General features: G+C 37.8%; 83 protein-coding genes and 1 CRISPR repeat array. Of the genes, 28 read left to right on the forward strand and 55 right to left on the reverse strand.

The features are described from left to right. Positions 1-290: 290 nt before the first annotated feature. Entirely contained in the window at positions 291-1,244 is a 954-nt protein-coding gene (locus tag QPL79_RS07380; RefSeq protein ID WP_285274169.1) for a M28 family metallopeptidase, read from the reverse strand. 11 nt (positions 1,245-1,255) lie between these two features. After that, positions 1,256-1,429: a hypothetical protein gene (locus QPL79_RS07385; protein ID WP_285274170.1), complete on the reverse strand. Its 174-nt coding sequence runs from the start codon at positions 1,427-1,429 to the stop codon at positions 1,256-1,258. A 299-nt stretch (positions 1,430-1,728) separates the two neighbouring features. On the opposite strand from QPL79_RS07385, the gene QPL79_RS07390 reads away from it, so the two are divergent. Continuing rightward, positions 1,729-2,607 carry a hypothetical protein gene (locus QPL79_RS07390; protein WP_285274171.1) on the forward strand — a complete coding sequence of 293 codons (879 nt, stop codon included), beginning with the start codon at positions 1,729-1,731 and terminating at the stop codon, positions 2,605-2,607. Between the two features lie 218 nt (positions 2,608-2,825). On the opposite strand, the gene QPL79_RS07395 is transcribed toward QPL79_RS07390, so the two are convergent. The 3 genes from QPL79_RS07395 to QPL79_RS07405 all read right to left on the reverse strand — a co-directional run bounded on the left by QPL79_RS07395 (position 2,826) and on the right by QPL79_RS07405 (position 6,644). Further along, positions 2,826-3,980, reverse strand: coding sequence for a substrate-binding domain-containing protein (locus QPL79_RS07395; RefSeq protein WP_285274172.1), 1,155 nt, complete (start codon positions 3,978-3,980; stop codon positions 2,826-2,828). A 145-nt stretch (positions 3,981-4,125) separates the two neighbouring features. Beyond that, positions 4,126-5,094, reverse strand: coding sequence for an ABC transporter permease (locus QPL79_RS07400; RefSeq protein WP_285274173.1), 969 nt, complete (start codon positions 5,092-5,094; stop codon positions 4,126-4,128). A 20-nt stretch (positions 5,095-5,114) separates the two neighbouring features. Then, the gene (locus QPL79_RS07405; RefSeq protein WP_285274174.1) at positions 5,115-6,644 is read right to left on the reverse strand and encodes a sugar ABC transporter ATP-binding protein; all 1,530 of its coding nucleotides are present in this window, start codon (positions 6,642-6,644) and stop codon (positions 5,115-5,117) included. Positions 6,645-7,107: 463 nt separating this feature from the next. On the opposite strand from QPL79_RS07405, the gene QPL79_RS07410 reads away from it, so the two are divergent. Next, complete coding sequence (locus QPL79_RS07410) at positions 7,108-8,475, forward strand: glycosyltransferase family protein (protein ID WP_285274175.1); 1,368 nt, start codon at positions 7,108-7,110, stop codon at positions 8,473-8,475. Positions 8,476-8,508: 33 nt separating this feature from the next. Here QPL79_RS07410 and QPL79_RS07415 read toward each other — a convergent pair whose 3' ends face one another. After that, on the reverse strand, positions 8,509-10,110 hold the full coding sequence (locus QPL79_RS07415; RefSeq protein WP_285274248.1) for an FAD-dependent oxidoreductase: 1,602 nt from the start codon (positions 10,108-10,110) through the stop codon (positions 8,509-8,511). Positions 10,111-10,193: 83 nt separating this feature from the next. Between QPL79_RS07415 and QPL79_RS07420 the strand changes: the two genes are divergently transcribed. After that, positions 10,194-10,454 carry a MoaD/ThiS family protein gene (locus QPL79_RS07420; protein WP_285274176.1) on the forward strand — a complete coding sequence of 87 codons (261 nt, stop codon included), beginning with the start codon at positions 10,194-10,196 and terminating at the stop codon, positions 10,452-10,454. A gap of 103 nt (positions 10,455-10,557) precedes the next feature. Continuing rightward, a complete protein-coding gene (locus QPL79_RS07425; RefSeq protein ID WP_350309101.1) occupies positions 10,558-12,453 on the forward strand; it encodes an aldehyde ferredoxin oxidoreductase family protein in 1,896 nt (631 codons plus the stop codon). 73 nt (positions 12,454-12,526) lie between these two features. Here QPL79_RS07425 and cas6 read toward each other — a convergent pair whose 3' ends face one another. From cas6 to QPL79_RS07465, 8 genes are all read right to left on the reverse strand, one after another. After that, a complete protein-coding gene (cas6, locus tag QPL79_RS07430; protein ID WP_285274177.1) occupies positions 12,527-13,438 on the reverse strand; it encodes a CRISPR system precrRNA processing endoribonuclease RAMP protein Cas6 in 912 nt (303 codons plus the stop codon). 55 nt (positions 13,439-13,493) lie between these two features. Next, positions 13,494-14,462: direct repeats of the CRISPR family, unit length 24 nt; unit sequence GAATCCAAAAAATGGAATTGAAAG. A 57-nt stretch (positions 14,463-14,519) separates the two neighbouring features. Beyond that, positions 14,520-15,056 (reverse strand): phospholipase D-like domain-containing protein, encoded by a 537-nt coding sequence (locus QPL79_RS07435; RefSeq protein ID WP_285274178.1) that lies wholly within the window; start codon positions 15,054-15,056, stop codon positions 14,520-14,522. A gap of 350 nt (positions 15,057-15,406) precedes the next feature. Then, entirely contained in the window at positions 15,407-15,748 is a 342-nt protein-coding gene (locus QPL79_RS07440; RefSeq protein WP_285274179.1) for a hypothetical protein, read from the reverse strand. A gap of 21 nt (positions 15,749-15,769) precedes the next feature. Further along, entirely contained in the window at positions 15,770-17,338 is a 1,569-nt protein-coding gene (locus QPL79_RS07445; RefSeq protein ID WP_285274180.1) for a hypothetical protein, read from the reverse strand. Positions 17,339-17,922: 584 nt separating this feature from the next. Continuing rightward, complete coding sequence (locus tag QPL79_RS07450) at positions 17,923-18,177, reverse strand: hypothetical protein (RefSeq protein ID WP_285274181.1); 255 nt, start codon at positions 18,175-18,177, stop codon at positions 17,923-17,925. Positions 18,178-18,200: 23 nt separating this feature from the next. After that, positions 18,201-19,331: a hypothetical protein gene (locus QPL79_RS07455; RefSeq protein WP_285274182.1), complete on the reverse strand. Its 1,131-nt coding sequence runs from the start codon at positions 19,329-19,331 to the stop codon at positions 18,201-18,203. Positions 19,332-20,210: 879 nt separating this feature from the next. Then, a complete protein-coding gene (locus tag QPL79_RS07460) occupies positions 20,211-21,791 on the reverse strand; it encodes a dihydropteroate synthase-like protein (protein WP_285274183.1) in 1,581 nt (526 codons plus the stop codon). A gap of 97 nt (positions 21,792-21,888) precedes the next feature. Continuing rightward, complete coding sequence (locus QPL79_RS07465; protein WP_285274184.1) at positions 21,889-22,293, reverse strand: dihydroneopterin aldolase family protein; 405 nt, start codon at positions 22,291-22,293, stop codon at positions 21,889-21,891. A 62-nt stretch (positions 22,294-22,355) separates the two neighbouring features. Between QPL79_RS07465 and QPL79_RS07470 the strand changes: the two genes are divergently transcribed. After that, positions 22,356-23,303 (forward strand): GTP cyclohydrolase, FolE2/MptA family, encoded by a 948-nt coding sequence (locus QPL79_RS07470; protein ID WP_285274185.1) that lies wholly within the window; start codon positions 22,356-22,358, stop codon positions 23,301-23,303. 185 nt (positions 23,304-23,488) lie between these two features. Here QPL79_RS07470 and QPL79_RS07475 read toward each other — a convergent pair whose 3' ends face one another. Continuing rightward, positions 23,489-24,478, reverse strand: a complete 990-nt coding sequence (locus tag QPL79_RS07475) for a beta-ribofuranosylaminobenzene 5'-phosphate synthase family protein (RefSeq protein ID WP_285274186.1) — start codon at positions 24,476-24,478, stop codon at positions 23,489-23,491. Positions 24,479-24,564: 86 nt separating this feature from the next. Here QPL79_RS07475 and QPL79_RS07480 point away from each other — a divergent pair, with 86 nt between their 5' ends. Continuing rightward, positions 24,565-25,302: a flavoprotein gene (locus tag QPL79_RS07480; protein ID WP_285274187.1), complete on the forward strand. Its 738-nt coding sequence runs from the start codon at positions 24,565-24,567 to the stop codon at positions 25,300-25,302. On the opposite strand, the gene QPL79_RS07485 is transcribed toward QPL79_RS07480, so the two are convergent. Together QPL79_RS07485 and QPL79_RS07490 are read right to left on the reverse strand one after the other, a co-directional pair. Continuing rightward, on the reverse strand, positions 25,303-26,487 hold the full coding sequence (locus QPL79_RS07485; protein ID WP_285274188.1) for a DUF1464 family protein: 1,185 nt from the start codon (positions 26,485-26,487) through the stop codon (positions 25,303-25,305). A 41-nt stretch (positions 26,488-26,528) separates the two neighbouring features. Then, positions 26,529-27,158, reverse strand: a complete 630-nt coding sequence (locus QPL79_RS07490) for a DUF447 domain-containing protein (RefSeq protein ID WP_285274189.1) — start codon at positions 27,156-27,158, stop codon at positions 26,529-26,531. Positions 27,159-27,240: 82 nt separating this feature from the next. Here QPL79_RS07490 and QPL79_RS07495 point away from each other — a divergent pair, with 82 nt between their 5' ends. Beyond that, positions 27,241-28,023: a 6-hydroxymethylpterin diphosphokinase MptE-like protein gene (locus QPL79_RS07495; RefSeq protein WP_285274190.1), complete on the forward strand. Its 783-nt coding sequence runs from the start codon at positions 27,241-27,243 to the stop codon at positions 28,021-28,023. A 13-nt stretch (positions 28,024-28,036) separates the two neighbouring features. Here the strand turns inward: QPL79_RS07495 and QPL79_RS07500 are convergent, their stop codons facing one another. Continuing rightward, a complete protein-coding gene (locus QPL79_RS07500) occupies positions 28,037-28,996 on the reverse strand; it encodes a triphosphoribosyl-dephospho-CoA synthase (protein ID WP_285274191.1) in 960 nt (319 codons plus the stop codon). A 241-nt stretch (positions 28,997-29,237) separates the two neighbouring features. Here QPL79_RS07500 and QPL79_RS07505 point away from each other — a divergent pair, with 241 nt between their 5' ends. Further along, positions 29,238-29,732, forward strand: a complete 495-nt coding sequence (locus QPL79_RS07505; protein ID WP_285274192.1) for a YkgJ family cysteine cluster protein — start codon at positions 29,238-29,240, stop codon at positions 29,730-29,732. On the opposite strand, the gene QPL79_RS07510 is transcribed toward QPL79_RS07505, so the two are convergent. From QPL79_RS07510 to QPL79_RS07520, 3 genes are all read right to left on the reverse strand, one after another. Continuing rightward, entirely contained in the window at positions 29,725-30,108 is a 384-nt protein-coding gene (locus QPL79_RS07510) for a hypothetical protein (protein WP_285274193.1), read from the reverse strand. The two genes, QPL79_RS07505 and QPL79_RS07510, sit on opposite strands and share 8 nt — an antisense overlap. Before the next feature lie 133 nt (positions 30,109-30,241). Continuing rightward, positions 30,242-30,625, reverse strand: a complete 384-nt coding sequence (locus QPL79_RS07515; RefSeq protein WP_285274194.1) for a hypothetical protein — start codon at positions 30,623-30,625, stop codon at positions 30,242-30,244. A gap of 233 nt (positions 30,626-30,858) precedes the next feature. Then, complete coding sequence (locus tag QPL79_RS07520; protein WP_285274195.1) at positions 30,859-32,790, reverse strand: molybdopterin-dependent oxidoreductase; 1,932 nt, start codon at positions 32,788-32,790, stop codon at positions 30,859-30,861. A gap of 189 nt (positions 32,791-32,979) precedes the next feature. Between QPL79_RS07520 and thiI the strand changes: the two genes are divergently transcribed. Beyond that, positions 32,980-34,437, forward strand: coding sequence for a tRNA uracil 4-sulfurtransferase ThiI (gene thiI, locus QPL79_RS07525; RefSeq protein WP_285274196.1), 1,458 nt, complete (start codon positions 32,980-32,982; stop codon positions 34,435-34,437). On the opposite strand, the gene QPL79_RS07530 is transcribed toward thiI, so the two are convergent. Next, positions 34,427-35,464, reverse strand: a complete 1,038-nt coding sequence (locus tag QPL79_RS07530) for a beta-ribofuranosylaminobenzene 5'-phosphate synthase family protein (RefSeq protein ID WP_285274197.1) — start codon at positions 35,462-35,464, stop codon at positions 34,427-34,429. The two genes, thiI and QPL79_RS07530, sit on opposite strands and share 11 nt — an antisense overlap. Positions 35,465-35,558: 94 nt before the next feature. Here QPL79_RS07530 and QPL79_RS07535 point away from each other — a divergent pair, with 94 nt between their 5' ends. From QPL79_RS07535 to QPL79_RS07545, 3 genes are all read left to right on the forward strand, one after another. Further along, positions 35,559-36,083: a QueT transporter family protein gene (locus QPL79_RS07535; RefSeq protein WP_285274198.1), complete on the forward strand. Its 525-nt coding sequence runs from the start codon at positions 35,559-35,561 to the stop codon at positions 36,081-36,083. Positions 36,084-36,175: 92 nt separating this feature from the next. Then, positions 36,176-36,913, forward strand: a complete 738-nt coding sequence (locus QPL79_RS07540; protein WP_285274199.1) for an ABC transporter ATP-binding protein — start codon at positions 36,176-36,178, stop codon at positions 36,911-36,913. Then, positions 36,870-37,442, forward strand: a complete 573-nt coding sequence (locus QPL79_RS07545; RefSeq protein ID WP_285274200.1) for an energy-coupling factor transporter transmembrane component T family protein — start codon at positions 36,870-36,872, stop codon at positions 37,440-37,442. Before QPL79_RS07540 ends, QPL79_RS07545 begins: the two co-directional genes overlap by 44 nt. 34 nt (positions 37,443-37,476) lie before the next feature. Here QPL79_RS07545 and QPL79_RS07550 read toward each other — a convergent pair whose 3' ends face one another. Both QPL79_RS07550 and QPL79_RS07555 read right to left on the reverse strand, forming a co-directional pair. Beyond that, on the reverse strand, positions 37,477-38,208 hold the full coding sequence (locus QPL79_RS07550; protein WP_285274201.1) for an ABC transporter ATP-binding protein: 732 nt from the start codon (positions 38,206-38,208) through the stop codon (positions 37,477-37,479). Positions 38,209-38,210: 2 nt separating this feature from the next. After that, positions 38,211-39,677, reverse strand: a complete 1,467-nt coding sequence (locus QPL79_RS07555; protein ID WP_285274250.1) for an ABC transporter permease subunit — start codon at positions 39,675-39,677, stop codon at positions 38,211-38,213. Between the two features lie 105 nt (positions 39,678-39,782). Between QPL79_RS07555 and QPL79_RS07560 the strand changes: the two genes are divergently transcribed. Next, a complete protein-coding gene (locus QPL79_RS07560; protein ID WP_285274202.1) occupies positions 39,783-40,280 on the forward strand; it encodes an AAA-associated domain-containing protein in 498 nt (165 codons plus the stop codon). A gap of 41 nt (positions 40,281-40,321) precedes the next feature. On the opposite strand, the gene QPL79_RS07565 is transcribed toward QPL79_RS07560, so the two are convergent. The 3 genes from QPL79_RS07565 to QPL79_RS07575 form a co-directional block, all read right to left on the reverse strand. Further along, a complete protein-coding gene (locus QPL79_RS07565) occupies positions 40,322-41,659 on the reverse strand; it encodes a TldD/PmbA family protein (protein WP_285274203.1) in 1,338 nt (445 codons plus the stop codon). Continuing rightward, positions 41,659-43,089: a TldD/PmbA family protein gene (locus tag QPL79_RS07570; RefSeq protein WP_285274204.1), complete on the reverse strand. Its 1,431-nt coding sequence runs from the start codon at positions 43,087-43,089 to the stop codon at positions 41,659-41,661. The genes QPL79_RS07565 and QPL79_RS07570 overlap by 1 nt, the downstream gene beginning before the upstream one ends. 72 nt (positions 43,090-43,161) lie before the next feature. Continuing rightward, positions 43,162-44,001 carry a mechanosensitive ion channel family protein gene (locus tag QPL79_RS07575; RefSeq protein ID WP_285274205.1) on the reverse strand — a complete coding sequence of 280 codons (840 nt, stop codon included), beginning with the start codon at positions 43,999-44,001 and terminating at the stop codon, positions 43,162-43,164. Between the two features lie 205 nt (positions 44,002-44,206). Here QPL79_RS07575 and QPL79_RS07580 point away from each other — a divergent pair, with 205 nt between their 5' ends. Next, positions 44,207-44,773, forward strand: coding sequence for a M50 family metallopeptidase (locus tag QPL79_RS07580; RefSeq protein WP_285274206.1), 567 nt, complete (start codon positions 44,207-44,209; stop codon positions 44,771-44,773). Positions 44,774-44,775: 2 nt separating this feature from the next. On the opposite strand, the gene QPL79_RS07585 is transcribed toward QPL79_RS07580, so the two are convergent. From QPL79_RS07585 to QPL79_RS07615, 7 genes are all read right to left on the reverse strand, one after another. Next, a complete protein-coding gene (locus tag QPL79_RS07585; RefSeq protein WP_285274207.1) occupies positions 44,776-45,603 on the reverse strand; it encodes a class II glutamine amidotransferase in 828 nt (275 codons plus the stop codon). A 130-nt stretch (positions 45,604-45,733) separates the two neighbouring features. Next, complete coding sequence (locus QPL79_RS07590; RefSeq protein ID WP_285274208.1) at positions 45,734-47,098, reverse strand: aspartate aminotransferase family protein; 1,365 nt, start codon at positions 47,096-47,098, stop codon at positions 45,734-45,736. Beyond that, complete coding sequence (locus QPL79_RS07595; protein ID WP_285274209.1) at positions 47,061-48,611, reverse strand: APC family permease; 1,551 nt, start codon at positions 48,609-48,611, stop codon at positions 47,061-47,063. The genes QPL79_RS07590 and QPL79_RS07595 overlap by 38 nt, the downstream gene beginning before the upstream one ends. Positions 48,612-48,615: 4 nt before the next feature. Then, a complete protein-coding gene (locus QPL79_RS07600) occupies positions 48,616-50,070 on the reverse strand; it encodes a trimethylamine methyltransferase family protein (RefSeq protein WP_285274210.1) in 1,455 nt (484 codons plus the stop codon). Then, positions 50,063-50,749 carry a cobalamin B12-binding domain-containing protein gene (locus QPL79_RS07605; RefSeq protein WP_285274211.1) on the reverse strand — a complete coding sequence of 229 codons (687 nt, stop codon included), beginning with the start codon at positions 50,747-50,749 and terminating at the stop codon, positions 50,063-50,065. The genes QPL79_RS07600 and QPL79_RS07605 overlap by 8 nt, the downstream gene beginning before the upstream one ends. A 229-nt stretch (positions 50,750-50,978) precedes the next feature. Beyond that, positions 50,979-52,316 carry a cyclic 2,3-diphosphoglycerate synthase gene (locus QPL79_RS07610; RefSeq protein ID WP_350309100.1) on the reverse strand — a complete coding sequence of 446 codons (1,338 nt, stop codon included), beginning with the start codon at positions 52,314-52,316 and terminating at the stop codon, positions 50,979-50,981. A 118-nt stretch (positions 52,317-52,434) separates the two neighbouring features. Next, the gene (locus tag QPL79_RS07615) at positions 52,435-53,154 is read right to left on the reverse strand and encodes an RAD55 family ATPase (protein ID WP_285274213.1); all 720 of its coding nucleotides are present in this window, start codon (positions 53,152-53,154) and stop codon (positions 52,435-52,437) included. A 130-nt stretch (positions 53,155-53,284) separates the two neighbouring features. Between QPL79_RS07615 and QPL79_RS07620 the strand changes: the two genes are divergently transcribed. Genes QPL79_RS07620 through QPL79_RS07630 form a run of 3 tightly spaced genes read left to right on the forward strand, consistent with a single transcriptional unit; the run spans position 53,285 to position 55,858 of the window. Further along, positions 53,285-54,271, forward strand: a complete 987-nt coding sequence (locus QPL79_RS07620; protein ID WP_285274214.1) for an ABC transporter ATP-binding protein — start codon at positions 53,285-53,287, stop codon at positions 54,269-54,271. After that, complete coding sequence (locus QPL79_RS07625; RefSeq protein WP_285274215.1) at positions 54,261-55,082, forward strand: hypothetical protein; 822 nt, start codon at positions 54,261-54,263, stop codon at positions 55,080-55,082. The genes QPL79_RS07620 and QPL79_RS07625 overlap by 11 nt, the downstream gene beginning before the upstream one ends. Beyond that, entirely contained in the window at positions 55,079-55,858 is a 780-nt protein-coding gene (locus QPL79_RS07630; RefSeq protein WP_285274216.1) for a hypothetical protein, read from the forward strand. Before QPL79_RS07625 ends, QPL79_RS07630 begins: the two co-directional genes overlap by 4 nt. 5 nt (positions 55,859-55,863) lie before the next feature. On the opposite strand, the gene QPL79_RS07635 is transcribed toward QPL79_RS07630, so the two are convergent. After that, positions 55,864-56,808: an iron-sulfur cluster loop gene (locus QPL79_RS07635; RefSeq protein WP_285274217.1), complete on the reverse strand. Its 945-nt coding sequence runs from the start codon at positions 56,806-56,808 to the stop codon at positions 55,864-55,866. Positions 56,809-57,234: 426 nt separating this feature from the next. Here QPL79_RS07635 and QPL79_RS07640 point away from each other — a divergent pair, with 426 nt between their 5' ends. After that, positions 57,235-57,609 (forward strand): hypothetical protein, encoded by a 375-nt coding sequence (locus QPL79_RS07640; protein ID WP_285274218.1) that lies wholly within the window; start codon positions 57,235-57,237, stop codon positions 57,607-57,609. A 129-nt stretch (positions 57,610-57,738) separates the two neighbouring features. On the opposite strand, the gene QPL79_RS07645 is transcribed toward QPL79_RS07640, so the two are convergent. The 5 genes from QPL79_RS07645 to QPL79_RS07665 all read right to left on the reverse strand — a co-directional run bounded on the left by QPL79_RS07645 (position 57,739) and on the right by QPL79_RS07665 (position 64,671). Beyond that, the gene (locus QPL79_RS07645) at positions 57,739-58,611 is read right to left on the reverse strand and encodes an ABC transporter permease subunit (protein ID WP_285274219.1); all 873 of its coding nucleotides are present in this window, start codon (positions 58,609-58,611) and stop codon (positions 57,739-57,741) included. A 4-nt stretch (positions 58,612-58,615) separates the two neighbouring features. After that, on the reverse strand, positions 58,616-59,671 hold the full coding sequence (locus QPL79_RS07650; RefSeq protein ID WP_285274220.1) for an ABC transporter permease: 1,056 nt from the start codon (positions 59,669-59,671) through the stop codon (positions 58,616-58,618). Continuing rightward, positions 59,664-61,133 carry an ATP-binding cassette domain-containing protein gene (locus QPL79_RS07655; protein ID WP_285274221.1) on the reverse strand — a complete coding sequence of 490 codons (1,470 nt, stop codon included), beginning with the start codon at positions 61,131-61,133 and terminating at the stop codon, positions 59,664-59,666. The genes QPL79_RS07650 and QPL79_RS07655 overlap by 8 nt, the downstream gene beginning before the upstream one ends. A gap of 66 nt (positions 61,134-61,199) precedes the next feature. Beyond that, positions 61,200-62,678, reverse strand: coding sequence for a BMP family ABC transporter substrate-binding protein (locus QPL79_RS07660; protein WP_285274222.1), 1,479 nt, complete (start codon positions 62,676-62,678; stop codon positions 61,200-61,202). A gap of 133 nt (positions 62,679-62,811) precedes the next feature. Continuing rightward, a complete protein-coding gene (locus tag QPL79_RS07665) occupies positions 62,812-64,671 on the reverse strand; it encodes an ASKHA domain-containing protein (protein WP_285274223.1) in 1,860 nt (619 codons plus the stop codon). A gap of 198 nt (positions 64,672-64,869) precedes the next feature. Between QPL79_RS07665 and QPL79_RS07670 the strand changes: the two genes are divergently transcribed. Continuing rightward, complete coding sequence (locus tag QPL79_RS07670) at positions 64,870-65,604, forward strand: thymidylate synthase (RefSeq protein ID WP_285274224.1); 735 nt, start codon at positions 64,870-64,872, stop codon at positions 65,602-65,604. A gap of 15 nt (positions 65,605-65,619) precedes the next feature. Here the strand turns inward: QPL79_RS07670 and QPL79_RS07675 are convergent, their stop codons facing one another. Together QPL79_RS07675 and QPL79_RS07680 are read right to left on the reverse strand one after the other, a co-directional pair. Further along, positions 65,620-67,038 (reverse strand): sodium:solute symporter family protein, encoded by a 1,419-nt coding sequence (locus QPL79_RS07675; protein ID WP_285274225.1) that lies wholly within the window; start codon positions 67,036-67,038, stop codon positions 65,620-65,622. Beyond that, on the reverse strand, positions 67,035-67,229 hold the full coding sequence (locus QPL79_RS07680; protein WP_285274226.1) for a hypothetical protein: 195 nt from the start codon (positions 67,227-67,229) through the stop codon (positions 67,035-67,037). Before QPL79_RS07680 ends, QPL79_RS07675 begins: the two co-directional genes overlap by 4 nt. 321 nt (positions 67,230-67,550) lie before the next feature. Here QPL79_RS07680 and QPL79_RS07685 point away from each other — a divergent pair, with 321 nt between their 5' ends. Next, a complete protein-coding gene (locus tag QPL79_RS07685; RefSeq protein ID WP_285274227.1) occupies positions 67,551-68,717 on the forward strand; it encodes a cystathionine gamma-synthase family protein in 1,167 nt (388 codons plus the stop codon). A gap of 33 nt (positions 68,718-68,750) precedes the next feature. Here QPL79_RS07685 and QPL79_RS07690 read toward each other — a convergent pair whose 3' ends face one another. Further along, a complete protein-coding gene (locus QPL79_RS07690; RefSeq protein WP_285274228.1) occupies positions 68,751-70,016 on the reverse strand; it encodes an eCIS core domain-containing protein in 1,266 nt (421 codons plus the stop codon). 203 nt (positions 70,017-70,219) lie between these two features. Between QPL79_RS07690 and QPL79_RS07695 the strand changes: the two genes are divergently transcribed. Beyond that, entirely contained in the window at positions 70,220-71,050 is an 831-nt protein-coding gene (locus tag QPL79_RS07695) for an aldo/keto reductase (RefSeq protein WP_285274229.1), read from the forward strand. 17 nt (positions 71,051-71,067) lie between these two features. Here QPL79_RS07695 and QPL79_RS07700 read toward each other — a convergent pair whose 3' ends face one another. Continuing rightward, a complete protein-coding gene (locus QPL79_RS07700; protein ID WP_285274230.1) occupies positions 71,068-73,026 on the reverse strand; it encodes a glycoside hydrolase 5 family protein in 1,959 nt (652 codons plus the stop codon). 213 nt (positions 73,027-73,239) lie between these two features. Between QPL79_RS07700 and QPL79_RS07705 the strand changes: the two genes are divergently transcribed. From QPL79_RS07705 to QPL79_RS07715, 3 genes are all read left to right on the forward strand, one after another. After that, entirely contained in the window at positions 73,240-74,316 is a 1,077-nt protein-coding gene (locus QPL79_RS07705) for a hydantoinase/oxoprolinase family protein (protein ID WP_285274251.1), read from the forward strand. After that, positions 74,313-74,975, forward strand: a complete 663-nt coding sequence (locus QPL79_RS07710) for an amino acid kinase family protein (protein ID WP_285274231.1) — start codon at positions 74,313-74,315, stop codon at positions 74,973-74,975. The genes QPL79_RS07705 and QPL79_RS07710 overlap by 4 nt, the downstream gene beginning before the upstream one ends. A gap of 237 nt (positions 74,976-75,212) precedes the next feature. Continuing rightward, a complete protein-coding gene (locus QPL79_RS07715; RefSeq protein WP_285274232.1) occupies positions 75,213-75,392 on the forward strand; it encodes a hypothetical protein in 180 nt (59 codons plus the stop codon). Between the two features lie 31 nt (positions 75,393-75,423). On the opposite strand, the gene mch is transcribed toward QPL79_RS07715, so the two are convergent. From mch to QPL79_RS07750, 7 genes are all read right to left on the reverse strand, one after another. Beyond that, entirely contained in the window at positions 75,424-76,395 is a 972-nt protein-coding gene (mch, locus tag QPL79_RS07720; RefSeq protein ID WP_285274233.1) for a methenyltetrahydromethanopterin cyclohydrolase, read from the reverse strand. After that, complete coding sequence (locus QPL79_RS07725; RefSeq protein ID WP_285274234.1) at positions 76,392-77,240, reverse strand: formylmethanofuran dehydrogenase subunit C; 849 nt, start codon at positions 77,238-77,240, stop codon at positions 76,392-76,394. The genes mch and QPL79_RS07725 overlap by 4 nt, the downstream gene beginning before the upstream one ends. A gap of 5 nt (positions 77,241-77,245) precedes the next feature. Beyond that, entirely contained in the window at positions 77,246-78,964 is a 1,719-nt protein-coding gene (locus QPL79_RS07730; protein ID WP_285274235.1) for a formylmethanofuran dehydrogenase subunit A, read from the reverse strand. After that, a complete protein-coding gene (locus QPL79_RS07735; protein WP_285274236.1) occupies positions 78,964-80,691 on the reverse strand; it encodes a formylmethanofuran dehydrogenase subunit B in 1,728 nt (575 codons plus the stop codon). Before QPL79_RS07735 ends, QPL79_RS07730 begins: the two co-directional genes overlap by 1 nt. Positions 80,692-80,698: 7 nt before the next feature. Next, complete coding sequence (gene fhcD / locus QPL79_RS07740; protein ID WP_285274237.1) at positions 80,699-81,628, reverse strand: formylmethanofuran--tetrahydromethanopterin N-formyltransferase; 930 nt, start codon at positions 81,626-81,628, stop codon at positions 80,699-80,701. 28 nt (positions 81,629-81,656) lie between these two features. Next, a complete protein-coding gene (locus QPL79_RS07745) occupies positions 81,657-82,565 on the reverse strand; it encodes a methylene-tetrahydromethanopterin dehydrogenase N-terminal domain-containing protein (protein ID WP_285274238.1) in 909 nt (302 codons plus the stop codon). Positions 82,566-82,744: 179 nt separating this feature from the next. After that, the gene (locus QPL79_RS07750) at positions 82,745-83,530 is read right to left on the reverse strand and encodes a P-loop NTPase (RefSeq protein ID WP_285274239.1); all 786 of its coding nucleotides are present in this window, start codon (positions 83,528-83,530) and stop codon (positions 82,745-82,747) included. Between the two features lie 132 nt (positions 83,531-83,662). Between QPL79_RS07750 and QPL79_RS07755 the strand changes: the two genes are divergently transcribed. Continuing rightward, the gene (locus QPL79_RS07755) at positions 83,663-84,199 is read left to right on the forward strand and encodes a thioredoxin domain-containing protein (RefSeq protein WP_285274240.1); all 537 of its coding nucleotides are present in this window, start codon (positions 83,663-83,665) and stop codon (positions 84,197-84,199) included. 44 nt (positions 84,200-84,243) lie between these two features. On the opposite strand, the gene QPL79_RS07760 is transcribed toward QPL79_RS07755, so the two are convergent. Continuing rightward, positions 84,244-85,647, reverse strand: a complete 1,404-nt coding sequence (locus QPL79_RS07760) for an MATE family efflux transporter (protein WP_285274241.1) — start codon at positions 85,645-85,647, stop codon at positions 84,244-84,246. A gap of 226 nt (positions 85,648-85,873) precedes the next feature. On the opposite strand from QPL79_RS07760, the gene QPL79_RS07765 reads away from it, so the two are divergent. Continuing rightward, positions 85,874-86,908 carry an aldo/keto reductase gene (locus QPL79_RS07765; protein WP_285274242.1) on the forward strand — a complete coding sequence of 345 codons (1,035 nt, stop codon included), beginning with the start codon at positions 85,874-85,876 and terminating at the stop codon, positions 86,906-86,908. A gap of 135 nt (positions 86,909-87,043) precedes the next feature. Further along, entirely contained in the window at positions 87,044-87,268 is a 225-nt protein-coding gene (locus QPL79_RS07770; protein ID WP_285274243.1) for a hypothetical protein, read from the forward strand. Positions 87,269-87,297: 29 nt separating this feature from the next. Here QPL79_RS07770 and QPL79_RS07775 read toward each other — a convergent pair whose 3' ends face one another. From QPL79_RS07775 to QPL79_RS07785, 3 genes are all read right to left on the reverse strand, one after another. After that, positions 87,298-88,011, reverse strand: a complete 714-nt coding sequence (locus QPL79_RS07775; RefSeq protein ID WP_285274244.1) for a DUF72 domain-containing protein — start codon at positions 88,009-88,011, stop codon at positions 87,298-87,300. 262 nt (positions 88,012-88,273) lie between these two features. Next, a complete protein-coding gene (locus tag QPL79_RS07780) occupies positions 88,274-90,688 on the reverse strand; it encodes a plasma-membrane proton-efflux P-type ATPase (protein ID WP_285274245.1) in 2,415 nt (804 codons plus the stop codon). A 132-nt stretch (positions 90,689-90,820) separates the two neighbouring features. Next, on the reverse strand, positions 90,821-92,155 hold the full coding sequence (locus tag QPL79_RS07785; protein ID WP_285274246.1) for a glycosyltransferase family 2 protein: 1,335 nt from the start codon (positions 92,153-92,155) through the stop codon (positions 90,821-90,823). 98 nt (positions 92,156-92,253) lie between these two features. On the opposite strand from QPL79_RS07785, the gene QPL79_RS07790 reads away from it, so the two are divergent. After that, positions 92,254-95,268 (forward strand): glycosyl hydrolase, encoded by a 3,015-nt coding sequence (locus QPL79_RS07790; RefSeq protein WP_285274247.1) that lies wholly within the window; start codon positions 92,254-92,256, stop codon positions 95,266-95,268. The last annotated feature ends 270 nt before the right edge of the window (positions 95,269-95,538 follow it).

The following is a 95,538-nucleotide window of genomic DNA, read 5'->3' on the forward strand; positions in this document are numbered from 1 at the left end:
GAATCCAAAAAATGGAATTGAAAGTAGAAATGTTTGGATTAGAAGAAAATTCTCGTTTGAGGAAACAGAAGCTGACTATAAAGAATCCAAAAAATGGAATTGAAAGTTACTTGATTTAGGTGTGGACATTTTTAGCCCCGCTAGAAAAGAATCCAAAAAATGGAATTGAAAGAACATTAATAACTGGAATAGCTATTGGCACTTGCTCCAATGGTATTGAATCCAAAAAATGGAATTGAAAGATTTTAGCAACAAGTATATAAGGCATCTAAAATAATGTTCTTCAAATGCTAATAAATTGCTAAACTTTTTATAAGTTCCAATAGTATATCCCTAGCTTTAGCCAAGTTTCTAGAGTCTATACCATCTGCTGTGTCGCTATACCAGTGATAGTTTTTGATCATACCATTAGCAAAGGCCATTAAACTTGTTGCTTTATATCCTGATCTCATTAAAGGTGTTGCATCTGTTGGTAAGAGTTTGTATACCATTGTATTTATCCCCTTGCTCTTAGCGAATTTGTGTATGAATGTTCTAAACTCTTTATTAGAGCACCATGTCAATACAACGCCTTCGCATTCTGTTAGATATAATTTTCCAAAACCTGGATTATCAACATTGATTATTATTGCATTCGATAGTAAATGTGGATTGTACTTGCGAAAGTAGTATGATCCTAGCATTCCCACTTCCTCAGCTCCAGTAAACACTATATACAAAGAGATCTTGCTACCGAGGCTCTGCTCTTCCCTCTTAAGAGATTCTGCCAATCCTAGAACTACTGCAACTCCCGATGCATTGTCGTTAGCCCCGGGGACATAGTTGTGGAAAAGCTCTCTATGAATTAGTATTGCTACTGTTAGCCATAGAGGTGTTGACAGAATTAAAGCTGTGAAAAGAGCATAGCGAAATAAAAACACACCTACTATGGTCATAACAACAACTAAAATCGATGAAAAGAAGTTAACATAGATAGTGCGTCTAAGCATGTGAACTCTACGAGGATTGAAGCTATAAGCAGCTTTAGCACTATCGTAATGTGCCATAACAACTATTCTCTTCTCCCCAGATCCAAAACTAGTCACAACATTTGCTGATCTCCTTCTCAACAAATGGCCTAGCATCAGCGTTAATATTGGTATGTACAGCTCTTCTTCAAGCGATAGTAATGTTAAACCTGTTAATGAGATTGCTACAGCCATTAACTCAGCTTTAGCTAGGGCTAGTAGAGGAGCTAGCGACATAATTAAATATATTATAATATATATGAAAATGTTGGAGGTGTTGGAAAATATTCTATTCTGGGATCATAACCTAGACTCCTAAGTACTTCAACTATATACTTCCTCGCCTCTTCTTCCTCTCTAGTACCAGCACCCCTATGACTACTTGTCAACTTAACAACATAACTAAATAGCTTATCCTCCAACTATTAACCCCCAACTCTCTTTTTCTTAATATTACCTCAAACAAATAGTAACAATTATTTTAACCTTTTCCTGATTTCTCTAATAATTAGAGTTACTGAAATTTTTGACCTAATCCCTTTATCCATGTCTATGCAAATGTTTTAAATAGTGAACTTTTTGATTCTCACAAAGGCTAAGCTAGTTAATGTGTTTGGTTGTCTTATAGAGGATTAGAAGCAATAATTTTGTAGATGGTTTTATTTTCGTGTGTATTTATATAACTAAGTTTTGTAGGTGTTGTTGTGAGGTGATGTGCAAAATGTTAAGAATTTTGGCTAAGTTTGTGTTGTTACTTGGAGTGGTGATGGTGCTGTTTACAAGTGTTTATGGTTTTGCTGGTTTGTTTGGTGAGCAGCTTTATGGTGTTGGCGATTATCTCAAGTATTTTATTGTTGTCTATGACTCTTCATTTAGATGTTCATATGAAATCAATGTTGATATAAAGAATGTAGATGTTGGTAGTGGTAATGTCACATTTACTGTGGGTTTATCGCCTGTTGAGTCAAAGGGAAGTTTTTGCGAGTCTCTTACATCTTTGCTTTCACTTGTGTTTGCATTTCCTCGTTCTGTAATTGTTTACAAGTTGAATGCATCATCTGTAGAGGTTTTCATAGATCCTAGATATAGTGGGAATTTCACTGTTGATACTGATGTTCTTAGGGGGTGGGCTGTTTACCAAAAAGGTGTTTTGGTTGAGGCTTTTGTGGAAACAAAAGTGGCTCTAAGGTATAAGCAGTACACTGTATTAATCGACACTTCAATACCTTGGCTAAAACAATTCGCAAAACAAGTACTGGTACCAGCAACAACGACAACAACTTTGCAGCAAGCAACGATAACAATAATCCAAACAGCTACATCGACTTTAGCAACCACATCAACTACAACAGTAGAGAAAACAAAAACAGTTACATACACAACAACAAAAACAGCAACAGCCACAGTTACAGAAACAGCTACAACAACACAAACACAAACAACAACAGCAACACAAACAATAACAAAAATCGTCACAACAACAGCAACTACTGAAGTAACAAAAATTGACTGGGCATTCACAACAGGAATAACAATAGGTGTTGGAGTAGTACTTCTAGCACTTGGACTAGCACTAGGCAAACAAACCAAGAAATCCTAAAGCAATGGTGCAACAACCATATAACATAGCTTTTCCTAAATTTAATCTATGGGGTTTTTATAACTATTATCTTCCTCTTCCATTACGTACTTAATCAAATCTAGAGGTACTTCCAACTTTTATTATCACTAAATATTAATGTATATGAAAATGTTGTTAGCAATAATACTGTAAAGAACTTAAGAATGTTAAAAAAATGTTTTTTATTTTGATTGGTTTTAGTATGCTGTGTAAGGCTCAATTGGTATAACTGGTAGTGATATAGGTGTTGAGATGACGTATCCAAACCAGTCAATGTTTTCCTTCATGACTGGTACTACAGGTGTTTTGATCCAGTCTGTGGGTGGGTTCCAGCCGTAGAGAACATGGTATACTGCTGCTAGTACTCCCCAGTATCCCTGTAGAAATGCTGCTTGTCCTATTGTTCCACAAAGTGTTCCTTCTTTTGTAGCTTCTACCGCTGCTGAAATTGCGTCAAAACCAAATGTAACTACTTGTTCACATGGCTTTAAGCCTGCATCTCGTAATGCCTTAATTGCTCCAAGTATCATTTCATCATTTGCTGCAATTACGCCGTGAATATCACGTGTTCTAGCTAGAAGTGACTGCATTTTTGAATATGCTGTATCGCTTCTAAAGTCTGCATAATCCTCATAAACTATTTGAACCTCTCCTTTCTGTACTAATGGATCAAGAACATTGTGAAATCCTTTCTTTCTCTCCTCAGCTGAGGATGCTCCAGGCAATCCATTTAGTATAACTATTTTCCATGGTTTTGAATACCCCCTAGACTCTAGTGTTTTTAAGAAGTATCGAGCCTCTACCTCAGCTGCAGCCACATTATCTGTACCAACAAATGCTATTCTAAGAGTTTTATCAGCCACATCTCTATCAAGTGTGAACACAGGTATTTTAGCATCTTTAGCTTTTCTCAATGCGGGTTCTGCAGCCTCATAAGTTATTGGATTAACAAGCAAAACAGTATATCCCTTACCAATTGCTGTTTCTATTTGAGAAACTTGTGTTGCAGGATCGTTTTTAGCATCAAACACATCCATAGTAACTGGCAAACCTATTTTCTGGAAATACTCAACAGCTCTTTGAGCACCAGCAGCCATACCCTTGAAGTATGGATGGCCAAAATCAACAACAAATAGTGCTAGCTTTATCTCCTTTACAGCTTGAGGCCCAGTTGTTACCGTAACGGTTGTGCCAATGGTTTGTGTAACTGTTTTCTCCACGGTTCGTATAATTGTTGTTGGAGGAGCTGAGGGAGCCATGCTATAACCAGCGAAATACCCTATTAACACGCCAATGATAATTCCTACAACGAGAAATACAACCAATCTGCTTATAGCCCTTGGTGCGCTCATAACTTCACACCAGCTTAGAAGTAAATACTTTTAGAAAAAATTATAAATTTATATTTTTATGCCTTATACCACCTTACTGTATCGTGTAAAACCTTAGTTGTTTCTAGTAACTTGCTTAAGTTTAAAAATATGAATTGTTTAAGCTTTACTTAACGTATCTCAGACCTCTGGTTAGTATTGCAGCTGCTCCTATCAGTATTATTCCCTTGACAACCCATTGGAAATATGGGTCTAAACCTATCAAAACAAATATGTTAGTAATCATTGTTAGTACATATGCTCCTAGCACTGGGCCTACAGGATTGCCTACACCACCAGTTAAGTAATATCCTCCTAGCACACATGAAGCTATAGCATCTAGTTCATAGCCCCATCCAGTCCATGGATAAGCTATTTCAAGTCTAGCATTCATTATTTGTCCAGAAAGCCCATAGAGAGTACCTGCCAGTGAGAATGCTAGCACCTTGAAGAAGTCTACTCTAACACCAGATACTCTCACAGCTTCCTCGTTTCCCCCAAGCCCATAAAGCACCAAACCCACAGATGTTCTTCTAACAACAATATATAGCACTATTAGCAACAATATGAATACCCAAACCATTACCGGTAGCCCAAGAATTGTTACATATGTAAATACTCTAAACTCTACTAAACCAGTTATTGACCTACCCTGAGTAAGTATTAACACAAATCCTCTTCCAATAACTAAAATAGCTAGGCTAGACACAAAGGAGAATATCTTTGCCTTTGTAACCATTAAACCATTGAGAAAACCTATCAGAGTACCACACAATATTCCAGCAGCAATACCCAAGCCAGGGTCAAAACCAAGTTGCTTAATTAGTATAGCAGAGATTGTGCCTGTAAGAGCCATTACCGATCCAGGAGATAAGTCTATGCTACCCATCATAATGATTAGAGATTCTCCAAGAGCCAGTAAAGCTAGTGGTACTGTTTGAAGTATTAGTACATACTGGTTGTATGTGGTTAGAAACTGGGGAGATATTGAAGCGGAGATGATGTATAGCATCAGCAGTGACATTGCTGGAGGAAACATTTCATGAGAAGTTATTTTTCTTAGCATATTTAACTTGTTTAGAACATTGGATTTCAACAACATCACCTACAAATCGCTTAAACCTTAGCACCCAACAATTTAATAAGTTTATCCCTATCTAGTTCCTCACGTTGATACAAACCTATCTGCACTCCATCCTTTAGCACCAACACCTTATCTGAAAGCGCCAAAACCTCGTCAATATCTGAAGACAACAATATTATTCCATAACCTCCACTAGCAAGTTCTGCAATAATTCTTCTTATCTCCATCTTAGCACTAATATCTATTCCAAAAGTGGGTTCATCAAGTATTAGTATTTTGGGGCGAGTTTCAAGAGTTTTTGCTATTACAACCTTCTGCTTATTACCACCACTCAAATTATCAACTCTAACCTCTGGTGATGGAGCTACTATTCTCAATCTTTTTATATACCAATCCGCAATTCTCTGTTCAAGTTTTAAATCTCTAAGGAGATGCAACTTGCATATACTTGTAATTGATGGTAACACAATGTTGTCTCTTACCGATAATAGTAAAACCAGTCCTTCTCTATTTCTGTCCTCAGGTAGGTAAAAAATACCATATTTTCTCGCATCAACAGGATTTCCTATTCTAACTCTTTTACCCTCAATATATATCTCTCCCCTTGTTATTTTCTCCATACCTATAAGAGCTTTGCCCAATTCCGTTTTTCCAGCACCCAACAAGCCTGTTACACCAAGAATCTCACCTTTGTAAAGTGTGAATGAGAGACCTTTCAATGGAACCTCTATGGGAAGTGATGGTGTTGTATAAAGATTTCTCACTTCTAGAAGAGGTGTTGCTTGGATCTCCACCTTCTTCTTAGCTGCCATACCCACCTCATAGAATTCCACTAGAGGCTTACCTATCATTAACTCCACAAGCTTTTCATGAGTTACTTCACTAACATTGAATGTTCCAATTTTTTCTCCATCTCTAAGCACAGTAACCCTATCCCCTATCTCAAACACCTCATCTATTTTATGCGTTACAAGAATTACAGAAACATCTTTCTTCTTCAGCTCCCTAATAACATTGAAGAGATGAAGCACTTCTGATTTTGTAAGAGCACTTGTTGGCTCATCCATACATATCACTTTACCACCTTCAGCCAAAGCCCTTGCAACTTGAACAAGCTGCTTCTCAGCTGCTCTAAGATCCTTGATTTTAGTCATTGGATTTACGCTAAGACCAACAAACTCCAAATACTTTTTGCCCAGCTCAGCTAATTCGCTATTCCTTAGCAAAGCAAACGATTTTCTCGAAATTTTTGCAGTTAAAAACATGTATTCAGCAATAGTTAAATTAGGAGTTAACGTAGCTTCTTGATGAGTAAGAGTTATGCCAAGTTTCTTAGCCTTCATAGGACTATCTATAAAAACCTTTGCCCCATTCACATAAATCTCGCCATCATCTGGTGTAAGTATACCATTGATAATCTTGAGAAACGTAGATTTTCCAGCACCATTCTGACCAACTAGCACATGAACCTCGCCTACACCCAAATCAAAATCAACACCCTTCAAAGCAATAGTTCCAGGAAACTTTTTAACAATACCCCTTGTTTGCAATAGTAAAGGCATTCAACCTCAGCTCAAAAACATCATTTAATTACATAATTAGCGATAAAAAGTATATAAATATTTTCATCAATTCCATTTAATGAATTCTAATCCAAGTTTTGCTCATCGAGACTTCCCATTACGAAACCTGCACTACAAACCTTATTGAAAGAAGAACAAATCCTGAATTCACTAATACCATGATTATTGCAATATCATTAAACCTTTATCATACAGCAACCCATTGCTGCAACAATGCAATTGTAAAGCAAGACTTTATTAGTAATGGTTTGTGTAAAAACCTCAGACTTTCGGCCCGGCTTCATCATTTTTCAGCAGAGGCTAGGAGCTCGTCATTGCCATGTATTAGTTTTTTGTTTCATGTCTTTTAATTTTTAATGGACGTGTTGAAAGCTTATATTGTTTTTGGTTTTTTAGATGTTGTGTTGAGTAACTTGATTTTGGTTTGTTTGGGTGTGGTGGTGTGGCTGGTTTTAGAATCTACTATGTTTTTATAGCTATTGTTGTTGCTTCTTCGCTTGCTTTCTCCATCTATATTCATTTTCCATATCCTTTGAATAGGGATGTTTTTGGCAATACTGGTTTTCTCTATAGCGATATTGTCTATGGTGTTTTTGTTCCAAGGTTTCTTGATGTTGTTTCCCCTTTTGGTTCTCTTGATGACTCTAAGATTTCTGGGTATTGGTATAGCAGAGAGGTTGTTTTAAAACTTGTTAGTGGCAATATAGATGTTTTTTCTTGTCCAGCTCCATACAGGGACTACAAGTTTGAGTATCCTCCTTTAACAGCTTTGATTTGGTATTTCTCTACATGCACATCGTTTCTATATGTATACAAATTTGTTGGTGTTCCCAAAAATCCTCTTGACTACAGATCTCTTGTTTCAAACTATGTTATTCCAATTCACTTCGCCATTCAATCAGCTGTTTTAGCTGTTTCAGCAATTCTAATGGCTATTTACATGATTAGAATAGCTAAGGCTGTTGGATCTAGTTGGAGCAGGGTTCTAATATTCTTTGTTCTTCCATCGACAGTGATATACATGATATACAACTGGGATGTTTTAACAGCATCTCTTGTTGTAATAGCTGTTTATGAGCTAATCAATGAAAGGTATGGTGTTGGAGGAGCTCTGCTTGGTTTAGCAACATCAGCTAAGCTAATACCACTTTTTGCAGTTATTGCTATTGGCTATGACATGCTTCAGAAAAGTCTTCGCAAAGAAATTGGCTATGAGAAGATAACAAGCTTTGCAACCGGTTTTACATTATTTGGAGCAGCTCCATACATGGTTGTAGCAGCTTTTTTCAGCAAAGGCTTCTCTGATTTTGTGAATCATCACATGACATGGTATTGCGAAAACTGTTTGTATCTACCGATAGTTCATGATATATACAATCCAATTCATAGAATATTATTCTACACACTAGCAACAATATTTATGCTACTTGTAATGACTGTTGAGATAAGCAATTGGAGAAAACTTGTGGAGGTATCTCTACAGGCAATAGCAACAGGCATAGTATTCAACTACATCTTCTCACCACAAATGATTCTTCTAATAACACCACTAGCACTGCTAGCAATTCCAAAAACATTGATAGCACCATACATCTTCGCTGATGCTGCAAGTGCATCAATAATCCTAATGTTTTTCAAAGACCAGGAAATAAGACAGGCAATAGCAAAATATGTTGAAATACCTGTAAAGTTTTCCCCATGGACAATAGACTCTCCAGTTCAGTGGGTAGCAACAATAAGAAACGCAATACTGCTTGCAGCATACATTATTCAACTTTATTTGCTTATCAAACAACAGAGTAGTGAATAGATAACTCAAGATTCTTTTGTAAAAACGTTTTCTCTATGTCTTAGCAGGTGATGCAGCAAGAATTATTGCGCCAGATGGGCACATAGATATGCATGCTGGTTCCAACCCACCTCTTCTAAGCTGTAAACAAAGATCGCAATTCACTATATCTCCTCTACTTATTCTAATCGCTCTAATTGGACAAGCATATATGCAGTCCATGCACTTGTTGCATTTCTTCATATCGATGATTATCTCCCCCATGCCACCTCTGATAATAGCATCTCTTTTGCATGCAGATTGGCATTTAGCATTTGTGCAGTGCAGACATGCTGTGGGGAAGACAAGTCCATAGTCTGTTTTCCTTATTCTCACATAGGATTTTCCATCGTGAATAAAACTGCATATAGCATTGCATGTTTCGCAGCCCATGCACTTTCCATAGTCGAATATTTTTAGAAATGGTTTTGCAGATAAGCAAAACTCTGCTTCTACACCACCATGCCTATTTAAAAACTCGCACATGGTTTTCGCCAACCCCTCATCCCATGTCACAGCTCTTGGCAAAAACCTTTCAACTGGCCTTAGTCTTTTCACCATATCCTCAACACTTATCTTCTCACCAGAAAGCATAGCATCTACAACTCTAACAGCTTTTAGCGCATGGTCAATGGCAAGACCTATTTTCGATGGGCCTGTAGCAACATCGCCAACAGCAAAAATGTTTGTATTTGGAATTCTATAGTCGCTTCCAACAACTATTCTCCCAGATGAGTCTATGTATTTCAGTAGTTCTCCAGAGTATATTGGTGGTGTTGGTGTTTCACCAACTGCAGCAACAATGAGATCTGCTTCTATGAAAAACTCTGTTCCAGGTACTGGTATGGGTTTTGGTCTACCACTTTCATCTGGTGGACCAAGCTGAACCTTGAGAAACTCAACCCCTTTGGCATAGCCACTTTCAACAACAATTCTCTTTGGTTGTGCAAGCTCAATCCACTTAACACCTTTGTCAATAAGCTTCTTAATTTTGTATTCACCAGCAGGAGCTTCTCTAATGGTTCTTCTATACACCATATAAACCTCGCTTATGCCCATAGACAAACACTCTTCAGCAGCATCAACAGCACTTAGACCAGCTCCAATAACAATGGCTTTTCTAAAAGAATCAAAACCGTTTTTGGCTAATCCAAGTTCAGAAACCCTTCTTCTATACAAAAAGCTTAGTGCTGTAACAACATTTTTCGCATTCTCTCCCTCAACACCAAGAAGCCTAGATCTCCACGCACCAGTAGCAATAACTACTGCATCATAGTTTCTAGAGAGTTGAGTTAGATCAACTCTTTTCTCAACAAACTCATCACCTTCATCAACACCATTACCCAAAGCCACTTTGGTTTTTAGGTAGAATCTAACACCAAAGTTTTGCTCAAGATCCTTCCAACCCTCGAAAACCTCCTCCAGTGGTATTCTTGAACGTGGTATAGCAAATGTCATCATGCCCCCGGGGTATGGAAGCTTATCATAAACATCAACTTCATAGCCTCTGCAAACAAGATAACCAGTTGCTGCAAGACCTGCTGGACCTGCTCCAACAACAGCAACTCTTTTTCCAATATCTCCAAAGGGTTCTCTACACAGAAAAGCAAATTTCAGTTTGGTTCACCAAAAGCCAAGGTTGTTTAACAGTGTAATAGGTTTAAGAGTCTTACAAGCACTGACTTTTTGTGGTGTGGTAATTGAGAATAGCTGTACGTGTCTACATGGACTTGACTAAGAAGCTTGGTTGGAGCGAAAAGGTTTTTGTTTTAGATAGGGAGAAGGTAAATTTGAAAGAGCTTTTGTCTCTTCTTGAAGATCTGAAAAGTGTTGTGCTTAGCAATTTGGATGACTACATGGTTTTGGTAAATGGTGTTAACATAAAGCTTCTTAAAGGCATTGAAACAGAGATTTGCAGTGATTCAACTATAGATATATTTCCTCCAGCTGCTGGGGGGTAGTAAAAGCAACAAGTTTTTGCACATGCTACACACTTTAGCATAAGCTTTATATAAGCACTTTGCATGTTTCTGTACTTAGGAGTTGCATGATTTGGATGAGACTATGCCTGTTGGTGGATACATGGGCAGAGTTTTGAGAGTTAATCTGTCTGAGGGCAGGGTAAGGATTGAGGATTTGCCTTCTGAGGATGTTCTCAGAAAGTGGGTTGGTGGCAGGGGGCTTGGAGTATACTACATGCTTAAAGAGGTTAATCCACGAGTAGATCCTCTAAGCCCAGAGAACAAAGCAATTGTTGCTACAGGTCCTTTAACAGGTGTTACAGGAATACCCTCTTCCGGTAGATGGTGTTCTGTAACAAAATCTCCATTAACAAACACCATACATGATTCTCACAGTGGTGGAAAGTTTGGTCCTGAGCTAAAGTTTGCTGGATTTGACATGGTTATTGTTGAGGGTGCTTCGGAGAAACCTGTTTATCTTTGGATTTATGATGGCAAAGCTGAGCTTAGAGATGCTAAGCATTTGTGGGGTAAGGACACTCATTCAACAACTGATATGATTAGAGAAGAGCTTGCACCTGTTGTTGGATCTGATGAAGCTAGAGAGATAAAGGTTGCTTGCATAGGACCTGCTGGTGAGAATCTCGTTAGAATTGCGTGTATTATAAACGATAAGAACAGGGCTGCTGGTAGAGGTGGTCATGGAGCTGTTTGGGGATCTAAAAAGCTTAAAGCTATAGCTGTTAGAGGTCATATGAAGCCTCGTGTGGCTAATGAGGAGAGGCTTGAGGAGGTTGCTCTCAAGTCTATGGATATTATAAAGAAGTCTCCTGTAACATCACAAACTCTTCCAAAGTATGGAACAGCTGCACTAGTTAATGTTATAAATGCTCATGGGATTTTCCCAACAAGAAACTTTAGAACAGGTGTGTTTCCAGAGGCGAGTATGATTAGTGGTGAAAGAATTGCTGATGAGATTATGGATTGGAAAATGGCTGAGGAGGAAGTGTGCTGGGGTTGTGAAATAAAGTGTGCAAGATACACAAGACTTGTTAAACCACCGTTCACAGGTGAGGGTGGGGGACCAGAATACGAAACTGTTTGGGCCTTGGGCGCGGATACAGGTACAAGCGACTTGTATGCTGTTACAAAAGCTAATTATTTATGCAATGAGCTTGGCCTAGACACAATATCAATGGGAGCAACAATAGCTACTCTAATGGAGCTTGTATCACTTGGGAAAGTGCCAAAGGAGAAGCTGAGAGGCTTGAAGGTTGAGTGGGGCAATGGAGAAGCACTTGTTGAGCTAACATGGAGAACAGCATACAGATCTGGTATAGGCGATGACCTTGCCGAGGGAGCTGCTAGACTAGCTAAAAAGTATGGAGCACCAGAAATTGCCATGGTTGTTAGAAACCAGGAGCTTCCAGCATACGACCCAAGAGGTGCTCAAGGCCATGGACTAGCATATGCAACTAGCAACAGAGGTGGTTGCCACTTAAGAGCATACATGATAGCTCCCGAGGTTATTGGAATACCACAACTTCTCAACAGATTTGAGACCAAGGGCAAAGCTGCATGGGTTAAGGAGTTTCAAGATGTTTTCGCAGCTCTAGACAGTTTAGTTGTTTGCAAATTTGTTTCATTTGCTTACTGGGCAGATGTATTAGCTGAGCAACTATCAGCTGTAACTGGATGGAATGTAACAGCTGATGAGTTTAGGAAAATAGGTGAGAGGATATACAATGCTGAAAGAGTATTCAACATACTTGCCTTTGGAGATGGCGAAGAGTATGATACTTTGCCAAAAAGGTTACTAGAAGAGCCAATGCCAGAAGGGCCGGCTAAAGGCCATGTTGTAAAGCTAAGTGAGATGCTACCTGAGTATTACAGTGTTAGAGGATGGGTAAGGGGAAGACCAACAAGAGCAAAACTAGAAGAACTAGATCTGAAGTGGTTAGCGGATAGATTAGAGAAAGAGGGTTTGCTACCAGCATAACAAAACAAATTATTTTTTTCACCACACATTTTCTAATGCATAGCTTCAGCAACTTTCTCCATAGAGAAAAGGGTTATTGTTGAAGCTCGTTAATTGGAATTGCTGATGCTGTTGTTACTCCAAATCCTATTGACCTCGACTTTCCTATTCCAAAAATGTTTGCAAGAGCCATTAGCTTATCTATTTTCTCCACAATTTTTCTTTTGCTTATTGTTAGCTTTAGAATTGCATATCCTATGAAACCTCTTATAGACCTTTTCTCATCGTATTTAACTGTTCTTGGCTTTACATCAAGATCTATTGGTGTTAAAACAACTTCGCATAGCCTTCCAAGAAAGTAGTCTGACCACTCATCCGATGGTCCTCCAAACAGTGTTTCTCCTGTTGCTGATCTCCACAACTTTGATAGGTAGTTGCATATGTGGCTTGTTGATGGATATAATATGTATAGATTCTCTGCTTTCTCCAACCTCTTTCTAAAGCTTTCTAGTGGCGGAGCCATAAGCTTTGATGATAGGAGAACAGGCGTGTGGAAAACCATTTTAATAAGCTGCTTACCAGAATCTGCAAAACCAATGCTCAAGCTTTTCAAAGGTGTGAACTCAAGTGTTTTGAGAGAAACCCTAACCCTCCTACCCCAGATAGAAACCAAACACTCACCACCAGAAGCAATAGAGTCAAGCTTCGAAGAATCACTCAAAACAAACGACATGTCGAACCAGGCTCTAGAACCAGAAGAAAGCATTGCACCACCATCAAGAATATACCTACGCCTAGAACCAGAAACAACATAGAGAGGAGAAACAGAAAAAGGCTTAACAGAAGCTCTAACCTCATAGAAAGACCTTGCCCACTCAAACTCTCTACAGAGATAAATCAAAGCCTTAACAAATCTACCACTATACAAAGAAACAACAACATCATCAACAGCCTCAACATCAAAAGTAGCTCTGCAAACAAGCAAAACTCTCACCCTCTCAAACACAACAAACTCCAAAAGCTAATAAATCTGAGCAGCACATGGAAAACCAAATAAGCAAGAATCCAAAAAATGGAATTGAAAGTGTAGTTGTTTGAGCCAATAACGCTACTGGAGATGCTAGCAAAGCTGAATCCAAAAAATGGAATTGAAAGCAATTTAGGAAATCGCCAAGCTGTTGTTAGAGTGGATGAAGCTGGGAATCCAAAAAATGGAATTGAAAGTGCCCCTGGTTTGGTGTACTGCTCATATTTCAATTGTTATTTAGGAATCCAAAAAATGGAATTGAAAGTAAAGTTTATGCCCAATCAACAAACACAACATATGTGATTTACTCTGAATCCAAAAAATGGAATTGAAAGAGCCGTCCATGCATACACAGATAGCTGTGACTCAATTATTTCAGAATCCAAAAAATGGAATTGAAAGAATGCATTTCCTGTACTTGAATGAGCAAAGAAAATATGTTGCTGAATCCAAAAAATGGAATTGAAAGTTGTTTCTAGTTCCATGGTATTTGCATGACAAGCTTTGTGAAGACCCCGAATCCAAAAAATGGAATTGAAAGGTGCTATACAAAAGCACAAGAGCTTCTCCAAAGCCAATTCTGAATCCAAAAAATGGAATTGAAAGATATATGCAATGTCATCGCTACAGAGGCTATTCCAATCAGGAATCCAAAAAATGGAATTGAAAGTTGAATCGATTTTTCCTTGCTTTGCTAAGGTGTTTGCAACTTCGAATCCAAAAAATGGAATTGAAAGAGCTTTAAAGCCCGCAAACAGCTCTTTGCATTTCTTTGTATCTGGAATCCAAAAAATGGAATTGAAAGTGATGCAATGTTTATGTCCATGGCTATCACAGTCTAAATGTTTGAATCCAAAAAATGGAATTGAAAGTAATTATAATACTAGTATTAGTACTGGTGATTAGAAGATGAGTGAATCCAAAAAATGGAATTGAAAGAATGAAAATCACAGCTGTGTCAGAACTCAACAAAAGAATTGAATCCAAAAAATGGAATTGAAAGTAGCATGTTTGTTTGGAGTTTCTAAGGCTTGCTTGGCTATGTTGATGGCTTTTTCATTTATTTAAGCCACTCTTCATATTCTGGTATGAATCTTTCTATGATTTCTGATACTAGTGCTTCGCTTACAAATCTTAGCATATAGTCTGCTGGTACGTATCGTACTGTGACTATTTGTAGTGGGTTTATTGAACCTAGATATATTATGCTATCATCTATTATAACAGCTTTGAAGTGGAATTTGGGCTTTTTAACAACTTTTACATGGCATTTCTCTAAAATCTCGATGCACATCCCATGTTCCTCAACATCACTAACCTGATCTTTTTCAGGAGGTCTTGTAATCACTACCACCCTACACCCCCTCTCTAGAGCACGTCTAACCTCCTCAAGGCTGCAGAACTTCTCTACTGCAGCTCTGTTGAGAAAAGGTGATATCACTATCGCATGGCTAGCCATGTTCTTTAAATCCTTGCGCAACTCCACGAGAAACTGATCAGGATCTAGGATTTGAGTAGCTGCCTTAAAGAACTCCTCCCTAAGTCTTTTTAGAATAGGTCCTTTCTCCAAACGCTTTCTAATAACATCACGAAACATTTTAAACACACTATAACAAGCTAACTTTCACTACGTTTTCCACCTTTATAAACATTTGCAAATTTGTAGCATAGAGAAAAAACTGAAAAGGTTCAAGAACAGACCATAAATAAAACCATATGTATATGCCTCCGCTTCGAAGGCAACTAGATAAAGCCTCACCATAAATGTTCACATTTTAGAAGTTGCCTCTACAGCAAAAACCTTTAGCTTTAGTATTACTTCCACATTACTTCTAATAGGCAAACTTTAAAGCATTTGAATTCTCAAGAATTAAATCGAAAAGGTGTGATAAAGCATGCATAAAGCTTCTACTTACTAAGTATAGAATATAAATAGTTTGCAAGCTTCTACGTTATCTCCTCTATCTCCTTGGCTAGCTGCTTTAGTTTCTCAGCCACATCCCTAAGCTTTTGTGGTGCTATACCTGTGAACAACTTTTTGAGTTTTCCAGATACAAGCTCGTATATCTCCTTGGCGTTTTCAGCTGAAGTCTTTTCACCAAGCTCTATAACGAAAAAGCCGTCGTCTAGAGCAGCTCTTCTTGCATCATCTGTAAGCTCTCTAGCAACAAGTATTCTTAGGTGGGGGATTTTCATTAGCTGCAAAACCCTTCCAAATTCCTGATCAACAACACTTCTCCCAACAACATCTCTCCAGTTCTTACACGAAACATAAACTCTGAACTCCATGCCCTCAACATTTCTAACACCCTACACATCAACCTCGATATTACCACCCTTAGCAGGCAATAAAACATCCACATCAACCTTAAAACCAAAGTCCTCCAAAACTTTGGCAACAATACTCTCCAAAACATCTCTAGAGGGTTTGGAAAGCAGAAGCCTATTCTCAAAATCCCTTGCCTCAGCCACGGCTCTTGCTACCGGAGCTTCGAAAGCTTTTGCAGTTCGCAACTGTTGAAGAAGTTGAACAGCCTCTTGAGGAGGCTGCTCAATGAACTTAACCTCATAGTCTTGTGCCAAAATTTTCAGAACCTCTGAGTGAATAGCATGGTTATAGGTGTTAGCAGCTACAAACAGCTTAGAGTTTTGCAGAAATAGCCATAGAGCATATTTGCTTGAGTCATACTGAGGAAGACTATTTATCCACTCCAAAACAGTTTCTGAGGGGGCACCCTTAGTAACCAATAGAGCAATGCTTCCCCGAGGAATGTCGTGCAACCAAATAGATGGGGGCTTAGGCCATGGAAGCAATATTGTTACTATAGGCTTTGAACCCTCTTTTGTAAAGACACATTTATTACCTGTGCAAACACTTTTATAGCCTTGCTTAACAAAAAGCTTTGACACTTCCTGACCGAGGCTCTTAACAGCGTTTTCCTCCAAGATCTTGAGCTCCTTCACAACATCCTCATATACAAATGGGTTTGGCATGCAATTCCACAGAACGCCCTCTATGCTAGACTCCCTACACAGAATATCTCTAGGTAATCCAAAGAACGCTAAAAGATAGTTAATTTTATCATAGCAGTACTCAGAGCCATATCCACATTCTGTTACCAAATTGACCACAGATGTTTTCACATATTCCTCCTTGTCGTACATCTCCCTAAGAATACTACTCACCTGTAGCCTATTGGGGGTTTTAACATAGTCGCTAGCCTTTGCAGCTAAGGACTCAACCTCTTGAATAACATTTGGATAAATACATAAATCATAATAATTGTGTCTTCGAGATGCTGAATTATGTGAATAGCCCAGCAAATACTTAAAGAAGAATCTTCTAACATCACTTAAATCTTCTTTGAGAGCAGCTGATACAGCCTTTGTGAAATTATCGATATCTGATGACGATACACATTTGCTATTACTATAATCACTGTAAACACTAACTCCATATCCTATTCTTTTTCCCCTCCACAAAAACATTATAATACTTGAAGCTACAGCAAGAGACCTCATCTCATTGGATGGAGCGCTAGAAAGTCTCTTTCTAGCCTCCGCCAATATCACAGGAGATATGTATTTGCGATAGGTATAATCCGAAATGAAATTTCCTACCTCAACCTCCTTACCCTCTACAACGACTCTAGTATATCTATATATGCCACTAAATCTGCTTCTCACCTCTATTGCATCAGCTCTTGCAATCTCCTCACCAAAACCCTCTTTGAGCGTTAAAAAAGTGTTGGAGAAAGCCTCATCCTCAAGAGATCTGAAGAACACAAAAACGCCTATTGCATAGGGAAGACCCTTTCTAGCAACCTCATCAACAAGCTTAACTATATCATCTATAGACATTGTTGGACTACTACTCATGATGCCACCAAAAATCTCCAAAATACTCAAATTTTGTGATGAAGCTAAAAGTTTTTGACATAATATAACTATGTTAATTGTTAAAACAAGATGCAAACAGCTTTGTGGTGCTTTGCTGATTTAAGTATCAATAATAGCAATACAATATACCTTTGAGCAACATACCTCATATTCAATTCCAATGTGTAACACCTCTAAGAATATTTTGCATTTATCCCCCACCATCCACATGTGTGTCACATTACAACATATTCAGTAATTTTCATAGATAAACTCATTTGCTATGGGATAGAATTACCTGTGTTAATATCTCCACACTAATTATACTGCATTATATGTGTAGCCTGTTACCTCCTTAGCTATTATTCTTCATCTTCACTACTCTTAATATTTATGAATATGGCCTCCTCCAATTTCCCACACTTAAAGACTTTTAAATGTTATGAAGCCTATTGAAGTTTCTATGAAATTCAAAATCCTTTGGATTTATATCAATGTAAAAGCTTCGATGTAATTGTTGCGACATGTTGATGGTGATAACATATTGCTGCTATTGCTATGTAACGAAACATCTAACTTTGTCTTCATTTATCTAATGCCAGGATCTCTTCTTCAATTTCTTGAAGATGCCAAATCAAAATATCCATAAACTTGTGCCTATCTAAAATCACTAGATAGGGTTCTTTATCCATAAGCTTACTTGAAATTCTTTTCAGATATAGATCTTCAACCAACGGCTTTAGATCATTCATCTCCAAACCTAGTAAATCCAAGGTTTTTTCAAATTCAATTCTCAACTTCTCGGGCTTATCTCGATACTTGTTCTGAATCCCTATCAATTCGCTTAACGCAATTAATACACTTAATTTTTAGGAATACCACTCTCCTCAAGCTTTGCAACGCTATCTTTATACAGTGAATTGCATATAAACTTGAGAAGTTCTGTAGACGCATAAATACAGCTATCTTCACATGCCCTACCCTTAAAGTCGTAAGGTGATATTAGAACCAGTCCTGTTCTCTCCAAATCTTTCAAAGTTTTAACTCCTTCATTGTGAATCTTTGGAAGATTAAAAGCAGAAATACAGAAGTATATCAATTCGCTTGGATAAGGCAGTTCAGAAACCCTATCAATGTCTCGTATTGCTAATAAGAATCCAACATGGGCTAAAGCATCTACATAATTACGTTTTGGTGGGTATACCAGAGAGGCTCCTCTTAAACAGGCCAACGCTGTTATAAATGAAATTAATGGTTTGCTTTTTACAACATTCACAATCTCGTATCTATGTTCATTCACAAGATGTTTTTCATATGCTTTTGCAAGTGAAACTCCCTTATCAGTTAATGTAATTCCAAATACTTTACCTTCTTGATAATTTCCATGAATGCCATATTCATCATGTGCTAGACCCAATGTTACTAAAAGATTTATAACTCTTGGATCCTCAAGCATCCTTTCCACTATAGGCTTCTCCAAAGGATATGGCCAGTAAACAAATCTTGTTGGAACTTGACCCCCCATTAAATGGGCTTTGAGAAGCAGCTTTAGAGCAGGTTCCACAAATTCTTTAATCCCCAACCCCTCTAAAACATTTTCAAATTCGTCTAATGAAGATAGTGGTGGTAGAGGTGGTAGAGAAGCAAGGGCGGGAGGATAATCTAGTGGAACTTTCAAAAGCTTTCTTAACCTTGGTTCAAACCCTTCCAAATCAACTATGTAAATACCGTTGATAGTGGGAATTTCATAGGGTTTCACAACAACTATAAACTTTAGGTCTGCATTAAACTTTGAGAGTTTATCAATATCCTTAGCAAGATCCGAAGTTATGCTAACCTCAACAGCAATAGTTAAAGAATCTTTTTGACCAACTAAATCAATTCTTTCACCAGTTGGCAATCTATATTCTCTTTGAACAGAAAAGCCATAGTGTCTTAGTATTGCTTCAATTATTTCAACAACCCTACCATGAAACTCGCTCCGATGAGACAATCCTAAATCACTAGACTAAAAACTATTCGAAACAAAAATTTATCTTTTATCTCTTGAACATCAAACTATCTTCGAACATATTCTACACGTTCAATACCTTTCAAAATATCTCTCATCTCTCATTATAAAATTTTAACACAAATAGTGTTTAACTATGGACTACGATTATGATGCGTGTTACTATCTATGATTTATTTTAAGAAAGTTTTAAAGCATACCATCGTTTTACACTTCTTCACCTCCTCGGGATTTAAACATCTTCTTTGCAGTCATTAAGATACATAAACATTAATAGATTTCTGTCCAGCAATCTCCTTAATTCTTCACGAAATATGCGGCTTTCAATTCCATCTTTTGGATTCCTTTAACGATGCTGATGGGAAGATGCATATGATTAAGATTTCGCACTTTCAATTCCATTTTTTGGATTCGAAATTGTTCTTGTGTTGATTCAATACTGCATTGAAAATTTAAACTTTCAATTCCATTTAATGGATTCCGATCCTGGTTCTCTTGTTTGAGAGTCTCCATTTGTGGATTCGAAACTGTTCACTATAAAATGTGTTGAATGGGGTATAAAAGCTTTTAAGCTAATTAAGCCAAGGTGATTGCGATGATCATCAATCATCAATGATCTGATGAAACCATCAGTGCAGTGAAGCTATTGCAATGTGGATCATAGAGAGTTTTGTAAAAGAGTTGAGTAAATTGCACACATAGAGAAAATTTTTATGGTTTCATAAAAACTTTTAAAGGGTTTATATATCTTGGCAATGCCTGCATTGCATGTATGGAATGAGAGTAGAGTTGAATGGCTTAAAAATCTATTGCTTTATGTTTTGTGGATTCAGAATTCAAAAAATGGAGTTGAAAGTATATTTATGATTGAGGGTGTTTTGGTGATGTGATTGGTTTTGGTATTTGGAATAGTGGTAGCTCTTGAACATAGTTTTTTCCTAGTTTCAATGCTTCTTCTGCTTTTGCTAATTCTATTCCTAGGTATATTGCATGTGATAGTGATGATATTAATCCTCTTGACAGTATCTCATTTCTGATTGCCTTTGCTGTCTTCCCTTTTATCAGTATCTTGCCTTTTCTTCCTATGTACAAAGCTTTTATATAGCCTTCCTCATGGTCAACAGCTATTTTGAATATTCCCATTGGGTCTAGAGGGTACTGCTTCTCCTCTTCTGATGCAATAACTGTTTCTACTCCTGTTTCCTCAAGCGGTGTTTCAATGCGTTTTTTATCTTTTAGTATTAGAAGTGATATTCCAAGGTTTTTCGGGGGTGTGCCAAGGATTTTTGATAGTGTCGCCATTTGAGATGCTATCTTCGCTTCTCTTGTTGACCCCCTTGTCTTTGTGCTTGCCTCAGTTGTTAAAACAGTGCTAACACCAATTTCCTGGGCTAGTAGAACAAGCAAGGCGTTTGCACCAATGCTATCAGCATCGATAAGCTCAACAACGTTTCCAATACCCATAAACATTGGTATTTCTGGATGCAGCTCTTTGAATTTGTGGAAGGCTAGCATTGAGTTGAATGTTGAGCTTGGTGGATCTAGAATAGCATCTGCTAAAACATTTTCAATTCCTCTGCTTTTCAAATACTCAACTGTTTTTGATAGAAGCTCAACTCTTTCACTAACCTTCTCCGGTATTGAGTTTGTCGATGGATTTCTGGGTATAGCAACAACAGCTATGTCTTTAACACTTCTCTCAACCTTGTCTATGTTACCTAGATGAATATTTATAACCATGTCGCATTCAGCTTCAACACCTTTAACAATCTCACTCGGAATCTCAGTATCTATCGCTATAGGCACATCAAATTCTCTCTTCAAAAACCTCACAACTCTATAGACATCATCTGGTCTTGGATTCAAAGCCTCAAAACCAAGGCTAATACCATCAGCACCACTTTCAACCAGATAGGAAACCCTTTTGTACAAGTCATTGTTTTGAAGCTCGTGAGCAAATGGAATCTCAGAAAAAACTCTTATTGGCGGTGGGCTTATCGGTATACACAACTTTCCAACGTAAATACATTGCCCAATGCTTTTCTCAAGATCATTCAAAAGCTTCGCATTTCTCTCAACAAGCATATTCTGAATAACATCATCTGCAGGAATCTCACTAGACAACATGCTTAAATCATCTAGCTTCAGAAGCTCAGACAAATCAACAGCGTTTACACATCCCTTAACAGCTTTCACACCAATGGCATTCTCAATAACTTTTGCAGAGCCCTTTGCAAGTCCGGGTATCAAAATATAGTCATACATGTCTTTTCCTATGCTTCTAGCCCTAAGCAAATTAGCTATGTACTCAGTTGTCATAAAAGCAGCAACATCTATTGGTGCAACAAAAACTTCAACAAAATGCTTTGTTTTACTAGCTTCAACAGCTTTTCTAACAATTGGCTCAGCCAATCTCCCAGTAACAACAAGTATTCTAGCCACGATGCTCACACAAACTTTTTTCTTCTACAGTTTTTGGGAAAGAGAAACATATATTCTTATTGAATTCAATTCCTTTTGGCAAAGCATCAACATATAGCTATTTAGCTTCCTTCTCATCAACTTCGCCAATATCCTCTATATAGGCTAGGCTATAGTCAAGCTCTGGAACATACCTTAAACGAGCCTTCACATAGGCTTTGCCATATCTAACAACAACACTTATGTCCATGTTTCTAGATCTAAGAGTTGAATATTTATAGGGGTTGTAGTCTTTTGGAATATCAATGCTTATTCTAACCCTTGCCTCACTTTTAAATGGCTGAGACAAAATAGCATACTCAATAACTTTTTCTAGAAGCCTTGCCTCTTCCTCAAACCTTATTGGAATTCCCGAAAACTGGTGAATAGCCATGCCAATTGCTATTCCAGCTTCAAAAGCAGCTCTCTCCCTATCGCTAACCCTAGGCGAAAAATACTTTGCAGCAACATCACTTTTCTCCACGAAAATCCCCAGCCACAAAATCGCTTTGCCTCTATTTAAACCTGCTTATAGCTTTCTTTCATATGCAAATGATTTATAAGCCGATTTACGCTTTGCATAAAAAGGTGAGGATACTGACTCTTGGTATGCGCCAAATTCCTGATGTTCAGCAAGAGCAGCCGAGAATGCCAATACCAATAGATAGAGTATGTGTGAAGAATCTCTACAGAAGAATTTGCTTGAAGAGCTCCCAAAGTGGAAGAGTTTGCCTAGACTCAAAAATTACTGCATGCATTGATTTACCAGCTAATCAGCGTGGAATACATGTTTCAAGATCTGCAGAATCTGTTGTAGAGTCCTTTGCCGATATAGAGTACAGGGATTTTGCAAAGGTTGAAAATGCTTTGGAGAATCTTGTTAATGTTTTGCTCAATAGACATGGATATGCTCTAAGAGCAATGGCAAAACTGGAAACTGTTTATCTTCTTGATTATCGCGATGAGTATGTTGGGATAGAGGATTTGATACCCATAAAAATATTGATAACAGTTAAGAAGAGTAGAGGTGGTGAAGCAGAGTTCAAAATTGGTGTTGGGTTAGAGGGTATGACCGTTTGTCCTTGTGCACAACAGGTTTTTTCACACATGGAGAATATTCAAAGTGTTTATGTTCCATCCCATAGCCAAAGAGCAAAAATGCTTATTGTTGTTACATCAAATAGAAACACAGTTGATATAAGAGACGTTGCAGTTGCTGGATTAAAAGCATTTTCAGCACCACTCTTCACAATTTTGAAGCGTGTTAATGAGTATAGACTTGTTAAAAAAGCTTTTGAATCACCAAAATTTGTTGAGGATGTTGTTCGCCAAGCCATATACAACATCTACTCTATAATTAAAGACAAAGTCGATGACAATACAAGAATAACTGTAAAAGTTGAAAGCTTTGAAAGCATACATCCATATGATCTATGTGCAGAAGCTAGCTACACAGTAAATGAGTTGAAAAAGCTTTTAGAACCAAACTCGTAGCAACAACTATATGCAAAATCTTGAGGAAGCTACCAAGCTGTTTCCACATGATCAATACAGTTGCTGATCTGCTTATAAATTTTTAAAAGTGTAAACCTAGAAACATTTTTTGATGTAAATCAAAAGCTGTTGGGTCCTGCCCCCCTCTGACTTGTGATGAAGCCCCTACCCATGTTCTCAACTTGCTACTCGAATACTAGCGAAGCTCCTCTGTTTCTAGCTGCAACAACATTATATGTGATTGTGTATCCCCTTGCTGTAGCATCGCTAGCAACTTTGGATGCTATTTCAACAGCTTTTGAATAATCTTCAACAATGCCATATACTGTTGGTCCCCAGCTGCTTTGCCCCACACCCTTAGCTCCGTATTTGAGCATTGCGTTGACTATGTGCTCTGATTCTTCACAGCAGAAAACGCCTCCTTGGTACTTGGAGAAGTACTCGCCAACAACAATCTGTAGCTTTGTTAATGCTTTTCCAAATGTGTTGATATCGTTGCTCATTATAGAGGGTATTATGTGAAGCAAAACAAGTTTGTATAATTCAAACTGAATATCTTTTGGAAGAGGCTGTGGATAGTCCATAGCTTTTCTCTCGCTTTTCTCATCAAACCCCCTTCTACCTTTTGGAATAAACACAATTATGCTCCAATTTCTTGGAAAGTCGCATCTGAATATGGGCTTTGGCAAATCTAGTACAGAAGCTGGTTTTTCCACAGGTCCTTCCCCAACTCTTCTACCAGAGTCAACAATAAATCCACCCAATTTGAATGTTGCCATACCTATTCCAGAGTCTCTTCCTCTACCAAGAAGAACAGCTAGCTCCTCAACACCGTAGCCAAATCCAAACAGCTTCGAAACAGCATAGCCAATGCTAAGCATTGTTTGTGTTGTTGAGCCAAGTCCAACATGTCTAGGTATAGCCTCTAAAATTTCAACAAAAACATTTTTTATACCAAGTCTAGACAGCACATGGCTTATGGCATCAGAAACATCAACACTTGTTCTATTCACAACCCTAGGCTCATCAGATTTACACACCCTTGCAACAATTTTTGGTTTTTCAATAGCTAGGCCAAGACCGCCATAGGCTACACCATCTGTGAAAAAGTTGTAGAATCCTAGGTGAAGCCTAGCTGAAGACTCAACAAAAACACAGTTGATTTGATTATTCATAACTTCTCAAAACAGGTTCTTGAGATAAAACTTAATATGTTTTATAGTGCTTAGCTGATTTTGCAGAAATTCAAAGGGTTTTTGCCTTGGCCGTTGCATGGTGTTTAACTGGTGGTGGAGCCTATTTGAGGGAGGTTGTTGACTACATGGTTAAAATAAAGAGGGAAACAAATGCCAAGGTAACTGTGTTCTTTACTAAGTGGGGTTATGAGGTTGCTAGAATTTTTGGTGTTTTGCAAAAGATTAGACTTGTTGCTGGTGGTGGATACTATGAGGAGATTCTTGTTGGTGATGAGGGCATGTACTACATTGGAAGATTGAATAGAAGAAGATATAGTGTTGTTGTTATAGCTCCTGCAACAAGCAACACAATTGCTAAGATTGTTCATGGTATTGCGGATTCTGTTGCTTCTGCAATTTTTAGTCAAGCAGTTAAGAGTGGAGTGCCTGTTGTGGTTCTTCCCACGGATATGCCAAATGAGAAGGGGGTTGTTGTAACTGAAACACCATGCTACATCGACAGAAATATTTGTTTGTATACTAAATGTGGTAGGTGTAGTGCTCAGGAGGCTTGCTCTGTAAAAGCTATAAAGATTGTTGATGGCTTACCAAGAATAGATCTAGGTGTTTGTATTGGCTGTGGGGTTTGTGTTCATAGCTGTATTTATGGAGCTGTTAAGTGTTGGGAGAAGGTGGAGCTGAGACCAAGGGAAACTGATTTGAGGAATATAGAGCTTTTGAAGAAAATTGAAAAAACATATGTTGTTTCATCACCTGAGCAACTATACAAAACTGTTAAGAGAATTGTTTTTGGTGGTGACTAGCTATTTGCATAGCCTTGGGTTTTTAACAAGCTCCTTATACCTCTTAACCAAATTGTTTTTGAATTCCTCAGCTCTTGGATGAGCAACATAATCTGCAACAGTTCCACAAGCCTTGTCTATGCCCATGTGCTTAACAAGTTTTGAGAAATAGCCACCAGCAAGACCTTCACCAATAGCTGCATAGCCTTGCCCAGCCTCTTTGCTTATAGAAGCTCCTTCTAGCATTCCACAAGGCCTTATCTCCATATCTGGTAGATACTCCCTCAAAAGCTTCACAACCAAAGGCACTTTACTGTGTCTACCAGTTAAAACAATTGTTTCAACTTTCTTTGGATTCTTGAAAACTGTTTTCACTTTTGCAATGTCTTTGGCAATGCCCTCAACAAATGATGTGAATAGTGATGCTAAAGGCTCTTCAGAATTCTCATAGGCTTTAACAAAAATGTTTAGGTCATAGGCTTTGGCAAAGTGGAATATACCTCCATAGAACACATCCCATCTTTCCCACTTACCAGCATGAGCAACAATCTCGAGATCGAGAGAACCAGCTGTTAGTGTTCCTATAGATGCTGTTGTTCCACCAACAGCATCAACTATTTCACCATTTTCAACAGCTATAGCAGCGTTGTATCCATAGCCAAGCTCAGCAACAATTATATTCACATCGCTATAGTCAATGCCTTTGTCCTTAGCAAATGTGTGTATAGCTATGAATGTTGCTGCAAGCTTGTCTGCAGTACCCATATCAATTTTATTCAATTTTCTGTAAAATGGAATTGTTGGTAGCAAAACAATTGATGGTATGAAGAAAACTCTTGAACCGTAGCTACCAACAATATGCTTGGCCAGTTTAGCCATAGCAACATATACCTGAGCACCTATCTCGCCAAGCTCAAAACCCCTCCTTATATCCTCTTCACTGCTAAGCAAAAGAATTTCTATAGTGAATTTCTCAGCATCGAAAACCTCATCCCCTCTTGTAACAGGTACTCCATAGCCAGATGGTGCAACAACATAATCTGCACCAACCTCGTTAACAGCATCAATAAGAAGCTCTGGTTTCTTAACAAGCTCCACAGTATCAATACTCTTCTCATAAACAACCCTCGAACCCTCAACACAAACAACATCAAAGCTCTTGGTGCCAGGATCTATACCAACAACTCTCTTAGCCTCAAACACCATTCTCAACACCAATCACATATCTAAACACAGAAGATAAAAATTTAGCTAACATAGCTTTGAGCATGCACAACAACATCATCTATAATCTCTCTATAGACCTTGTTCAAACTACTTCTATACACAACATCTCTTAGCATCAGTATCCTATTCAAATACTCTCTTCTCCTACTCTCATCAGCAAAAACCATTTTAGTATACCACACAAGAGCCTCTATAATAGCTGCAGAAGCTCTTGTGAAAACCCTTGGAATCCTCCTATAAATACCTATTTTAATAGGCTTTAGAAAAACCTCAACAAATTCATCACTAACAATAGAATTAGCGACAACAGTTTCGATGGAGGCGTCGCAAAAGCTTTTAAAACACTCTAAATTCTCGAAGCACTTAAGCACCTCACTTTTATTGAGTACTGCATTGTAGAATAGCACAGGGTTTGAGGATATGCAGACAATGCATTGAATATTCTCAGCTTTTTCACTACTCCTCAAAACCTCATACATTTTAGATCCTTTGAATACTCTGCTATACAAAAAACCGTTTCTAAACCTCAGACCCAGCGCCATGACATGTTTATTACTGTTCCACAGAAAAAGTGCTACAGTCTCAGCATATGTGTTTTCCGAGAAACCAAGCTCGAGAAGAGCTGAGTTAATGTTGCTTTCCAAAGCCATTTTTCAACACCAATCTCATTTAGTTAAGCAAATGAATCTAAACTAATAATCTTAGCTACATTATCTAGTTTTTTGAAAGCGTATGGAGGGCTTCATATCTGTTTTTAGAAGCTTTGCTGATTGGTGGAGTGTTTACCTGGAGATAGTTGATTTGCTTGGTATAGACCGTGGAGCTGATTCTATGGCTACTCGCATAGCCCATAGCTATGTTTATTCAGCTAAGCCTCCAACCGATTTTCTAAGGTCTTTGATTATTGGGAAAAGCGTTGTTGTTTTTGGTGCTGGGCCTAGTCTTGAGAGTCACATTGATTTTGTTGAGAAGAGTTTTGAGTGGAGAAACTCTATATTCATAGCTGCTGATGGTGCTACAAAAGCTCTTGTTGAGGTTGGTCTATATCCACATGTGATAGCAACTGATCTTGATGGTGATTTGAACTACATAAAACTTGCTGTTGAAAAAGGCTCTTTAGCTATTATTCATGCTCATGGCGATAACATACCTGTTTTCACAGATTTTATTAAGTGGATTTCTAGAAGCGGTAGAGCTTTCCTGGTTACAACACAGGTTGAGCCAATCTACCCAGTTCTAAATTTTGGTGGGTTCACCGATGGGGATAGGGCACTTGCAATAGCACTTGCATTCAAACCGCAAAAGGTTTTGTTAGCTGGTATGGACTTTGGAAATGTTGTTGGAAAATATTCAAAGCCTTGGCTAAAAAACCATTTGCAAGCCTCTGAAAGGAAGAGAGCTAAGCTGGAAATAGCATATAGAATAACATCTATGCTTTCATGCCTAGTCACAACACCAATCTACACACTATCAAGTGTTGTGCCACAGTGTGCTCTAACTTTCAACACTATTTAGCATTTGAAATTATTTAGATTCTTGTTATTGAACCTCCTTTGCTTATTGCATAGAGAGCTATTGTCGATGCCACTATATCTGCTGTGGAACCTGGGTTTACACCCATTTCACCAAGCTTTTTATCAAATTCAATTAAAATGCTTTCGCATTGCTTCTCATCCTTTTGGCAAGTCTCTAAAACCTTTGAAGCTGTTTCTGAAACCATTTTAGCTATTTCAAGTCCCTGTTTCCTTATAACGAGAGTGTCTAGCTCGTTTGACAATTGATAGAGGTATGTTTCAATAACTGCTCTATTCCAGTTTCCATGGAGCTTGATTCTCTCCTTGAGAAACACCATGTTTCTTCTAGATCTTGGATAACCCTCAACAACTTCTCTAGCCACAACATCTTTTTCAGCACTGTGAACAAGAATTTTCCACAGCGTGTACCCTCCTCTTCTAAGCTTCTTAGAGTATTCAACATCCCAAACATTTGGAAACTCATCAGTGTAATCCTCTTTTCTAATGTAGCTTGGAGTAACAAGCCTAATCGCGTTGTAGAAATGTATAGAGTCTTGAACAGTTGAATACTTTTGCAAAAATGCTTTGGCGTTTAAGCATATAGAATCTATGTTTGTTGAGCTTTCAAAACAAAGCACATAGCCACTTGCAACAGCTATTGGAAGTAACAAAAGTGATGAGCCAAGACATGTGTTGCCACCACCAGAAACAATCTTATAGTCTCTCACCATACCCTCTATAAGATCCCCAACAAAAACAGAGACTTTGCTTGGTTTCTTCAAAGCCATTCTACACCCTCTTCTAACAGCTCTAAAAACATAGTACTCACCAACAACACTTGTTACTAGAAAATCCTCGAATTTTGTATCGCTAAAATCCCTTAGCCTATGAACATTTCCAGGCTTGGGATAAGCAGCAACCTCAAGTGGAATAGCAGAAGCTATTAGATATGACAATAGTCTGAGTTTCTCCATATCCTTAGCAACACCTCAAAAGCAAATACTTTCAAAAATAGTTTGCTTGTTACACGCAATTTATTTTGCTATGAAAAACCCTATTTCAAGAAACAGGTTTTTGATAAATATGTATTTGCTATAAACTCTTAGCCACACCACAATCTTATAGCTTTGTTGAACAATTCTAGTAATTGTGATTTCGATGAATTATCAACAACTCTATGTTACAATAGCTTAAATAGCAGGAGATGAGACAATAATGTGTTTTGATATTCATATGAGTAGTGATTTAGCTAAAAAACTTTCGTTTGTGAATTTTGGAAATATTTGCAAGGATTGTAAAGTGAATTGCTGTAGAAGATTCTATGCAGTGTTGCTGCCAGAGGAAGAAGAGAGTTTCAAGGGTGTTGCATTTGAGGTTAGTACACCACTTGGCAGTGTAAAAGCTATTGGCTCTAGAAATGGAGCTCCATGTCCATTTCTAGATGAGAAAGGATTTTGCAAAGTCTATAGCCAAAGAGCATTTGATTGCAGGTTATGGCCTTTGCTACTCTACTACGATTTCAACACAGGTGAAAAGGTTTTGTATCTCGATTTGGAGTGTCCAGCAGCTGAAAAGGGTTTGATAAGCAAAGAGTTTATCGATAAGGTTTTGCAGATTTTGAAGAGTAGTAGAATAGATGTGGAGTGGCTTAAAAAATACACCTTGGCTCCATGGCCAAACAGGTTAAAGGAGATTGCAAGATTTAAGTAATCTGCATGTTTATGCAGTGAACTCTTCCATGCATTGAATAGCTCCTAACAAACTTTTGTATAAAATTAGTAACAACAGGATCTTTGCATAGAGATGCGATAGTGTATAGATGATAGGCTATATCCTCACAAGATATGTTACTCTTCAAAATCTTTTCAACATTATCATATCTAACAGTAGCCCAGTGCCAAAAGCCATTACTTTGAAACATGTTCAATGGACTTGGAAAACCATCTCCAAAACCATAAATTTCAACAGTATTTGATGATAGAAACCTTATTTGCACACCATGACTTCTCTTACTATCGAGAAACTCTACAAAGTTAATAACAAAACCTTTTTCATGTTTCTTAATAGAGATAAGATGTTGAGGCATGTCCGGATCAAATAAATATTTGCTTAAAAGGTGTATTACTTTTGCGTATATATAAGAACTTTATAAATTTTATGAAAACAAACTATGTTTTGTTAAACAAGTTCACAAGTTCTCTAATCACCTTATCAGCAAATCACTTAACTATAAAATCAAAAAGCTTCTTCACCTGTCTCAGCTTGGGATATATAACACCAACTCTAATCAGCATTGCCAAGAATCTTAGTTTGTAGGAATACTCAACAAGATCCTTTCTATTGCTCTCATAACCCTCCTTCTCAATTAAATCAGCAATTTTCTTCATCTCCTCAACATCTGCCATGGTATAGTCATTCAAGTCTTTATCAAGAAGCTGAACAAGTTTTTCACAAACCTCTTTAGTATAGTACTTTGAGCTAGTTGAAGGCAGAAAAGCTTTAACAGCATTTCTAATACTGAGAATCTCAGTTGATGTTAAAACATTTTTAGCTTCAAGCAGAGATAGAAGCAGCTCTGTAAATACTTTAAAGGCGTTCTCCAATCTATTCAATCTATCAATTATTTGCTTAAATCTTGAATCTATCTCTGAAAACTTTTTGCTAAGCCAATAAGCTAAGGCGGCAACAGATACAAGTATAGATGCTATGATATTAAAACATCTATACTCATCTAATAGACCCTACAAATTTTAGAGGCTATTCTCAACAAATTTTTGCTGTATCTACATTTACAAATGTTGCTAATGTAACTGGTTTATTTGTTAAAGCAATGCTTTTAGGATGTGCCAATTCTTCTTACTTTAACTTTTGTAGAGTTTAGAACTGATCCACCAAAACTATCAACACCATCATCAAGAAGAACATTAACTCTTTTGCCATCAACTGTTTTTGCCTGTCTTGGTGTCCATAAAACACCTTTGCTTAAGCCATGGTCTATTACAGCTTTTAGCACAGCAGAGTTTTTCTCGTTATATACCTCAACCAAATCACCTGTTTTTATCCCCAGCTTCTCCGCATCTTCTAAGCTAATGTGAAGCTCTCCTGGAATTGGGCCATAAACCTCTTCGAATTGGGTATGTGTGTAAAGTATATGTGCTGAGGATATGAGTATGAACTCTTCATCCTCAGCAAAATCTCCTTTTGGTGGTGTTGGCAAAGGTGGTAAACCCATTTTCTCCGCTGTTGTACTATAAAATTCTATTCTTTTTGTTGGTGTTTGATACTCATCTCTAGGCTTTGGCTTTAGCTCTACAAAACCATTTTCCATAAGCTTTCTAAGAATCTCCTCACCAAAAGCCATTTCAAATACTTTGTATGGATCTAGGCAAATCTCTTGGTAGAAGCTTGGAGCTATTCTCTTAGCTATTTCACACATTAGCTGGTATTCCCCTAAAGACTCTCCCAAAGGCTCTATAACAGGCTTATTCAAATAGACAATGTTGTGGCTATAGCTGAAGACAACATCTAGTTTTTCAAAAAATGTTGGTGCAGGCAAAACAAGATCCGCAACCTTTGCAGTATCACTCCAGTGCGTATCGTGAACAACAACAAAAACATCATCTCTCTTAAAACCTTCGACAATCTTGCTTGCATTAGGCAAAGTAGCTGCGGGGTTGTGGACATTGATGTAAACAAATTTGTAGTTTCCATTGAATATCTCCTTACCTACCCTCTCCATACTCACAACCTTTCTAGGTCTCCACATGCTGCTTCCATCAACAAGCGACAAGTTTATTGGAAGACCATCGGTGTTGGAATAGTAAAATCCTCTGTGAATTCCTAACAAAGCTGGTATAACTGCTATGGATCTAACTATTTCACCACCACCATACCTTCTCTGAACACCATAACCAATGAATATGGCAAAAGGCTTGCAACTAACAAGAATTTCTGCAAACCTAGCTATTTCCTCTCTCGACACACCAGTAACTTTTTCAATAATATCCATACTGTAGTTCTCTAAATGCTTCACAAATTCTTCAAAGCCATAGACATACCTGTTGATAAAGTCTCTATCCACGTAATTGTGCTCAACAAGATATTTAGCAACGCCCAAAGCCAAATAGCCATCAGAACCAGGTCTAACCCTAATGAAGTGAGTACTTTGCTTAGCTGTTTCAGATAATCTAATATCAACTGTTATTATCTTCCCCCCTCTGCTCCTAACATTCAAAATTTTTCTCCACAAATGAATAGCGCTAACAGCTGGGTTAGATCCCCACACAACAACAGCATTCAAATTATCAATTTCATTGGGAAAGATGCCGTAGGCAGATCCATAGATAAGCTCAAGTGCTTGCTGCCCGCTAGAAGCACATATGCTTCTATCTGTTTGGGTAACGCCGAGAAAGTACCAAAGCCTTCTACTAGCATATCTAGATAGCAAACCTCTGTTACCAGCATACTCAAGAAAAATAGCTTTTTCCACACCATGAGAATCAATAACATCTTTAAGCTTTGAAACAAGAATATCCAAAGCCTCATCCCAGTTAATTCTCTTGAAAAATCCATTCCCTGTGTTAAGCATTGGATAGAGAACTCTATTAGAAGAATAAACCCTTTTTGCATCACCAGCAGCTCTGGGACATAAAATGCTCTGGGTATAGATATCATCATTAGGCAAAACCTTTACAATTCTACCACCATCAACATAAACCCTTAGACCACAGGTATCGTAACAGTCCCTGGGACAGCCGATTAGGAACATGGTAAAGCACCTAGCAATACATGTAGCTATGCCAAGTTTAACTAGAAAAGCTTTGCTTTTTAACAATTTAGTAGTTGAATCACTACTGTGAAAAACGTTTTTAGTTTTTGTAAAGTGTTGGAAATTGTGAATAGGTGTTGGGCTGCGATTTGGCATAGCAGCTCTTGTTTTTATGTGGTGAGAAACGCTTTGAGGGAATATCTTGTTACTGTGTCTGGCGAGGTTGTGTTGAAGTCTAGTAGGACAAGACCAAGATTTTTCAATGCCTTGGCTAGAAGTATTCGCGATGCTGTTTCGAGATCTGGTGGCAAGGTAGTTGATTTGAGTGTTGTTGAGGCTAAGATTTATCTTGTTACAGATGTTGATGTCTCTAACACCGTTTCAAAGGTTTTTGGTGTTCATAGAGTTGGCGAGGTTTTGAGCTATACATTCAATGATTTAAGTGATTTGGTTAAGTGGATTGCTGAAAACGCCAAGAGCTTTGTTGTTGGTAAAAGATTTGCTGTTAGAGTTAAGAGAAGCGGTAGTCACAACTTCACATCACTTGATGTTGCTAGAGAAGCTGGTGCTCTTTTAAAGCCTTTCTCATCTGGTGTTGATCTCAATAATCCAGAGGTTGTTGTTGAGGTTGAGGTTAGGGGTCAGAAAGCATTTCTATACAAAAACTCTGTTAAGGGTCCTGGAGGGTTTCCAGTTGGTGTTGAGGGAAAGGCTCTTGTCATGTTCTCAGGTGGTTTTGATTCTCCTATTGCTGCTTGGTATGCTGCTAAAAGAGGTGTTGAAATAGATTTTCTACACTTCATTCTAGGACCTCTTCAATCAACTTACTACGCCTTCAACGTTGCTAAAAAGCTTTCATATGATTGGCTCTATGGCTACAGCCCAAAGTTTATAGCAATAGACTTTAGAGATGTTGTGAAGGAGATTGTAAAAAATGTTGAGTGGAGCTATAGACAAGTTGCTTTAAGAACGCTTATGTACATAGCAGCTCAGAAAATTGCTAGTGAGCTTGGCTACAACGCTATTGTTACTGGAGAATCTCTTGGGCAAGCATCAAGCCAAACACTGAAAAACTTAGAGGCTATAGAAAGCTATTTGAAGCCTTCAAAACCTATTCTAAGACCATTGATAGGATTTGACAAGGAGGAGATAATAGATTTTTCAAAGAAGCTTGGACTCTACGAGCTTTCAGCAAAAGTTGTTGAGGCATGTGCAATAGCCCCAACAAAAGTTGTTACAGCATCAACACTAGAAAACCTTTCCGAGAAGCTGAAAAGTCTTGATCTGTCCATTGTTGACAAAGCTTTGAATAGTAGAATAGTTGTTAATGTGCTAAAGGCAAATCCAGAGAGTGTAATACCTGAAACAGATATTGAAATAGATTTCATACCAAGCAACGCTATTGTTATAGATGCTAGAAGCAGTGAAAAAGTTTTTGAAGAGCCAATAGCAAATGCTATTCCACTTAGCAAAGCAGACTTCTCCAACATGCCTATGGACAAGCCCATAGTTATTGTATGTGAAACTGGTGCTCTAAGCTATGTTATTGCTAAGGAGCTTAGGGAAAAGGGTTTAAAAGCCTATAGCCTAAGGGGTGGGGCAAAAACATGCAGAATTTATGCAGAAAAGTCTTCGGCTATGCAATGATTTTCCACGTCTTGGTTTTTCTACTTCTAACAACAGTTATCGAAGCACCTGTTATTTTTGGATGTGTAACATATTTTTCAATGCTATAACCTCTTTCCTTAAGCTCTTCAGCAACAATATTTGAGATTTTAACACATTTTCTATAGCTGTACTCGTATAATCCATATACCATTGGCCCCCAAACACTTTTCCCAACACTCTTCAAACCATATTTACTCAGCAAATTGATTACATGATCTGTTTCCTCACAGTTTATAGAAACATCGAAAAACTTTTCAAAAGCATCTACAACAAGCTTTTGAAATTTCTGCAAACCAGCTGCAAAAACATTGAAGTCCTTTTTTGCAATAGCTGGTAGTATGTAGTGTAAAACTGTTTTGTAAAGCTCAATCTGAACATCTTTTGGTATTTGCCTTGGGTCCTCCAAAACCTTTTCAGAGTACTCCCCCAATCCACAGTTCTTCGCATTTTTAACTATGAAGATGTTGAATATCCACCCTCTTGGCACTCTCTGTCTGTATATCGCATATGGAATATCGTCAACAGTTGAAGGAGGAGGCACAAAACCATTTTGGGAAACAACTCTTCCAGAATCGATTATGAATCCTCCAAGCTCGAAAGAAGCTACACCAATTCCTGAGAACCTTCCCCTACCAACTCTATAGGCAACCTGTCTAACATCGAGTCCAAGGTCATAGAGAAGAGATATTGCATAGCCAAGTGATAGTGCTAGCTGTGTTGTTAAGCCAAGTCCAACATGTCTAGTATAGACATCAACAATTTCTATAATAACATCCCTAATCCCAAGACCCTCAACAACCTTATTTACAACATCAGAAACATCAATGTTTGTCTTATTCTCTACTTTAAACTCATAAGATTTATAAACTCTAACAATAACTTTTGGATTATCAATAGCTATCCCAGCCCCACCCCATGCAACATTATCAGATAAGAAGTTGTAAAAGCCAAAGTGAAGCCTAGCTGAAGAAGCCACTGTAACACTTTCAACCTCTCTCTCACTCATAGCATCTCCCAATATATAGATACAATATGTAGTGTTACTAAAAACTTATAGTTAATATAGATGGTAGAAAAGAAATTCCTGTGATGACGACATGATGCAGACAACTCATTGGTTAACTAAATCAGTTGAAATATCAAGAAAAGTGTTATCGGTGCTAGTACTTGCAGCCATATATGCTGCTCTTGTCATAGGTCTTCAACCAATTAGCTTTGGACCAATACAGTTTCGAGTAGCAGATATTTTATCGCCTATAACATATGTTACTGGCCTTGAAGGTGTTGCTGGTCTAACACTAGGCACTTTAATAGGAAATATTGTATCGCCTTATGGCGTATTAGACATGGTTATAGGAACTCTATGCACCTTTACTTATAGTATTGTAAACTGGTTGCTTGGAAAGCTAGTTGGCTATAGAAAAAAGTTATTACCTATAATAGCGGTTTTAGATGCTACTATTGTTGGATTTGACATAGGATTTATTTTGCTTGGTTTGATATTCCGAGCTGGTAACCCCCTACAGCTGTTTATACTAGTGTTTACAGGAAATGTTGTAGCTACAATGATAGGTGCTCTTTTGCTTGTTCCAAGGGTTAGAAAGTATTTTTCTCAAAACTTATAACAAGGTGTTTAAGTAAATTCAAGACACTTTAGTTAAAGATTATCAACTTTTAAGCTAGTGACAGGCAATGGTTTTTGCAGTGTGATAAGACATTGATTATTGAAACAAGAAATCTTAGTGTTTTCTTTGGAAACAAGGTGGTGCTTAGAAACATTACAACAAGTTTCGGTAGTGGTGTTCACATTGTTTTGGGTAGAAATGGTGCTGGAAAAACAACTTTTTTGAGGGCGTTGGCAAATCTTGTTAAGTTTGATGGTGATGTTCTTGTTGGTGGGAGGAGTATTAAAAGTTTTAGCAGAAAAGAGATTGCTAAGCTTATTGGCTATTGCTGGCAAAACCCATACTACGGCTTTATAGAGGTAACTGTTGAGGATGAGATAAAGGCTATAACGAGGATACTTGGTGTTGATGGTAACTGGGAAGTTGTTGAGTTGCTTGTTCCAAAAGAGCTTATGGGTAGAGACCCATCAACTTTGAGTGGTGGTGAGGCGAAGAGAGTTTCAATGGCCTCTATTCTAGTGGCTGACCAGCCGATATGGCTTCTCGACGAGCCATTTACATATCTGGACAGAGATGGTGTTGAGGCAATTATTAAGCTTGTTAACTATGGGAGGAGAAGAGGAAAAACAATTATTGTAACTCTTCACGAAATCTTCTATGCAAGTCTCCTCAAACCCGATACATACACAATCATAGATGGTGGAATAGTGAAATTCAGTGGTAAGTGGAATAGTCTAAGCGATGATGAGCTTATTGAATCAGGTCTTGTTCCAAGGGGTGTTATATGTGATAGTGTCTGTGGTTCAAGAGGTTTTGGAGTACAGGTTTAGAGCTTCGAAATATCTGCTTTCAAAACAGTTTCTATTTGCAAAAGCAGCTCTCTTCATAGCTTCAATAGCTATTCCATTGACAACAAAATTGATAGTGTCAACAGCTTTCGCAGCTTGTCTTGTAATACTCGTAGCTGTTCTGGGCTTGAGGAAAACAGCTTTGTACATAGCATCATCAGCCATGTTTCTGTACTTAACAATGGTTGCAATAGCTTTTTTGCTTGGTGGAAGCATAGAGAGTGTTACCAAGGCAACAATACTAGCAGCTTCATCACTATCATCAATATTGTTGATCGCTTCTACGACAAACCCCTCGATGCTTAGAAAATGGACATTGCCATACCTGTTTTTAGTAATATTTATGAACACATTGAGAGAAGTCATAGATATTTCAACTGCTTACAGAGCTAAGGGAGCTGGAGAGCTGAGATACATTCTTCATGTGGTTATAGCCTCAATGACTTTGGCAATAGCAAAAACAAATGCATTGGCCGATTCTCTCAAAGCAAGAGGAATTGAGGTTAAGTAACACATTGTCAGTTGATTCAAAAGAGATTTGAAACCTAGCTAACATACTCATATACTAGATCCACAGTTTCTTGAAATTCCTTCGATCTTCTATCCCTTGGTCTTCTAAGCTTAACCTCAACTATTTTAGATATTCTTGCTGGTCTGGGGGTTAAAATAACTATTTTATCAGCCATTAGAACAGCTTCCTCAACGTTGTGAGTAACCATGACAATGCCCCTAACTGTTGTGACTCCAGAAAGCCACAAATCCAATATTTCTGCTCTCAAAGCCTCAGCTGTTAACGGGTCTAGTTGTGAAAATGGCTCGTCCATTAAAAGAATTGTTGGTTCAACAACAAGAGCTCTAGCAATGTTCACTCTTTGTCTCATTCCACCGCTTAGCTCATGTGGATAGAAATCCTCGAATCCATGCAAACCAACTAGGGATAGATACTTCAAAGCCTTTTCCCTAGCAACCCTCTTATCAACTCCTTTCGCAATTAGTGGCAATGCAACATTGTCTATTACTGTTAGCCATGGTAAAAGCGTTGGGGATTGAAAAACAAATCCATATGTTACACTACCATGGTATTTCACCTCACCCTCATCAACTTTCTCAACACCTGCTATAATTCTAAGCAGTGTTGATTTTCCACATCCAGATGGGCCTAGAATAGCTATGAACTCTTCGCCAATATCAAGAGAAATCCCATCTAACACTCTTAGAACCTTGCCTTTTTCGCCAAAGCTTTTAACAATATTTATAAGACTTACAAGAGTTGCCATGACTACTCAACCAAAAAAGATTTTTCAACTTGTTTAAGTATTCTAGACCATACAACCTTGTTTAAAACAGCTATCGCTAAAGACCATAGCAAAACAGTGTAGAGAACAAGATCAAATCTTCCCTCATCCGCATATTTGCTTAGCATTGAGCCAACACCACCAAGATCAACAACACCAGTTGCACTAGCAAAGTACTCTGCAACTATTGTAGCATTCCATGCACCACCCCACGCACTTAAAGCACCTGATGCTATTGAAGGCATTAGAGATGGTATTAATATGTATCTAAAGTAGTTAAACCCTTTAACACCATATATCTTGGCAAGATCGAGAATTTCGCTACGAATCTTTGGAACACCAAATAGAATTACACTAAAAAATTCATACCATAGAGACCCCTGAAGAAATACTATGAAAGATACAACCCAGGGCAAAGTGCTTATTAGTGGTGATAGAAGAGGCCACCAAATTATTGCTGGTATAGAAGCCAGAAACTCACCTGCAATGGCTATTGCTGGTCCCCACCTCCTAACTAGTGCAAGATAGGCAATGCCAATTGTTAAAACAAAGGAAAGCAAAACTATTAGTGAAACCCTGGCAAGAGACAATAAAAAGTTGTACACAAAATTGAGTATAGGGAAATAATCTATTTGAATACTTACAAACATGTTCAAGTGCATTAGCATTGCTGTTAACGTAAATACCAAGACAATTGCAGAATGCACACCAATTTTTCTCGATTCAAGCTTTATTCCAAGCCATGTTAGAAAGCTCCAAATGGATGAAACAAGTTTGTAGATGTAGTAAAAGGGTTTGCTATATGCTGGCAGTAGATATTGTTGAGAAGCAAAGTTTGTTGCTGGATTGAATATCAAAATATAGGAGATTATTATGATTATGAAAAGAGCTGATAGGGTTATGTAAAACTCAACTGTTTTTCCACTGCTGTAGAAATCCATTATCAAAGAACCAATACCAAAAAGCTTGTACTCCTCGGAACCAGTGGCTATAACCTCTGCAGATGTTAAGAAGAACCATCCACCAGCCCACGAAATAATGCTGTTAGCCGCGATTGCCGCTCTTGCAGCTGGCACATAGATGTATGCAAGTCTTGAGAACAAACCCATTTTATACACAGATGCCATTGTGAATAGACTTGGATCCAAAGACTTTATAGCAGTGTAAACACCGAATATCATGTTCCATAGAAGACTTGTGACTATGAGAAACACAGCTGCAAGCTCCAACCCAATGCTTCTGGGAAGAACTGTGGCAAACACAACTATTGCTATTGGGAAGAAGCCAAGTATTGGAATAGATTGTAAAATATCTAGAACAGGTAGTAGAATAGACTCAACAGCTTTTCTTCTAGCCATTGAAATCCCTATGGAGATTGCAACAAAAAGCGAGATTATGTATGCAGAAACCATTCTACCAAAGCTCGCTAAACAAGCCAATAACAAAAGCACTACATCCAACTTCCCAACCTACCTAACAGCTTTCTATATTGCTTCTGTGAAACATAGATTTAAAAAGCTCTTTAGATAGTTGCTAATAATAGGTGTTCGTGAGAGGTGTCAAAAGAATCAAATAGAAACCCTCATCTTATACCACGCGATGTTTTACCAGATCACATTATTGGTCTTGTTGAGTCGTTGTATAGTTTAGGTGGTTTGGCAGATCCAATGTACATTGGTGATATAACAAGTGAATCAATAGATGTTTTGCCAAAGGCTATAGATGTTGCAGAAGCTTTGAATCTTATGAAGTATGAAAATGGCTATTTGCAACTAACAGATTTTGGTAGAAAAGTTGCTGAAGCTGACTCGAAAAAGATTAGAAAGCTGCTTAGAGAAGCTGTTATTGCAAATAAAATTGAGCCTCTACACGAAATATACACAGTTTTGAGGAATAGGAAGAAAATATCGAGAGAAGAGTTCATAAGTATTGTGGAGAAGCATTATAAGAGAATAAATGATGAGGTAATTAAGAATGTTCTTGTTTGGGGTACGTATCTTCATCTCTTCAAAATGAGTGAAGACGATACAGAAGTTGTTCTCATGAGCAAGTAATATGATAAAAACTTGTTATGTTTTACAGATTTTGTGTGAAGTTATATCACATGTTTTGATGTGTTAATGTTTCTTATGAGAACATAGGGTATTTTTGAGGGTGTTGAAACTTCCCACCACTGAATGTTGTATAAGCTTTTTTCAATCATTTCAATGTTGTTGAGTATGTTCGTGAATTTATCTGCTATTCTAAGTTTGGAAACTGGTTTTACTATTCTCCCATTCTCTATGTAGAATATCGCATCTCTGGCAACTGTTGAGAATATTCCTTCAACATAGTTTTGTAGTCTCGTATACCAGTTGTTTGTTATCAGAATTCCTCTTCTAACCTCAGAAATCATTTCATCTAGTGATGTATTTCCTGGCTTAACAACAATATTCCATGGCTCTGGGCTTATCCAGCCAGCATTTGCTGTTGAACTTGCATTCAATGCTTTAGCGGTTTTTGTATTATGTAGAAGAGTTTTCAAAACACCATTTTCTATAATTGGCTTGTTGAATGTTTCCAAAGCCTCGTCATCAAAACTTCTAAAGTTTGGCAACTCTCTGTTTCTTGGTTCATCCAAAACAGTTAGATGTTCTGATGCAACTCTATCCCCAGGCTTATTCTTCATAAACATTGACCAGCCCATTATAACTGCAAAACCTGTTGCCATAGACACTATGTATTCAAGCAAATTGCCAAAAACCATTGGACTTAAAATAATGTCATATACCCCTGGCTCGATATCACTTCTATTTCTAGAGTCTACAGCATATCTAGATGCTGTAAAGGCCATTGACTCAAGCCCCTTAACATCTAGAGATGTTGATGTGAAACACCACTGCCCACTGCCATCAGGTTCTGCAAATGCTCTCAAATAGCTTTGGAGAAATGTTTTTCTCTCCTCTAGCAAAGCTCCTTTCGATGTTGCTAAAACAGTTTTTGCTTCACCAATTTGAAGCATTCCAGCAACACTATCTATCCTCTCCCTGTGAGCCACCTCTATGACCCTCTCAGCCAATCTGCCTATATCCTCCATACCACTAACAATGCTTTTATCATAAACCTCCTCAACATATTTAATCTTGCTTGGCTCTGGCAATGGTGCGTAAATAGGCGATTCCTCAACTGTTCGAGACATTGACAAAATTGATTCAACTGGTTTGTAAAGCTCTTCAAAACTCTTTGGCTCAAACCTTAAAACAAATATTCTCCTCTCCTTAGCTAGATACAAATCCACTGTAACTCTTCTCCAATTCTGAACAACACTAACACTACTGTTAGCAATTTTAGTCATTACAACATTGGATAGAGTTGCCTTTGCAGCAGCTTCCTCGAAACCCATTTTAATTAGCTCGTTAACAAGCTTTGATATTTGATCTAGCTCCACAGACACTATGCTATCACCCCAAGTCTAATGCTCTTCAACCTAACATCCGGGCCTCCAAACCACACGGGAACACCTTGCATGGGCTCTCCCTTTCCACATGTTCCAGCATAGAATCTAAGCTCTTTTCCAACAGCATCTATGTTGCTGTAGAAAGATTTTGTTGTTAACTCTAAAACAGGGTTTCTAACAGGTTTTGTCAACTCCCCATTCTCTATGAGATACGCCTCTAAACCAACATACCTCTGGCTCCACCTCTCATCATCTATATTCCACTCCATATAGCTTTTAATGTAAACACCAAGCTTTACATCCTCTAAAAGCTCCTCAAACCTGTGGTCACCAGGCTTTAGATATGTGTTTGCCATTCTCACTATAGGCTCGCTTGCATAGTCCATTGCTCTCGCAGCTGCGTTGCTCTCAACACCAAAAACCTTTGCAGTTGCTCTGTTTTGCAGAAACTCGTTTATAACCCCCTCTCTGTACAGGTAGCGCGGTCTTGCAGCAACACCTTCATCATCGTATAGGTAGAACCCGTAGCTTCCAGGAATCGTTGGGTCGTCGATTACAGTAGCGTTTTTGTTTCCTATGACATAGCCAATCATATTTGGTTTTATGAAGCTTTTTCCAGCTTGTGCAGCTTCTCTACCAAGTATTCTATCAGCTTCGCTTGGATGTCCACAACTCTCATGAACTATTAAAGCAACTATTTCACTACCAACAACAACTGGTATGCTCTCCTTCGGAGGCTCAACAGCTGTTAGAAGCACTTTCTCAAGATTCTTCGCCTCTTCAGCACTGCTTTCAACAATGTTCCACTTGCTTAACCACTCCAAGCCTCCAGATGCTCCAAAAGATTCAAACCTCTGAATATACCCCTTCTGCGGATGGTGAACAACAATGTTGTAATATATCGAGATTCTTGGAATAAAGCTTTCAACATATGCACCATCACTATTAACAACAACTTTATTCTCTATCCACTCACTATATGAAAGTGTTGCAACAGGAACCTTAGCCTCTTGAACAACCTTTGACACAGAGCTCCAGAACTCCTTGTGTATTCTAAGCTTCTCTCCCAAGTCAACATCAGAAAACTTTTTCAGTGGAGCAACAGAGTATTTCGCTCTCCCAAGTCTAGCATCTGAAAACTCTACAGCCTGTTTAGCAATATTTGCATGTGCCTTTGCCCTGGAAACAGCAATTCGAACAGCTTCCACAACACCTTCTCTACTCAAATTATTTGTTGATGCAAACCCTAGAACACCATCAACCAAAACCCTAACTGCTATACCCTCAGACAACTCGCTATAGCCAGAAATTATAGAGCCATTTCTAGAGCTAGCACCCCAAGACTCTATTCTGTGATATCTAGCCTCAGCATACCTTGCCCCCATATCTCCAGCAACTTTCAATGCATGCAAAAGCAAATCCTCCAACTACTTGCACCAATTAAGTTTTCAAGGAAAAACAATAAAAATTTATGTGATAAAAAATGATGTGATTTGAATTTACTTTCTTATCTCAGCTAAAACTGATTTAACTAAGTAGAAAGCTATTGGTATGAGAACTATTCCAAAGGCTATTGCTATTCCTATTGACAGCATCTTCAAAACATCTCCTACATAGCCATACCTACTAAATATTGCTGCTAAGCCAACTAGTATAAAGGCTAGAACAACAATGAATTGAAGATATGGAGCAACAGCTTTGAAATCTGGATGCTCCTGAATTATCATCTTAGAAACATCAATCACTATTATAACGCCCATTGCAATTGCAACAACACCTACAAGAAGAGGATAGATCATTTCTGATGGAAGTCTAAAGAGTGAGAATGCAACTGTAAGCATTATTGCTACTAAGCCAATTAATATGGTGTTTTCTATTAAGCTAATTAGATATTTGTATGACTCTCCCCAGCTTCTCAAAAGTGTTGAGCCAAGATACTTTGAAAGCATTATAGATAGAATAATTCCTAGGGTTATAACAGCCACACCCCCAATCAAATAGGGTATGTAAGCAACAACAGAATATATCAAAGCACCGCCATCACCACCAAGAGGAATATAGCCAATGGCAACAACAAGTGATAGAGCTATGATGAAAGCCATTGTCAAACCCCCTATCAAATCAGATAGGTCAAGCCCCAAAGCCAAAACACTTTTACCAATATCCGTTTTAGACAAAGGCTTTTCAACATACTTGTCAATAACCTTATTCACAATTTTCCCAACTATGTAGCCAATCACAACACCTATAACAATCCATATTATTGCAGCAACTATGTTAGGCAACAAATCAACAAATGAAGACCATAGCCTAGCAAGAGCCTCGCCTGCACTACTCAATATTCCCACCTCATCCAATAGTATTTAGATTCAGCAAAACTAATAAGTTTTGCATAAATCATTTTTCAAGAAGATACAATTTGTCATGTTTTTGCAGAAAGCTTTAAAGCTTGTGTAAACACAATTAGATTTTGTGTGAAGAGTACCCCTGGATCTGAGATGTGATGAAAAGGCATTTAACAGATTATTGAAGATGTGATTACCTATGAATTTTAGAGAGCTTGTTGATCTATTCATATCCGCTTCTGTAGTTTTTATAGCATTCTCTTTTCAGTACCTAATCTCATTCAACTACAAAATGACTACAGCATATCTGCTTGCAACAATAACAGCATTTGTTTTTCATGAGCTTGCCCATAGAAATGTTGCTAGATCAAAGGGTGTTTTTGCTGCTTATAAAGCGTGGTATTTTGGTCTTTTAATATCTCTTCTACTTTCAATAGCTTCTCGTGGATCAATTGTTTTTGTTGTTCCAGGTGCTGTAGAGATTTACATGCCTATTTACATACCATCTATAGAGTCTAGCATTGCTGTTGCAGGTCCCTTGACAAATGCCATTATTTCTCTTATATGCATTCCATTAACAAAAATTCATGGTGTTTCTGTATATGCATCTGTTGTTGGCTATGTGAACTCGTTTCTAGCATTCTTCAATCTCTTGCCAATACCACCTTTAGATGGGTACAAGGTTATTAGACATGATATTACTAAATGGGTTTTCGCAATGGCTTTGTCTATTGCTTCGCTAATATTCTACTGGTTTTTTGAATAGAACTAGATTTTCTGATTTTCAACAACAAGTGCATTATCCTTTACTTCCACAACAACAATCTCTCCATTTTCCAGAGGAGTTCCTCTTAACCCAGCTAAGCTGTTCAGATAGTAATCAACTGTTGATGATACAACAACAACTGTGTTTCGACTTGGCATCACTTTGTATAACTGATAATAGTTCTTGGTTTTCTCACCCTTTTCCCCAATATAGTTCAGAGAAAACGAAACTACTTTGCCGCTAGGCTCATCAACTACTATACCAGCGCAATTCAATGCTGTTTCAACAACACCAAGATCAACAAGTTTCTTTAAAGATTTTGTGATAGATGATGAATCAACACTGTCAATTGTTTTAGCAATCCAGTAAGCAACAAAAAATGAATCAGCATATCTATCCAAGAGATTTTCAAGTCCAAGCTCCTTAGCAACAACAGCTTTGTTTATAGAGCCGTTGTGAACAAACCAAAGATTAATGTTACCAGGAATGCTAATGTGAAATGGGTGAGAATTAAACACGTTTATAGGTTCAGAAACAGTTAACCTGCTATGCATTATCATATGAATCCAGTGAAAACCTCTTGGAACACCTCTGACAAACCCCCTAAAATCCTCTTCAAGTAGCGGAAGAGATGTTTTAAAGTATCCAAAGCCAAGCTCTCTAAACTTCATGTAGACAAATGCAGCTCCCCATCCATGGTTATGCGACCTTCTACCCCTTCTAACCTCATCAAGAAAAACATCATGCAAAGTAGATAATCTAAAAGCTTTTGCAACAACAAATAAATTATTCAATTCTCCAACAGATACAAAGTGAAGTAGTCTACACATATATGTCACACCAATTGAAACCCATTTTGATACATATGCTAAAAAATTTAATGCATCACCAAAGACTATCAATAAACATAATTACTATTTACCAAAGAGCTTTTACCTATCAGTTGATCAGTGAAAAAGACTAATCTTGTAATCTTGGATTCCAACCCTTCATAAAACTCAGTACATCGTTTGTCACTTTACCATTTACAACATCCTTTACAGATTCTTCAATAACTTCTAAAGCTCTTTCCATCAAATCCATTGGAACATTCAATGCAGGAGTTATCCTAATAACGTTACTGTGTTTGCCAACAGTCATAGCCACAACACCTCTTCTCCAAGCAGCCCAGCATATTTTTAAAGCATTTTTTCTATCAGGTGCTTTACTTGCATCATCCTTAACTATCTCCATTCCTATCAAAAGCCCTTTTCCCCTCACATCACCAATAATATTAAATTTTTCACTCAATTTACTTAGTCTTCTAAGTATGTAATCCCCCAAAACCATAGCTCTATTCACAAGATTTTCTCTTTCAATAATTTCTATGGTTTTAAGTGCTGAAATACATGATAAGGGATGTCCAGATAGATAAAAACCTAAGGCAGGTGGTGCCTCAAGAACCTCGCTTTTTCCAATAACAGCTGAAAGAGGCATGCAACCTCCAAGTGCTTTACCAATCACCATTAAATCTGGTTCAACTGAGAAGTGTTCTACACCCCACCACCTACCTGTTCTACCCATGCCTGTCTGAATTTCATCAGCTATGAAAATACCATTAAACGACTTCACTATTTTATATAACTCTTTTAGAAAGTCTTTGGGTGGAACAATGATTCCTCCATCACCTTGAATAGGCTCTACAACAACACCAACAAAATCGTTGTTTAAACTCTTCAAAGTTTTTTCAATCTCTCTTAAAATAGTATTTGTAAGTTCATCTGGTTTCTCATATCCATTGATGTTCCACGGATTTCTATAAGGGTTTGGATAAGGCACAAACACAATGTTTTTATATAACAGGTTTTTACTGGTATCGTTTTGAGCCATTATTTCTGATGTCGATAAAGATAGATATGTTGTTCCATGGTAGGAGCCTTGGAAAGATAGAATAAACTTTTTCTTTGTGTAGAATATTGAGGATGTTAAAGCCATGTCCACGGCATCTGAACCAGAAAAACCAAAAACAATTTTCTTCTTGTAGCTACCAGGTGTAATATTCACTAGTTTTTGAGCAAGTTTTGAAGGTGCTTCGGCGTAGAAATAGCATGTGGGGAAGCTAGTTAGAATCTCTAGCTGCTTCTTCAATGCATCCACAACTTCTGGATGGCTATGCCCAATAATATTGGCAAGTGTTGTAGAAAAATCTATGTATTTTCTGCCATAAGCATCCTCAATTATTGATCCATAAGCTTTTGAAGCTATCAAGGGTAGTTGTTTCCATGAAAAAGACTTGGGAAAGAAACGCTCATCGCTCTCTATGTAATCTTCCACACTTTTGCTCATATATCTCCACTTTATTTGTTTTCAAAGCCCAGGTGTATATGGCTATTGAAAACAGCAACACGGCAGCAACGTCTAGAGGCATTCTAAATACATTCAATGGTGAAATCGGTAAGAAGTTGTTGTATACAAATGTTGAGTCTCCGAGCAGTGATATTACTGGCAATCCAACTAGGTATGTGATGTACCATGTGTTTTTCCTAAGCTCCGATGCTATAACCTTAATGTTTTTGACAAAGAGTGGATACAGTATGAGACTCGCTATAGCTACTACACTACCTGTTAATGTCCATGGCCAGCAAGCCCAGTATATGTATAGAGATCCTAGGAAGAATCCTAGAAATCCAAGCAATATTGAAACACCTCCACTATTTTTAACTGAGTATGATAGTGATGAGATTGCATATGGTATGAACTCAGCTATCATTGTTACCAATACTATGTTTGGAAAACTTGGGATTAGAATCATCATAATTGCTGTTAATGCTGATGAGAATATCAATGCATTGACTGGTGTTCCAAACTTTGGAGATACACGTGATAGTGGTTTCCAAAGCCTATTCTCACGAGCAAGAGCAAAAGCAACTCGTGCTTGAAGCAAAACCCAGTCACTGAAACATCCAGCAGTTGAAATAACGGCACCAGCAATAACTATTTCCGGTAGAAAAGCTATTCCCAAAGCTTTTGAAACATCTGCTAATGGTGATGAGAGATTTGCTAGCGAACTCCAATCTTTTTCAGCTATGCCGAGAGCACTCCATTTCACAGCTCCAATAAATGAAGACATTACAAGTAGATACACTATGGAAACTATAACCACGGTTAGCATAGCAGCTTTCATAATTATTTTCCTAGGCTCCTTAACCTCTTCACCAACAAGAACAAGACCCTCAAATCCTACAAACATCCAAAAGCCAAATGCTATCGCCAATCCAATACTTCCAATACCATATGGGGCTATGGGCTGGAAATTACCTGGACTCAAATTAGCTAAACCCATTGCTACAAATATTAGCAAAGGTATTATTTTGCCAACAGTAAGCACAAAGTTTAGACCAGCACCATATCTAACACCTATAATGTTAATCAATGTAACAATTGCTAGAATTGCTATAGCAAGTGCTATGCCAAGAGATGTTAGTGTTAATCCAATGACCAAGCCAGGTACAAAATATGACAGATATAGAATGAATCCATAGATTATTGGAGCAGTTCCTATGAAGCTACATGCATAGAAGCTTAGACCTGTTATGAAACCTGCTAAATCCCCTAGAGCCTCTCTAGCGAAGTAGTATATTGCTCCAGCTCTTGGATAAATCTCTCCCAGCTTCCCTATAACATATAGAAACAGAGCTGTTATGAAACCCATGATAAGAACTGCAAAAATTGCTAGTGGGCCTGAAACAGATGCTACAAGACCTGGCATTGTGAATACTCCAGATCCGATAACACCGCCAATACCTATAGCAGTAAGAAGAGCAAGCCCAAGCTCCTTTCTCAACTCGGAAGAGCCCATGGCTTCAAACCTCAGGAAGTTTTTCAATTCCATATCTCTTAGCTATTTCAGTTACTGTTTTGCGAAGCTCCTTCTCAACATCTTGCGGCAAAGGCTCTGGCTGATGCTTCTTCAAAATCTCCTCAACATACTCTTTAGCAACTACCTTAAGACTCTTTCCACCCATCTTTCTCCACATATCAGCAGATCTCTTATCCAGTAGCCTTGGCATGAAGTGTTCTTTTCTCCACCACACCCTGGTGTGTTTGTGTTTTAGAAATAGGCCCCCCGGCCCCACTTCCTCAAAAACTTTCTCAGCCAATGTATCAACATCAACATCTATACCTCTGCCAAACCTCAAAGCCATGCCAGCAACATCATCGTCTACAACAAGCTTAAGCAAGCTTATAGCATTTTCTTCGTAAAGCATTCCAGAACCTATTGCAATGTCCAGACCAGCTAAAACAGATATTATTGCGCCAATTGCTGATTCTAGAGATGCTTGCTCATCAAACACTTTGCTATCACTAACAATTGTGTAGCTAGCACTTGGAAACCCATAGAACTTTGCCATCTGGGAAATAGCTGAGCTAATCAACTGAACCTCTATGCTACCCGTGCAAGATGTTGCAAACCTCTGCTCAAATACAGTTGGAGAACCACTGTAGATTATCGGCGCACCTGGGTTAACAAACTGGGCTACCACAAGCCCTGATAGAAACTCTGCATTCGCTTGAACAACAGAACCAGCTATTGTTGCTGGTGCTGTTCCACCTGTTTGAGGCATTGGTATAATGTGTGCTGGAAGCCCAAGTTTTGCACAATCAATAAGGTTTTGCATTGTTAAATAACTCCATTTCAGTGGTGGTGAAGGGCATACTGCAAAGAACATGAATGGTCTTTTAGAAACATTCTCCTCGCCAATCACAGAAGCCATGATTTTTGCAGCATCAGGTATTCCCTCAACAGTAAAAGCACCAGTATCTATAGGTTTTGTAGTGTACTTTGCCACAACATACATTCTCCACCTATCAGCAATAACATCTGGCACATCAGCAGGAACAAGAGCAGTTGACATAATATGTGTGTTTGAAAGATAATCCGTTACCTTCGCAACATCAGCTAAGTCTTTTGATAAAGGCCTTCTAACCTCATCTGTTCTCCAATCAATGTAGTAATAAGCTGCTGAACCAACATCAAAATACGTGTTTCTACCCTCACTCAACTCATAACACAGCTTACCATCTCTACTACAAAGCTTAACAACTTTTGGAGCTTTTGCTATGGCTTCTCTAACAAGGTTTTCTGGTATTTTAGCAATTCTCTTGTTGAAATCAACCTCAGCACCAACACTATTTAAAAGCTTAAGAGCATTCTCATGATCAATCCTAACACCTACTCTGCTAAGAACATTAAGAGATGCTACATGTATTTTCTCAACTTCTTCTCTACTCAAAACCTCTAGTCTTGGTCTAGCCATGTGTCTCACCCACTGCACTCCTCTTTTCTCTAAGCCACTTCATAACAACATCAATAGATGAAATAGCGTCAGGTGCCCACCCATCAGCTCCTATCTCCCTAGCCCACTCAGCTGATGTTGGAGCTCCACCAACAATAACCTTGACCTTGCCTCTAAGACCAGCAGCCTTAAGAGCTTCTATAGTTTCTTTTTGCTTCACCATAGTTGTTGTTAGCAAAGCACTCATACCAACAATATCCGGGTTGTACTGCTTAACAGCCTCGACAAATTTTTGCGGAGGTACATCAACACCAAGATCAATAACCTCAATACCATTAACCTCCCAAATAGTTGCAACAATTGTTTTTCCAATGTCGTGAATATCGCCTTCAACAGTACCTATAACAGCTCTACCAACATACTCTAGCTTCCCACCTCTCTTAACAATTTCATTCTTGAGAATAGGTATAACAACCTTTGCAGCCTCAGCAGCTGCAACAAGATCAGCTATAAAAGCTTCTCCTCTAATCCACCTATCGCCAAGCTCAAGAACGCCAGCAACAACACATTTATTGAGAACCTCGAGAGGATTCATAGAAGCTTTGATACACTCATTTGCATATTTCAACGAGTTCTCAATATCGCCATCGATAATGCTTTGTCTCAAGCTAAAACACAAATCTTCTCTGAAACCAGACACCGCTTCACACCAAAAAAACTAAAGTTTGATATGGTATATAAACCTTAATGGTATATAAGACTTAAAATGAGTATAATATGTAAACTCAGCTTAGCAAATGATTTTTATATTGACAAGATTAAACAATAGAAGTTACATTGATGGTTAATGTTCATTCGCAAATTTCCATAACATCAAAAACCCAGTTTTGCTTTACATCAACATTTTGATAAGTAAATAAATTGTATTGCTAAATGCTTTTAGGTGATGACCTAGATAGGAACTCATTTACCAAATCCTCAATTGATGGACCTTCAACAATTTTTAGTTGCCAAAACACTTTCACAACAGGCTTGTTTATCTTTATAACTTTTTCCAGATCTGTGGGAGTGGCAATGATTACAGCATCAGCATCAATACTATTTATTGTTTGCTCCAAGTCTCTTAGCTGCTGTAGTGAATAGCCCATGCTTGGTATTACAGGTCCCATGCCTGGGTATTGCTCATATACTTTCCTCAAATATCCAACAGCATATTTTCTTGGATCAACAACTTCAGCACCAAACCTCTTTGCTGCTACATATCCTGCTCCATATGCTGCTCCACCATGTGTAACTGTTGGAGCATCCTCAACAACAATAACCTTTTTACCTGAAACCATATCTGGTTTATCAACATTAACAACAAAATCAGCTTTAACTATGTGAGCATTGCTATTAATCTTTCTAATGTTCTTCACTATTCTATCAATGTTTTCCTTACTTGCCTCACCAACCTTAGTCAATATAATGGCGTCTGCCAACCTAATGTTTACCTCACCTGGAAACGCCCCAACCTCAATCCCGGGTCTAGTTGCATCTGTTACTGCTACCCAGTACCATGGTCTGTAGAAAGGCCAGTCATTGTTTCCACCATCCCACAGTATCACATCGCCAAGTTTCTCAGCTTCGACAAGAATTTTCGTATAGTCAACACCTAGTAAAACTGGTGCACCAATTTTTAGATGTGGCTCTACCTCCTCTCTTTCCTCAATTGTTAAACTCGAAGCATTTAAATCATTCAAATCCTTAAACACTTGAACAAGTGGAGTTGAGTCTCTGTAGATCATTGGGTGTCTAACAACAGAAACCCTCAAACCCCTTTTCCTAAGCTCTTCAACAATAGCTTTTGAAACAGTGGATTTACCAGCACCAGTCTTAGTTGCTGTAACTGCTATAACAGGCTTTGTAGAATCTAGCATTGTTTCCTTCAAACCAAGAATTCTAAAGCTACAGCCAGTTGAAAGCACATGGGAAATCACATTGCCAAGCTCATCATAGGTTAAATCACTAAAACTAAGAATTGCCTCATCAACACCATAAAACTTAACAATGTTTGGCAGCATCTCCAATGGGTATATCGGTATTCCAGCAGGGTATCTATCACCTGCAACCTCTCTTGAAACTCTTCTAATCTCAGCTCCTGGTATTTGCGTAAATAGAAAAGCAACAACCTCTACACTTGAGTCCTTCCTTAAAACAGTGATAAAGTTGTGAAAATCTCTACCACCAGCCCCAATAACAACAACTTTTCTAGGCAAATTAATCACCGTGTTTTCAGTTTAAAGCTGTTTAAAAACCCGGTTCTTTAATAATAAAAGCGTTAAATAATGAAAGAGTATAAAAAGCAGAAACATTGTTGCATATTCAGAGACATGGATTTTATGGTTATATGCTGTAGCTAACCCAATTCAAATTGTGTTTCACACCCTTCATTCTTTTCACCATTACCCTCCACACAACATTTGAACTACTGGAAGGTTCTTGCTGAATTCTTTCGGTAAGTATTATGCCATCCACACAGTGTTCTATACTTGATAGAAGCTCTTTTGCCAAAGCTGTTGATGTATGCAGTGTTGCAATTGTTAAAACATTTCTTGCTTTTGAGAAATTGGCTCTAACATTCTTTATGTACTCAACCAAGCTCTGCATATCACCACTGTAATAGGATAGAAACTCGTTTAGAGAATCTATTGCTATAAGCCCTCTATCCTCAATACCCAAATCAGTTACAATAGCTAGAAGAGATTCGAAAACCTGTTCAATGTTTTGAGGATTCACCTTGCTTATTACAGATACTGATAGCCTTGACTCAGAACCTCTAATTCTAAAGCTGTAGCCATCAACAATAAAGAAAAGCTTCTGCTTAACATACTCCAGAACATCAACTCCAAGACTCTTGAGCTGCTGCACAACTGTTTTTGGATCATCATCTAGAGCAAGATAGAGCACAGGCTCTCCCAGCTGAAGAATGCTTTTAGCAAAAACAGATAAAAGTATGCTCTTCCCAGAACCACCCTCACCAGCTACAACAATAAACGAGTTTCTTGGAATTCCCTCTGGAAACAATGTTTTAAGAGGTTCTAAATCAAATCTCAGCATAGACATGATCAAAAACCGCAAAAGTGCTATACACAAAAACCTTGGTTTAGAAAGCATTATAAAGGTTTGTGTACTCAACTACTAGTCTAGCCACTAAACTTAGCAAAATATTTGATAATGCTAGTGGTTGTTTTGTATGAGTGGAGTTATTGTGGAGAACATTAGGAAAAGCTATGTTAGTAGAGAGGGTTTTAGAAAGAAGCGTGTTGTTGAGGCTTTGAAGGGTGTTTCCCTAGCTGTTAGAAGAGGTGAGATTCATGCTCTTCTTGGCCCAAATGGAGCTGGGAAAACAACACTTATAAAGATATTGGCTACGCTTCTTCTACCCGATGATGGAAAAGCCTATGTTAATGGTTATGACGTTGTTAAAGAGGCTGAGAAGGTTAGAAGTGTTATTGGTGTTGTTTTGGATGTTTCCAAAGGTTTTTACACATCTCTTAGTGGCTATGAGAATCTTGTTTTCTATGCTCTTCTAAAGGGGTATTCATATGGTGAAGCTAGGAAGAGGGTTAGAGAGGTTTTGGAGCTTGTTGGTCTCTACGAAATGAATGCTCACAACAGACCATATTACACATATAGTCTTGGTATGAGGGCTAGGCTATCAATAGCAAAAGCTCTTTTAACAAACCCACCTGTTTTGCTACTTGATGAACCCACACTTGGACTAGATGTTGAAAGCGCAAAGACTGTGAGAAAACTTGTGATGGACTTGGCTAAGGAAGGTAGAACAATTCTTGTAACAGGGCATAACATGTATGAAATTGAGCAAATAGCATCCTCCATAACCATAATAAACAAGGGTTTGGTTATAGCATCTGGAGCACCAGCAGATCTCAAAACAAGACTAGGTCTCATGCTAAGAGTTTCCATGAGAATTGGTGATGTTAATAGCAATGTTGCTGAATATGTGAAGAACTTGATACCTGTTGAGAAAATTTCCATGGAGTTTAATGCTGATAGCACAAGAATAGTTTTCTATACTAAAGCCAGTAGGGAAGAGGTTATACAAGGAATTATGCAAATACATAAATCTTTTGATGTTAAAATAATTGATCTTGTTATTGAGGAGCCAACACTTGAGGATGCATACATTGCTGTTGTTGGTGGAGAACATGGTTCTTAGAGTTTTGAATGCTTTAACATATAGAGAAGTTGCATGGTTTAGAAGATTCTTCGCAGATTATGTAATTTCATGGATATTCCCACTAGCTTTGTCAGTTGGAGTAATATTCTTGCCAGCATCAATATCAGGTGTAAACACTGTTCTTAGTAGAATGAGCAATTTGTTTAACTATCAAATGGATTTGAAAACAGCTTATAGCCTCGCACTTGCGCTAACAGGTATAGTCAATGTTGTTGCTATTGTTATTAACGATGTTATTCAAACAATGTTTGCAGAATTCAGATTCATGGAAGTTGGGTGGATGATTCTTGAAACAACTGGGCTAGTCAAATACACAATTGCAAATGCCATTATTAGACCAGCTATAATGACTCCACTAGCAACATTGTTTCTGGCTCCACTACTTCTCTACCTCAATGGCTTCAGCGGCTTAGTAACATTTGCATTACTTGAGCTAGTGTTTATAGCAACATCTATTGCACTAGGATTTTACTCAACCATTGTTGCAATTCCCTTAACATTTCACACAAAAATCTCGAGACCCTGGACCATAGCAAACACCTTGGCACCTGCAATACTTGCTGGAACCGGGGTTTACATCCCAGTAAATCTTGTGCCTGCTATTCTAAGATTTTTCGCATATTCAACTCCTGTTCCAAGGTCATGTGAAATAGTTTATTTGATATCTTTAAGGGGTTTTCCAAGCGAGATAACACTTTTTCTTGTGTTCATAACATTTCTAACATCATTGTATCTAGCTGTTTCTGGTATCTTGTCGAAGAATGCTGATGCTAGGGTGAGAAAAGGTTGAATCTAAAGAAAACACTGCATGTGATATATGTAGGCTTTGTCTTGTCGAAAATGCATATAACAGCATATGTAGCAGCAATCATTAACACGATATTGTGGTTCACAATAATATTTGTTCCAGCAACTGTTTTTAGCGAGGATCCTAAAATGGCTATGTCCATGTTTCTACCAGGGGTATATGCATTAACAGTTGCAAGCGCAGCTATGTGGACAGCTACAGAGTTTTTGAGGTGGAATGTTTACCATGGCTTAACAGATTTGTATAGAGAGAATGGGTTGACAGTGTTTCATTATTTGATTAGCTACTCAATTGTTGACTCAATATTCTTTGGAATTGCAACATACTTTGCATCAACATATATAATCGCGTCTTATACCGGGCTAAGCTTTTTCAATGCTCTTCCAGCAAACCCTCAATATTTGCTTCTAGCCATTGTTGTTGCAATACCAATGTATCTTTTGATGGGATCTTTAATAGGTTATTTAATGGCGTCAACCTCTGTGAGTGGGGCATGGATAAACATAATTCAAATGATAGTTGCATTTGGAACTATTGTACCGCCAAAGACAATTCCAAGTGGTTGGCTAATACTCTTAAACCCATCCACATATGTTGCAGAGATTCTGAGAATAGGGTACAACACAAACACGGTTTCATCAAATGCGCTAGTTGTTTCAATCCCCATAGCAATAGCTTTGTTTACCCTGCTTGGATACTGGATTGGTTTTTTATGCGATAAGAGAATTGCTAGATATGGTCTTGAGTACAGGTATTAAGGGGTTTAATAATACCATGTGTCGTAGTATATAGGCTCTTTGAAAAACAAGCTATTTTTAAATGATTTGCAAAAATCTTTAAATGGGCATGCAGAGCATTTTGGATTTTCAGCTGTGCAAATACCTCTTCCAAAAACCCACATGAAATCATCTAGCAAAAGAACATCAACATTGCTAAGCCTTGACAACTGCTTGTATGCTTCCCTAACGGCTATGCGAATAAGAATATCCTCATCATGCGTAATAGCAACTTCATCAACAACTTTTCTAAGGAGATTGTTCTCAAGCTCGACAATGCCAAGTCTTAAAGCAATTCTTGTTAAGTGATTATCTACAGCCACATGCAAATTCTCTTTATCGATTGGATTAAACAAGCCTCTGTAGACAAGGAACTTAACAAGAAGAAAAGCCTTTTTCTCAACAGGATCCTGATAGGCCTTAAACACCTTCACCAAATCCAGAAAACCATAGCCATTAAGTAATCTGAGATAACCATTTGACAGCAAAACAATGTTTCTTGGACTACTGTTGTATAGCGCAATAATCTTTTTGCCAAGGTCGTTGAGAAGATGGGTTCTAAGCTTTATGTCAACAGGTTTTGCATTTCCTATAGATAACCACTTCTCAACTTCCTCCTCACTGATTCTAGCCATGCGATTAGGTGTAAAGAAATCTGGATTGCTTCTAAACATCTCCATCCCAAGTCTGTAAAGAAGATCAGCACCCCTAACTCTTTCACCACCAACAACAGCCTCATATGGCTTCCCAGGTCTGCTAAGCCTATGATCCATAGAGACCATAACCAGAAAATACATCAAAACATTGTCTAAAGGCTCGTTAGATTCTGGATAAAGCCTTGAATCAAAAACATTCATTCTATGAGCACTGTTAATCACATTAGGCAAGATATTTGCTATATTTACAATCTTGTCATTAATTATCATAGGCATTTTAAACACCATTAAAATAGAGCTAGATTTGCAACTAACAAAATATTTTAACTTATCAAAGATTTTTTGGAATAGTGGTGAGCAAGCTATAAGTACTCTTAACAAGAGTTTCTAAAGCTTTTAAAGAAGATGAAGAGTTTCATTATGCTGTAGCATGTTTGCTAGGTCTTGACGAAATTCTTAAGAGACTTGATAGAAATGAGCAGGAATTAATCAAGCTTAAAGAAAGATTTTCACATGTTCATGAAGGAGCAAGAGAAGAGATGGGAAGAAAATAATAGACGATGGGAGGAAAATAATAAGCGCTGGGAGGAGAACAATAGATGATGGGAAGAGGCTTACAAAAGATTTGAAGCTATTGAGAATGAGTTAAAGAGGTTAAGAGAGGATTTTAATAGATTTGTTGAATTGGAGGAGAAGAGGTGGATGGAGGCAAACAAGAGATTCTCCAGAATTGAACTTGAGCTAGTTGTTTTAACAAAGGCAACACTGTCTAGATATGTGTTAGAGGATCTTGGAGAGGAGATCAGGTTTAGAGGTGAGGAGATATTGAATAGATACAGAAATCTTGCTATAGATGGTGAAGAAATAGATCTTGTTATTGAAACTAATAGGAGTGTATATGTTGCAGAGATAAAGATTAAACCAAGTGTTGAGGATGTTAAAGATTTGATAAACAAGACTGAAATTGTTGGTAGGAAATTTGGCAAGTCGGTTACATCGATAATGGCTGATGTATACATAGGTGATGAAGTAATAAACTTTGCTAGAAGCAGAAGTGCATTGATTTACAGCTACTGATGATCTATTGCTACTAAGTTAAATGTTTTCCAAAGGATTTGAAACAAGAAAACAATGCATTGACAAATTTGTTAATATTTTTGTGAAGGTCTTAACCATAGTTAAGAATTTGAGAATTCAAAACAATGGTTATGCCGCTCTTTCCTCTCTAAAGTATATTTCTCCAAGGGCTTTTGGCACAACAAGTTTTTTGCTTAGTGGTGTTGCATAGACTATGACAACTATTGCTAGTGATGCTATAAACGGTAATGCGCTTATAACATCTGGTGGTACTCCGTAGAGTAGCTGCAATGCGTATAGGGATGTGTATAGATATCCAAATACTATGGCAACTGGGTATGCTATTAGTGGATGCCATGAAGATGCCATGGCAAGGGTTATTGCTAGAAAGCCATAACCCATTCCAGTGTATTGAGACCATCCACTTCTGTAAATAGCTGTATATATGTATGAGCCTATTGAGATTATTGTGTATCCAATTACTGTTCCCAAGAACCTTGTTCTCCACACTCTAACACCAGCCATTTCAGCTGCTCTTGGGTTAAAGCCGCATGCCCTTAGGGCAATGCCGAATCTTGTTTTGTGTAGAAGAAGCCATGTTGCAGCAGTTGATGCAACACCTATTAGAATAAGCATTGGCTTTCCTATCATTAGCGGTATTATGGACCTGCTTTTCATGTATCTAAGCCCTATTAGTGCTCCAATGCCATAGAAAACTATGTTTAGAGATAGCCCTGTTAGAACATGGGGTGCGTGAAGTATGTTGATAAACACTATGAAGATTATTGATAGTGCTATTGTTGATAGCAATGATATTACAAAGCCTGGTAAGTAGCCTATGTTCTGTGTAGAGACAAATGCTATTGCTATTGAGCATGTTATTATACCGTCTATTGCAAGGTTTATAACACCACTTCTCTCAACAACTATGTCTCCCAAAACCCAGAGAAGCAATGCCACTACAAATGAGTTAGAAAGTGCAGATATTATTTCACTAAGCATTTTCTCACCTAACAACAATCTTATATCTAGACACAAACTCTGCAACCATTGTAGCAGCAAAGAGTGTTCCCACTATAGCTTTTGAAAGAGCATCTCCAATAGCTGCACTACCAATTTGCAAAGCGAAGCTTAGTCTATAGAGAGCTGCTGTATAGTATGATGCTGCCAAAACACCAAATGGGTTTAAACCACCAAGCCAAGCAACCATTATTGATGTAAACCCCATTCCACTTCCAACAATATCTCCCTCAACAAGTTTTCTGTGGTAAACAAGTATTTCAGAACCTCCAACAAAACCAGCTAAAGCAGCTGAAAATGTAAATGCTGCCAAGGCAAGTTTCTTGCTCGACATTCCAGAAAGCTCAACAGCTGATATGCTTGAGCTTAGAGCTCTCAAAGCTATGCCAAATCTTGTTTTGTATAAAAGAAGATAGGCTATAGCAACAAATGCAAGTGCTATAATCACTATGTACCATGAGAAGCTGTAGCCAGGAACAACAGGAATTTTTGATTCATCTGGAATTAGATCTGTTGTTGGATATCCATAAACCCCCCTGCCTCTCCAAGGACCTTTAACAAGATAATTTGTGAAGTAGTAAGCAACATAGTTCATTAGAAGTGTTACAACAGCTTCATTAACTCCTAGATAAAGCTTCATAAGAGATGGTGGAATAGACCACAGCAAACCGCAGAGAGATGCGAATAGAAGAGCAGTTACTGGTGCTGCAAAATCTATTTTTCCAATTGGTGTGTAAAGAGCTATGAAAGTTGCTCCAACAGCTCCGATAACAAGCTGTCCTTCTGCACCAAGATTCCAAAGCCTAGCGTTAAATGCTATTGAGAGACCAAGTGCAGTTGGGAGAAAAACGGAAATGTATCTTAGAACATTTAAATCAGCAAAACTTTCAAAAGCTGTTTTCAGTGTTTCTACAAAGCTAAGTCCTGTAACAGATGATGTTATGAGAACAGCTACTAAAAGCCCTGCAAAAGCTGTTAAAACTCTTACTAAAATGCTTAAATGTGTTGGCAAAACCCTTTTAACAACAACTATTTTAGCCATAGACCATGACCTTCTCTATCTCACTTCTATAAATCTCCAGATTCTCACCCTCGAAAACCCTAGCTATTCTACCATTAACAATAACAGCTACTCTATTGGAAACTTGAATAGCTTCATCAACATCTTCAGTAATTAGAAGAACACCTCCACCAGTTTGAGCAAATTTTTGCATAGTGTCCAACACAAGTATTCTAGATTTCTCATCAAGCATTCTAGTTGGGTTATGAGCAACAACAATTTTTGGCATTGTCAATAGCAATCTGCTTACAGAAACCTTTTGCACATTTCCACCAGAAAGCTTAGCAACTTGGGTAACAGGATTCTCAGGAACAATCCCAAGCTTCTTAATAGCATCCAATACAGTATCATGACCTATTCTTTCTCTAGCATACATTCTCATGTTCTCAGCAATTGAAAGTGTTAATGCAACACCTTCTCTGAATGGATCCTCAGGTATGTATATAAGCCCCTTTCTAACTCTCTCACTTGGCGAATCCCTTGTAACATCAAATCCATTAATCTTTATAGAGCCTTTCGAAACCTTTCTAAGACCAGCTATAGCCTCTCCCAACTCCCTCTCACCATTCCCAGCTATTCCAACAATAGACACAATCTCGCCAGAGCCAACATCTATTGAAAGACTATTCACAGCTGCTTTGCCATAATCATCAAAAACAGTTACTTTGTCAACAACCAAAACCTTTGAATCTCTCTTCACAATTCTCATAAGCTGCTTAGGAATAATGCCTAGATACTCTTCAAAACCAAACATTGCTTGGCGAATCTCCGAAGCTTCAACACCTTTGCCAAACACATTCACAACTCTGCCTTTTCTAAGAACAACAAACCTATCTCCAATCTCTAGCGCTTCTGGAATCTTATGTGTTATATACAAAACAGATTCGTTTCTCAACACAAGATGTTTTATTATTTCAAAAAATCTTTGCTTCAAATCATGTGGAAGATAGGTTGCAGCCTCATCTACTATTAAAAGCTTTGGATTTATCATCAAAGCTTTTACCAATTCTATGAACTGCTTCTCGGTGTAGCTAATGCTATAAACCTTTCTATTGATATCCATGGAGAATCCAAAGTCTTTTAAAACATTTTCAACTCTTCTTGCAAGAGATTTCGATGGTGTTTCATCTAGAAACAAAGCAATGTTTTCTAAAATACTCAAGTCATCTATTAACTGAGGTCTTTGACTTATCATCACAATTCCTTTTCTCTTCGCATCGTAAGGTGATGAAAACTTTGCCTCCTCTCCATCAACTATTATTTTTCCCTTGTCAGGAACATAAGCACCACACAATATCTTTGCTAATGTTGATTTTCCAGAACCATTCTCCCCAAGAACAACAAGAATCTCGCCTCTGAAAACATCTAGAGTAACGCCATCAAGTGCAACAATATCTCCAAATCTTTTTTGAACATCAACAATTTTTACAATGGCGCTACTCATTTGCTTTTCCTCAAAAAAAGATTTTTGTGAGAAGATTATAAAAAATGCTTTTGCTTTAGACTCATCTCAACCCATCTTGCCCTGGAAAGCAACCCATGAAACAAACCAGTCCATGTTCCACAAATCATCATGTGTTAGTCTCTCACCAGGTTTCACACTAACCTCGCTTCCAGCAGCTTTTCCACTGCAGAATCTTGAGTATGAAGCTATGCAGTAGCCTTTTAGAGGTCCTGTGAATGGGTCGAAAACAGGTGCTATTGTGGCTGCTGGTACGTGGCTAGAGCCTGTTGATACACTTGCTAAAGACTCTAGCTCATGTGTCAAGGCAGTTCCTTGTAGAGATTCAAGAATTGGTGCTTCTCTCATCTCGTTGTATCTCTTCATAACAAGGTCATAGACGCTCATAGCTTCACCTGTTCTAACATCTTTAACCATGATGTTTTTGAGTATTGGAATGAACTTTGGATTAATTCTCATAACAGTTCCATTTGGATAAACATGTGCTCCAAGATCAACAGCACCTGTGTTAAGCAAATACCAATAATCAACATTTTCGAGATTACCTGGTCTATAGATACCTGCTTTCACTTTAGCCAATATGTCTGCATATATAACCTCCCATCTAACAAGCTGTCCACTAACAACAACATCTGGTCCCCATTCATACATTGGGCTGTAGTGGCTAAACACATACACCTCCTTGCCTTGTTTATAGAGACTTTCAGCATATTCAACAATAGCTGTTGAATCCTCTGTAAATGCAAGCACATCAACATTGAATTGCTTAACAAGTGTTTCAGCAGCTGCCTTTGCCTTGTCTGGATCATACCAAGCACCAATTTCAATAACGTAAACAGTTATGTTCTTGCCTAGCTGCTCACCAACCTCCTTAGCACCTATGGCAAAAGCATTTATGTGTCTAACAACCTCTGGAATTGTGTGTGCAGCTACATAGCCTATTTTCCCAGTTTTTGTTAGTGCACCAGCCATTAGCCCATTCAAATAGTATATTTGATACAAATCAGCAAAGTATGTTCCCATGTTAGGTGCTCTTTTATATCCAGAGCAGTGAAAGAACATAACATTTGGATATTCCTTAGCCTTCTCAAGTGTTTGATCCATGAAATCAAAACTTGTTGTAAATATCACTGTATAGCCTTTTCTAACAAGATCATCTATTACAGCAGGAGATTGAGCTGCCTGAACATTCTCAACATACGTTGTTTCAAGCCAGTCCTTGTAAAGCTCAGCAACAACCCTTCTACCAATATCATGCATATAGCTCCAACCATAATCACCAACAGGTCCAACATAAACAAAAGCAGCTTTCACCTTAGCAGGAGGAGTATATGTAGCAACACCAACAGCAGATGTCACTGTCTGAGTATATGTCATTGTTACTGTTTGATAAGCTCCTGGAGCAGTTACTGTTACAGTTTGTGGAGGAGCAGCTACTTTTGGAGTTGCATAATACCCTATAAAATAGCCTGCAACTATTCCAATTACAAGCAACGCAATTGCTATTCCATAAACTGTTTTAGCCATTTCACACACCATGAAACCACATTGCGTTAAAGCTTAAAAAACTCTTTCTATAACAACCATGTAGTTATATACATAAGTTATGTAAAACAAGAATCTTTCAATTCCATTTGATGAATTCCATGGAGAGAAGAGATTAAGTGTGGTTTGGAGGTAGTTGGAGTGAGTTGATGAATTCTTGTTTGAATAGTGGGTGTATTGTTAGTTCTATGTACTTTATTTTTTTGGCTAGCTCCTCGAATTTTTCTCTTACATCACTTGATTTTAGAGCCATTTTTGCTCCACTTATGGCCGTGTTTCCAACGAATATGTATTTTCTTGTATCTGTTTTTGGTAGTAGTCCTGTTGTTATTGCGTTTTCAATGTTTATGTGTGTTCCGAAGGAGCCTGCTACAAAGATTTTTGAAAGATTTTCAGCTGTTATGTTAGCATGTTTTAGCAAAACGTTTATGCCTGCAGCTACAGCTGCTTTTGCTAGTAGAAACTCGTTTATGTCTCTACCATCTATTGTTATGTTTTTGTTTATTCCTGTTTCGCTTGCCCATGCAATAACAAACTTCTTTCTATTGTTCTCAACAACAATTCTCTTTGAGTTGACATTGTTTTTGAATCTTCCTCTGCTATCTATCAATCCATTTTTGTAGAGATTGGCAATAGCATCTATTAGTGCTGAACCACATATACCAACTGGTTTTGCGTTTCCAACAACACTGTATCTAACGTTGTAATCGCCAATTGATTTGTCGAAGTATATGAAGACCTGGTCTATAGCTCCTGCAACAGCCCTCATTCCAAACTCTATAGTTGCACCCTCGAATGCTGGTCCAGCTGGTGTTGAGCAAGCCAATATCTCTCTACCTGTATTTAGAAGTATTTCGCTATTTGTTCCAATGTCTATTAAGAGACATGGAGCATCACAATTATCCAAATCAACAGCTATTGCATCTGCCAATGCATCTGATCCAACATAACCAGCTACAACTGGTAATGCATATACAACCCCTCTCTCATTTATGTTAATACCAATTTCCTTTGCAAATGCATAAACACCTCTTCTAACTGCTGGAACATATGGTGAAAGACCAAGATACCTGGGGTCTATACCTAGAAACAGGTGGTGCATAGCTGTATTACCTGCAACAACAACTTCGTATATATTGCTCTTGTCTACTCCTGTTCTAGAAACCATTCTATCTATCAAAATGTTTACTGCTGATATAACAAGCTTTTGAAGCTTCTCCAAATTACTTCCATCCTTTATGGCATATGATATTCTAGATATTATGTCTGCTCCATAGCTAGCCTGGGGATTTGGCATAGACTCTACAGCAACTGTTTCACCACTAACCAAATCAACTAGATGTGCCACAACCTTGGATGTTCCAATATCAACAGCAACTCCATAAACTCTGTTGCTTGTATCTCCAGGTTCTATGGTGAGTATCTTGTTTTTCCAAAAAACAACTGTTGCAGACCATCTGCCAAGCCTCAAAGCATTTGGAACTATTTTAGCGACATATGCATCAACATCCACATCACCTAGAGAAACCTTCTTGAAAACCTCATCCAATACCCTGTCAAGATCAGATCTAACATCCTCAAGAGAAGCAGGGTTTGTAACAATAAAAACCTTTTTAACAAGAGGCTTTAAAGCAACCTCCTTCTCAAAACCAACATCAGCTGATCTATATCTTTGCAAAATGCTTTCCTGAGGAATAGAAACAATATACTCGCCATCAATAACTTTTGCTTGGCAAGCAAGTCTAAACCCCTTCGAAATCTCATCAATAGACAAAAACCTTTTCTCAGATTCTGTTAATGGAGATGAAAAGCCCTTTTCAATAACAATTCTACACTTTCCACACTCGCCAATACCACCACAATCAGCTCTTATGGAAACTCCAGCTTCTCTCAAAACATCTAGAAAACTCTTTCCATATACACCTGTAACAAATTTGCCAAGGTTTTTTACATATATCTTTGAAGTGTTGCTCATCTCAAATCATCTATATGGCTAGGCAAACTAGCTATAGAAATACATAGAGGTACGAGGCAAAAATATAAGGTTACGGTATTTGAAGTTGAAGAGGTGATATAAAGATATGTAGCAAATTTGCTTTACACAGCAATATATTCGTTGAGGTGTCTAAGTTAAAAACTGTATTGAGAAAAATTAAGTTGGTTGGGTGTCGAAATGTCTGTTGTTTTCGTATATGCCAAGAGTCTTCCAGAGGCTTGGGAGAAAAGTCTTGTTGAGCTTGCAAAAAATGGTGTTGTAATTGATACTGAATACAATGAGAAGTCTATTGATGCACCAGCATTTATAGTTGTTGAAGAGCCTTTCTCAGAGCCGAGAATACATTTAAAGGGTATCGTAGCTGGTTCTTTGAAGGGTCTTCTAGAATATGTTGATGAGGTTGTTAAAGGTGTTCACGATCACCTAGTTGAAAAATTTGGCTATACCTATCACGAGAGGTTGTTTAGCTATAGACTTCCAAATGGTGTTATTGTTAATCAGATTGAGAAAGTTATTGAGAAGTTGAAGAAGGTTCCATATACAAGAAGAGCACAGGCAATAACTTGGCAACCTTGGAAAGATTTAGAAACAGAGCATCCACCATGCTTACAGAGAATGTGGTTTAGAGTTGTGAACAATAAGCTTGTTATGCATGTTCATATGAGAAGCAACGATGCTTTGAAAGCAGCTTACATGAACATGTATGCATTTACAGAGCTTCAGAAGTATGTTGCTGAAAGCATTGGTGTTGATGTTGGTAGGTATATACATGTTGCAGATTCTTATCATGTTTATGAAAGAGACTGGAAATGGTTTAACGCATTTGTTGAGCAAATTGAAAGAGGTGAAACTAGAAGCAGGTGGAAATCAACAGCTGAGTACATGAAAATGATTCAATTGTTGAAACAATAGTTTTTCAACACTATTTTATGCTAGAAGAGGTATTGTTGATAAAACCAGTATCCACACTGGTGTTGGCATGTTGAATGCTATTGGTGTTGTAAGCATTTTTGCTGGTCCATAAACCATTGTAGCATAGGCAGCAACAGCTTCTCCAAGAAGCAAAGATGCTGCTGCTTGCCAGAATCTAGCATTCTTTTTGAGAATACCTCTCAATGTTATTGGTGCTAGTGGCAGGAGATATGCTGATGAGGCAACTGAAAGCTCTACAACATAACCTATTCTAGCTATTGCCAAAACAGCTGCAAGCAGAAGTATTGTTGCTGTTGATGCAAATGCTATTGCTTTTGATATTGACTCTCTTGGTTTTTCAACATTCTTTTCATACAAGTCTCTAACAACAGAACTTGCAACAGACAACACTATGGAGTCTGCTGTTGAAATTGCTGCTGCCATTATAGATGTGTAAACAATTGATGCTAGAACTGGGTGAGACAATGAGATTATGTATGGTGCTACAGCATCTCTATTAGCAATAAACTTGTTTGCAAGACCAACACTCTCCAAATAGGCTCTGTATGCAAGTCCCAGAGAAACACAGAGAATTGTGTAGAGAAATCCGTAGAAGGCGAAGTATCTAACCATTCTTCTATAAGCCTTTTCATCTCTTGGTATGTAAATTCTTTGAACAACCTGGGGATTTGTCAATGCGAAGAATATCCATGGAATTGTCATTCCAATAAACATTTGAAAACTCCAGGTAAATGACAACAGGTTTTTGTCTTTAGTCAGCAAATCAACGAATTTTGACATGTCAACACCACTTGATGGCAAAAGATATTGATAGATCCAAACAAAAAATGCTATAGAGGCAAAAATCATCCAAATACCCTGATAAGCATCAGTTGTTGCAACACTCCACAAACCAGCGACAAAAGTCCACAAAGCTATTGCAATAGCACCAATCACAACACCCACCCCATAGCTAATTCCAATGCTATTGAATATTTCTCCAATTCCCTTTAGCTGAGCTGATGTGTATGGAACTAGTGCAAAGAGGTATAGAATCGCTATTGCAACACCTATAGCTCTAGAACCATAAAAATCTGTTATCATATCTGTTGGACTTACCCACCCCCTTCTCCTAGCCTCAGACCACAGATAAACACCAAAAGTAGACAATATTAAAACAGTTGAAGCAAGATAAACAAGCTCAAAACCAAGAGATGCAACACCAGTTGCAAATGTTAAACCAGCTAAACCAACCATCATAAAAGCACTATAAGTTGTTGCAGCATATGTCATAGCAGCCAAGAAACCTCCAACTCTGTAGCCACCAACAAAAAACTCCCTCAACCCAGCCCCAATATATTTTCTACTCAAAAAAGCTATTAGAGTACCCCCAACAAAAAATATTGTGAAAACAGCAAAAAACACATATATCATTTTCTCACCCTCTTCAACTCCATTTCAAGCAACATAAACCCAATTAAAATACTTGTAACAGTGAGAAGAACCCAATAAATAAATAGCATCATTTTGTTAACCTCATAGAGAAAACCTGAAAAAACATGATAAATTGGCAAGTAAAACAATATGATTGTGGCTATGCCAAGAGCCTTGAGCAATTTCCTCATCTAACCACCATTAAACGTTCGTATATAACTAAACGATTTAGCTTAAAAACTTTTATGAAGCAACGATTTAACTAAGGAAAAAGGTGTTAGGAGCTAGGCTCATAATTCTTGGTTTATTCATCACCTCCTTCCAAAACATTTAACCCAAGGCTTTACATAGCTTTGAAGTGTTTTAAGATCATTTCATACACTATATCAAATATCCTTGCTGATTTAGTAATTGTTCTTGGTGTTTCAAAAGGCAAATGCTTAAATGGGGGCAATATTATTAAAAATTTAAAATTTGTTTATTGAAATGTTTAGGCTGAGGTGGGATGTGCTTTGGCCAAGCTATCCACAGATGCCATTCACGGCCATGAACACAAGGACTTTCTAGGATCTCACATACCACCAATATATCTAGGTGTTATCTATGAGTATATAGATTATGAGCTTGGAGAGGCAATTCTTACTGATAGAGGCAACTACCTTAGGTATGGCAGAGAGGAGAATCCAACTACAAGAGCTCTTGAAAGAGTTGTTTCAAAACTTGAAAAAACTGAAGACTCGCTTGCTTTCAACAGTGGAATGGCTGCTATATCAACACTGTTTCTGTGGAGGCTCAAGCCAGGAGATAAAGTTGTTGTTCCAATGGAGCTTTACAGCTCGGTATTCGCTCTTCTAAACAACATAGCCTCTAAACTCAATGTAAAAGTTGTTAAGGTTTGGCCTTCTGCAGAAGCAATTGTTGAGGCAGTTGATAACTCAACGTCCCTGGTTTTTCTAGAGGCTATGACAAATCCAACAAACAAGGTTATAGATATTGAGTATCTGCAAAAGCATTTGGATTTAGACAAGGTTTTTCTAGTTGTTGACAACACGTTTACCACACCAGTAATTCTAAAGCCTGCTAGATATGGAGCAAAAGCAGTTGTTCACAGCATGACAAAATATTTTGGTGGTCATAATGATGTTGTTGGAGGTGTTGTAGCAACATCTAAAAACGTTTCACTAACTCTTTGGGAGTGGAGAAGAATGCTTGGTGGAATTCTACAACCATTCGAAGCATACATGGTTCTAAGAGGTTTGAAAACACTTGAGATGAGATTTGAAAAGCATAGCAGAAATGCTAAAGCTGTTGCTGAGTATTTGGCTGAGCATCCAAAAGTTGAAGAGGTTATGTACCCCGGTTTGGAGAAAAGCCCATATTACTCAATAGCTAAAAGAATTTTTGAAAAGCCTTTGTTTGGTGGTGTTCTAAGCTTTAGAATAAAGGGTGGTTATCAAGATGCTGTAGCATTTCTAAAGAGACTTAAACTAATCAAGAGATGTCCAAGCCTAGGTGGAACAGAGTCTATGGCTGTTCTACCAGTTAAAGCAGGGTCGCAGTTCATAGAGCCTGAGCATAGAAAGATGCTTGGAATAACCGAGAACCTTATTAGGCTTTCAGTAGGTTTGGAGGATGCTGAGGATATAATAGAGGATATATCGCAAGCACTAAACATTTGAGGAATTGAATTTTAAAATATCCAATAAAAATTTTTAGCTATTTTCAACTCCTTGTTTTGCCTCGACATAGATTGACTTCACAAGTGTCCACATACCCCCATTCAAAACATTTACAAAAACTCTTTTAGAATTGCTAACTATTTCCATTGCTACAGCATCTTCATACCTGTAACCTTCAACACCTCCTAAACTCGATACAAATAATGTATAGAACTGCTTTGAAAATTCTTGCGAAGCCCATGTAATGTTCCAGCAAAGAATCCATGTAACATGTGTAGAGTTTTCAGCTTTGTAAAGCTCAGCTCTATCACCTCTCCACCCAGATGCTACAGCACCAGCTTTCTCCAAACCTATTCTCTGAGCTAGTACAAGCATTACATAGTATTCCCCAAGTCTATCAACATATACTTTGCTACCACTACAGCCACAGCTAACGCTGGGCTCAACAAACTCCTTTATGTTATTCACTAAATAGTTCACATACCTTTCTGGATGCATAACCATAGATGTTGATATTGGAGGCTTTGAATAAGCTTTGTTAACAATACTCCACCCACTCAAGTTGTAGAGATACGATACGAACCACTCTCCATAGACATATGGAAAAGAAACCAATGCTATATACGGATTTCTAAGGTCTATGCCCATCCTTGGAGATGGTGTACACAACCTTGTTTTAACGCAGTATAGGTGTTGTGTCCACCCAGCATCACCTTCTATAAGCGCTTGTTTAGCTAAGGAAGCATCAGTTGTATTATCTTCTTTGAAAATATTTGGAAAGTGTATGAATTGAAGAACATGTGTAAGCTCATGTGCAAGAACATTTCTAGAGCCACTACTACTTGGATCAAAATAATCAGTGTTTATATAAATTGTTGTGCCAGCAGTAGCAGCAAGAAACATTCCAACAAAGCTTCTCTCGCCAGAGACTAGAGAGAAGCTGAGAGGTGTTAGAAATGTGAGTTTATAAATCATCTCCTTGTGCAAAACACTTGGAGGTATTTCACCAGATTCCTTGGGAGCCCAGTGCTCCAAAGCCCATGAAGTATTAATTAACATGAAGTTGACTTTTACAGTAAAGGAAAGGTTTCTAACAGCTTCAACACCTTTTTCAACATCTTTTGCAAGAGAAATTATGGCTAAGTAGCGATCAGTTGTTGTATAGGTGGAGATAGGTTTTAAAGCTTCTTTGAATTGTATAGCGTAGTACATTAGAAAAGCAGATGCAACTATTACAATGATTAGAATTATTGGGAAAAGCACAATCCTATTCAAAGCAGCATCACATGCAATAACCATACAAAAAGACTAATAAACCTTTATAGATCATGGGCAAAAACCTTCAACAAAAACTATGAATAGCAATGCTGTGCATAGGTATTTACATTAAAATTGGGTAAAGGATAAGTTGAGTTATGTGGCTAGGATTTAAAATTTTGAGTGTTTTCATTATCGAAAAAATAATAAGTTTTGTTATCTCAAGTTCTGTTATGGTGTTGTAAATGGTTAGAGATGTTAAGTGTTTTAATAGAATTGGTTGTATATCCTCACTTGGCATGGGGACTTGGGGTATTGGAGGTGGTTTCTGGACACCTGACTACTCAATGGATAGGCTTTGGGTTGAGGTTTTGAGAACTGGTTTGCAGCTTGGTATGACTCTTATAGATACTGCTGAAATGTATGGTGGTGGCCATTCTGAGGAGATTGTTGGTGAGGCTATAAAGGGTTTTGATAGAGAAAGCATTTTCATTGTTTCAAAGGTTTGGCCTTCTAATGCTTCTTACGAAAATGTTTTGAAATCTGCTAAGGCAAGTTCGAAGAGGCTTAACACATACATTGATCTCTATCTTCTTCACTGGCCAAGCAATGATGTACATATTTGTGAAACAATAAAGGCTTTTGAGAAGCTTGTTGACGAGGGTGTTATAAGGTTTTATGGTCTTTCAAACTTCACTGTTAGAGGAATTGAGGAGGCAAGGTCATGCACAAAGAAATATGATGTTGTAGCAATTCAAAATCATTTCAGCTTGCTTCATAGAGATGATGAAAAAGATGTTATTCCATATGCTCAAAGAAAAGGTCTTTTATACATGGCTTACACACCTCTTGAGAAGGGGCAGCTAGCAAAACATTCCTTCCTAGCCCAAATTGGGAGAAAATATGGGAAAACAGCTACTCAAGTTGCTTTGAATTGGCTTATGTGTATAGATAATGTTGTTCCAATACCAAAGGCAGGCACAATAGAGCATGTAAAGGAGAATGCTGGTGCACTTGGGTGGAGACTGTCGAAGGAGGACTGGCTTGAGATAAGCAGATTTTTCTCAGCTAGGTAAAAAACTAAGAAATGTTTTTATGCAACATGAATAATTATAGCTGATTTCTTTGGCATTTCAACAACAATTCTATCTTTGCTAAACTCAATAAGATTCGCATCTCCAGCAACCTTAGCAGCATTGTTAATCTGCTTCTTGCTTGAAATAACAACTTTTTTGCTATCACCATGATTAATAGCTATAACAAGATCACCCTTCTTATCTCCATAAAATGGCTTTACCTCAACTTCTGGTGATGAAGATTCGTAAATAATGTCTATTTTAGTGTCGAGAGCTATTGCCTTGAAAAGCAATTGTATTTTGCCGCTCCAGTCCATGGTTTCTGAAACTCCTTGAATAAGCTCTATGGGCAGCGTCAATGTGTACACATGGCCCTTTCCCCTCACAGCTTTAAACAAAACAGGGTTTCCATTGCTATCAACAGCTATGACCTCTGCATCCACCTCCCTAACTTTATATGTGTATACCGGTGTTGGTATTTGCAAATCTATTTTCTCTCCTTTTTTAATCAATTCAAAGTCCTTGACAAACACTATTGATGTGCTTCCAAAGTATTTAATGCCGTGAGATCCTGCTTCTAACATGTTTTCAACTCCCATTAGCTCAACCCACAAATGTGTTGCAGCTTCATGCAAAGCTCTGAATTCTCCAAATCCTTTGAGAAGCGATATGTAAATAGCTATACCATCGTTTGCAAGTTCTAAGAGTCTTCTCCATGTTGAAGAAAGTGCAACTATTGTGGATGGCATTAGAAACATTTTCTTATCCTCAACAACACTAGGTCTTTTAATAAGTGGTTCATACACTATTGAGCTGTCTATGCTACTCGATGACAGTAGTATGTATGACATTATAACAGGTTCTATTGCTCTCCAAAAACCTATGGCATGTTTGTACCACACAAATTCATAGTCGCTAAACAAGTAAAATGGGGCTATGACTGAAACAGTTGGATTTCTGTTATAGATGGTGTTTATTCTAAACTTTTCAAGTATCTCCAACTCACTTGCAAACCTCTTAACAACTTCTGCAGCTGGTTTAAGAGAACCATCCTTTCTAACAATTCCAAAGCCTAGTTCCAGTGGTCTCCACTCATATGGTGGATCGCTTTCATGTATAAAATCTGAGAAGCACCATATGAATGCTCCAGAAGCTCTATTTGCTAATGCTGTATATAGAATCTCGTTTATGAATCTAGCCTGGCTCTCCTCAGAGTATTGATATGTGCTAAAACCAAACTCCTCTAAAATCACAGGCACTTGGCGATCATTCAAAAAAAGTTCTATCATAGCACCATATCTATAGCCATGCCTAACAGGATCAGTATCATATAGATACAGATGAGGCCCAACATAATCAACATATGGACTAACATTTGGAGTTTCCTGCATATAGCTATCAGGCAAGTCACCAGATGAAACCACAGATCTTTTAGCTATTCCCGAAACAGTTTTTGAGAATGCTCTTAGAAATGCTAAAGCCTCTTCCCTCTTCTCAGCTCTTTTAACAAGACTAAGCTCATTACTCAAAATCCAGCCAGTTGCAGCTGGATGATCTGAAAACTCTCTAACAATAGTCTCTATAAACTTCATAGATTTTTCAATTCCATGAGAAGTATAGATCTCGTTTGGTCTTGCCCATGGAATTTCCCAGTTCTTTCCACTCATATGACCAACAATAAGAGTTGCAAAACCCATTATATTGTATTTTCTCAAAAGATCTAGAAACCTTCTCAGCTTCTCTACCGCATGTGGAAACACATTCGCATTCTCATCAGCAAAATCCTCATTCTTTATAAAGAATCTCACAGCCCTAATGCCAAGACTCTTCATAAGCTCTAAATCCTCTTTAATAGCATTTTCATCCCAATCTCTCCACATTCTAATATTTGTTTTCCTAGGCCAGTAATTCACACCTAGTATGAACTTATACTCGTTATTAGTTAGAAGCAGGCCATAGAGTCTAGCTAAGACCATGCATTATCAACTCTATGTTTTTTAATTCCATTTTACAGAGTATAGCTACAATGAAAAAATATTTAAATCTTAATCTTCAATGATGTAGTCATTGCATATTTGTAGAGATATGATGACTCAATTGAATTGTTGAAGCTATAAAGCATTCAATGTCTGAAGCAAAAAAGCTTATAAGTTTCAATTCTGTTTTGAAATCGGTGTTTTGCTTTGCAAATGGTTTTTGTTGGTCTTGATATTGGAGGTGCTAATATAAAGGCTGTTAAAGTTGTTTATGAAGAGAATTCTCTGAAAATTGCTAATGTTGCTAGAGTATACAATCCTATTTGGGTTCTTGGGCCAAAATCTATTGAGAATGTTCTTAGTGATGTTAAGAAGGTGTTTGGGTTGGAACGTGGCAAATACTATGTTGGAGCTTGTATAACTGCTGAGCTAAGCGATGTTTTTGAGACTAAGGATGTTGGTGTAAAGACAGTTGTTGAAATTACTGAAAATGTTTTTGATGACTCAATCGAGAACTACTTCGTTTCTATTGACATGGGTTTGAAAAGTGGTGAAGAAGCTCTGAGAAATCCAATAGTGTTGGCAGCCGCTAATTGGGCTGCATCAGCATGGCTTTTGGAGAGAATATCTGTTGAGAAAATGATTAGAGACTCTGTTTTTGTTGATATTGGAAGCACAACAACAACCATCATACCAATTGCTAGTGGAAAAGCTATGATCAGAGGCTTTTGGGATCCTGAAAAGCTTGCTTTTGGCGAAATTGTTTACACAGGTGTTTTGAGAACCAATGTTTGTTCAATAGTTGATAAAGTTCCATACAAAGGGTTTTTCGCAAGGGTTTCCTCAGAAAGATTTGCCTTGTCTGGAGACATACATCTTGTTCTAGGCTATATAAAAAGCGATGAGTATACAACTGAAACTGCTGATGGCAGAGGGAAAAGCTTTGAAGAAGCTATTGCAAGAATAGCTAGAGTTCCATGTGCAGATACCAAAATGCTTAGTGTTGACGAGGTTATTGAAATAGCTAGATATGTTTACGAAGCACAGGTGTTCAAAGTTTTTGAAGCTCTTATGCAAATAAGGTCATGGCTAGCATCAAAAGGATTTAAACCAAGTCTTTTCTCAGCAATTGTAGCTGGAATTGGTAAGCACATAGCTGTAGAAGCTTGTAGAAGAGCTGGATTCAAAGAAATTCTTGATATAGACAATGTTGTAGGATCCAAAATAGCATCTGTTTTCCCTGCATATGCCTCAGCTTTAATGGTTGCTGAAAAGGTTTTGAGAAAATGAGTTGTTTTGTCGTTAAAATATCTGGTCATCTAATTAGAGATACACAAGCTTTGAAAAATCTTCTAAACGAGATTGAGAAGCTAGTTAGGGAAAACACAAAAATTGTTGTTGTTCCTGGTGGAAGTGTTTTTGCTGATTATGTTAGGGAAATTCAAAAGGAAATTGGCTTTAACGATGATATTGCTCATTGGATGGCTATAAAAGCTATGGAGCTTTATGGAATATACATAAAGCATTTAAGCAAATCACTTGTTGAGGCCTATACCATAGAAGAAATAATTGAAGCATTTACAAAAAACCTTATACCTGTGGCCATGCCACACAAGATAATGAGGCAATTCGATGAAACTCCACATACCTGGGATGTGACAAGCGATTCAATATCCATAGTCATAGCATCTAAACTCAAATGTAAACTGGTTTGCCTTGCAAAAATGGTTGATGGCATTATAAACAATAGAGGAGAGCTTGTTGAGAGGTTGAAAGCAGATGATGTTGAGAATATGAATCAGCAGGTTGTGGATAGGTATGTTCCAAAACTTGTAAAGAAATATGGAATAAGTGTAGCAATATTTAATGCTACTAAGCCATGGATATTAAGAAGTATAGTCAATGGATTAAAAGACAAGTACACATTAATCTTTCAATTCCATTTTTAAATTCTACTCATCGCTCTCTTAGGTGAAATTTTCCATTAGAGGATTCGAAATTGTTTACTAAAAATTGTGTTAAATGGATGTATAAAAGCTTTTAAGCTTAAGCTCATGTGACAGCAATGACCATCATTTATCGATGATTTGATGAGATCATCGGCACAAGCATTGCAGTGAGACTCATGGAAATTATTTTGAAAGAGTTGAGCAGATCACATAGTATGTAAGAGAACGAGGAAAGAGATGCTGGCAAAAGAAGAGGAGATTGTAGATGCTAAGGAAGAGGGTACTAGGTTTTTGCTTCAGCTCATGAGTTTTTATCAGCAGTCAAAGGTTAGAAGCTTAAAGCTCATTAAAAGCTTTTATATACAATTTATAGTGGACTCTTCAAAATCCGGCAATGGAAATCCCAAAGGAGGTTGAAAGAATGCATTAAGGAAAAAATAGGATAGATTTAATATAGCGCTTTTCTAAGAATTTCCATGTTTATAACTCCTGCCTTGAATATGGAGCCTGTTTTCACATTGTTTACAGCTATTACTGCTGGTGCAAATATTTGTGGATCTACTTTATATAGAAAGTCCCATCCATAGATCTTCACAAGTTCTGTAAACGATTTTCCATAGTCTTTCGATGCTAAGCTTGGGGCTTTCTCCACAAATCCTCTTAGCTTCTCATCATCATCAAACTCGACCATGTAAAATGTTGAGCCTCCGTAGAGAAGCATATCATTGGTTCTACCAGCCATTACAAGTGGATCTGGATGTAGTGGTGCTACTGGGCATACTCCAAAGCCATATCGAATTGTTTTTATGTCATAGCCTATGCTATGCAGTTTGAATATACCTGTTTCAACTATTCTAGCACTAACTTGCACACTTCCAGCTATGCTAGCTGGTGATACAAGAACTAGGTAAAGGTTTTGTGGCAAAACCTTGGTTTCGCTAGATATATATGCAACAACATCTTCAGATGGGTATCGATCTGTTTCTAGAACAAGCACAGCCTCATCTGATTGCTCTGAGTAGCCAAGGTAATCGAATAGTTTCTTTGGTTTTCTAGCCAATGCTCTTGCAGGTCCACTACCATTTGCAAAAAAGTCTTTCACTTGAATTCTCCAGCCAGCAAGCTGAGATGCCATGCAGGATTCAACTGGATAATCTGTGGAAACCTGAACAGCTGGCAAAAACACGTGGTCTAGCTGCACACCAGTTAATGTTACTGATGCTAATCCGCCAAGACATATTCGGGAAACAATTAGACCTGCCTCCAAACTTCCACGAGTCTTCACACCTGCATCAACTACTGTAGCTCCACCAATTTTTGTAGTGATTATTCCAAGCTCCTTCTCTCTTGAGATAGCATCTGAAACTATGTTTGCAGCTATTTTATTCATTGGCTTTGGAAAAGTGTGTGAACTTGTCATATAGACTCCTCCAAAAACTGTTTATACACATCTATAATATTTTTATTGTCTTCGTAAGATATTTGCAAAACTCCTCTTCCACTAGAAAGCACATCACCTATAAACGTAGCAAAGGGTTTGTTAAACGATATTCCCCTAACTTTTAGAGAAGGAACTATAGAATCTATGTAGAAACTTGGTGACATTGCCTCCACCCTACCACCAACAACAACTCTACCACCAGACATGCCAAAACCTGGGTATATACCAGCACTGCCTTTAACAACAATTGTTCCACTGGTAATGTCTGCACCAGCAAAGTTTTTCGCATTTCCATCAACAATTATTGCACCACCTCCAGCCCCCCAACCAAGATATGAACCAGCATTGCCGTGAATAACTATTGTTCCTCCCCTCATACCCTTTCCAGACTTCTCCCCGTGGAGTTTGCCACCAGCTCTATGCCCAACATCACCAAAAACCTCAATAGATCCTCCACGCATTTTACAACCAAGATAGTTTCTAGCAGAGCCATGCACAATTATGGATCCATTGCTCATTTTATATCCTGTAAAGTGTCCAACATCACCTTTAACAACTATTTTGCCACCACTCATCTTGTATCCTATAAAGCAAAGCTTGTTTGAGCTATTCTCAATGATTATCTCAATTGAGTTTGGGTCTTGAGATGCTTTTGAAGGTCCATCAACACTGAATAGAGTATCTAGAGTTGCTTCAGCTCCACCCTCTAAAATCCTTAGTTTTCTAATCTCATCTAGGCTTTTACCAGCAAACTTGTTTGGGGAAATGCTTCTAGCGTCAATCAAAACTTTTGGTGTTGAAACAAGCTTTAGAACATAGCTCACTCTACTCACCTGAGATGTGTTTTAATAGATACTTCAAATGGATTTCTAATCTCGTGTTTCCCAATAACGAAGTTGTCTAATGCAACTGTGTAGTACTGTTTGAATGCAGGTTCCAGATAACTCATCAAATTCTTTTCAACATCTTCTGGAATCTCTGGCTTGACATAGAATGTTTTTCCATAAACTGTTTTAACCACCTCACCCTCTTTAACAACAATTTCACCACTCTTTATAACCATCCACGCTCTGCTAAATGCTTTGATGAAAACATCATAGTTTTTGGATATGTCAACCTCATTTGGATTAATATCGTATATAGCAACATCGGCATCAGCACCAATACCCAAATGCCCTTTGAAACTCTCTACACCAAGAAGCTTTGCAGGCGATGCTCTAGTAACTATGGCTATGTCGTATAGGCTATACTCTCTATCTATTGATGGCAAAACAGATTTTCTCAAAGCTCTTTGGTTAACCTCCTTCATAGTGTCCTCCCTAGCTTTTTTGCTTACAAGCCATGCGAAAATCTTTGGATAGTCAAAGAATGTTCCAGCATTTGGATGATCAGTTGTTATAAAAACTCTCCACAAATCATTTGCTAGAAGAGCTATCTCCAAGCCAATAACCCACTGAATTGTATTGACATAGCTCTTCTTCCTATATCTATATGGAACTATGCCAGATGCTGAATCAATTTCTGTATCTGAGCTAGCCCACTTCCACCTAGTTAAATGATACAACACAAACTCAAATGGGGCATCCGCAGTCATTGTTGTAGCAGGTCTGCCGAGAATAACCTGCCCAAGGTCTAGAGTCGCATTCGGATTTCTGTTAAGCTCCTTAGCTATTTCCTCACCACCACTCTCCAGCGTTGCCCACGAATCCCCCTTGTAGCCAGTAAACTGAACATGCGTTATGTGCATTGCTGGCCCAGGAGCTAACCTTTTCACAGACTCTGAAAGAGTCATGGTCTTCAACGTTGTTACATAGTTTCCTGGATAACCAAGCCTGTTACAGTGAATGTGTACTTTGTGAGGAATGTTTATTACTTGAGCTGCTTCAGCAACAGCTGTTATTATTTCTTTTGGTGTAATGCCATAGAATGGTATTTCCTCATCAATATCGATACCCCTTCCCCTGAGAACCCATGCAACATCAGAACCAGGGTCAACAAGCTTTAGAGAATACGTTTTTGTGGCATATAGCAGCCATGCCAAGTAGGCTACAAGCAAATCTTTTTTACCTTCCTTTATAAGGTCTAGAACAATCCAGTTAGAATCCACCAAAACATATGCTGCTTTATCAATTATTGGAATACTGTTTAGTTCATGGTGTGTATGCCTTGTTTTTATAGGTGGTGTAGCTGGTTCAACAACAAATGTGTATCCAAGTCTTGCATATCCATATCCAATTCTATAGGCATTTGGAACTGTAAGCCCTGTTTCAGCTCTTGTGTATGGAAGCTTGTGTGGCTTATTAGTTAGGTAGTGGTCCTCTGGTCTTATCATTCTACCAACATTAACCTTAGGCCCTGCTATGTGAGAGTGAATATCTATTCCACCAGCCATAACAACCTTATTCTTAGCATCTACAACAACTGCTTTGCTTTCATCAATTTCTTTTGGATCAACAATTTTACCATTTTTAATGGCTATATCCATAACCTCTCCTTTAATATTATTTAGAGGATCAAACACAATACCATTTCTTATGAGAATCTCCATCACTTTGCCAACCCCTTAAACTCCTTAATTTTTTCAAGAAGCATTTCAAGAACATTTTTATCGCATAACACACCCTGTGGAGGATCCAAAACCTTTCTCATGTATATTGGAACCCCATCCATTCTGTAGGCAGTTCCCTCACACTCTATTCCTGTTAATCCTACAGGTATAACTATATCTGCGAATGATGTTGTTAAAGACCACTTGGCGTCAACTACTATTACAGGTATTTTTGATAAGTGCTCAACAGCTTTTCTTGGGAAGTGGGCAGCAGGATCTGAGGCTATTATTAAAGCAGCATCAACATCTCCATTTGCTAGAAGATCTGTTGCTGATGTTACTCCCACAAACATTCTTGGAAAGCCTCTTGCAAAATCAACTGAATATGGATAACCAGTATTCCACAGCAGAACATGGTTTGCTCCTGTAACATTGTAGTGTCCTCTCATTGGCAAGAGAACCCACTTTGTCCATTCATTGAGTTCTTGAACAAGCTTTATGGCCATTTCAATGTTTTTATATCTGGCATCGTTTTGTGTAAGCCCCATGCCAAAGAATATAACACCATATCTAGCTGTTCTCAAAATCTCTGCAAGCTCCAGTATCTTCTCCCTTGGAACACCAGCTACAGTAGGAGCTTCAATCTCCAAATCCCTTATAGCCATTCTCAAAGCTGTTAAAAGCTCCAGGTCTTTCCCAGGCTCAACCTGTATGAAAATATCTGCAAGTTCTGCACTCATAGTTTTTCTAACATCAATTACGATAATCTTTCTTTGCTTCCTGCCCTCAACAAATCTACCCTTTGACGTAATAAGTCTTGCAATGTGGTTTTGATGAGCCTCTCTAGGATTGCTACCCCAAAAAACTATAACATCTGCTAGGTGAAGCACTGGTGCAAATGTTGGTGTAACTGTTCCAACCTCTTGAGCAGCTAGAATTGTTGGCCCATGGCAAACAACAGATGTGTTGTCTATAGCTCCATGGAGAATCTCAGCAATTTCAACAGCTACATCAATTGCTTCTACGCATGTATTTGAAAGTCCATATATCAAAGGATATTTGGAGTTCACAAGAATTTTAGCTGCTTTCTCAATAGCGTTCTCCAAATCAGATTCAACAAACCTATTCCCATCTCTTACATAAGGCTTTAAAATTCTGTGTTTATGATAATTAAGAAACTTTGCTATGGATATGGAGCATCCACCAACATTTCTAACAATTCTCGTTCCATCAACTTCTATTGTTAGATAATCACACAAATCCCCGCAAAACGGGCATGTAACATTTTTCACAACTCTTTTTTCGCCAGATTTCACCTCAAGATCTATCATGGGAACCTCTGGAACCTTGGCTCCAAGACTCTTTAAAATTTCTTGCAAAGTTGTTTTTGGTTCTTGAGCAGGCTCCACTCTTGCTTTAGTGCTTTTGAAATATGGTATTCCAGTTCCATCAGTATCAGAATCAACTACAAAGTTTGCCCAGGGGCCCATTGGTATGAATATTGATCCTTTACCAACTTTCTCACTAGCCTTCACAGGTAGCACAACTGATCCATGATCTGTTACTATCTTAACTAAGTCCTTTACACCAAGCGTTTTTATATCCTCTGGATTCATCTCTGCATAGGCAACTGCATCTCCGTATTTGCTTGACCACTTACCCTCGCTCTCCATCCACATTCCTTGAGCAATAGATCTGCCAGTTACTAAAACAAATGTTTTCTGCATAGAGAATCTAAACCCTCACATCAATATCTTTAACTATTTCCAAAGCCTCTTTCAAGTGAAGATGGTAGGGACCTAGTTTACCACCATAGTTACCAGCATCTATTTTAACAACACCTGGAACAGTTGAAGCAGCTTTTATTGCTACACCCATTGCCTTAAGTACATATTCTTTCCTCAATCCATTTATAACAATTTCATACACACTATTGACCTCTGGTGGAATTCTAGAATCTTTCACAACACCTTTGAGAACAGGGCAATACAGGTGGTTTGTTGTTGCTCTAAGCTTTGGATATTTCAAAGAACCTACTTTAGAACCTGATCTAACTATTCCACCTGGGAAAGGTGTTACAACACCTCTCACATATTTCCTAATAGCTTTAACAGCTTTTTCAGCTGCTTGAAGCCCAGCCTCGCTATTTCTTGCAAGAATGAGTATGTTTCCACCTGCAACAGCTTTTACAACCCCAAAGCTATCTTCAACTATGAACTCGCCCTCCATAACTGGAATTCTCCAAATCTTTCTATTGCCAAGCACATCCTCTTTCTCAAAACCATCACCAAACTTCGCCAATGCCTTTCCAACACCCATTTTTCTTTTCGCCTTTGGCAAACCGTTGAATGCTGCTGTTGTTGGGGCTGTTAATATGCATTGACCAACTCTAGCAATTGTAACTAGTTTGAGGTTCGCAGGATCCGTGTGATATATTTGAATAGCTACACCAGGTCTTGAATCAGGGGTTATTCTCGGAGATAGAAGTGTTTCTATGCCACATTCACCAGGAGATGCAATAACCGATGTTCCAAAACCAGTTGCAACTCTAGCAGCTGTTAAAGCCCATTTAAAGCTCTTTGCGGTTACAATAATTCTTGTTGCGTACATGGGAAATGCTTCAGCAAATGTATCCTCAACTACTACAGAGCCTAGCTGAAGCAAAAGAATACACCACGTGCGATGCAGTAGTTTACTTCGCTATCAACTGTTTTGCAACACTCCAAGCCTCTTTATATTCAAAGATTCCCTTGGCAGACTCTACAGCACGCTTAAACAACTCTGCAAGAACCTTATTCTTTAGTGTACCTATTCTCAAAGCACCAACACCGTAAACCCCAGGCAAAATCTCTTTGTCATCATCATTTGGATCCAAACCCTCTACACCAGTTGGTGGAACAGCATTAACATCAGCAACAACTTTAACCCTTTTACCACAGTTTCTAAGAGTCTCTAAATTCAGCAGCCTTACACCCGCAGCCCCAGTTGCTAGAACTAAATCAGCATTTTCTATAGCTTTACACATCTCGTCTTGTGTATGCGCCTTAACACCAGTGACTACCTCAGCCCCAAGCTCCTTATTAACTCTATTCGCAACAGCAACAGCTTTCTCCATGCTGCGAGAAGTTACAAAAACTTTTGCACCTTCCATACCAAACATCACAGCAGCTGCTACTCCAACAGGGCCAGTACCAGCAAGAATAGCAACGTTTTTGTTTTTGAAATCTCCAAAGCCATGCTTTACACAAATCTGATACATCTTAGCAACAGCTGCAGCAGCAGTTGTGTTAGAACCACGGGGATCGACAACAACAGCAAATTCGAATGGTGGAAACATAGTTTTTTTAATTACCTCAACAATTTTCTCAACTTTCTCAACATCATATCCACCAACAAACATCTTTGTGTATCTAACACCCTTTGGACCTCTTGGAAACATAGCGTCTTGAACTATTCTCTGAGCATCAGCAGGCTCCACATTGCTATACAGCAAAATATGTGCATCTGGAAAGAGATCAGCAACCATCAATGGTTCAAATGGACTTACATGCTTATCGGTGTCTAAAAATAGAAACACTATTTTTGGTTGTTGTGAAGACATTTAGTCACCAAAATATGTAGTTATTGTATACAATTTAAAAACTCTTATTAAAATTATATTCGATTAAAAAGCTATTACCAGAATTGGTATTGACAAAGGTTTTTTGCTGAAATTAAAATACTTTGCTTTTTACATGGGAAGAAACCAAGTTTTAAAATGAGCATAGATAGTTAGATAGTCTATGCTGATTGAAGCATTGATGCAATTGTTTTTGCAGCTTCTGTAAATATCTTAAGAAGCTCTTTGTCATCATTTTTCAAATAGTCTATGAGTCTCCCCTCGTTTAATGCTTGTGAAAGCTCTGGTTTTATAGGTATTTCAGCAAGTATATTAACCCCCTCTACTCTGTATTCACCAAAGATTTTGTGGATAGTTCCACAAACTGGGCACTTGAAATAAGCCATGTTCACAACTGCTCCTAGAAGCCTTATTCCAGATATCCGCACAAACTCCTCAGCTTTTTTAACTACGTGAGCAACTAAATCACCTGGTGTTAAAACTAGAATAGCTCCTTTCACAAACGGTTTAAGCGATTGAGCAATTGTTAAATGCTCATCACCTGTTCCAGGAGGCATATCAACAATTATAAAGTCTCTAAAACCCCATTTAGTTTTTGAAACCAGCTCGATTATAGCTCTTGTTTTAAGAGGTCCTCTCCATACAATTGGGCTTTCCCTTCTATCTAGCAAAAGCTCGAAAGAGGCTATTGCAATGCCGTTAACCTCCAAAGGTGTTATATAACCCTCTACAGTAGCACCCATAAAACCAGATTCAGCACCCAAAATCCATGGAATACTAGGGCCATGAACATCGGCATCGAGAATAGCAACGCCATAGCCAAGCTCCTTCAAAGCTATGGCCAAGGCTGCTGAAACAAATGATTTTCCAACACCACCCTTACCACTCATAACAGCAACAACATTTTTTACACTCCTCAGATTCTCAATGTCTATACGCATCACCATCAAAATCACCACAACACATTGATTTATACTGATTAAGAAAATGATTTAAGCACACAAGAATATATCTTTAAACACTATAACAGTTTTAATTGACTCACCAAATATATTATTACACCAGGTGTTTCACAACAAATGAAGAGAAAAAGAACAAGAAAATCTAAGCATAGAAAAAGAACGTTGTTGTATATAGCTATTGCAGCTGTGGTAATAGCTGTTGTAATTACGTCAATTATAGCTTTTCAAGCATTGCAAAAAACACAACAAAGCGAAGGCATACCAGTTTATTTGGGATCTGAGAAAATTGGCTACATTTCCCCAAAATATGTGGCAGAGCTGAATAGTAAAGTAAGCAATGCTATTAAAACCAATGCTTCCATTGATACATATAAAGACTTGTATTACACGCTAGCAAATGCCGAGGTGAATAGTGGTATAGCTGGTTATGCATTTTCAGTTCCACACATAGTCGTTGTTAGCAACTATACAATAAAAGCTGTTGTAATAGGTGAAATAACATCGAAAACATTCTGGAATAATATAACATCCTCAACACAACGCATTATAATGTTTGGCCGGACTACGTGTCCTCATTGCCACAACATGTATGAATTCTTCAACAAGTACTACAAAAACATGACAACTTTTATCTGGCTTGATGCAAAACAGTGAAGAACTAACTTCATTTAATATTCGATACTTTGATGCTGCACTACTTACATTAACTCATGTTTTCTTATAACTGGTTTTGTCCACGAACCTTTCGATACCCATGCAACAGAGGCTATGCCTGAGAATATGTTGCTTAGTGCAAATGCTATCCAAATTCCTGTAGAGCCCATGTACTGTGATAGTATGTAGCCTAGCAGTATTCTTATTGCCCATAGTCTTACAATTCCTATTATTGTTGGATAGAGTGTGTGACCAGAGCCTCTACCAACAGACATTCCAACAAAGAATAAGCCAAAGAATGGAAGTGTTGAAAGTGCATAGGTGAGAAAGTTCTCTGTTTCCCTATATATATTGCTAGATACTGGGTCTTCTAATGTTAGAAACAGTGATATGATGCCTCTTCTAATGTTGTAAACAACTAAAGCCCCTACTGCAACACTTGAAGCAACTACTAGAATGGACATTTTTGCGTAGTGTTTTGCTTTATCAATTTTTTCAGCACCAAGACATTGACCAACTGCAATAGCTGTTGCCTGTGTTAATCCAAACAATGCAGCATCTGCAACATCGATAACAGTAAATCCTATTCCCCAAGCAGATGCTGCTACAACACCAAACATGTTTATTAGTCTTAGCTGAAATGTGAATGCAAGTGAGTTGAGAATGTTCATAGCAAGTACAGGAGTGCCTATGCGAATTACTGACTTTAGCCAAAAACTGTCTATGTCTCTTGTAAACATTTTCTTTATGAACGGAAATCTCTTGGTAGTTGCATAAACAAGTATTGCACCTCCAACAGCACGAGACAAAACAGTGGCTATGGCTGCTCCAGCAACCCCCATTCTTGGAAAAATCCACATCCCCATAATCATTAGCGGATCTAGAACAACATTCAACAACGCTGAAACAGCGTTAACTATAGACGGTGTTCTTGTGTCTCCAATGCTTTGAAGAATAGTTGAAAAACATAAAACAAAGTAGCTTGCAGAAAGATCAAATGCTATTATTCCAGAATACTGCATAACAGCATCGTAAAGCTCCTGGGGAACAGATGTTACAGTACCAAACATTAAAGGTCTGAGCAGGTAATATGCTAAACCAAAGAATATTCCAAAAGATGTTGAAACAGTAATGTACTGTTTAACAGCTTCAGCTGCTTCATCATACATTTCAGCACCAACATACTGAGAAATTAGTGCTTGATTAGCAGCTCCCAAAGCCATGGCAAGAGCCTGGAAAAGCATAACTGTTGGCCAGATTTGTCGAGGAACACTTACAAAGATTGGTGAGTATTGGGAAAGCCAAAAAGCATCAACAATGTTATAGGAGATGTTAACAAGCTGAACCATGATAATGGGAAGACCAAGCCAAAGTAAAGTTTTGGTGGTAGAGCCATTCAAAATCCTATCTCTATATTCATTAAAAAATCCTCTGCCAAGCCTACTCAACTAACTCTCACTTCACTAACAATATATTCTTCAATTTTATTTTATTTAGACTCTAAACTAATTATATTTAATTTAGTATTGCATCAAGCCCTAGTATATAAATTTTTGTATTTTGTATGGATAGAAGTAAACACGGTTTTACAGTGAAATATGTTCACGTTCTGTGGTATTGTCTACACCGAAAAGTTTTATAGACTCCAACTCTATGTTTTAGAATGTGATGGAAATGAAGTATGTGAGAATTTCTCATAATAGTGGATTAAAAGTTTCTGTATTGTGTCTAGGCACGTGGTATTTGCCTAGAAGCAATACAAAGGATAGTTTTGGCATATATGAAGTTGATGTTGATGGGACTAAGAGGTTGTTGAAAAAGGTGATTGATGCTGGAATAAACTTTATAGATACTGCTAATAGGTATCACGGAGCTGTTGCACCAGTTCCACTTACACATGTTGGCTATGTTGAGAAGCTTTTGGGGAAGTTGCTCAAGGAGCTTAATGTTGATAGAGAGAGTCTTGTCATAGCAACAAAGGTTGGTGGTGACATGGCTTCTTGGCCAAATGGAACAGGGCTTAGCAGAAAGCATGTAATGTGGCAAATTAGGGAAAGTTTAAGTAGGTTGCAGATGAGCTATGTAGATATATACTATGCCCATAGATTTGATCCTGAAACACCAAAGAGAGAGGTTATGTCAACTTTTAACGATCTTGTTAGAATGGGGCTTGTTAGATACATTGGCATGAGCAATATACCTGCTCCCGACTTGGTTGAGTATCAAATGATTGCTGATGAATATGGCTATGAACCTATAACAGTTCTTCAATATAGATACAACTGGCTTGATAGATCAATAGAATCTGATATAATACCTGTGGCAAAAAGATTTGGCATGGGCTTAGCAGTATACTCACCCCTAGCCCAAGGTCTTTTAACAGGAAAATATGTTGATGTGAAAACAGGAAAATGGGTTATTCCACCAGGGTCAAGAGGGGAAATATCTGAGGGGCTGAGAACAATGTTTACAGACGAAAACTTGAAGAAGTTGATAAAATTTGTTGAATTTGCACAATCAAAAGGTGTTACACCAACGCAACTAGCAATTGCATGGATATTGAAAAAATCTGAAGAGTTTAATACACCAATAATACCCATTATCGGAGCGACAAAGGAAAACCACATTGATGAAGCTGTAGAAGCTCTAAAAGTGAATTTAACTTCTGATGATATGAAAGCACTTGATGAGATAAGCAAACAAAGTTAATATTTTTCTACTCTAAAGTTTTTACCCCAAAATTTTCTGCATCTTGAGTGTTACTGTTACACACAAGTGAATTTGTTATAGGCGCAGATTTTATAAGCTCTGTAAGAGTATACTCAGGCTTGAGGTGAGTGAAACATGATAAGAACAGGTATACTCAGATCAGTAACAACATCAATAAGAAACGTGTTTAGCAAAAACAGAAATGGCGCTTCCAACTCTGAGAAGAGCAGTGTGGAGAGTGTTGAAAGCATTGTGATATACAGCAACAATAGAATGAGAGACTTAGTAACATGCATACCAACATTACCTGCACCAGTATGTTTTGAAAGGGATAGAGACGGCTACATAAAGATTATGTAGAGAAGCACACTGTTTTATAGAAACATGCACTAAAAACTAGTGATTTTTTCAAGTAGGAAAGAAAGCATTTTTCTTGCGTTTTCAAGCATCCAGTGATTGTTATTGAAAAACACATACACTTTTTTAGGGTTTAAATCAATTATTTTTGTTGCCAATTCTTTTAACTCTTCATCAGAATATTCATAAGAATACCACTCCATTCTTCCGTGAAGCCTCAAATAAACTATGTTATTGCTGGAAGCAATCCAAGTAGCTATTGGAGAATCTATGGAGACAAGAGTTATACCCAATTTTTTCGCTAGTTCAATTGTTTCTTTGCTAAACCAACTAAGATCCCTAAACTCAACAGCTAGTCTATGGCCCAAGCCACTACTTTTGGAAAACATTTCAAGCTTTGCCACATTGGCTTCGCTTTTTCTAAATGTTGGAGGCATTTGAAATAGGTAAAAGTCTATGTAGGAATCGAGAGACTTAAACAACTCAAAAAACCTTTTCCAAATCTCATAACAATTCTCACTTAGTCTATGAACATGTGTTATGCTTCTATGAACCTTAACAGACCATCTAATTGGTTTCAAAGCAGTTTTTCTAGCCCATCCAACAACCTGGTTTCTGAATGGGAATCTATAGAAAGAAGCATTAAGCTCAACAGCATTAAGTTGAGAATTTCTCAAATACCAATCAAATGTGCCATCCTCATTCCAATCATACATCCAACCAGATGTACCAACATAAACCTCCATCTTTCAATTCCATTTTTTGGATTCTGATCCTGGTTCTATTGTTTGAGAGTTTCTATTTGTGTATTCTTTTAGTGTTCACTATAAATTGTGTTGAATTGGAGTTAAAAGCTTTTTAGCTAGATAAGCTCATGTGATGGTAATGATCATAAAACATCAATAGTGTAAAGAAATCATTGTTGCAATGCATGCATTGCAATGTGTGAATTGTTTGATTAAGGACGTAACATAAATTTGAACCAAAAGATGAAATTAGAAGAAAAGCTTATGTGATGTTAAATTTCTTGAATATGAGGACCTTGGCAGGATCTATTGCTATTGTAAACAATGCTGAGTATGCTAATGCAGCAACTGTTTTGTCTAGGCCTATAGGTGTTATTATTCCTCCTAATGATCCTAAGGCGATAAATGTTGCTATAACCCCGATTATTGATATTGCAAGTTCTCTACCTGGTTTAGATTTCCAGAACCAGCTTCTTTCCCTAACTATGAGAACTCTGAATTGGCTTGTGAAAACCATTATAAGTAGTATGAATGTTTGCATTTGTTGCATACTGAAGTGGTATATTGTTTGCCCTAGGTATATCGCTATTAAACCTTCTATCAAAAGCAGTACACCAAGTATTGTTGAAGCCGAGGCCAATTCTTTGAATCTCCACTTGCTTGGATTTGTTGTTGGTTTTGCATTGTCTGTTGCAAGAGACATTGTTGCAAAGTCATTTGCGAAAACCAGTAGAGTCATTCCGAGAAGTGATAAAACATCGTATCTAAGAATTATAAAGCCTATTACGAGTAGAAGTGTGAATTGAATTGTTTTAGTAACTTTATTTATTATCCACGTTAAAGCTCTTTGATAAACCTCTCTACCTGTTAGAAGAATATCTACAACACCCTCCAAACCAGGTTTCAAAAGAACAGCACCTGCAGATGCTTTGGCAACATCAGTGGCATTGGCAACAGCAATTCCAAGTTCAGCTTGTTTAAGAGCTGGTGCATCGTTTACACCATCACCCATAACACCAACAAAATGCCCATTGCTTTGCAAGCTCTTTACAATAATGTATTTATCTTCTGGATAAACCTCTGCAAATACATCAGCTTCCTCAACAAGACCTCTCCTAGCATTTTCATCAACAGACTTCAGCTTTTCAACAGTAATAGCATTTTCGCCAATACCAACCATTTTAGCAATTTCCTTAGCCACAACAACATTATCTCCAGTAACCATCTTAGGCTTAACACCAGCGCTTTTCATCATGTCAATAAGCTGTTTAGCATTTGGTCTTGGAGGATCGAACAAGGCTATAACACCAACAATCTCATAAGAGCTGGTCTCAGATTTCTTCACAGCAACAGCTAGTGATCTAAATCCTCTGTTAGCAAACTCCTCAACAATTTTCTCAACCTCCTCAACACTACTTGCATTATTAACAAGTTTTGCTATGATCTGAGGAGCACCTTTTGTTGCAATAATTCTTTCACCATCTACCTCAACAAGAGCTTCTGCTCTTTTTGTTGATGGATCAAAGGGCTTGAACTCCAACACTTTATATCTTCTCTTTGGCAATCCAATGCCTTTAGCATATTCAACTATAACAGAGTCTATTTGATCCTTACCCTCATGGCTTGATGCATAAAAAGCAAACTCAATTACATCATCTTTTGTAAACCCATTTAACGACTTTACATCAGCTATCGAAAGCCTGTTCTCAGTTATTGTACCTGTTTTATCTAAGCACATAATATCAACTGATGCAGCATCCTCAATAGCGCTAAGCCTAGTTACTAACACATCTCTTGATGCAAGTCTCGAAGCCCCAACAGCTTGCATTATGGTTAAAACAGCTGGTAAAGCAACTGGTACAGCACCCATCAATATTGTTACAGCAAATGTTGCTATAGCTATTGGAGTGTTTTTCAAACCAGTTGAAACAGCAAATATAATTGCTATAACTATTGCAGCTATCCCTATGTACATACTGTATCTAGTAATTGCAAACATAACCTCTTGTTGATGAGACTTTGGCTGAGCTATTTTAACAAGCTCAACAGTTTTCCCAAAATAAGTATTTCTCCCAGTGTTAATAACAATAGCTTTTGCACTACCTCTTCTAATAATTGAACCAGAATATACAACACCACCAACAGATACCTCAACTGGTAGAGACTCGCCAGTAAGCATTGATTGATCAACCGTTACATCACCTTCAATAATTTTGCAGTCAGCTGGAACAACATCGCCAAGCCCAAGAGCTATCAAATCTCCGGGAACAAGATACTTAGCATCAACCTGAGTCCATTTACCATCTCTCAGCACATTAGCTTTTATAGCAAGCTTAGACTTTAAAAGCTCCAAAACCTTTCTACCTGACTGCTCATGGTGAAAACCAATCACAGCATTGATAAACATTAAAGCAAATATTATTGAAGCCTCCAAATAGTGTTCAACTGCAATAGACAATACTATAGCTATTTCAAGCAACCAGGCCATTGGATTCCAAAATCTTTTCAAAAAGCTTTTCACAGGGCTTTCTCTTCTCTCCTCAACATAGTTAAAACCATATAGACCAAGTCTCTTGTTAGCCTCATCAGATGTTAAACCGTTTATGCTTGTCTCCAAAATTTTTAAGGTATCCTCAACACTAATCTTCTCAAAATCCTTGCTACTTCTAATCTGCATGCATATCACATCTTTAACCAAAGCTGAAACTAAAAACAGTTGCTGTATTTAAATAGTTTTTTCACTCACAGCAAATTCATACAATTGAGTTTTTATTATCAGAGCCTTGTACTTTGATGTGAAGAAGAGAACTTAGCTTAGTCTAATCATGGCATATACTGATGCTGTTAATATCATTAAGGATAGTGTTGCTGAGACAATGCTTTTTCTAAAAATAGCAATCGCCAATAGCACTGCAAAAAGCATTGCAATTATTGTGACTGTAAGGTCTTTGGTTTTCTCACTTGATTTGGGTGTTACCCTATATGGTATTCTAATTCCTATGAGAGATGCTATAACATATGGTATAATCGATATGGATGTTATTGCTGATAGCGCTGACGCTCTTCCACTAACATAGGGTTTGTCATAGTCTGTGAATTCTCTGTGAAACTTTGCAATATTTATAGATTCTATAGCCAATGATGCAAAAAATGCTGTAATCAGTACCGCATCCGTTACTGAACATGGTCTTGGAGATTCAAATAGTGGTGAAATACCTGCTAAAATGAATCCTATTCCAGGCAGTATTGCAATAATTGGTTGCAGTAGATAGAACAAAGCCTCTAGCTTAACCACAGTGTTTGCAGGTGATTTTATGACATATAAACCAAATCTCTTGAGAATATCTGTTGCTCCATATGCCCACCTTCTTTGCTGAATCAAATAGGCTTCAATTGTTTTTGGAGCTCCAACACACATAGGCTCTATAAGCCTTGGCTTGATACCCCTGTACAAAAGCTGTGTTCCAAGCCATAAATCATCCTGAATAACATCAACTCTGTAAAGCCCTATGCTACTCAAAATCTCTTTCCTAATAGTTACTCCACTGCCAAGTGGATATATAAACAGGTTTTTCAAGAACTTGTTTTTGTAGTATAGCCAGCTTCCATACTCAGTTAAAAAGGCTATTGTTCTAGAAATTCTAGTTAAGCCCTTGTCGCATACCCTCCACCAAGAAACACAAACATCTCTACATCTCATCATAGACTTTAGCACATCGTGATTTGGATAGCCATCAACATCTATAACAGATATGTTTTCACCAAGTGAAAATCTAGCACCATCGTTTATAGCACCATTTCTACCACCAAAACCATTGAATCTTCTCACAATGAATATTCCATCCCATAAAACAATACTATTTAGAACATCAAAAAACATTTCATTGTTAGTGTAATCAGCAACAACAATACACTCAAAAACATTTCCAAAATCATTGAAAAGCCTCATAAAATGCTTTGAATAGTTTTCAACAACATCTCTAGGCTCATTCTTTATAGGTGTTATGATGGAAAGAAAAACCCTGTCTCCTTCAACAATATCACTATGCCTTGCAACACCCACACCCCTCAGTAGAAATGCGTGGTATAAGCTAATAAAAAGTAGAGGAAGCACTATTAATGCAAGTGATATTGTTAGCAACATAGATACTATCTCCCACGAGGATTCTAATAAGTTTTCATTGTTAAACAAATAAACCTTATTTACAGCACACCTGCTTTGCTATATTGGTGGTTGTAGCATTGGCTAAAGAAGATTTGTTTAGAAATCCTCCGAAAATCTTTAGAGGAATACCGTTTTGGTCTATAAACGATTTTCTAAATGTTGACGAAGCTGTTAAGCAAATTGGTTTACTGGATGATGCTGGTTTTGGTGGAGTATTTTTCCATGCTAGAGAGGGTTTAGCTACGCCATTTCTTGGCGATGACTGGTTTAAAGTGTTTGAAGCTGTTGTTAAAGAGGCTGAGAAAAGAGGGTTAACTGTTTGGATATATGATGAGGATAGGTGGCCATCTGGATTTGCTAGTGGGTATGTACCTGCTTTGGATTCTAGGTATAGGGCAAAGTCTCTTGTTATGATTGTTGATAACAAGTGTTACTATGGCAATGACACAATCGCTATGTTTCGCTGTATACCAGATGAGAATGGTCTTCCAATAAAATGTGAAAGAATATATCAATCTGAGCAAGACCCAAGATATGTTTACCTAACATTTGTGAGATATGTTGCTGCTATTGGTGATAAGTGGTTTTCTGGTTTTTCATATGTTGATCTACTTGATGAGGATGTTGTTAAAAAGTTTGTGGAAATTGCCTACAGGCCATATATTGAGAAATTCGGAAATTACATAGGTTCTGTAATCCCTGGTGCCTTTACTGATGAACCTAATATAACATCTTCTAGACCTAGGGCAAAGCCACAGCCATTTTCATGGGTTAGAGGCCCTAGAATGCTTTTGTATAGCTTGCCATGGACAGATAAGCTTCCAGAAGTTTTTGAGAAGCTAAATGGCTATAGCGTTGTTGACAAGCTTCCAGAGCTGTTTTTCAATATTGGAAGCTATAGAAAAACCAGGTACGATTTCTGGAAAACAGTAACATTGATGTTTGTCAACTCATTCACAAAGCAAGTATATGAGTATTGTGATAGAAATGGGCTGAGGTTTACAGGGCATTTTCTAGCAGAAGATGATTTAGTGTCTCAGCTTGTTGTTGGAGCTGTTATGCCTCACTATGAATATATGCACATACCTGGCATTGATCATTTGGCTTATCAAATCTGGAACTCTCTTTTAACAGTTAAGCAAGTTGCTAGTGTTGCTAACCAACTTGGGAAGGAGAGAGTTCTTTGCGAAGCCTATGGAACTCTTGGGAACTACCCATCTTTTGAGGATAGGAAGTGGATAGGCGATTTCCTCTATGCTCTTGGAGTAAACCTATTAAATCATCACCTAGTTCCATACTCTATGAGAGGAAGAAGAAAAGCTGATTATGGGCTAAACTTTCACTGGAGTCAGCCGTGGTGGAAATACAATAGATTGATTGAAGACTACTACACGAGGTTAAGCTATGTTCTCTCACAGGGGATTAGAGTAGTTGATGTTCTCATAATACATCCAATGACTAGTGTATGGAGTGTTTATACACCTGTTAATGATTCTGAAGCAAGAAAATTGAATGAAATGTTCATGAACTTGCTGAAGAATATGCTTAAAATGCATATAGATTTTGAGTTAGGCGATGAAATGTTGTTGGCAAAGTATGGAGATGTTGAGCAAAACATGTTGAAGGTTGGTAGGGCAAGATACAAAGTTGTTTTGGTGCCTCCATCAATAAACATTTCAAGTTCCACTCTAGCACTTCTAAAGAGATTTGTGGAATCTAGAGGAACACTCATAGTTTTAGAGCCGAAGCCTACTCATGTTGATGGTGTTGAAAATAGTGAAATCCAAAGTATTTACAGCAAAGCAGTTGTTGTGAAGAATTTAGCTGAGCTATCCAATGTTTTGAAGAGTTATTTGAATGAATTTGAAATTGTTGTTGAAAGCAATGATAGCCAGGGAAATGTTATTGTGCATGCTAGAAGAGTTGAAGACAAGATAATGCTGTTTGTAGTAAACGTTGATAGAAACTCAAGTTACTCTGTAGCCATTGGTGTTAAGGGTTGTTACAGTGTTGAGGAGTGGGATCCATTTACAGGTGATATCAAAGCTTATCCACATGACTATAGAAATGAAAGAACATACATTGAATTTACTCTAAAACCTGTTGATTCAAAGCTTTTTGCCTTTAAACCAAGCCAAAGTGGCTATGCAAAAACTGAAAAATCTATTGCTTCACTTCACAAAGTTGATGAAATTAAGCTTTCTGGTGAGTGGATTGTAAGAAGAAGGGACAAAAATGTTTTAGTTCTGGACTATGCAAAACTCTCTATAGATAATTCAGAGTGGAGTGAGTTTCAGCCTCTTCCAAAAATTGTTGACCAGCTTTATTCATATGGGCTGGGAGCTAGTTATAAAGTCAGATTCGAGTTTTATGTAAAGTCAAAGCCAAAACCACCTTTGCATCTAGTTATCGAAAATCCAAAGCAATTCAGAAGAGTTGTAGTCAATGGTAATCAAATTGATGTTAATGTTGATGATGGGAAGTGGATTGATTGGAACTTCAGAAAGTATGAAATATCCAAGTATATTGTGCAAGGTCTAAACTATATCGAGTTGGAGGGGGTTGCAGGATTTGAGATAGAGATAGAGCCACTATACATTCTAGGGGATTTCGGTGTTGTAGAGTGTAGTAAGGGCTGTTCTGAAATAGTTGATGAGAAGAATAAGCTTGTTTTTAATGAGGAAATTAACGTTGTTAAACATGGCTATCCATTCTATGCTGGTGAAATGGAGTTTATCAAGATGTTTAGAATTGATCGCAATGATTTCGACAAAGCCTATTTAGAGATTGAGAAAATAAATGCTGCTTTGGCGATAATCTATGTAAATGGCTTCGAAGTTTCAAAAGCAATTTCATCATCACTACAAATCGATATAACGAAGTATGTTAGGAAAGGTGAGAATGAGTTGAGAATTTTACTTGTTGGAACTCTTAGAAATGTTCTTGGGCCTCTTCACAGAGAGGATTCACAATTCACATCACCTTTAACATTCTACATTGTTGATAATACATGGAGAGATGACTATGTTTTGAAACCATTTGGATTTAGAAATGCCAAAATAGCTTTTTATAAAGAGTCTGAAAAACAATAAATCTGCTTAAATTTTTTAAAAATTAATAGAGCTGCTTATTTTCATTAAAATTTTTAAGTCTGCTCATAACACATTAACTAGGTGTCTTTAATTGTTTTGGTGAGGTCTATTGTATCGATAAAAAATAGAAGTAAAACAAATCTAATGGTAAATACGAGAGGAACTAAATCAAAGAATGTTATTTCAACACCATTGTTGCAAATAATTCAATTCTTCTATTGAAAGCTTATGGTGAAATCAGATGAAGATGCCTATGTGGAATCCTATTGC

It is taken from the genome of Ignisphaera cupida, assembly GCF_030186535.1.
GTDB lineage: Archaea > Thermoproteota > Thermoprotei_A > Sulfolobales > Ignisphaeraceae > Ignisphaera > Ignisphaera cupida.

Excerpts from the sequence above, each read along its gene's own strand:
- QPL79_RS07675 (WP_285274225.1), bottom strand. The coding sequence starts at position 67,038 with ATGATATATGTGTTTTTTGCTGTTTTCACAATATTTTTTGTTGGGGGT.
- QPL79_RS07580 (WP_285274206.1), top strand. The coding sequence starts at position 44,207 with ATGAATTTTAGAGAGCTTGTTGATCTATTCATATCCGCTTCTGTAGTT.
- QPL79_RS07530 (WP_285274197.1), bottom strand. The coding sequence starts at position 35,464 with ATGAGTGAGAGAGAGGTTGAAAGTGTTACAGTGGCTTCTTCAGCTAGG.
- QPL79_RS07635 (WP_285274217.1), bottom strand. The coding sequence starts at position 56,808 with ATGCCTATGATAATTAATGACAAGATTGTAAATATAGCAAATATCTTG.
- QPL79_RS07535 (WP_285274198.1), top strand. The coding sequence starts at position 35,559 with ATGCAGACAACTCATTGGTTAACTAAATCAGTTGAAATATCAAGAAAA.
- QPL79_RS07600 (WP_285274210.1), bottom strand. The coding sequence starts at position 50,070 with ATGGCTAGACCAAGACTAGAGGTTTTGAGTAGAGAAGAAGTTGAGAAA.
- QPL79_RS07775 (WP_285274244.1), bottom strand. The coding sequence starts at position 88,011 with ATGGAGGTTTATGTTGGTACATCTGGTTGGATGTATGATTGGAATGAG.
- QPL79_RS07680 (WP_285274226.1), bottom strand. The coding sequence starts at position 67,229 with ATGAGGAAATTGCTCAAGGCTCTTGGCATAGCCACAATCATATTGTTT.
- QPL79_RS07590 (WP_285274208.1), bottom strand. The coding sequence starts at position 47,098 with ATGAGCAAAAGTGTGGAAGATTACATAGAGAGCGATGAGCGTTTCTTT.
- QPL79_RS07425 (WP_350309101.1), top strand. The coding sequence starts at position 10,558 with ATGCCTGTTGGTGGATACATGGGCAGAGTTTTGAGAGTTAATCTGTCT.
- QPL79_RS07405 (WP_285274174.1), bottom strand. The coding sequence starts at position 6,644 with ATGCCTTTACTATTGCAAACAAGGGGTATTGTTAAAAAGTTTCCTGGA.
- QPL79_RS07730 (WP_285274235.1), bottom strand. The coding sequence starts at position 78,964 with ATGGAGATTCTCATAAGAAATGGTATTGTGTTTGATCCTCTAAATAAT.
- QPL79_RS07585 (WP_285274207.1), bottom strand. The coding sequence starts at position 45,603 with ATGTGTAGACTACTTCACTTTGTATCTGTTGGAGAATTGAATAATTTA.
- QPL79_RS07380 (WP_285274169.1), bottom strand. The coding sequence starts at position 1,244 with ATGTCGCTAGCTCCTCTACTAGCCCTAGCTAAAGCTGAGTTAATGGCT.
- QPL79_RS07655 (WP_285274221.1), bottom strand. The coding sequence starts at position 61,133 with ATGAGTAGCGCCATTGTAAAAATTGTTGATGTTCAAAAAAGATTTGGA.
- QPL79_RS07665 (WP_285274223.1), bottom strand. The coding sequence starts at position 64,671 with ATGAGCAACACTTCAAAGATATATGTAAAAAACCTTGGCAAATTTGTT.
- QPL79_RS07595 (WP_285274209.1), bottom strand. The coding sequence starts at position 48,611 with ATGGGCTCTTCCGAGTTGAGAAAGGAGCTTGGGCTTGCTCTTCTTACT.
- QPL79_RS07505 (WP_285274192.1), top strand. The coding sequence starts at position 29,238 with ATGTGTTTTGATATTCATATGAGTAGTGATTTAGCTAAAAAACTTTCG.
- QPL79_RS07695 (WP_285274229.1), top strand. The coding sequence starts at position 70,220 with ATGGTTAGAGATGTTAAGTGTTTTAATAGAATTGGTTGTATATCCTCA.
- QPL79_RS07510 (WP_285274193.1), bottom strand. The coding sequence starts at position 30,108 with ATGCCTCAACATCTTATCTCTATTAAGAAACATGAAAAAGGTTTTGTT.
- QPL79_RS07710 (WP_285274231.1), top strand. The coding sequence starts at position 74,313 with ATGAGTTGTTTTGTCGTTAAAATATCTGGTCATCTAATTAGAGATACA.
- QPL79_RS07520 (WP_285274195.1), bottom strand. The coding sequence starts at position 32,790 with ATGTTCCTAATCGGCTGTCCCAGGGACTGTTACGATACCTGTGGTCTA.
- QPL79_RS07395 (WP_285274172.1), bottom strand. The coding sequence starts at position 3,980 with ATGAGCGCACCAAGGGCTATAAGCAGATTGGTTGTATTTCTCGTTGTA.
- QPL79_RS07735 (WP_285274236.1), bottom strand. The coding sequence starts at position 80,691 with ATGCAGAAAACATTTGTTTTAGTAACTGGCAGATCTATTGCTCAAGGA.
- QPL79_RS07500 (WP_285274191.1), bottom strand. The coding sequence starts at position 28,996 with ATGGAGAAACTCAGACTATTGTCATATCTAATAGCTTCTGCTATTCCA.
- QPL79_RS07620 (WP_285274214.1), top strand. The coding sequence starts at position 53,285 with ATGAGTGGAGTTATTGTGGAGAACATTAGGAAAAGCTATGTTAGTAGA.
- QPL79_RS07445 (WP_285274180.1), bottom strand. The coding sequence starts at position 17,338 with ATGAGTAGTAGTCCAACAATGTCTATAGATGATATAGTTAAGCTTGTT.
- QPL79_RS07550 (WP_285274201.1), bottom strand. The coding sequence starts at position 38,208 with ATGGCAACTCTTGTAAGTCTTATAAATATTGTTAAAAGCTTTGGCGAA.
- QPL79_RS07485 (WP_285274188.1), bottom strand. The coding sequence starts at position 26,487 with ATGGTGTTTGAGGCTAAGAGAGTTGTTGGTATAGATCCTGGCACCAAG.
- QPL79_RS07780 (WP_285274245.1), bottom strand. The coding sequence starts at position 90,688 with ATGCAGATTAGAAGTAGCAAGGATTTTGAGAAGATTAGTGTTGAGGAT.
- QPL79_RS07435 (WP_285274178.1), bottom strand. The coding sequence starts at position 15,056 with ATGTTTCGTGATGTTATTAGAAAGCGTTTGGAGAAAGGACCTATTCTA.
- QPL79_RS07470 (WP_285274185.1), top strand. The coding sequence starts at position 22,356 with ATGCAAATGATTTATAAGCCGATTTACGCTTTGCATAAAAAGGTGAGG.
- QPL79_RS07770 (WP_285274243.1), top strand. The coding sequence starts at position 87,044 with ATGATAAGAACAGGTATACTCAGATCAGTAACAACATCAATAAGAAAC.
- QPL79_RS07745 (WP_285274238.1), bottom strand. The coding sequence starts at position 82,565 with ATGTCTTCACAACAACCAAAAATAGTGTTTCTATTTTTAGACACCGAT.
- QPL79_RS07705 (WP_285274251.1), top strand. The coding sequence starts at position 73,240 with ATGGTTTTTGTTGGTCTTGATATTGGAGGTGCTAATATAAAGGCTGTT.
- mch (WP_285274233.1), bottom strand. The coding sequence starts at position 76,395 with ATGACAAGTTCACACACTTTTCCAAAGCCAATGAATAAAATAGCTGCA.
- QPL79_RS07765 (WP_285274242.1), top strand. The coding sequence starts at position 85,874 with ATGAAGTATGTGAGAATTTCTCATAATAGTGGATTAAAAGTTTCTGTA.
- QPL79_RS07625 (WP_285274215.1), top strand. The coding sequence starts at position 54,261 with ATGGTTCTTAGAGTTTTGAATGCTTTAACATATAGAGAAGTTGCATGG.
- QPL79_RS07490 (WP_285274189.1), bottom strand. The coding sequence starts at position 27,158 with ATGGCTTTGGAAAGCAACATTAACTCAGCTCTTCTCGAGCTTGGTTTC.
- QPL79_RS07495 (WP_285274190.1), top strand. The coding sequence starts at position 27,241 with ATGGAGGGCTTCATATCTGTTTTTAGAAGCTTTGCTGATTGGTGGAGT.
- QPL79_RS07650 (WP_285274220.1), bottom strand. The coding sequence starts at position 59,671 with ATGGCTAAAATAGTTGTTGTTAAAAGGGTTTTGCCAACACATTTAAGC.
- QPL79_RS07670 (WP_285274224.1), top strand. The coding sequence starts at position 64,870 with ATGTCTGTTGTTTTCGTATATGCCAAGAGTCTTCCAGAGGCTTGGGAG.
- QPL79_RS07390 (WP_285274171.1), top strand. The coding sequence starts at position 1,729 with ATGTTAAGAATTTTGGCTAAGTTTGTGTTGTTACTTGGAGTGGTGATG.
- QPL79_RS07785 (WP_285274246.1), bottom strand. The coding sequence starts at position 92,155 with ATGTTGCTAACAATATCACTTGCATTAATAGTGCTTCCTCTACTTTTT.
- QPL79_RS07690 (WP_285274228.1), bottom strand. The coding sequence starts at position 70,016 with ATGGTTATTGCATGTGATGCTGCTTTGAATAGGATTGTGCTTTTCCCA.
- QPL79_RS07475 (WP_285274186.1), bottom strand. The coding sequence starts at position 24,478 with ATGAATAATCAAATCAACTGTGTTTTTGTTGAGTCTTCAGCTAGGCTT.
- QPL79_RS07440 (WP_285274179.1), bottom strand. The coding sequence starts at position 15,748 with ATGGAGTTCAGAGTTTATGTTTCGTGTAAGAACTGGAGAGATGTTGTT.
- QPL79_RS07750 (WP_285274239.1), bottom strand. The coding sequence starts at position 83,530 with ATGGTGATGCGTATAGACATTGAGAATCTGAGGAGTGTAAAAAATGTT.
- QPL79_RS07755 (WP_285274240.1), top strand. The coding sequence starts at position 83,663 with ATGAAGAGAAAAAGAACAAGAAAATCTAAGCATAGAAAAAGAACGTTG.
- QPL79_RS07660 (WP_285274222.1), bottom strand. The coding sequence starts at position 62,678 with ATGGCTAAAACAGTTTATGGAATAGCAATTGCGTTGCTTGTAATTGGA.
- QPL79_RS07700 (WP_285274230.1), bottom strand. The coding sequence starts at position 73,026 with ATGGTCTTAGCTAGACTCTATGGCCTGCTTCTAACTAATAACGAGTAT.
- QPL79_RS07645 (WP_285274219.1), bottom strand. The coding sequence starts at position 58,611 with ATGCTTAGTGAAATAATATCTGCACTTTCTAACTCATTTGTAGTGGCA.
- QPL79_RS07715 (WP_285274232.1), top strand. The coding sequence starts at position 75,213 with ATGCTGGCAAAAGAAGAGGAGATTGTAGATGCTAAGGAAGAGGGTACT.
- QPL79_RS07640 (WP_285274218.1), top strand. The coding sequence starts at position 57,235 with ATGGAGGCAAACAAGAGATTCTCCAGAATTGAACTTGAGCTAGTTGTT.
- QPL79_RS07615 (WP_285274213.1), bottom strand. The coding sequence starts at position 53,154 with ATGTCTATGCTGAGATTTGATTTAGAACCTCTTAAAACATTGTTTCCA.